General features: G+C 71.2%; 111 protein-coding genes, 1 pseudogene and 1 riboswitch. Of the genes and pseudogenes, 71 read left to right on the top strand and 41 right to left on the bottom strand.

What is annotated here, in order from left to right; translation table 11 throughout:
• Window positions 1-393: 393 nt before the first annotated feature.
• On the bottom strand, window positions 394-861 hold the full coding sequence (gene bcp, locus HHX30_RS11960; protein WP_169981973.1) for a thioredoxin-dependent thiol peroxidase: 468 nt from the start codon (window positions 859-861) through the stop codon (window positions 394-396).
• Between the two features lie 134 nt (window positions 862-995).
• Between bcp and HHX30_RS11955 the strand changes: the two genes are divergently transcribed.
• Window positions 996-1,322, top strand: a complete 327-nt coding sequence (locus tag HHX30_RS11955; protein WP_169981972.1) for a DUF3618 domain-containing protein — start codon at window positions 996-998, stop codon at window positions 1,320-1,322.
• A gap of 143 nt (window positions 1,323-1,465) precedes the next feature.
• Here the strand turns inward: HHX30_RS11955 and HHX30_RS11950 are convergent, their stop codons facing one another.
• On the bottom strand, window positions 1,466-2,641 hold the full coding sequence (locus HHX30_RS11950; protein WP_169981971.1) for an amino acid deaminase/aldolase: 1,176 nt from the start codon (window positions 2,639-2,641) through the stop codon (window positions 1,466-1,468).
• A gap of 177 nt (window positions 2,642-2,818) precedes the next feature.
• On the opposite strand from HHX30_RS11950, the gene HHX30_RS43215 reads away from it, so the two are divergent.
• Together HHX30_RS43215 and HHX30_RS11940 are read left to right on the top strand one after the other, a co-directional pair.
• Entirely contained in the window at window positions 2,819-3,529 is a 711-nt protein-coding gene (locus tag HHX30_RS43215) for a DUF6286 domain-containing protein (protein ID WP_169981970.1), read from the top strand.
• A gap of 1 nt (window position 3,530) precedes the next feature.
• On the top strand, window positions 3,531-4,007 hold the full coding sequence (locus tag HHX30_RS11940) for a hypothetical protein (RefSeq protein WP_169981969.1): 477 nt from the start codon (window positions 3,531-3,533) through the stop codon (window positions 4,005-4,007).
• Here HHX30_RS11940 and HHX30_RS11935 read toward each other — a convergent pair.
• The 11 genes from HHX30_RS11935 to HHX30_RS11885 form a co-directional block, all read right to left on the bottom strand.
• Window positions 3,936-5,411, bottom strand: coding sequence for a hypothetical protein (locus tag HHX30_RS11935; protein ID WP_211591906.1), 1,476 nt, complete (start codon window positions 5,409-5,411; stop codon window positions 3,936-3,938). The two genes, HHX30_RS11940 and HHX30_RS11935, sit on opposite strands and share 72 nt — an antisense overlap.
• A gap of 145 nt (window positions 5,412-5,556) precedes the next feature.
• Entirely contained in the window at window positions 5,557-6,930 is a 1,374-nt protein-coding gene (locus tag HHX30_RS11930) for an L-serine ammonia-lyase (protein WP_169981968.1), read from the bottom strand.
• A 24-nt stretch (window positions 6,931-6,954) separates the two neighbouring features.
• Window positions 6,955-7,347, bottom strand: a complete 393-nt coding sequence (gene gcvH / locus HHX30_RS11925) for a glycine cleavage system protein GcvH (protein WP_169981967.1) — start codon at window positions 7,345-7,347, stop codon at window positions 6,955-6,957.
• On the bottom strand, window positions 7,344-8,435 hold the full coding sequence (gene gcvT / locus HHX30_RS11920; protein ID WP_169981966.1) for a glycine cleavage system aminomethyltransferase GcvT: 1,092 nt from the start codon (window positions 8,433-8,435) through the stop codon (window positions 7,344-7,346). The genes gcvH and gcvT overlap by 4 nt, the downstream gene beginning before the upstream one ends.
• 139 nt (window positions 8,436-8,574) lie before the next feature.
• A riboswitch (glycine riboswitch) is annotated at window positions 8,575-8,672 on the bottom strand.
• A gap of 91 nt (window positions 8,673-8,763) precedes the next feature.
• Complete coding sequence (locus HHX30_RS11915) at window positions 8,764-9,075, bottom strand: hypothetical protein (protein ID WP_169981965.1); 312 nt, start codon at window positions 9,073-9,075, stop codon at window positions 8,764-8,766.
• Window positions 9,072-9,371 carry a type II toxin-antitoxin system Phd/YefM family antitoxin gene (locus HHX30_RS11910; protein WP_169981964.1) on the bottom strand — a complete coding sequence of 100 codons (300 nt, stop codon included), beginning with the start codon at window positions 9,369-9,371 and terminating at the stop codon, window positions 9,072-9,074. The genes HHX30_RS11915 and HHX30_RS11910 overlap by 4 nt, the downstream gene beginning before the upstream one ends.
• A gap of 132 nt (window positions 9,372-9,503) precedes the next feature.
• On the bottom strand, window positions 9,504-10,283 hold the full coding sequence (locus tag HHX30_RS11905) for a BTAD domain-containing putative transcriptional regulator (protein ID WP_396703856.1): 780 nt from the start codon (window positions 10,281-10,283) through the stop codon (window positions 9,504-9,506).
• A 429-nt stretch (window positions 10,284-10,712) separates the two neighbouring features.
• Window positions 10,713-11,402 (bottom strand): gamma-glutamyl-gamma-aminobutyrate hydrolase family protein, encoded by a 690-nt coding sequence (locus HHX30_RS11900; RefSeq protein ID WP_169981962.1) that lies wholly within the window; start codon window positions 11,400-11,402, stop codon window positions 10,713-10,715.
• Window positions 11,403-11,411: 9 nt separating this feature from the next.
• Window positions 11,412-12,176 (bottom strand): 3-oxoacyl-ACP reductase, encoded by a 765-nt coding sequence (locus tag HHX30_RS11895; RefSeq protein ID WP_169981961.1) that lies wholly within the window; start codon window positions 12,174-12,176, stop codon window positions 11,412-11,414.
• A 4-nt stretch (window positions 12,177-12,180) separates the two neighbouring features.
• Window positions 12,181-13,512, bottom strand: coding sequence for an aldehyde dehydrogenase (locus HHX30_RS11890; protein WP_249349966.1), 1,332 nt, complete (start codon window positions 13,510-13,512; stop codon window positions 12,181-12,183).
• 44 nt (window positions 13,513-13,556) lie between these two features.
• On the bottom strand, window positions 13,557-14,894 hold the full coding sequence (locus HHX30_RS11885) for a glutamine synthetase family protein (protein ID WP_311922331.1): 1,338 nt from the start codon (window positions 14,892-14,894) through the stop codon (window positions 13,557-13,559).
• A 233-nt stretch (window positions 14,895-15,127) separates the two neighbouring features.
• On the opposite strand from HHX30_RS11885, the gene HHX30_RS11880 reads away from it, so the two are divergent.
• The 6 genes from HHX30_RS11880 (at window position 15,128) to HHX30_RS11855 (ending at window position 20,933) form a co-directional block, all read left to right on the top strand.
• Window positions 15,128-15,856: a FadR/GntR family transcriptional regulator gene (locus HHX30_RS11880; RefSeq protein ID WP_169982199.1), complete on the top strand. Its 729-nt coding sequence runs from the start codon at window positions 15,128-15,130 to the stop codon at window positions 15,854-15,856.
• Window positions 15,857-16,030: 174 nt separating this feature from the next.
• Window positions 16,031-16,891, top strand: a complete 861-nt coding sequence (locus HHX30_RS11875) for a hypothetical protein (RefSeq protein WP_169981958.1) — start codon at window positions 16,031-16,033, stop codon at window positions 16,889-16,891.
• A gap of 112 nt (window positions 16,892-17,003) precedes the next feature.
• Window positions 17,004-17,198 (top strand): hypothetical protein, encoded by a 195-nt coding sequence (locus HHX30_RS11870; protein ID WP_169981957.1) that lies wholly within the window; start codon window positions 17,004-17,006, stop codon window positions 17,196-17,198.
• 38 nt (window positions 17,199-17,236) lie between these two features.
• Window positions 17,237-17,938 carry a hypothetical protein gene (locus HHX30_RS11865; protein WP_311922330.1) on the top strand — a complete coding sequence of 234 codons (702 nt, stop codon included), beginning with the start codon at window positions 17,237-17,239 and terminating at the stop codon, window positions 17,936-17,938.
• A 91-nt stretch (window positions 17,939-18,029) separates the two neighbouring features.
• Window positions 18,030-19,814, top strand: coding sequence for an ABC transporter ATP-binding protein (locus tag HHX30_RS11860; protein WP_169981956.1), 1,785 nt, complete (start codon window positions 18,030-18,032; stop codon window positions 19,812-19,814).
• A 300-nt stretch (window positions 19,815-20,114) separates the two neighbouring features.
• Window positions 20,115-20,933 carry an alpha/beta fold hydrolase gene (locus HHX30_RS11855; protein WP_169981955.1) on the top strand — a complete coding sequence of 273 codons (819 nt, stop codon included), beginning with the start codon at window positions 20,115-20,117 and terminating at the stop codon, window positions 20,931-20,933.
• Here the strand turns inward: HHX30_RS11855 and HHX30_RS11850 are convergent.
• Genes HHX30_RS11850 through HHX30_RS11840 form a run of 3 tightly spaced genes read right to left on the bottom strand, consistent with a single transcriptional unit; the run spans window position 20,930 to window position 23,210 of the window.
• Entirely contained in the window at window positions 20,930-21,679 is a 750-nt protein-coding gene (locus tag HHX30_RS11850; protein WP_169981954.1) for an ABC transporter permease, read from the bottom strand. The two genes, HHX30_RS11855 and HHX30_RS11850, sit on opposite strands and share 4 nt — an antisense overlap.
• 20 nt (window positions 21,680-21,699) lie before the next feature.
• Window positions 21,700-22,653, bottom strand: a complete 954-nt coding sequence (locus tag HHX30_RS11845; protein ID WP_169982197.1) for an ATP-binding cassette domain-containing protein — start codon at window positions 22,651-22,653, stop codon at window positions 21,700-21,702.
• A 17-nt stretch (window positions 22,654-22,670) separates the two neighbouring features.
• Window positions 22,671-23,210 carry a PadR family transcriptional regulator gene (locus HHX30_RS11840; protein ID WP_169981953.1) on the bottom strand — a complete coding sequence of 180 codons (540 nt, stop codon included), beginning with the start codon at window positions 23,208-23,210 and terminating at the stop codon, window positions 22,671-22,673.
• A gap of 39 nt (window positions 23,211-23,249) precedes the next feature.
• Here HHX30_RS11840 and HHX30_RS11835 point away from each other — a divergent pair, with 39 nt between their 5' ends.
• The 16 genes from HHX30_RS11835 (at window position 23,250) to HHX30_RS11760 (ending at window position 42,386) form a co-directional block, all read left to right on the top strand.
• Window positions 23,250-23,588 (top strand): hypothetical protein, encoded by a 339-nt coding sequence (locus HHX30_RS11835; RefSeq protein WP_169981952.1) that lies wholly within the window; start codon window positions 23,250-23,252, stop codon window positions 23,586-23,588.
• Window positions 23,589-23,633: 45 nt separating this feature from the next.
• On the top strand, window positions 23,634-24,320 hold the full coding sequence (locus tag HHX30_RS11830) for an SDR family oxidoreductase (protein WP_169981951.1): 687 nt from the start codon (window positions 23,634-23,636) through the stop codon (window positions 24,318-24,320).
• Window positions 24,321-24,393: 73 nt separating this feature from the next.
• On the top strand, window positions 24,394-25,737 hold the full coding sequence (locus HHX30_RS11825; protein ID WP_169981950.1) for a formimidoylglutamate deiminase: 1,344 nt from the start codon (window positions 24,394-24,396) through the stop codon (window positions 25,735-25,737).
• A 53-nt stretch (window positions 25,738-25,790) separates the two neighbouring features.
• Window positions 25,791-26,939 (top strand): imidazolonepropionase, encoded by a 1,149-nt coding sequence (hutI, locus tag HHX30_RS11820; RefSeq protein ID WP_169981949.1) that lies wholly within the window; start codon window positions 25,791-25,793, stop codon window positions 26,937-26,939.
• Between the two features lie 224 nt (window positions 26,940-27,163).
• A complete protein-coding gene (locus tag HHX30_RS11815; protein WP_169981948.1) occupies window positions 27,164-28,096 on the top strand; it encodes an RNA polymerase sigma factor RpoD/SigA in 933 nt (310 codons plus the stop codon).
• Window positions 28,097-28,368: 272 nt separating this feature from the next.
• Window positions 28,369-29,685 (top strand): ammonium transporter, encoded by a 1,317-nt coding sequence (locus HHX30_RS11810; RefSeq protein WP_169981947.1) that lies wholly within the window; start codon window positions 28,369-28,371, stop codon window positions 29,683-29,685.
• On the top strand, window positions 29,682-30,020 hold the full coding sequence (locus HHX30_RS11805; RefSeq protein ID WP_030510869.1) for a P-II family nitrogen regulator: 339 nt from the start codon (window positions 29,682-29,684) through the stop codon (window positions 30,018-30,020). Before HHX30_RS11810 ends, HHX30_RS11805 begins: the two co-directional genes overlap by 4 nt.
• A 4-nt stretch (window positions 30,021-30,024) precedes the next feature.
• Entirely contained in the window at window positions 30,025-32,361 is a 2,337-nt protein-coding gene (locus HHX30_RS11800; protein WP_249349938.1) for a [protein-PII] uridylyltransferase, read from the top strand.
• 230 nt (window positions 32,362-32,591) lie between these two features.
• The gene (locus HHX30_RS11795) at window positions 32,592-35,849 is read left to right on the top strand and encodes a nitrate- and nitrite sensing domain-containing protein (RefSeq protein WP_169981946.1); all 3,258 of its coding nucleotides are present in this window, start codon (window positions 32,592-32,594) and stop codon (window positions 35,847-35,849) included.
• A complete protein-coding gene (locus HHX30_RS11790) occupies window positions 35,846-36,265 on the top strand; it encodes a roadblock/LC7 domain-containing protein (RefSeq protein ID WP_169981945.1) in 420 nt (139 codons plus the stop codon). The genes HHX30_RS11795 and HHX30_RS11790 overlap by 4 nt, the downstream gene beginning before the upstream one ends.
• 15 nt (window positions 36,266-36,280) lie before the next feature.
• Window positions 36,281-36,640, top strand: coding sequence for a DUF742 domain-containing protein (locus HHX30_RS11785; RefSeq protein WP_030510865.1), 360 nt, complete (start codon window positions 36,281-36,283; stop codon window positions 36,638-36,640).
• A 28-nt stretch (window positions 36,641-36,668) separates the two neighbouring features.
• Window positions 36,669-37,205: an ATP/GTP-binding protein gene (locus HHX30_RS11780; RefSeq protein ID WP_310742229.1), complete on the top strand. Its 537-nt coding sequence runs from the start codon at window positions 36,669-36,671 to the stop codon at window positions 37,203-37,205.
• A gap of 382 nt (window positions 37,206-37,587) precedes the next feature.
• On the top strand, window positions 37,588-40,830 hold the full coding sequence (locus HHX30_RS41550) for a nitrate- and nitrite sensing domain-containing protein (protein WP_311922329.1): 3,243 nt from the start codon (window positions 37,588-37,590) through the stop codon (window positions 40,828-40,830).
• A gap of 8 nt (window positions 40,831-40,838) precedes the next feature.
• Window positions 40,839-41,252, top strand: a complete 414-nt coding sequence (locus tag HHX30_RS11770) for a roadblock/LC7 domain-containing protein (protein WP_205825907.1) — start codon at window positions 40,839-40,841, stop codon at window positions 41,250-41,252.
• A 119-nt stretch (window positions 41,253-41,371) separates the two neighbouring features.
• On the top strand, window positions 41,372-41,815 hold the full coding sequence (locus HHX30_RS11765; RefSeq protein WP_396703752.1) for a DUF742 domain-containing protein: 444 nt from the start codon (window positions 41,372-41,374) through the stop codon (window positions 41,813-41,815).
• A gap of 7 nt (window positions 41,816-41,822) precedes the next feature.
• Entirely contained in the window at window positions 41,823-42,386 is a 564-nt protein-coding gene (locus HHX30_RS11760) for an ATP/GTP-binding protein (protein ID WP_169981943.1), read from the top strand.
• Here the strand turns inward: HHX30_RS11760 and HHX30_RS11755 are convergent.
• From HHX30_RS11755 to HHX30_RS11735, 5 genes are read right to left on the bottom strand one after another with little or no spacing between them, the layout of a single operon-like run.
• Window positions 42,383-43,393 (bottom strand): methyltransferase, encoded by a 1,011-nt coding sequence (locus HHX30_RS11755; RefSeq protein WP_249349937.1) that lies wholly within the window; start codon window positions 43,391-43,393, stop codon window positions 42,383-42,385. The genes HHX30_RS11760 and HHX30_RS11755 overlap by 4 nt on opposite strands.
• Entirely contained in the window at window positions 43,390-44,166 is a 777-nt protein-coding gene (locus HHX30_RS11750) for an ABC transporter ATP-binding protein (RefSeq protein WP_169981942.1), read from the bottom strand. The genes HHX30_RS11755 and HHX30_RS11750 overlap by 4 nt, the downstream gene beginning before the upstream one ends.
• Window positions 44,167-44,175: 9 nt before the next feature.
• Window positions 44,176-44,964 carry an ABC transporter permease gene (locus HHX30_RS11745; RefSeq protein ID WP_169981941.1) on the bottom strand — a complete coding sequence of 263 codons (789 nt, stop codon included), beginning with the start codon at window positions 44,962-44,964 and terminating at the stop codon, window positions 44,176-44,178.
• Window positions 44,961-45,734, bottom strand: coding sequence for an ABC transporter permease (locus tag HHX30_RS11740; RefSeq protein WP_169981940.1), 774 nt, complete (start codon window positions 45,732-45,734; stop codon window positions 44,961-44,963). Before HHX30_RS11740 ends, HHX30_RS11745 begins: the two co-directional genes overlap by 4 nt.
• A gap of 19 nt (window positions 45,735-45,753) precedes the next feature.
• On the bottom strand, window positions 45,754-46,731 hold the full coding sequence (locus HHX30_RS11735; protein WP_249349936.1) for an ABC transporter substrate-binding protein: 978 nt from the start codon (window positions 46,729-46,731) through the stop codon (window positions 45,754-45,756).
• A gap of 414 nt (window positions 46,732-47,145) precedes the next feature.
• On the opposite strand from HHX30_RS11735, the gene HHX30_RS11730 reads away from it, so the two are divergent.
• The 5 genes from HHX30_RS11730 to ffh all read left to right on the top strand — a co-directional run bounded on the left by HHX30_RS11730 (window position 47,146) and on the right by ffh (window position 52,998).
• Complete coding sequence (locus tag HHX30_RS11730) at window positions 47,146-49,929, top strand: nitrate- and nitrite sensing domain-containing protein (RefSeq protein WP_311922328.1); 2,784 nt, start codon at window positions 47,146-47,148, stop codon at window positions 49,927-49,929.
• A complete protein-coding gene (locus tag HHX30_RS11725; RefSeq protein ID WP_169981939.1) occupies window positions 49,926-50,354 on the top strand; it encodes a roadblock/LC7 domain-containing protein in 429 nt (142 codons plus the stop codon). Before HHX30_RS11730 ends, HHX30_RS11725 begins: the two co-directional genes overlap by 4 nt.
• 4 nt (window positions 50,355-50,358) lie before the next feature.
• A complete protein-coding gene (locus HHX30_RS11720; RefSeq protein WP_169981938.1) occupies window positions 50,359-50,766 on the top strand; it encodes a DUF742 domain-containing protein in 408 nt (135 codons plus the stop codon).
• A 7-nt stretch (window positions 50,767-50,773) separates the two neighbouring features.
• Window positions 50,774-51,325 carry an ATP/GTP-binding protein gene (locus HHX30_RS11715; protein WP_169981937.1) on the top strand — a complete coding sequence of 184 codons (552 nt, stop codon included), beginning with the start codon at window positions 50,774-50,776 and terminating at the stop codon, window positions 51,323-51,325.
• A gap of 125 nt (window positions 51,326-51,450) precedes the next feature.
• Window positions 51,451-52,998, top strand: coding sequence for a signal recognition particle protein (gene ffh, locus HHX30_RS11710; RefSeq protein WP_169981936.1), 1,548 nt, complete (start codon window positions 51,451-51,453; stop codon window positions 52,996-52,998).
• A 205-nt stretch (window positions 52,999-53,203) separates the two neighbouring features.
• Here the strand turns inward: ffh and HHX30_RS11705 are convergent, their stop codons facing one another.
• A complete protein-coding gene (locus HHX30_RS11705; RefSeq protein WP_169981935.1) occupies window positions 53,204-53,896 on the bottom strand; it encodes a DUF4232 domain-containing protein in 693 nt (230 codons plus the stop codon).
• 266 nt (window positions 53,897-54,162) lie between these two features.
• Here HHX30_RS11705 and rpsP point away from each other — a divergent pair, with 266 nt between their 5' ends.
• The 10 genes and pseudogenes from rpsP (at window position 54,163) to HHX30_RS11655 (ending at window position 60,650) form a co-directional block, all read left to right on the top strand.
• Complete coding sequence (gene rpsP, locus HHX30_RS11700; protein WP_169981934.1) at window positions 54,163-54,618, top strand: 30S ribosomal protein S16; 456 nt, start codon at window positions 54,163-54,165, stop codon at window positions 54,616-54,618.
• A gap of 1 nt (window position 54,619) precedes the next feature.
• Window positions 54,620-54,862 (top strand): RNA-binding protein, encoded by a 243-nt coding sequence (locus HHX30_RS11695; RefSeq protein ID WP_079320659.1) that lies wholly within the window; start codon window positions 54,620-54,622, stop codon window positions 54,860-54,862.
• 176 nt (window positions 54,863-55,038) lie between these two features.
• Window positions 55,039-55,557 carry a ribosome maturation factor RimM gene (gene rimM, locus HHX30_RS11690; RefSeq protein ID WP_169981933.1) on the top strand — a complete coding sequence of 173 codons (519 nt, stop codon included), beginning with the start codon at window positions 55,039-55,041 and terminating at the stop codon, window positions 55,555-55,557.
• Window positions 55,558-55,566: 9 nt separating this feature from the next.
• Window positions 55,567-56,331, top strand: a pseudogene (trmD, locus tag HHX30_RS11685) (tRNA (guanosine(37)-N1)-methyltransferase TrmD); the annotation flags it as partial.
• Between the two features lie 311 nt (window positions 56,332-56,642).
• A complete protein-coding gene (gene rplS, locus HHX30_RS11680; RefSeq protein WP_169981931.1) occupies window positions 56,643-57,008 on the top strand; it encodes a 50S ribosomal protein L19 in 366 nt (121 codons plus the stop codon).
• 108 nt (window positions 57,009-57,116) lie between these two features.
• Window positions 57,117-57,965 carry a signal peptidase I gene (gene lepB, locus HHX30_RS11675; protein WP_169981930.1) on the top strand — a complete coding sequence of 283 codons (849 nt, stop codon included), beginning with the start codon at window positions 57,117-57,119 and terminating at the stop codon, window positions 57,963-57,965.
• 20 nt (window positions 57,966-57,985) lie between these two features.
• Window positions 57,986-58,690: a signal peptidase I gene (lepB, locus tag HHX30_RS11670; protein ID WP_310742371.1), complete on the top strand. Its 705-nt coding sequence runs from the start codon at window positions 57,986-57,988 to the stop codon at window positions 58,688-58,690.
• A 78-nt stretch (window positions 58,691-58,768) separates the two neighbouring features.
• Window positions 58,769-59,494: a ribonuclease HII gene (locus tag HHX30_RS11665; protein ID WP_169981929.1), complete on the top strand. Its 726-nt coding sequence runs from the start codon at window positions 58,769-58,771 to the stop codon at window positions 59,492-59,494.
• A gap of 54 nt (window positions 59,495-59,548) precedes the next feature.
• A complete protein-coding gene (locus HHX30_RS11660) occupies window positions 59,549-59,872 on the top strand; it encodes a DUF2469 domain-containing protein (protein ID WP_036327164.1) in 324 nt (107 codons plus the stop codon).
• 73 nt (window positions 59,873-59,945) lie between these two features.
• Window positions 59,946-60,650 carry a M23 family metallopeptidase gene (locus HHX30_RS11655; RefSeq protein WP_249349935.1) on the top strand — a complete coding sequence of 235 codons (705 nt, stop codon included), beginning with the start codon at window positions 59,946-59,948 and terminating at the stop codon, window positions 60,648-60,650.
• A 260-nt stretch (window positions 60,651-60,910) separates the two neighbouring features.
• On the opposite strand, the gene HHX30_RS11650 is transcribed toward HHX30_RS11655, so the two are convergent.
• The 4 genes from HHX30_RS11650 to HHX30_RS11635 all read right to left on the bottom strand — a co-directional run bounded on the left by HHX30_RS11650 (window position 60,911) and on the right by HHX30_RS11635 (window position 65,336).
• Complete coding sequence (locus tag HHX30_RS11650; RefSeq protein WP_311922327.1) at window positions 60,911-61,831, bottom strand: tyrosine recombinase XerC; 921 nt, start codon at window positions 61,829-61,831, stop codon at window positions 60,911-60,913.
• A gap of 247 nt (window positions 61,832-62,078) precedes the next feature.
• Window positions 62,079-63,425 carry a DNA-processing protein DprA gene (dprA, locus tag HHX30_RS11645; RefSeq protein ID WP_169981928.1) on the bottom strand — a complete coding sequence of 449 codons (1,347 nt, stop codon included), beginning with the start codon at window positions 63,423-63,425 and terminating at the stop codon, window positions 62,079-62,081.
• On the bottom strand, window positions 63,425-64,981 hold the full coding sequence (locus tag HHX30_RS11640) for a YifB family Mg chelatase-like AAA ATPase (RefSeq protein ID WP_169981927.1): 1,557 nt from the start codon (window positions 64,979-64,981) through the stop codon (window positions 63,425-63,427). The genes dprA and HHX30_RS11640 overlap by 1 nt, the downstream gene beginning before the upstream one ends.
• A 1-nt stretch (window position 64,982) precedes the next feature.
• Window positions 64,983-65,336 (bottom strand): YraN family protein, encoded by a 354-nt coding sequence (locus tag HHX30_RS11635; RefSeq protein ID WP_169981926.1) that lies wholly within the window; start codon window positions 65,334-65,336, stop codon window positions 64,983-64,985.
• Window positions 65,337-65,644: 308 nt separating this feature from the next.
• On the opposite strand from HHX30_RS11635, the gene HHX30_RS41545 reads away from it, so the two are divergent.
• From HHX30_RS41545 to HHX30_RS11600, 6 genes are all read left to right on the top strand, one after another.
• Window positions 65,645-67,249, top strand: a complete 1,605-nt coding sequence (locus tag HHX30_RS41545; RefSeq protein WP_311922326.1) for a CoA transferase — start codon at window positions 65,645-65,647, stop codon at window positions 67,247-67,249.
• 319 nt (window positions 67,250-67,568) lie between these two features.
• A complete protein-coding gene (rpsB, locus tag HHX30_RS11620) occupies window positions 67,569-68,474 on the top strand; it encodes a 30S ribosomal protein S2 (protein ID WP_169981925.1) in 906 nt (301 codons plus the stop codon).
• Window positions 68,475-68,666: 192 nt separating this feature from the next.
• The gene (tsf, locus tag HHX30_RS11615; RefSeq protein ID WP_169981924.1) at window positions 68,667-69,500 is read left to right on the top strand and encodes a translation elongation factor Ts; all 834 of its coding nucleotides are present in this window, start codon (window positions 68,667-68,669) and stop codon (window positions 69,498-69,500) included.
• Between the two features lie 53 nt (window positions 69,501-69,553).
• On the top strand, window positions 69,554-70,324 hold the full coding sequence (gene pyrH, locus HHX30_RS11610) for a UMP kinase (protein WP_169953526.1): 771 nt from the start codon (window positions 69,554-69,556) through the stop codon (window positions 70,322-70,324).
• Window positions 70,325-70,333: 9 nt separating this feature from the next.
• Window positions 70,334-70,891 carry a ribosome recycling factor gene (gene frr / locus HHX30_RS11605; protein ID WP_169981923.1) on the top strand — a complete coding sequence of 186 codons (558 nt, stop codon included), beginning with the start codon at window positions 70,334-70,336 and terminating at the stop codon, window positions 70,889-70,891.
• A gap of 360 nt (window positions 70,892-71,251) precedes the next feature.
• Window positions 71,252-72,091, top strand: coding sequence for a phosphatidate cytidylyltransferase (locus HHX30_RS11600; protein WP_169981922.1), 840 nt, complete (start codon window positions 71,252-71,254; stop codon window positions 72,089-72,091).
• 7 nt (window positions 72,092-72,098) lie between these two features.
• Here the strand turns inward: HHX30_RS11600 and HHX30_RS11595 are convergent, their stop codons facing one another.
• Window positions 72,099-73,133, bottom strand: a complete 1,035-nt coding sequence (locus tag HHX30_RS11595; RefSeq protein ID WP_169981921.1) for a suppressor of fused domain protein — start codon at window positions 73,131-73,133, stop codon at window positions 72,099-72,101.
• Between the two features lie 104 nt (window positions 73,134-73,237).
• Between HHX30_RS11595 and rlmN the strand changes: the two genes are divergently transcribed.
• On the top strand, window positions 73,238-74,353 hold the full coding sequence (rlmN, locus tag HHX30_RS11590; protein ID WP_169981920.1) for a 23S rRNA (adenine(2503)-C(2))-methyltransferase RlmN: 1,116 nt from the start codon (window positions 73,238-73,240) through the stop codon (window positions 74,351-74,353).
• A gap of 7 nt (window positions 74,354-74,360) precedes the next feature.
• Here the strand turns inward: rlmN and HHX30_RS11585 are convergent, their stop codons facing one another.
• Both HHX30_RS11585 and HHX30_RS11580 read right to left on the bottom strand, forming a co-directional pair.
• A complete protein-coding gene (locus HHX30_RS11585; RefSeq protein ID WP_169981919.1) occupies window positions 74,361-75,023 on the bottom strand; it encodes a hypothetical protein in 663 nt (220 codons plus the stop codon).
• Between the two features lie 5 nt (window positions 75,024-75,028).
• Window positions 75,029-75,775, bottom strand: a complete 747-nt coding sequence (locus HHX30_RS11580) for an ATP-binding cassette domain-containing protein (protein WP_169981918.1) — start codon at window positions 75,773-75,775, stop codon at window positions 75,029-75,031.
• An 89-nt stretch (window positions 75,776-75,864) separates the two neighbouring features.
• Between HHX30_RS11580 and HHX30_RS11575 the strand changes: the two genes are divergently transcribed.
• Together HHX30_RS11575 and HHX30_RS11570 are read left to right on the top strand one after the other, a co-directional pair.
• The gene (locus HHX30_RS11575; protein WP_169981917.1) at window positions 75,865-76,692 is read left to right on the top strand and encodes a DivIVA domain-containing protein; all 828 of its coding nucleotides are present in this window, start codon (window positions 75,865-75,867) and stop codon (window positions 76,690-76,692) included.
• 102 nt (window positions 76,693-76,794) lie between these two features.
• On the top strand, window positions 76,795-78,177 hold the full coding sequence (locus tag HHX30_RS11570) for a M1 family metallopeptidase (protein WP_311922325.1): 1,383 nt from the start codon (window positions 76,795-76,797) through the stop codon (window positions 78,175-78,177).
• A 16-nt stretch (window positions 78,178-78,193) separates the two neighbouring features.
• Here HHX30_RS11570 and HHX30_RS11565 read toward each other — a convergent pair whose 3' ends face one another.
• Window positions 78,194-79,651, bottom strand: coding sequence for a PucR family transcriptional regulator ligand-binding domain-containing protein (locus HHX30_RS11565; RefSeq protein WP_311922324.1), 1,458 nt, complete (start codon window positions 79,649-79,651; stop codon window positions 78,194-78,196).
• 104 nt (window positions 79,652-79,755) lie between these two features.
• Here HHX30_RS11565 and HHX30_RS11560 point away from each other — a divergent pair, with 104 nt between their 5' ends.
• From HHX30_RS11560 to HHX30_RS11550, 3 genes are all read left to right on the top strand, one after another.
• Window positions 79,756-80,601 (top strand): nitrilase-related carbon-nitrogen hydrolase, encoded by an 846-nt coding sequence (locus HHX30_RS11560; protein WP_169981914.1) that lies wholly within the window; start codon window positions 79,756-79,758, stop codon window positions 80,599-80,601.
• A 44-nt stretch (window positions 80,602-80,645) separates the two neighbouring features.
• On the top strand, window positions 80,646-81,299 hold the full coding sequence (locus HHX30_RS11555) for a cyclase family protein (RefSeq protein WP_169981913.1): 654 nt from the start codon (window positions 80,646-80,648) through the stop codon (window positions 81,297-81,299).
• Between the two features lie 115 nt (window positions 81,300-81,414).
• Window positions 81,415-82,596, top strand: a complete 1,182-nt coding sequence (locus HHX30_RS11550) for a GRAS family protein (protein WP_169981912.1) — start codon at window positions 81,415-81,417, stop codon at window positions 82,594-82,596.
• Here the strand turns inward: HHX30_RS11550 and HHX30_RS11545 are convergent.
• Complete coding sequence (locus HHX30_RS11545; protein ID WP_169981911.1) at window positions 82,556-83,047, bottom strand: Lrp/AsnC family transcriptional regulator; 492 nt, start codon at window positions 83,045-83,047, stop codon at window positions 82,556-82,558. The two genes, HHX30_RS11550 and HHX30_RS11545, sit on opposite strands and share 41 nt — an antisense overlap.
• Before the next feature lie 224 nt (window positions 83,048-83,271).
• Between HHX30_RS11545 and HHX30_RS11540 the strand changes: the two genes are divergently transcribed.
• From HHX30_RS11540 to HHX30_RS11515, 6 genes are all read left to right on the top strand, one after another.
• Window positions 83,272-84,705: a gamma-aminobutyraldehyde dehydrogenase gene (locus HHX30_RS11540; RefSeq protein WP_310742368.1), complete on the top strand. Its 1,434-nt coding sequence runs from the start codon at window positions 83,272-83,274 to the stop codon at window positions 84,703-84,705.
• 51 nt (window positions 84,706-84,756) lie between these two features.
• Window positions 84,757-85,905 (top strand): ABC transporter ATP-binding protein, encoded by a 1,149-nt coding sequence (locus tag HHX30_RS11535; RefSeq protein ID WP_169981909.1) that lies wholly within the window; start codon window positions 84,757-84,759, stop codon window positions 85,903-85,905.
• A gap of 86 nt (window positions 85,906-85,991) precedes the next feature.
• Window positions 85,992-87,209 (top strand): spermidine/putrescine ABC transporter substrate-binding protein, encoded by a 1,218-nt coding sequence (locus tag HHX30_RS11530; protein WP_169981908.1) that lies wholly within the window; start codon window positions 85,992-85,994, stop codon window positions 87,207-87,209.
• On the top strand, window positions 87,206-88,069 hold the full coding sequence (locus HHX30_RS11525) for an ABC transporter permease (RefSeq protein ID WP_169981907.1): 864 nt from the start codon (window positions 87,206-87,208) through the stop codon (window positions 88,067-88,069). Before HHX30_RS11530 ends, HHX30_RS11525 begins: the two co-directional genes overlap by 4 nt.
• Entirely contained in the window at window positions 88,066-88,851 is a 786-nt protein-coding gene (locus HHX30_RS11520) for an ABC transporter permease (protein WP_169981906.1), read from the top strand. Before HHX30_RS11525 ends, HHX30_RS11520 begins: the two co-directional genes overlap by 4 nt.
• A gap of 57 nt (window positions 88,852-88,908) precedes the next feature.
• A complete protein-coding gene (locus tag HHX30_RS11515; protein ID WP_169981905.1) occupies window positions 88,909-90,303 on the top strand; it encodes an FAD-binding oxidoreductase in 1,395 nt (464 codons plus the stop codon).
• Window positions 90,304-90,382: 79 nt separating this feature from the next.
• On the opposite strand, the gene HHX30_RS11510 is transcribed toward HHX30_RS11515, so the two are convergent.
• On the bottom strand, window positions 90,383-90,871 hold the full coding sequence (locus tag HHX30_RS11510; RefSeq protein WP_169981884.1) for a hypothetical protein: 489 nt from the start codon (window positions 90,869-90,871) through the stop codon (window positions 90,383-90,385).
• 380 nt (window positions 90,872-91,251) lie between these two features.
• Between HHX30_RS11510 and HHX30_RS11505 the strand changes: the two genes are divergently transcribed.
• From HHX30_RS11505 to HHX30_RS11490, 4 genes are read left to right on the top strand one after another with little or no spacing between them, the layout of a single operon-like run.
• A complete protein-coding gene (locus HHX30_RS11505) occupies window positions 91,252-91,998 on the top strand; it encodes an FAD-dependent monooxygenase (protein ID WP_311922323.1) in 747 nt (248 codons plus the stop codon).
• Window positions 91,898-93,571 carry a serine hydrolase gene (locus tag HHX30_RS11500; protein ID WP_283246755.1) on the top strand — a complete coding sequence of 558 codons (1,674 nt, stop codon included), beginning with the start codon at window positions 91,898-91,900 and terminating at the stop codon, window positions 93,569-93,571. The genes HHX30_RS11505 and HHX30_RS11500 overlap by 101 nt, the downstream gene beginning before the upstream one ends.
• A gap of 6 nt (window positions 93,572-93,577) precedes the next feature.
• Complete coding sequence (locus HHX30_RS11495; RefSeq protein WP_169981903.1) at window positions 93,578-94,246, top strand: response regulator transcription factor; 669 nt, start codon at window positions 93,578-93,580, stop codon at window positions 94,244-94,246.
• Window positions 94,243-95,358 carry a sensor histidine kinase KdpD gene (locus HHX30_RS11490; protein WP_169981902.1) on the top strand — a complete coding sequence of 372 codons (1,116 nt, stop codon included), beginning with the start codon at window positions 94,243-94,245 and terminating at the stop codon, window positions 95,356-95,358. The genes HHX30_RS11495 and HHX30_RS11490 overlap by 4 nt, the downstream gene beginning before the upstream one ends.
• Here HHX30_RS11490 and HHX30_RS11485 read toward each other — a convergent pair.
• From HHX30_RS11485 to HHX30_RS11475, 3 genes are all read right to left on the bottom strand, one after another.
• Complete coding sequence (locus HHX30_RS11485; protein WP_169981901.1) at window positions 95,321-95,995, bottom strand: alpha/beta fold hydrolase; 675 nt, start codon at window positions 95,993-95,995, stop codon at window positions 95,321-95,323. The two genes, HHX30_RS11490 and HHX30_RS11485, sit on opposite strands and share 38 nt — an antisense overlap.
• A 164-nt stretch (window positions 95,996-96,159) precedes the next feature.
• Complete coding sequence (locus HHX30_RS11480) at window positions 96,160-97,032, bottom strand: aryldialkylphosphatase (RefSeq protein WP_169981900.1); 873 nt, start codon at window positions 97,030-97,032, stop codon at window positions 96,160-96,162.
• Window positions 97,033-97,108: 76 nt separating this feature from the next.
• A complete protein-coding gene (locus tag HHX30_RS11475; protein ID WP_169981899.1) occupies window positions 97,109-97,834 on the bottom strand; it encodes an SDR family oxidoreductase in 726 nt (241 codons plus the stop codon).
• Between the two features lie 44 nt (window positions 97,835-97,878).
• Here HHX30_RS11475 and HHX30_RS11470 point away from each other — a divergent pair, with 44 nt between their 5' ends.
• Window positions 97,879-98,340, top strand: a complete 462-nt coding sequence (locus tag HHX30_RS11470; protein ID WP_169981898.1) for a nuclear transport factor 2 family protein — start codon at window positions 97,879-97,881, stop codon at window positions 98,338-98,340.
• On the opposite strand, the gene HHX30_RS11465 is transcribed toward HHX30_RS11470, so the two are convergent.
• On the bottom strand, window positions 98,337-98,978 hold the full coding sequence (locus HHX30_RS11465) for a VC0807 family protein (protein WP_169981897.1): 642 nt from the start codon (window positions 98,976-98,978) through the stop codon (window positions 98,337-98,339). The two genes, HHX30_RS11470 and HHX30_RS11465, sit on opposite strands and share 4 nt — an antisense overlap.
• Before the next feature lie 285 nt (window positions 98,979-99,263).
• Here HHX30_RS11465 and HHX30_RS11460 point away from each other — a divergent pair, with 285 nt between their 5' ends.
• Window positions 99,264-100,109 (top strand): LLM class F420-dependent oxidoreductase, encoded by an 846-nt coding sequence (locus HHX30_RS11460; protein WP_169981896.1) that lies wholly within the window; start codon window positions 99,264-99,266, stop codon window positions 100,107-100,109.
• Between the two features lie 7 nt (window positions 100,110-100,116).
• Here HHX30_RS11460 and leuE read toward each other — a convergent pair whose 3' ends face one another.
• A complete protein-coding gene (gene leuE / locus HHX30_RS11455; protein WP_169981895.1) occupies window positions 100,117-100,803 on the bottom strand; it encodes a leucine efflux protein LeuE in 687 nt (228 codons plus the stop codon).
• Window positions 100,804-100,924: 121 nt separating this feature from the next.
• Between leuE and HHX30_RS11450 the strand changes: the two genes are divergently transcribed.
• Window positions 100,925-102,313: a selenium-binding protein SBP56-related protein gene (locus HHX30_RS11450; protein ID WP_169981894.1), complete on the top strand. Its 1,389-nt coding sequence runs from the start codon at window positions 100,925-100,927 to the stop codon at window positions 102,311-102,313.
• Entirely contained in the window at window positions 102,310-102,909 is a 600-nt protein-coding gene (locus tag HHX30_RS11445) for a hypothetical protein (RefSeq protein ID WP_169981893.1), read from the top strand. Before HHX30_RS11450 ends, HHX30_RS11445 begins: the two co-directional genes overlap by 4 nt.
• Before the next feature lie 271 nt (window positions 102,910-103,180).
• On the opposite strand, the gene HHX30_RS11440 is transcribed toward HHX30_RS11445, so the two are convergent.
• Both HHX30_RS11440 and HHX30_RS43705 read right to left on the bottom strand, forming a co-directional pair.
• Window positions 103,181-103,399 carry a hypothetical protein gene (locus HHX30_RS11440; protein ID WP_169981892.1) on the bottom strand — a complete coding sequence of 73 codons (219 nt, stop codon included), beginning with the start codon at window positions 103,397-103,399 and terminating at the stop codon, window positions 103,181-103,183.
• Complete coding sequence (locus HHX30_RS43705) at window positions 103,329-103,526, bottom strand: pentapeptide repeat-containing protein (RefSeq protein ID WP_396703730.1); 198 nt, start codon at window positions 103,524-103,526, stop codon at window positions 103,329-103,331. Before HHX30_RS43705 ends, HHX30_RS11440 begins: the two co-directional genes overlap by 71 nt.
• On the opposite strand from HHX30_RS43705, the gene HHX30_RS11435 reads away from it, so the two are divergent.
• The 5 genes from HHX30_RS11435 (at window position 103,503) to HHX30_RS11415 (ending at window position 111,227) form a co-directional block, all read left to right on the top strand.
• A complete protein-coding gene (locus HHX30_RS11435) occupies window positions 103,503-104,429 on the top strand; it encodes a glycoside hydrolase family 18 protein (protein WP_169981891.1) in 927 nt (308 codons plus the stop codon). The genes HHX30_RS43705 and HHX30_RS11435 overlap by 24 nt on opposite strands.
• A gap of 562 nt (window positions 104,430-104,991) precedes the next feature.
• Window positions 104,992-106,326, top strand: a complete 1,335-nt coding sequence (locus tag HHX30_RS11430) for a cellulose binding domain-containing protein (protein WP_169981890.1) — start codon at window positions 104,992-104,994, stop codon at window positions 106,324-106,326.
• A 5-nt stretch (window positions 106,327-106,331) separates the two neighbouring features.
• The gene (locus tag HHX30_RS11425; protein WP_169981889.1) at window positions 106,332-107,927 is read left to right on the top strand and encodes a chitinase; all 1,596 of its coding nucleotides are present in this window, start codon (window positions 106,332-106,334) and stop codon (window positions 107,925-107,927) included.
• Window positions 107,928-107,965: 38 nt separating this feature from the next.
• Window positions 107,966-109,441, top strand: a complete 1,476-nt coding sequence (locus HHX30_RS11420; RefSeq protein WP_169981888.1) for a carbohydrate-binding protein — start codon at window positions 107,966-107,968, stop codon at window positions 109,439-109,441.
• A 412-nt stretch (window positions 109,442-109,853) separates the two neighbouring features.
• Entirely contained in the window at window positions 109,854-111,227 is a 1,374-nt protein-coding gene (locus tag HHX30_RS11415; RefSeq protein WP_169981887.1) for a hypothetical protein, read from the top strand.
• 34 nt (window positions 111,228-111,261) lie between these two features.
• Here the strand turns inward: HHX30_RS11415 and HHX30_RS11410 are convergent, their stop codons facing one another.
• On the bottom strand, window positions 111,262-111,672 hold the full coding sequence (locus tag HHX30_RS11410; RefSeq protein WP_169981886.1) for a hypothetical protein: 411 nt from the start codon (window positions 111,670-111,672) through the stop codon (window positions 111,262-111,264).
• A gap of 154 nt (window positions 111,673-111,826) precedes the next feature.
• Complete coding sequence (locus HHX30_RS11405) at window positions 111,827-112,915, bottom strand: AI-2E family transporter (protein WP_169981885.1); 1,089 nt, start codon at window positions 112,913-112,915, stop codon at window positions 111,827-111,829.
• Window positions 112,916-113,272: the final 357 nt, after the last annotated feature.

Raw genomic sequence — 113,272 nt, 5'->3', positions numbered from 1 at the left:
CCAAGTGCCGCCTATCTTACAGTCTGCGCAGCGGTAGGGGACTCCCACTTCACGTAGTGCCCGCCGGAGCTTGCCCGGCTTCTCGCGAGCGGCGCCGACGGGATTCAGGACCAGCACGTCCGCCGGTAGACGCCGTCGCGGCGACGGCTGGCCCCGCCTATGAGCCTGGCCCAGGAAGTGGGAGGTGTCGATACCGACGTGCTTGAGGCGGCCGCTGATGTGGGCGTGGGCACCGCCCGACCACGGGATGCCGAGGTGGCGCAGCGCGTCGGCGATGCTCGCCGCCTTCGCCGCGGCCTCGGCCGGCAGTTCGGATGTGTACTTGTACTTCACCATGTCCCGGAATTCATCGGCGGCCGCCGACAATCCCGGGAGTGTGGCGAAAGGGATATGTCAGGAAATTCCCAGCTCTTTCGTGAGGCGGGCGACATGACCGGTGGCCTTCACGTTGTAGAGAGCCTTCTCGATCTTCCCGTCGGGATCGATGACGAACGTGGACCGGATGACGCCCATCACGGTCTTTCCGTAGTTCGTCTTCTCGCCGTACGCGCCGTACGCCTTGTGCACGTCCAGACCGGCGTCGGACAGCAGCGGGAAGGTGAGCGCGTCGCGCTCGCGGAACTGCCGCAGCTTGGCGGGCTTGTCCTTGGACACGCCCAGCACCACGAAGCCCTGCTCGGTCAGCGCGCCGAGGTTGTCGCGGAAGTCGCAGGCCTGCTTGGTGCATCCGGGGGTCATCGCCGCAGGGTAGAAGTACAGGATGACCCGCCTGCCGCGGAGCGACTCCAGCGAGACCTCGTTGTCGTCGGCGTCGGTCAGGGTGAAGTCCGGCGCGGCGTCGCCGGGCTGAAGCTTGCTCATCACGTCCTCCGGAAAATGTGACCCGCGGCGATCGGCGGGCAAGCGTCAACCAAACTACCGGCTCAGTCGCTGTGCGGGGCGACCGGCGGACCTGGCAGACTGATCACACACCAATACCACAGAAGGGGGATCGCATGGCGGACACCGATCCCGATGCGCTGGAGCTGAAGATCGAGCGCACGCGGGCGGAGCTCGCTCGCACGGTCGACGCCATCGCGGACCGGGTGAGCCCGAAGCGGGTCGCGGAGCGCGGCGTCGCGAAGGCGAAGGCCAACGCGCGCGACTTCGTCACGTCCATGGAGGACATGGTCCTGGGGCCGCGCACGTACGCCCCGGCCGACGGCGAAGGAGAGCAGCCCGCGGAGTACCCCGCACCCAACATGGCTCCGGTGCTGATCGGAATCGGCGTGGTCGTCGTCGTGGGCGCGGCCATCGTGCTCCTGCGCCGCCGCTCCCGCTGACCCGCCGGGGGACGACGCCGCCGTGACGCGATTCGCGGCGGCGTGCGCGTTTCCACGGCGAGGCAGCCGCCAGGCCGGCGCCGTGGTCGCGGGGCCCGGGGCGGCGGTCACGTCGCCCGAATCGGCGGCTGCGGGGGAGGACGTCAAAGGAAGGTCTCGCCCTCGCCGCGGTAGGTCGGGACCTCCTCGGTGACCCGGTCGCCCTCGATCAGGTGCAGCGAGGCGAAGCGCTCGCACAACTCGCCGGCCTTCGCGTGCCGGAACCAGACGCGGTCGCCGAGGCGGAGATCGGCCGCGGCCTCGCCGAGCAGGGGCGTCTGCACCTCGCCCGCGCCCTCGTCCGGGTGGTATCTGAGCCCCGCGGGCAGGTACGGCTGGGGCAGCCGGGTGGGTCCCGGGGCACCGGAGGCGGGGTAGCCTCCTCCGAGCACGGTCACGATGTCCGGAGCCGGCTTGCGCACGACCGGCAGGGCGAACAGCGCCGCCGGTCGGCCGGTGAAGCCCCGGTAGAAGTCGAACAGGCGGGGATGGAAGAACCCGGAGCCCGCGGCGACCTCGGTGATCGCCCGCTCGGCGACGGTCTTCTCGATGCTTCCGGTGCCTCCGCCGTTGACGAACTCCAGGTCGGCCACCTGGCGTACGGCCCGCACGATGCGGCCGCGCCGCACGACCAGTTCGCGGCGCGACCGCTCCTGCATCAGGCGCACCGCCCGCCCGTACGGCCCGGGCACGTCGTCTCCCACCCCGGCGATCTGCGCCTCGTACGCCATGAGTCCGGCCAGCCGCAGCCCCGGGCGCTTGGCGATGTGGGCGGCGATCTCGGCCGCCTGCTCGGGCTCGCGGATCGGCGACCGCAGCGCGCCCGCGCGGAACCTGCCGCCGAAGGCCACGAACCCCGCGTCGAGGTCCAGGCACACCCGGACGCGGTGGGGGAGCCGGAGGCTCTCGATCAGGTCGAGGTGCTCGGGCGAGTCCACCATGACGGTGATCTCCCGCGCCGCGATCTCGTCCGATCCCAGGGTGCGCAGCGCGGTCCTGTCCGCCGTCGGGTAGGCCACGAGCACGTCCCGCAGGCCGGTGGAGACCAGCCACAGCGCCTCGGGCAGCGTGAAGGCCATGACGCCCGAGACGCCGTCCATGGCCAGGACCCGTTCGAGCACGGACCGGCACCGGATTGACTTGCTGGCGACCCGTATCGGCTTGCCCCGGGCCCGGCGCACCATGGCGGCCGCGTTCGACCGGAGCGCGTCCATGTCGAGGACGGCGAATGGCGGCTCCAGGTGGGCCGTGGCCTGGTCGAGGCGCTGTCGGTCGTCCATGTGCGCAGCCTAGTACGGCTATCGGCGGAAATACATGAGCCGAATTCACGTTAACCGTGCCTGGGCAAAGTCTTCGCCGGGGGGCCGCCATGATCGCGCAAGACGGCGGGTGACCCGCACCTCCCGCCGCCGCTCCGTGTACCCATGGTGACGTGACTACCGAGCGGACCCGGCGCGGTGAGCGGGAAGAGTGAACGGCTGATGAGCGTCGTGCAGGCAATCCTGGCGGGGTCGTCGGCGAGGCGCGCCCAGGGCGCCGGAAGAGCGGGGAGCGCCAAAGGCGCCGAGGGAGCCGACAGCGGCACAGGCGCCGGAAGCGGCATGGGCGTCGCGGCGGACAGCGTGGCCGGCCGTCGGGCCGCCATGCGTGCCCTGCGGCCGGGCCGCACCCCGGCCGCCGTCGCGGTCGCCTCCGTCATCGCCCTGCTCGGCTGGGCGCTCACCGCGGCGGTCGTCGCCGTCATGATCGGCGGGTCCCTGCCCTGGCGGCTGCCGCCCCGGCTGCTGAACATCACGCCGGCCGACCCCGCCGTCCCCGTCGCCGCGGTCGGCATGATCGTCTGCGGGGTGGGACTGGTGGCCCTCGCGATCGTCCCCGGCCGTCCCCGGCTCGTGCCCCTGGAATGCCGGGACCCGTTGCTCGCCATGGGCCTGACCCGCGCCGGTCTGCGCCGGACGCTCGCCGCCTCGGCTCGCGAGGTCGAGCATGTCCGCCGGGCCGACGTCCACATCTTCCGCAGGCGGATCGAGGTCGCCGTGGTGGCCGACGCGGACAGGACCGGGGCCCTGCTGCGGGAGGTCGGCGCGGCCGTGGGAGACCGGCTGTCGGGCCTCGGCGTCCGGTCCCGCCACGAGGTCGTCGTACGGCTGCGCCGGAGAGGGGGCTGAGGTGCGTCCGCGACTGGGGAACCGGGTCGGGCTCTGCCTGGTGGGCCTCGCGCTTGTCGCGGGTGGCGCCGGCCTGCTGGCCGCCGCGCGGCGGCGGCCCGGTGCGGCCCTGGCCGACGCGAGCGTGGCCGACGGGCGGCCGTGGGTGTTGCCCCTGCTGGCCGGGGCGGCCATGCTGCTCGCACTGGTCGCGACCCGCTGGCTCGTCATGGCGCTCGGCTGGGGCAGGGTCGGCAGCCGCACCGGTTCCGGCATCGCCATGCTCGGCGTGGCGCTCAAGGGGATCGACGGGATCGGCCGAATCTCCGTCAGGCTCGTGCGCGACGGCAGGCTGCGGGTGTCGGTGTCGCTCCAGCGGTCGGCCGACCTGCGGCAGGTGATCAGGCGGCTGGACGAGTCGGCGATCTCACGTGTTCGCCGCGCGGTCGGTCGTGACGACGCGCTTGCGGTCGTCCGCCTGCACGTCCGCCGCCGCTGACCGTCCCCTGGCGCGCATCTCCGAGCGCCCCTCTGATCGCCCCTCTGATCGCCCCTCTGATCGCCATGGTGCGCGGGTCGCGCCGCTGCCGAGGGCGAGCCCGGCGGCCAGGCAGGCGAGCGGCACCACGGGCACCACGTAGCGGTGGTCGAAGGCGGCGATCAGGGGCGGCAGCAGGAGCAGGACCGCCGCCGCGGCCCAGGGCAGCAGCGCCGTCCACCGCCGCGCCACCAGCCCGGCGAGCCCGGCCAGCAGGATCGCCGCCAGCAGCGGCCCGCGCAGGAAGCCCTGCTCCTGGTAGGCGCGCAGCCACCCCGCGAACGGCTCGGCCACGTCGGTGTCCCCGGAGCGTCCCTGGTAGGCGGTGGTCAGCTCGGCCGCCGTACGGCCCGAGGAGGCCACCTTGGCGGTGAACGGCTTCACCGAGGCGGGGAACACGTACGCGCTCTGTGTGCCCGGAGCGGGGTAGACCTTGCGGTCCCACTCGAACGCCCACATGGCGTCGTGCAGACCGGTCGTCAGGAAGTCGAGGGGCTGGCTGCGGATCGCCAGCGAGGCGAACTCGCCCGCCAGGCGCTCCTTGTCCTTCTTCACCCGCTGGATGGGCGAGTCGGCGTCCCAGATGTAGGCGGGCGCGGCGAGCCGGGGCCCCGACGGGCACAGCACCGCCAGTTCCTTCGGCGGCTTCATGACCGCGCAGTCGGCGAAGGTCATCGTCCGCGACCACAGCCAGGTGCTGCTGCCACCCATCCCGTACGACCCGTGGGCGTCGTGGAACCAGACGGCGTACCCGCCGAGCACGGCGGACGCGGCGGCGAGCCCGGCGAGCGCGGCCCGCCAGCGCCGGGCGAACAGCATCGTCAGCAGCGCCAGCGCGATCAGGGGCAGCCCGAGGGTGCGAGTGACCGTCGCCAGTCCGAGCAGCAGCAGCGCGGCGACGACGGACCACCCGCCGGGCCTGGGACGCCACAGCAGGATCGTCACGGCGGCCACGACCAGCGCGGTGAACAGCAGGTCCGCCATGACGAGGTGTTCGAGCTGGATCTGGTGGACGTCGAGCAGCACCGGCGCCGCCGCCAGCGCCGCGCCCCAGCCCGGCAGCCGGGTGCGGCGGCGCAGCAGCGCGTACACGCAGACGGCCATGCCGAGGCCGAGCAGGTGCTGGACGACCACGACGGCGGTGATGCTGCCCAGCGGGCTCAGCGCCGCCAGGAACAGTGAGTAGCCGGACGGCCGTGAGGGCAGCGGCCGCAGGTCGAGGGCCGAGCTGAGGTAGGCGAAGGAGTCGGCCCAGAACCACAGCGCGGGCCCGTAGCCGAGCACGGCGAGCGCGCGCAGCGCGACACCCGCCGCCAGCACGACCAGGAACGCCCGATGCGGGCGCAGCGCCTCGCGCCACCTCACGTGACGGCCCTCCTCCTCGTCGGTGAGGTCACCACCTTATTGGCCCTGGCCGACGCTCCGCCCGCCTGCATGATCATGAAGGGTGCCGGTGCAGGTGAGGGGCCGTGCGTGCGGCAAACCACAAGATCACGGCGGGGGTAAGGGGTCAGCATTCGATGACGTTGACGGCGAGGCCGCCGCGCGAGGTCTCCTTGTACTTGTCGAGCATGTCCCTGCCGGTGTCGCGCATCGTCTTGATGGCCTTGTCCAGCGATACGAAGTGGCGCCCGTCGCCGCGCAGGGCGATGCGGGCCGCGGCGATCGCCTTGATCGAGGCGACCGCGTTGCGCTCGATGCACGGGATCTGGACGAGCCCGCCGATGGGGTCGCAGGTCAGGCCGAGGTTGTGCTCGATGCCGATCTCGGCGGCGTTCTCCACCTGCTCCGGCGTCCCGCCGAGCGCCTCGGTGAGGCCCGCCGCGGCCATCGAGCAGGCCGACCCGACCTCACCCTGGCAGCCCACCTCCGCACCGGAGATGGAGGCGTTCTCCTTGAACAGCACGCCGATCGCGCCCGCGGTGAGCAGGAAGCGGACGACGCCGTCCTCGTCGGCGCCCGGAAGGAAACGCATGTAGTAGGACAGGACGGCCGGGACGATGCCGGCGGCGCCGTTGGTCGGCGCGGTGACGATCCGGCCGCCCGCGGCGTTCTCCTCGTTGACGGCCAGCGCGAACAGCGTGACCCAGTCCATCGCCCGCAGCGGGTCGGTCCCGTCGGCCTCGCCCTGCAGCCGCCGGTACAGCTGGTGGGCCCGGCGGCGCACCTTGAGGCCGCCCGGCAGGACGCCCTCGCGGCTCGTGCCGCGCCGGACGCACTCGGCCATGACCGCCCACAGGTGCAGGAGGCGGGCCCGGATCTCCTCCTCCGTACGGCCGAAGGCCTTCTCGTTCTCCATCATCAGGCCGGAGATCGACAGGCCGGTCTCCGCGCAGTGCGCGAGCAGTTCGTGCGCGGTCGTGAAGGCGTGCGGCAGCACGGTGTCGTCGGGCTTGATCCGGTCGGCGCCGGTGGCGTTCTCGTCCACCACGAAACCGCCGCCGACCGAGTAGTACACCTTCTCGCGCAACACCGTGTCGTCGGCGTACGCCGTGAACCGCATGCCGTTCGGGTGGTGGGGGAGCGACAGCTTGCGCTCGAAGACGAGGTGCTCGCCGACCACGAACGGGATCTCGTGCACGCCGTACAACGTGACCGTGCCGCTCGCCCGCATCGCCGCGAGCCGTTCGTCGACGGTGTCGACGTCGACCAGTTCGGGCTTGTCGCCGGACAGGCCCAGCAGGACCGCCTTGTCGCTGCCGTGGCCCTTGCCGGTCAGCCCGAGCGAGCCGTACAGGATGGCCTCGACCCGGGTGACCTTCTCCAGCAGCCCGTCCTCGTGCAGCCCGCGGACGAACCTGTGCGCCGCCGCCATCGGGCCGCCCGTGTGCGAGCTGGACGGCCCGATACCCACCTTGAACAGGTCGAAGACGCTGATCGCCATTGACCGTCGCCTCTCAACCGCCGGTCAGGACTCGCCGGAGGTCAGCGCGGTGTACTCCGTGGCCGACAGAAGGTCCTCCGGCTCCTCCTCCACGCGCACGCGGAACAGCCAGCCCTCGCCGTACGGGTCGGAGTTGACGAGTGCGGGGGTGTCCGTGACGGCGGCGTTGACCTCGACGATCTCACCGCCGACCGGGGCGAAGATGTCGCTCACGGACTTGGTGGACTCCACCTCGCCGATCGCGTCGCCGGCCGCGACCGTGGTGCCGACCTCCGAGTGCACCTCCACGTAAACCACGTCGCCGAGCTGCTCGGCCGCGTACGCCGTGATGCCCACCGTCACGGTGCGGCCGTCCTCAAGCCCGGCCACCCACTCGTGTTCCTTGGTGTAGCTCAGGTCGTCGGGAATGGTGCTCACTTGCTCCTCCTGTAGAAAGGCAGATCGACGACGTCGACCGGTTCTTGGCTGCCCCGGATGTCCACGGTCAGGCCGCCCTTTTCCAGGGCGTCCTCGTCGACGTACGCCAGCGCGATCGGGCGGCCGAGGGACTGCGACGGGGCGCCGCTGGTCACCTCGCCGACGACGGCGCCGTCCCGGGTGACGGGGTAGCCGTGGCGGGGGACGCGGCGGCCGCGCGCCACCAGCCCGACCAGGCGCCGGGTGGTGTCGTTCGCCGCGACCCGCTCGAGGGCGGCCTTGCCCACGAAGTCGCCGGGCTTGTCGAAGCGGACGACCCGGCCGAGTCCCGCCTCGAACGGCGTGATCGCCGCGCTCAGCTCGTTGCCGTACAGCGGCATGCCGGCTTCCAGCCGCAGCGTGTCGCGGGCCGACAGTCCGGCGGGGACGAGCCCGGCGTCCCTGCCCGCCTCGGTGAGGGCGTTCCACAGCGGCACGGCGTGCTCGTTCAGCACGAACAGCTCGAAGCCGTCCTCGCCGGTGTACCCGGTGCGCGCGATCAGGACGGGCGCGCCCGCGACGACGGCGGGGAGGATGGCGTAGTACTTGAGCTCGTCGAGATCGGCGTCGGTCAGCGGGGCGAGGATCTCGGCGCTGCGCGGCCCCTGTACGGCGACCAGCGCGTACTCGTCCGACCGGTCGGTCACCCGCGCGTCGTATCCCCGGACCCGGTCGGCGAGCTCACGCGCGACGAGGGCGTAGTTGGAGGCGTTGGCGACGACCATGTACTGGTCCTCGTCGAGGCGGTAGACGATGAGGTCGTCGAGGATGCCGCCGGTCTCGTTCACGATCATCGTGTAGCGGGCGCGGCCGGGTGCGAGGACGCTGAGGTGCCCCACGAGGGCGTGGTCGAGGGCCTCGCCCGCCTGCGCCCCGACGACGAAGATCTCCCCCATGTGGGACAGGTCGAAGAGCCCGGCGGCCGTACGCACCGCGTTGTGCTCGGCCGACTCGCTGCCGTAGCGCAGGGGCATCTGCCAGCCCGCGAAGTCAGTCAGGGTCGCGCCCAGGCTTTCGTGAACCCCGCGGAGCGGGGTGGATCGGGACATGCCCACCTCGGAAAGGACGGATGCTGCGTTGAACTATCGGGCATCCTCCCCCTCTGTCATCGGCGCCTGAGAGCTTCGTCCGATCTTTGCCGGACTTTCACCTTCGGCGAGGCCTGCCGGCCTTCTTTCCAGAGGTCACCTGGCCCGTACGGTCCTTTGCCTTGAGAGGTTCGCGGGGAGGGCTTGCTCCTTCAGGGGCCCTGACCGGATGCCAGGACGCTCTCCCGCACGGGATCACTGGTGCGCTGTCCAGCCTAGTGGTTCGCCGCCACCCCCGTAACCTGCCGGATGCCCTTATTTCCGGCCCGCACCGCCGGCACCGCCGAGGTCAGGAAGGCCGGTAGACGTCGTGGTACCCGACGGCGAGCCAGACGAGCACCGGCTCACCGGACTCCGCCTCCTGAAGAGTGAAGGTGAAGAGCGCCCGCCCACCCGGGGACGCGAAACTCCAGGTGAGTGAGTAGACGTCGCCAACCTTGTGGATGCGGAGCCGACGGGGCCAGGGGACCCGGCCCGTGTGGGCTCCCTGCTCCAACGCCGGTATGAAGTGGTCGAAGACGACTTGCTGGAACAGCTTGCGATGTTCGGCGGGCAGCTTGCGGTAGTCGTTGTCGAACTGGGCGGTGCGAAGGTATCTCACCGCTCCGTCTCCAAGTCGGCGAACATCTCGTCCATCGACTCGAAGCTCTTCACGCGGCCTTCGGCGAGGTCGTCTTGCGCTCTCGAGAGCTTCTCCTGCCACTCAGGCGTGTAGAACCATGCGTCCTCTTCGGGGATGATCCGGGCCAGTCGTCGCCCGTCCCTCGTGAGGATCGTATGGACGTGACCGTATACCGCCTGGTTGACGAGTTCGGCGAGGTCCTTGCGTGCTTGCGTCGTGCTGACTTCCTGCACGCTGTAGGGCGGCGGCGGGAAGTCGGATGCGGGCTCGCTCATGTACCTACTGTACGTCAGGTACGTTTCGCTGGCTGTATGGCCGCATGGAGGCGTCTCCACGCATCCGGGTCGCCAAGCTCTCTGCGGATGGCCCGGACCTCGGCCAGATCTTCCGGATCCGCAGGCGATTCTTCACAGTCCGTGGTCGGGATCGCGGGGCGGGCGATGTCCCGCGCGGACGCGTGCCGGGGTGGAGGAAGGGTCGTCGGTGACGATCCGCTGGTGGAGGGCCTGGGTGTCGGGGGACGGTTCGGTGCCGAGGCAGTCGACCAGGGTCCGGCGCAGTCGCTGGTAGGACGCCGAGGCGTCGTGGGTGCGGCCCGACCGGTGCAACGCCAGCATGAGCTGCCGGTGCGGCCGTTCACGCAACGGGTGCCGCCTCGCCCACTGGGTCAGACCGCCGACGATCTCACGGTGGTCCCCGAGCGCCAGCCGTACGTCGAAGAGGTCCTCGGTCGCCGCGCGCCGGTCCTCGTCGAGGCGCTCCGCCCACGCGGCGAGCGCGTCCACGTGCCTCATGCCGGACAGGGCGTCGCCCCGCCACAGGCTCAGCGCGTTCTCGAGCATCCGCGCGGCATTGTGGTAATCGCCATTGTCTCGAGCGATTCTGCCCTGCGTCGTGAAATGGTTGAATACTGCAGCATCCACGGATCCCGGCGGTACGGAAAGAAGGTACCCGCCCTCCACGCTGTGGAGCGGAGAAAGGCCGGGGTCCCGCGGCGAGAGCCGCCGCCGCATCTGTGCGATGTAGGTGGTAAGATTCCGGCGCGCAGATTTAGTGGGACAGTCATTCCAGAGCAGATCGATGAGCCTGTCCCGATGAACCGTGGCATTGGCATTCAGCAGGAAGAGTGCCAGGAGTTGCCGGTGCCTGGGGGCGAGCCCGGCGATGACGTCCCCCGAGGGTTTCATGGCCAGGAACGGTCCGAGCACGGCGTATAACACGGTTCCCCTCGCACGCGAAAGCAGCCTGAACGCGCCGGCGACGCGGCTTTGACAGGAATTTGACGATATCCCTCTTCGCCTGCATTCGTCAAAATTGCGATTTTCTCGGCGCCTGCCCGGGGCGTGCACTTCCGTCGATGACATTGCGTTCCGTATAGCGATGAATGCCGAGCGAACATGCACGTGCATCAAATGAAATCGGTTACATAATGCGGAGAGAGCGCCTCTGCGTGTTTCCGTCGGGGCAGCCTGTCATGGTGCGCGAAGGCGAACGCCGTGTTCACCGGGGCGCGACCGGCCGCTCGCCGCGCGATCACGCGGGGTCCGGCCGCCGTGCCGATGCGTCTATCGCGGGACGCCGTTTCGACCGGGGCGACGCGCGTCGCCCCGGATTTTTCAACGGCGGGCGGCGGCGACGAGGGCGTGGAAGAGGGGGCCGTCCTCGTCGGCCTCCGGGTGCCACTGCACGGCCAGGGCGAACGCCGCGCCGGTGACCTCGACGGCCTCGATCGTGCCGTCGTCCGACCGGGCGGTCACCTCCAGGCCGTCCGCGAGGTGGTCGATCGCCTGGTGGTGGTAGTGGGCGGGCGTCAGGTCCTCGCCGCCGTAGATCTTGGCCAACCCGGGCGAAAGCCGTACGGGGAGGCGGCCGAACGTGCCGGGGGCGGGGGAGTGGCCCGCATGGCCGACCACGTCGGGCAGATGCTGGTGGAGGGTGCCGCCGAGCGCCACGTTGAGGACCTGCAACCCCCGGCAGATGCCGAGGAACGGCAGGCCGGTCTCCATCGCCGCCGCCATCAGGCCGAACTCGGCATCATCACGAAATTTCCGGACGTAGCCGGTCTGGGGGGCGGGGGTGGAGCCGTACCGGGCGGGGTCGATGTCGCCCCCGCCCGCGATGATCAGCCCGTCCAGCCGCCCGGCCAGCTCGGCGGGCTCCCCGGCGGGCGGCAGGATGACCGGCTGCCCGCCCGCCCGCTCGACGTGCTCGACGTACATGTACGGCAGCAGCGCCGCCGGCATGTCCCACACGGTGAACTTCGCCGGCTCGACGTAGCACGTCACGCCGATCACGGGACGAGCCATCTCCGCCCCCTACAGCGGAGTGACGTACGCGCCGGAGATGCCGCCGTCGACCAGGAACTCCGAGGCGGTGATGAACGACGCGTCGTCGGAGGCGAGGAACGCGACCGCCGCGGCGATCTCCTCGGCCCGGGCGAACCGGCCGATCGGCACGTGGACGAGACGGCGCTGGGCGCGCTCGGGGTCCTTGGCGAACAGCTCACGCAGCAGCGGGGTGTCCACCGGGCCGGGGCACAGCGCGTTGACCCGGATGCCCTCGCGGGCGAACTGGACACCCAGCTCGCGGCTCATCGCGAGCACGCCGCCCTTGGAGGCGGTGTAGGAGATCTGCGAGGTGGCCGAGCCCATGACCGCGACGAACGACGCGGTGTTGATGATCGAGCCCCTGCCCTGCCGTCGCATGTAGGGAATCACGTGCTTGCAGCACAGGTAGACGCTGGTGAGGTTCACCTCCTGGACCCGGCGCCAGGCGTCGATGCCGGTCTCGAGGATGGAGTCGTCGTCCGGCGGGGAGATCCCCGCGTTGTTGAACGCGACGTCGACGCTGCCGAACTCCTCGAACGCGGTCCGGTACATCCGGGCCACGTCGTCCTCGTTCGCCACGTCGGCCTTCACGAACAGGCCGCCGACCTCTCCGGCGGCCTTCGCGCCGGCCTCCTCGTCGAGGTCGGCCACCACGACCTTGGCGCCCTCCTGGGCGAACCGGTGGGCCGTGGCCAGCCCGATGCCGCTGCCGCCGCCGGTGATGACGGCGACGCGGTCCTGCAAACGCTGCATTGATCTACTCCGTGGCGATGAAGACGTTCTTGGTCTCGGTGAAGGCGGACAGCGCGTCCGGGCCGAGCTCGCGGCCGAGGCCCGACTGCTTGAAGCCGCCGAAGGGGGTCCAGTAGCGGACGCTGGAGTGCGAGTTGACCGACAGGTTGCCCGCCTCGACGGCCCGCGCCACGCGCAGCGCCCGGCCCACGTCGCGGGTCCAGATCGACCCCGACAGCCCGTACGCCGTGTGGTTGGCGATGCGCACGGCGTGCTCCTCGTCGTCGAAGGGGACGACGGACACCACCGGGCCGAAGATCTCCTCGGTGTACGCGCGGTGGAAGGCCCCGGAACCGGGCGCGAGGGGGTCGAAGCCGGCCGGCGCCGCCAGCACGGTGGGCGCGAACCAGTAGCCGGGGCCGTCCGGGCACGACCCGGCGGCGTACACCTCCGTGTCCGTGACGAACGAGGCGACACGCTCCCGGTGCTCGGCGCTGACCAGCGGGCCCATCTGGCTCGCCGGGTCGTTCGGGTCGCCCACGGTCACCTCCCGCACGGCCTGCGACAGCCGCAGCAGGAAGTCGTCGTAGACGGAACGCTCCACCAGGATGCGCGAACGGGCGCAGCAGTCCTGGCCGGAGTTGTCGAAGACCGCCATGGGGGCCGATTCCACCGCCCGGGAGAGGTCCGCGTCGGCGAAGACGATGTTGGCGCTCTTGCCGCCCAGCTCCAGCGTCACCCGCTTGACCTGCTCGGCGGCCTTGGCGCCGATCAGCCTGCCGACCTCGGTCGAGCCGGTGAAGACGATCTTCCGTACGTCCGGGTGCTCGACGAGCCGGGCGCCGGCGACCTCACCCTCGCCGGGGACGACCTGCAGCACGCCCTCGGGCAGCCCGGCCTCCAGGGCGAGCTCGGTCAGCCGCAGCGCGGTCAGCGGGGTCCACTCGGCCGGCTTCACGATCACCGTGTTGCCGGCGGCGAGGGCCGGGGCGGCTCCCCAGGTCATGACGACCATCGGGAAGTTCCACGGCACGATGACGCCCACCACGCCCAGCGGCTCGGCGAACGTGACGTCCACCCCGCCGGGCACGGGAATCTGCTTGCCGTGGTTGCGCTCGGGCGCGCCCGCGTAGAAGTCGAGCACGTCGCGGACGTTGCCCGCCTCCCAGCGGGCGTTGCCGATCGTGTGCCCCGCGTTGGCGATCTCCAGCCGGGCCAGCTCCTCGGCGTGGTCCTCCACCACCTGCGCGAAGCGGCGCAGCAGCCGGGCCCGCTCGCCCGGGGCGACCGCCCGCCACGCGGGGAAGGCCCGGGCGGCCCGCTCGACCGTGCGGTCCACCTCGGCGGCGTCCGCCATCTCGACCTCGGCGATCACTTCCTCGGTCGCCGGATTGACTATTTTCACAGCCGTTCGAACCCCCGATAGAGCTCCCAGTCGGTGACCGCCGCGTCGAAGGCGGCCAGCTCGACCCTCGCGTTGTTGGCGTAGTGCTCGACCACGTCCTTGCCGAACACCTCCTCGGCGATCGGCGAACCCTCCCACAGCGCCAGGGCGTCGCGGAGCGTGGCCGGCACCCGCTCGGCACCGGAGTCGTAGGCGTTCCCGCCGAACGGCTCCTCCAGCTCCAGCCCGGCGTCGATGCCGCGCAGCCCCGCCGCGATCATGGCGGCGACCGCGAGGTAGGGGTTGACGTCGCCGCCGGGCACCCGGTTCTCGATCCGCAGCGAGGGGCCGTGGCCGACCAGCCGCAGCGAGCAGGTGCGGTTGTCCACGCCCCACTTGACGGCGGTGGGGGCGAAGCTCCCGGGCACGAACCGCTTGTAGGAGTTGACGTTGGGCGCGTAGAGCAGGGTCAGCTCGCGCATCGCCGCGAGCTGCCCGGCGATGAACCGCCGCCCGGTCTCCGACAGCCCGTACGGCTCGCCGCCCGCCATCACCGGTGTGCCGCCGGCGTCCCGCAGCGAGATGTGGATGTGGCAGGAGTTGCCCTCGCGCTGGTTCGGCTTGGCCATGAAGGTGACCGACCTGCCCTCCTGGGCGGCGATCTCCTTGGCGCCGTTCTTGTAGAACACGTGGTTGTCGCAGGTCGTCAGCGCGTCGGCGTACCGGAAGGCGATCTCGTGCTGGCCGAGGTTGCACTCGCCCTTGGCCGACTCGACGTACAGCCCGGCGCCCTCCATGCCGAGCCTGATCTTCCGCAGCAGCGGCTCGATGCGGGAGGTGCCGAGCAGCGAGTAGTCGACGTTGTAGAGGTTGGCCGGGGTCAGGTCGCGGTAGCCCCGCTGCCAGGCGTGCTCGTAGCTGTCGTCGTAGACGACGAACTCCAGCTCGGTGCCGACGTACGCGGTCCAGCCGCGTTCGGCGAGCCGGGCGAGCTGGCGGCGCAGGATCTGCCGGGGGGAGGCCACGACGTCCGCGCCGTCCTCCCACACCAGGTCGGCGAGCAGCAGCACGGTCCCCTCGTGCCAGGGCACCCGGCGCAGCGTCGACAGGTCCGGCCGCATCACGAAGTCGCCGTAGCCGCGATCCCAGGACGACATGGTGTAGCCGTCCACGGTGTTCATGTCGACGTCCACGGCGAGGAGGTAGTTGCAGCCCTCGGCGGCGTGGTCCAGCACCTCCTCCAGGAAGTACCGCGCCGACAGCCGCTTGCCCTGCAGCCGCCCCTGCATGTCGGTTACCGCGAGCAGGACCGTGTCCACGCGGCCCGCTTCGACGTCATCGCGGAGTCGCTCCACGCTGAGCACGGTGCCTCCCGTCCAAAAGTCTGGAATCAGACCATTGAGGGCATGCAAGCACCATGTTCCCCTCGTCGTCAACAACGTCCCTGGGGTTTAACCTCGATCGAAGGAACGGGGGGCCCGCGGCGACGGGTGGAGGGACGATGCGCATGGAGATCAGCCCGGCGGAGGCGTCCGTCTCCCGGCCCCCGGCCGCCGTCGCGTCCGGGTCGCGGCCCGCGGCCACGGGTATGACCGGGGGGATCACCGGCGTGGTGTCGCTGCTGCGGCCGGTTCGGGCGGGCAACGCGTTCGAGGAGACCGTCGAACGCCTTCTGCAGGCCATCAAGCTCGGCGTCGTGCCGCACGGCGAGAAGCTGCCGCCGGAACGCGAGCTGGCCACCCGGCTCGGCATCAGCCGGGTCACGCTGCGCGAGGCGATCCGCGCCCTGCAGGAGGCCGGCTACCTCGACGTACGGCGCGGCCGGTACGGCGGGGCCTTCGTCGTCTACCGGCCGCCGAGCCCGCGCAAGGGCGACCTGCGCAGGGCGGTCACCCGCATGGGTGAAGACGACCTCGAGGACGCGCTGACGTTCCGGATGGCCGTCGAGTGCGGGGCGGCCAGGGCCCTCGCGACCACCGAGCTGACCGAGCGGCAGCGGGAGACGCTGGACGCCCGGCTGGCCGGGGTGAACGACGCGGCCCCGGCCGACTACCGCCGGATGGACATCGCGTTCCACCTGGCGATCGCGGAGCTGACCGGCTCGCCGCTGCTGGCCGCCGCCTGCGCGGACGCCAGGCTCCGGGTGACCGACCTGCTCAACGCGATCCCCGTGCTGCGGCCCAACATCGAGCACGCGGCGGCCCAGCACGCCGCCATCGCGGCCGCGATCCTCGACGGCGACCCCGAGGCGGCCGAGCGGGCGGTGGCCGAGCACCTGGAGGGCACGGCGGCCCTGCTGCGCGGCTTCCTCGCCTGACCCACTCCCGGCCGCGTCTGGTGCCCCTCCCGCCGATCTTTGCCCCGTCGCGTCGCCCAGAGCGGCACCTCACCGCGTTGTCGCCCCACCCACAAAGCACCAATCTGGACACCGCTCCTAACGGGCAAACCTCGTCGGTCGCGGCACTAGCATCGGAGGCCGGGGGATCGCTTGATGACCGACTGGTTTCACGAACGCATCATCGAGGCGCACCGTCTGCCGCTGTTCTGCTTCTTCGTCGCGCTGCTCACGGCGTTCGTCTTCACGCGGGTGAACGTACGGCTGATCAGGGCGCGGGTGCGGTGGCTCGGCAACGTCAGCGTGGGCGAGATGCACATCCACCACGTCGTGTTCGGGGTGGTGCTCACGCTGCTCGGCGGAGTGGCCGGGCTGGTTCTGTCGGGCGTGTCCACGGGGTGGTACTCCTTCTCCTCCGCCGTGTTCGGCGTGGGCGCCGCCCTCGTGCTCGACGAGTTCGCGCTGATCCTGCACCTGCGCGACGTCTACTGGCAGGAGGAGGGCCGCACCTCCGTGGACGCGGTCTTCGTGGCGATCGCGGCCACCGGCCTGCTGCTGCTCGGGCTGCGCCCGCTCGCCTGGAACGGCGCGGACGGCGGAGGGGGCTGGACGGCCCCCGCGTTCCTCGTCGTCAACCTCGTCTTCGCCGTGGTCACCCTGCTCAAGGGGAAGATCTGGAGCGGTCTGCTGGGACTGTTCGTGCCGCCGCTGCTGTACGTGGGGGCGGTGCGGGTGGCGCGTCCCGGCTCGCCGTGGGCCCGCTGGTGCTACTCCGAGCGGGCGAGACGGCCACGGCCGCGACTGATGGCCAAGGCGGTCCACCGGGAGGAGCGCTGGCGCCGCCCGGTCATCAGAGCGAAGATCGCGGTGCAGGAGTTCGTCTCCGGCCGTCACGACCTGCCCGCGCCCGTGCTGCCCCCGCGGCGCCATCCTCGGCGGGTGGTGTCCCCGCGTCCCCGGCCGGGCGCCGACCATCCCGTGCGGCACTGGCGGTCGGGCCGCCCCCGGGCCCGCTGAGTCACCCGCCGGCACCCGTGTGCCGTTCGCGGATCTCCCCATGAGCATTTCGGCCGGTTCTGTGGGTATTTCACCCCTGTGTAAGAACTGTTGGGGGGCGGGAGGGGCGGTAATGGAGTCTCGCGAGCGGTTCGTGTTCCAACGGATGGCGGCCCAGCTCAAACGGGAGGCGGCGCTGCTCACCGGGGACCGGCTGATGGCCGCCGAGGCACGCGGTGAGGAGGCCGAGGCCGACCTGTGCCTCACGTGGTACGAGATCATGGACACCACCCGGGAGATCCGCCTGCTCTACGGGGTGCCCGGATGACGCATCGTCACGGTGGGTGCGGACGCGATACTGAGGTGGTGACCGAGTCACCCGCCTTCTCCGCGCCCCCGTTCCACCTGCGCCTCATCGAGGACGCGCGGCCCGTCCTCGACCGGTACGGCCTGCTGCTCGCCGGCGGATACGCGCTGCCGGCGCACGGATGTACGTCCCGGAAGGTCGACGACCTCACCTTCGCCACCGGCGGGGAGGCGCCGCTGGCGGAGATCGGCGCGGCGCTGGCCGAGGCGTTCCGGAGCACCGGCCTGTCGGCCGAGGTGTGCGAGGCGGGCGCCCGTATCGGCCGCGTCGTCGTCACCGACGAGATCACCGGCCAGTCGTGCGAGGTCGCCCTGCTCCGCGAGCCGCTGCGGGACCGGCCCGCCGACATCGGGCCCTGCCGGGTGGTGGGCCTGGACGACGCGGTGGGCCTCAAGGTCCGCGCCCTGCAGGACCGCGGCCTGCCGCGTGACTTCGCCGACGTCGCCTCGGTGTCCGGCCTGTACTCCTTCCGCCTGCTCGAACGGCTCGGCGCGCGGTATGACGACGAGTGGCGGGTGGAGGACTTGGTCGAGCGGCTGGAGACCGTCGACCTGCTCGCCGACGAGGCGTTCGGCGGCCTGGACGAGGAGGGCGTCGCTGTCGTGCGGCGCTTCGCGTACGCCTGGGTGGAGGACATCAAGCTGCGCCGCGTCGACGACGGCGACGCGGAGTTCGACCTCGACGTGCCGGACGTGGACTGATCCGGGACGGCTGAATCCCCGCGCGCACCGGCGTTTCCGGTGAATTAGTGTCTCCGGGAGATCGCACGCCGGGTTCGCGCGAGGGGGCTCCATGGGGACGGACGGCGACGGCCCCGGCGGTGGCCGGCCCGGGCCGGGGACGAAGGCGTCCCTGGGGGAGCGCGCCTCCTGGCGGCTGCTGCTCGACCAGGTACGCCCGCACCGGCGGGTGCTCCTGTTGGGCGGCCTGCTGAGCCTCGTCGGCAGTCTCACCGGGCTCGCCATGCCGGTCATGGCCAAGCGGGTGATCGACACGTTCGGCGAGGGTGGCGCGCTGGCCGGCCCGGTGCTCGGGCTGTCGGTCGCGGTCCTGGCCGGCGCGCTGATCTCGGCGGCCGGGCGGTTCCTGCTGGAGCGGATGGGCGAGACGATCGTGCTCGACTCCCGCCGGAGCCTGGTGGACCGCATCCTGCGGCTCACGGTCTCCGACGTGGACCGGCTCAAGCCCGGCGACCTGCTGTCGCGGGTCGGCTCCGACACCACGCTGCTGCGTGCCGTCTGCACGGACGCGCTGGCCTCACTGGTCGGCTCCGTCTTCACGTTCCTGGGCGCCGCCGTGATGATGGCGATCATGGACGGCCTGCTGCTGGTCGTCACGCTCGCCGTCGTCGCGCTGGTCGGGCTCCTGGGCGTGGTCATCGCCCCGCGCATCCGCCGCGCCTCCCTGCAGGCGCAGGTGGCGCTCGGCGAGATGGGCTCGGTGCTCGACCGCGCCCTCCAGGCGTTCCGTACGGTCAAGGCCGCCGGCGGCGAGGCGCGGGAGACCGCGGCGGTGGGCGCGGCGGCCGTCGAGGCGCGCGACCGGGGCGTGGCCGCCGCCGCGTGGACCTCGCTGGCCGGGATCGGCGCGTGGATGTCCATCCAGCTCGCGTTCCTCGCGGTGCTGGGGGTCGGCGGCGCGCGGGTGGCGGCGGGGGAGATGGAGATCTCCGCCCTGATCGCGTTCCTCATGTACCTCTTCTACCTGGTCTCCCCGATCGGCCAGATCGTCCAGAGCCTCACGCAGATCCAGAACGGCCTGGCCGCGGTGACACGCATCCAGGAGATCGCCACGCTGCCCACCGAGCCCGCCGCCGCTCCCGTGACGCGGACGGGAGGCGAGCCCGTCGGGGTGACGTTCTCCGGGGTCGTCTTCCGCTACGGCGAGGACCGGCCGGTGGTCCACCACGGTGTGACGTTCGAGGCGCCCGCCGGCGGCATGACCGCGCTGGTCGGCCCCTCGGGCGCGGGCAAGTCGACGGTGTTCGGCCTCATCGAGCGGTTCTACGAGCCGCAGGAGGGGACGATCGCCCTCGGCGGGCGGGACATCCGCGACTGGCCGCTCGGCGAGCTGCGGGCCATGCTCGGATACGTCGAGCAGGACGCCCCGGTGCTGGCCGGCACGCTCCGGGAGAACCTCGTCTTCGGCGCGCCCGGCGCGACCGGCGAGGAGATCGCGCACGCTCTCGCCCGTACGCGCCTGGACGACCTGGTCGAGCGGCTGCCCGAAGGACTGGAGACGCAGGTCGGCCATCGCGGGGTGCTGCTGTCGGGCGGCGAGCGGCAGCGGGTGGCCATCGCCAGGGCGCTGCTGCGCCGTCCCAGGCTGCTGCTGCTCGACGAGGCGACCTCCCAGCTCGACGCGGTCAACGAGATGCGGCTGCGGGAGGTCGTGGCCGAGGTGGCGCGCGAGACGACCGTCCTGGTGATCGCCCACCGGTTGTCCACCGTGACGGGGGCCGACCGGATCGTGGTGATGGAGGCCGGCCGCGTGCGGGCCTGGGGCACCCACGACGAGCTGGTCGCGGCCGACGAGCTCTATCGCGAGCTGGCCGCCACGCAGTTCCTCTCGTCCTGACCGGCGGCCCCGCGAACCTCCGCAGACGCCGATGGCGAAGCCGTGAGCAGCCCTTACACCGAGCCACAGCTTCTTTCGACCGGGGACCGGGAAGGTCGGTGGTGCGTAACCTCTCCTTCACCACCGCCCGGTTCCCGGAGCCAACGCGCGTGCGGGCGCGTCCGGGTGACACGGGTCGGAGGCGGGGCGCCCCGGCCGGTCAGGCCGGGGCGCCCCGCCGTGCTTTACCTCCCGCGTCATCGATCTTCTGACCTCGCCCGGCCAGACTCCGGTTGCCGAGACGAGACAGCGGGAGTGGACATGTTCTTCGAGACCTTCGACGGCACGCGGCTGGCCTACGAGGACTACGGGCAGGGTGAGCCGATCCTCTTCCTGGCGAGCTGGGTGCTGCACAGCGACATGTGGGAGTACCAGCTTCCGTTCTTCGTCGAGCACGGCTACCGCTGCGTGACGCTGGACCGGCGCGGGCACGGCCGCTCCGACCGCCCCTCCACGGGCTACGACCTGGACAGCCTGGCGGACGACGTGGCCGCCCTGATCGAGCACCTCGGCCTGCGCCGCGTGACGCTGGTGGGGCACTCGGCCGGGGGCGCCGAGATCGCCCGCTACCTCGCCAGGCACGGCGAGGAGCGGGTCGCCCGGGTCGCGTTCGTCTCCGCCGTGCTGCCGTTCCTCAAGCGGACCGCGGACAACTCGGAGGGCGCCCCCGAGGAGGCGCTGCGGGCGACGCTCGCCCAGTTCGCGACCGACCGGCCGAAGTGGTTCGCCCGGCAGGCGCAGGCGTGGTTCGCCACGCACCTCGGCAACGACGTGTCCCCGGCACTCGTGGACTGGACGCTCGCGCAGTGCCTGTCGGCCTCGCCGTGGGCGACGTCGCGGGTGTTCGAGGCGCTCTACCACGCCGACCACCGGGCCGGGCTGCGGGAGATCACCGTGCCCGCGCTCGTGGTGCACGGCGCCGCCGACATGTCGGCCCGGGTCGAGGTGACCGGCCGCCGTACGGCCGCCCTCGTGCCCGGGGCGGTCTACAAGGAGTACCCCACCGCCGGGCACGGCCTGTTCGTGACGCACCAGGACGCCCTGAACGACGACCTGCTGGCCTTCCTCAAGAACGGTTAGCCGGCGAGGTGGCGCATGGAGCGGACCGACCAGGCGAGGGCGGGCACCGCGAGCACCGCCATCAGGGCGAACGCGAGCGCCACGTGGCCGCCCGCGAGGTCGCCGGCGAACAGCGCCCGCCCGGCCTCGACCGCGTGGTAGAGCGGGTTGACCTGGGCGACCGTCCGCATCCACTGCGGGGCGAGCGACATCGGCAGCAGGATGCCGGTGAACAGGATCAGCGGCAGCGCGAAGAACTGCAGGATCTGCGACATGCCGTTCTCGTCCCGCACGGCCAGGGCCAGGCCGTACGAGAGGCCGGAGGCGAACAGGCCGGTCAGGGCCATGAGCAGGAGCATCAGGGCGACGCCCGGCAGGCTGGGCCGCATGCCCATGAGCAGCGCCACCACGATGATCAGCACCGCCTGCGCGACCAGCACGATCATGTCGCGCAGGGTCCGGCCGAGGACGATGGCCGGGCGGCTCGCCGGGCTCGCGGCGAGCCGTTCGAGCACCCCGGCACGGATCTCGGCGATCATGCCGAAGCCCACGAACAGCGAGCCGAACAGCGCGATCATCACCATCACGCCGGGGGTGAACATGGCGAGCGTGCGCTCGTCCGGCACGCCGGGCATCGTGTTGGCCAGCAGCGGGGCGAACAGCAGCAGATAGAGGACGGGCTGGAGGAGGCCGAACAGCGGCCAGACCGGGTTGCGGGCGGTGTTGCGTAACTCGTAGGCCAGGAACAGGCCGGTGTGCTTCAGCATCGTCGCACCTTTCGGGGGGTTCAGGCCGCGTCGCGCAGCGAGCGGCCGGTCCTGCGCAGGAAGACGTCGTCGAGCGTGGCCCGGTCGAGCGCCACGGACTCCAGGGCCAGGCCCCGCCCGGTGAGCGCGGCCAGCAGGTGCGGCAGCGCCCGCTCGCCGTCGTCCAGGTAGACGCGCAGCAGGCCGCCGTCGGCCCTGACCTCTCTCGTGTACGGCAGGCCGTCCAGCACCGGCGCCGCCTCGTCCGTGCCGGACACGCGCAGGGACACGACATCGCCGGCGATCTCGCGTTTGAGCTCGGCGGGCGTCCCGGCCGCGACGACGAGCCCGTGGTCGACGATGACCAGGCGGTCGCACAGCGCGTCGGCCTCGTCCAGGTAGTGGGTGCTGAGCAGGACGCTCGTCCCGCCGTCGCGCAGCGCCCTGATCTGCTCCCAGAGGTTGGCCCGGTTCTGCGGGTCGAGGCCGGTCGTGGGCTCGTCGAGGAACAGCAGCGGCGGCCGGTGGACCAGGCCGAGCGCGATCGCGACGCGCCGCTTCTGGCCGCCGGACAGGGTGCGGGCCGGCCGGTCGGCCAGGCCTGCCAGGTCGAAGGCCGTGAGCACCTCGTCCGTGCGCGCGGCGGCCTCGGCCGCCGCCAGGCCGTTGACCCGGGCGGCGAGCCGGAGATTGGCCCGGGGGGTGTTGTTCTCGTCGACCCCGCCGGCCTGGCCGACGTAGCCGATGCGGCGCCGCACCTGCTCGGGGGAGGTCAGCAGGTCGTGCCCGGCCACCGTCGCGGTGCCGCCGGTGGGCGCGACCAGCGTCGCCAGCATGCGGATCGTCGTGGTCTTCCCGGCGCCGTTGGGACCGAGCACGCCGACGATCTCGCCTTCGGCGACCTGGAGGTCGACTCCCCGTACGGCCTCCACCGGCGCGGCGGCGCGGCGGCCCCGGGGGCGGTAGGTCTTGCGTAATCCCCGTGCGTCAATGATCACCCTGGCTCCTCGGTTCATGGGATGTCGCCGCGCTCGATGCGGTCGACGGCCTGTTCCAGCCACTCCAGCTGCGCGCGGTACTCGGCCGCGTTCAGCTCCAGGCACTCGTCCACGTGCCGGGGGGCGCCCGCCGCGCGCTTGGCTTCGCGGGCCCGCTCGTAGCTGTCGAACGCCGCGCGCAGCCGCTCGGTCCTGTCCCGCACGGCCGCCTGCAGGTCGGCCCTGGACAGCCGGTCCATGAACGTCAGCGCGACCTGGAACGGGTCGACGATCGGCATGATCTCCGACCAGTGCTCGCGCAGCCGCCGGTCGAACTCGGCCCTGCCCTCGGGCGTGATCGCGTAGACCGTCCGCCCCCGGCCGGAGGGCCGGTCGTCGCCGACCACTTCGAGCAGGCCTTCCTGGGCCATCTTCCCGAGGGCGTGGTAGATCGAGCCGAAGGCGACGTTGGCCCAGTGCTGGGCGCCCCACAGTTCGAGCTTCTTGCGTACCTCGTAGCCGTGCAGCGGCCCGTCGAGCAGCACGCCCAGGATCAGCACCCGCGTCGATGACATATTCAAATTTGTATACAAACTTGAGTATCGTGGTCAACCGTGAACGACAGACACGAGATCCGCAGGGACGACGACGGAGCCCTGCTGGGCTACGTCCGGTGGGACGGCGAGCAGTGGGAGCCGCTGACCGTGTTCGGCTACCCCCTCGGCGCGGCCGGGCCGTACGAGCGGGCGGAGGCGGAGGTGCGGCGCACGGGGCTCGACGTGCTCAGCGGCCACTGGGAGTTCCTGGAGGACGGCGAGTGGTACCGCTGCGTGATCCTGGAGGCCGCCGCCGGCGAGGTGCGGGTGCGCCCGGCCGACCACCGCTACCCGCACCACATCTACGCCCTGCACCTGGAGCACCCGGGCCCGGCTACCCTGCGCCCGCAGCGGTGACGCCGGTGCCGGGGGAGATCGGCGGGACGCTCTAAGGTGAGGTCCATGCGACCCACGGCTTTGATCACCGGCGCCTCGCGGGGCGTGGGGGCGGCGATCGCCCGTGCCCTCGCCCCGACGCACGAGCTTCTCCTGGGCGGGCGGGACGGCACCGCGCTCGACGCCATGTGCGCCGAGCTGCCGGCGGCCCGCCCCTGGGCGGTGGAGCTCACCGAGCTCACCCCGGCCGAGGTGGAGGGGATCGACCGGCTCGACCTGCTGGTCCACAGCGCGGGCATCGCCAGGCTCGGTCACCTCGCCGACGTCCCGGCCGAGGTCTGGCGGCGGACGATGGAGGTCAACGTCATCGCGGTCGCCGAGCTGACCCGGCTGCTGCTGCCCGCGCTGCGCGCGGCCCGGGGGCACGTCGTGCTGATCAACTCAGGCGCCGGGCAGCGGGCCAATCCCAACTGGGGCGCCTACGCCGCCAGCAAGTTCGCCCTCCGCGCGTACGCGGACGTGCTGCGCGAGGAGGAGAACGCCCACGGCGTGCGCGTCACCACCGTCTTTCCGGGGCGGGTGGACACGGATATGCAAAGGGACGTCCGTGCCCAGGAGGAGGGGCCGTACGAGCCGGGAAGGTATCTGGAGGCGGAATCGGTGGCGCGGGCCGTGCTGGCCGCGGTGACGGCCACGCCCGACGCCCACGTCACCGAGATCACCGTACGGCCGGCGGCGGGACCGACCCGCTGACGGCCGCGCGAGGCGCGGGGACGCACGTTCGACAGCAGTGGCAGCACCGCCACGCCGCCCACCTGGAGGACCGGTGCACGTGAATTACTGGTGCGAGATGGCGTGGCTGTCGCCGGGCGAGGTCGTCGAGAGCGTCGTCGTCGGCGTCGAGGGCCGCCGCATCGCGCAGATCAGGCCCGAGGCGCCGCCTCCCCCCGGAGCCGTACGGCTGGCCGGGCTGACCCTGCCCGGCCTGGCCAACTGTCATTCGCACGCCTTCCACCGCGCGCTGCGCGGTCACACCCAGGCCGGTCGCGGCAGCTTCTGGACCTGGCGTGAGCGGATGTACGCGGCCGCCGAGGCGCTCGACCCGGACCGCTACCTCGCCCTGGCCACCGCGACGTACGCCGAGATGGCGCTCGCCGGGATCACCACCGTGGCCGAGTTCCACTACCTGCACCACGGCCCCGGGGGCAGGCCGTACGCGGACCCGAACGCGATGGGCCGAGCGCTGGTCGAGGCGGCCAAGCGAGCCGGGCTGCGCATCACCCTGCTCGACACCTGTTATCTGACCGGGGGCATCGGCGAGGCACTCACCGGCACCCAGCTGCGCTTCGGCGACGGGGACGCGGAACGCTGGGCGGCCAGGGCCGACGAGCTCGCCCGGGTCTACGAGGGGGAGGAGGACGTCGAGATCGGCGCGGCCATCCACTCCGTGCGTGCGGTGCCGCCCGAGCAGATGCACGTCGTCGTCGACTTCGCCCACCGGCACACCGGGCCTCTGCACGCGCACGTGTCGGAGCAGCGGGCCGAGAACGAGGCGTGCGTGGAGGTCTACTCGGCCACGCCCGTCCAGGTGCTGCACGACCACGGCGTGCTGGGGCCGCGCTCGACCGCGGTGCACGCCACCCATCTGTCCGACGTGGACGTGGCGCTGCTCGGCGGCTCCACCACCCACGTGTGCATGTGCCCCACCACCGAACGCGACCTCGCCGACGGCGTCGGCCCCGCTCGCAGGCTCCTGGAGGCCGGGGCGCCGGTCACACTCGGCACCGACAGCCAGGCGGTCATCGACCTGTTCGAGGAGGCGCGGGCGGTGGAGCTGGACGAGCGGCTGGTCACGGGCGAGCGCGGGCACTGGCCCGCCGCGCAGCTCCTGCACGCCGCGACCGCCGCCGGTCAGGCGTCGCTGGGTTTCCCCGACGCGGGGTGCCTGGTGCCCGGTGCCTGGGCCGACCTCGTCTCCGTGCGGCTCGACTCGGTCCGTACGGCCGGCGCGACGAAGGTCTCGGCGGTGGAGTCGGTGGTGTTCGCCGCCACCGCCCCCGACGTGCACTCGGTGGTCGCCGGCGGGCGGCGGATCGTGGAGGACGGGCGGCACGTGCTCGGCGACGCAGGGGCGCTGCTGCGCGACGCGCTCGCGCCGCTGCACCGGTGAGGTTTGCGCCCTTCGCGGGGTGGCGAGGATCAGGAGACGTGGGGCCGAGCGGCATGACATCAGTCGTTTTCACGGACATCGGGCTGCTGTACACGGCGGACCCCGAGCGCGAGGAGATCGAGGACGCCGCGCTGGTCGCGGAGAACGGCGTGGTCCGGTGGATCGGCCGCTCCGCCGACGCCCCGCCCGCCGACGAGCGGGTCGACGTGGAGGGGCGGGCCGTCATCCCGGGCTTCGTGGACAGCCACGCGCACCTGGTCTTCGCCGGCGACCGCACCGGGGAGTTCGCCGCGCGGATGGCCGGCCGGCCCTACACCGCGGGCGGCATCCGCTCGACCGTCGCCGCGACCAGGAAGGCCACCGTCCCCGAGCTCGTGGAGACGACCGCGCTGCTGGTCGCGGAGATGACCATGCAGGGCACGACGACGTTCGAGATCAAGAGCGGGTACGGCCTCACGGTCGAGGACGAGCGCCGCAGCCTGGAGATCGCCCGCCAGTTCACCGAGGAGACGACGTTCCTCGGGGCGCACGTCGTGCCGCCGGAGACGACCGCCGACGACTACGTCCGGCTCGTGACCGGCCCGATGCTGGAGGCGTGCGCGCCGTACGCCAAATGGGTGGACGTGTTCTGCGAGCGCGGCGCGTTCGGCGAGGAGCACAGCAGGGAGGTGCTCGCGGCGGGACGCAAGGCCGGGCTGCGGATCCGGGTCCACGCCAACCAGCTGGGCGAGGGCCCCGGGGTGCGGCTGGCCTGCGAGATGGGGGCGGCCTCCGCCGACCACTGCACCCATCTCACCGAGGCCGACGTGGACGCGCTCGCCGCGAGCGGGGTGGTCGCCACCCTGCTGCCGGGCGCGGAGTTCTCCACCAGGTCGCCGTACCCGGACGCGCGGCGGCTGCTCGACGCGGGCGTCACCGTGGCGCTGGCGACCGACTGCAATCCGGGCTCCTCCTTCACCACCTCGATGCCGTTCTGCGTCGCCCTGGCCGTACGCGAGATGGGCATGACGCCGCTGGAGGCCGTGCGGGCGGCGACCCGCGGGGGCGCGTGGGCGCTGCGGCGCACCGACGTGGGCACCCTGTGCGTGGGCTCCCGCGCGGACCTCGTCATCCTGGAGGCCCCGTCGTACGTCCACCTGGCGTACCGGCCGGGGGTGCCGCTGGCGGCGCAGGTCTGGCGGATGGGACGCCGCCTCGTTTGAGCCCGCCGGACCTGGGTAATCGCCTTTTCTCCCGGCCCCGCATCCTCCTTGGGGAGGAAAACGAAACCATTCCCGGGTCGTATTCGTTTGGGGAATCTTTGCCTCGGACCGGCCGTTGACCGGGTCAGGAGCAGGAAGCCGGGGGCCGTGCCGAGCGGGGCGGACACGCCCGGTTCGCCGGCTCAAATATTGCATATCGCGGCGGCGGAACGAGGTGCCATCGGATGGCGACGGGGAATCGGACGCAGGAACAGCATGTCTCTGACCGGGATCTGCTGGGGACGTATCTGGCCGAGATCGGCCGCGTCCCGCTGCTGACCGCGGAGCAGGAGGTCGAGCTGGCCAAGCGCATCGAGGCGGGGCTGTTCGCCGAGCAGTTGCTCGACAGCGGGCGGCGCGAGCCGAAGATCGCGGACGCGACCGACGAGGAGCTGGAGCGCATCGCGATCTCGGGGCGGCGGGCGAAGGACGAGTTCATCCAGGCCAACCTACGTCTGGTGGTGGCGGTCGCGCGGAAGTACTCCGGCCGGGGAATGCCGCTGATCGACCTGGTGCAGGAGGGCAACCTCGGGCTGGTCCGGGCGGTGGAGAAGTTCGACTACCGCAGGGGGTACAAGTTCTCGACCTACGCCACCTGGTGGATCCGGCAGTCGGTGGGCCGCTCGATCCACGAGCAGGCGCGGCCGGTGCGCCTGCCCACCCACGCGGGTGAGCAGATGACGCGGCTCATGCGGGTGCGCAGGGACATGCTGGCGGAGTTCGACGCCGAGCCGACCGACGCCGACCTCGCCGCGGTGCTCGACCTGCCGATCGAGCGGGTGCAGGAGCTGCGCCGCTGGGCCTCCGACCCGGTCTCCCTCCAGCTCGGCGTGGGCGACGAGGACGAGACCGAGCTCGGTGACATGATCGCCGACGAGACCTGGGCGGATCCCGAGCAGCAGGCCATGGCCACGCTGGAGAAGGAGCGCCTGGAGCAGTGGCTGACCGGCCTGGAGGGCCAGATGCGCGAGATGCTGCGCTGGCGGTACGGCCTGGTGGACGGCCGCGAGCACACCCTCACCGAGGTGGGGGAGCGCTACGGCATCGGCCGCGACCGCGCCCGGCGCATCGAGCGCGACGCGTTGGTGCGGCTGCGCAAGATGGCCAGCGCCGCGTAGTCCGCGGCCCCGGTGGTGGCCGGTCCCCCCGGCCGTGACGACGCGCACCCCTTGGGGGTGCGCGTTTTGTCGTTCTGAGCACGTCCGAAACCCGCCCGAAACACGTCGGTGGCGAGATTCACACATGTGAAACACGCATGGTCGTGGGCTGAAACGGCGGAAGAACACGCTGTCGCCAACGTCAGTGCGCCAGCCGGCCAATGGTGACCCCGAGCGAAGCCACTGAGGGAGTGATAACCGGCCACACGCCAATTGTAAGGAGGGCCGCGTCGGTGAAGATCGATACCGGCACCACCGCCTGGATGATCACAGCAACCGCACTGGTGCTGCTGATGACGCCCGGGCTCGCGTTCTTCTACGGGGGCATGACCAGGGCGAAGAGCGTCCTGAACATGATGATGATGTCGTTCGTCAGCATCATCACCGTCACCATGGCCTGGGTCCTGTACGGCCACTCGCTGGCCTTCGACGCCTTCGGCGACGGGGACAACTGGGTCAACAAGCTCATCGGCGGCGGGGACGCCGTGGGCCTGCAGAGCCTCATCGACACGACCACCAATGACGACGGCACCGGTATGCCGAGTCTGGTGTTCTCGGCCTTCCAGCTCACCTTCGCGATCATCACCGTGGCCCTCATCAGCGGCGCCATCGCCGACCGGGCGAAGTTCGGCGCGTGGGTCGTCTTCGGCCTCGCCTGGGCGACGCTCGTCTACTTCCCGGTCGCCCACTGGGTCTGGGGCGGCGGCTGGCTGGCGAACCTCGGCATCGAGGACTTCGCCGGAGGCACGGTCGTCCACGTCAACGCCGGCGCCGCGGGCCTCGCGCTCGCGTTCGTGCTGGGCAAGCGCACCGGGTGGCGCAAGGACCCGATGCGGCCGCACAACCTGACCCTGGTGCTGCTCGGCGTGGGCCTGCTGTGGTTCGGCTGGTTCGGCTTCAACGCCGGGTCCGAGCTCGCCGTCGACGGCACCGCCGGCCTCGCCTTCATGAACACCCAGGTCGCCACGGCCGCCGCGGCCGGCGCCTGGATCCTCGTGGAGAAGCTGCGCGACGGCCACTCCACCACCCTCGGCGTCGCCTCCGGCGCCGTCGCCGGCCTGGTCGCCATCACCCCCGCCTGTGGCTTCGTCGACCCGTGGGCGGCGCTCGTGCTCGGCCTCGTGGCCGGCGCGGTCTGCGCGTACGCCGTGGGCCTGAAGTACCGCCTCGGCTTCGACGACTCGCTCGACGTGGTCGGCGTCCACCTGGTCGGCGGCGCGATCGGCGCGGTCTCCCTCGGTCTCATCGCCCGCTACCCCTTCGCCGACGGCCAGAACGAGGGCCTCATCTACGGCGGCCCGATCTCGCAGCTCGGCGTCCAGGCGCTCGGCCCTGTCGCGGTCGGCCTCTACTCCTTCATCATGGCCTATGTGATCGGGAAGATCATCGACAAGACGATGGGCTTCCGGATCGACCAGGAGGACGAGGTCACCGGCATCGACATCACCACCCACGCCGAGACCGGGTACGACCTCGGCACCGTCCACTCCTCGGGAGTGGCCTCCGTCAACGGGCCCGTGCCCGCGCCTGCGAAGAAGGTCGACGCATGAAACTCATCACCGCAGTCATCAAGCCGTTCAAACTGGACGACGTGAAGGCCGCCCTGGAGCAGTTCGGCATCAAGGGCATGACGGTCTCGGAGGCCAGCGGCTACGGCCGGCAGCGCGGCCACACCGAGGTCTACCGCGGCGCCGAGTACCAGGTCGACCTGGTGCCCAAGGTCCGGGTCGAGGTGCTCGCCGAGGAGGACGACGCCGAGGACGTCATCGACGTCATCGTCAAGGCGGCCCAGACCGGCAAGATCGGTGACGGCAAGGTCTGGTCGGTCCCGGTGGACACGGTCGTACGGGTCCGCACCGGGGAGCGCGGGCCGGAGGCGCTGTAACCGGATGATGAGAGGGGAGGCGCGCTCGTTCGCCGCGGTCCGCAAGGACCGGGCCGCGGACATCGACAGATGGCTCACCGACCTGTTCCGCACGGCGGCCATGCGGCCGTACGCGCGGGAGGGGGAATCGGGAGGGAAGGGCGGCCTCCCCGAGGAGCGCAGCCCCGCCGCCTCCCTCGGGGTCGGCCCCGTCACCGGCGGGCCCAACGGGATCAGCGGGATCGCCCTGGTCGCGGTCGGCAGCCTGGGACGGGGCGAGCTCGCCCCGGGCAGCGACCTCGACCTGGTCCTGCTCCACGACGGCCGCGACGACGTGGCGAGGATCGCCGACCGCATCTGGTACCCCATCTGGGACTCCGGGATCGGCCTCGACCACTCGGTCCGTACCGTGGACGAGGCGGTGAAGGTCGCCAGGGAGGACCTCAAGGCCGTGCTCGGCCTGATCCAGGCCCGCCACGTGGTGGGCGACCCCGAGCTGACCAGGGCCGCGCGGGAGGCGGTGCTCGCCGAGTGGCGCGCGGACTCCCGGCGCAGGCTGGCCGAGCTGCGCGCCTCCGCCGACAAGCGCGCCGAGTCGGGCGGCGAGCTGGCATTCCTGCTCGAACCCGACCTCAGGGACGCCAGGGGCGGGCTGCGCGACGTGCAGGCGATGCAGGCCGTGGCCGCCGCCTGGGTCGCCTCGGCCCCCGGCCCCCGGGTGCGCGAGGCGTACGAACTGCTGCTGGACATCAGGCACGGGCTGCACCTCGTCACCGCGCGCGGCACCGACCGCCTGGTGCTCCAGGAGCAGGACGCGGTCGCCGGCACGCTGGGCCTGCTGGACGCCGAGGCGCTGATGCGCCGTCTGGCCGAGGCGGGCCGGACCGTCTCCCACGCGTTCGACGCCACCTGGCGCACGGTCGACCGGCTGCTCACCGGCCCCGCGCCCCGGGGGCGCAGGCCTCTCGCCGACGGCGTCGTGGAGCACGGCGGCGAGGTCGTGCTGGCCCGCGGCGTCAGCCCGCGCACCGACCCCACGCTCGTTCTCCGCGCGGCCGCGGCCGCCGCGGAGGCCGGACTGCCGCTCGCGCCCGCGACGGTCTCCACGCTGGCCGCCCAGTCTCCGCCGCTGCCCGTGCCATGGCCCCCGGAGGCCCGCGGCGCGCTGGTCGCCCTGCTCGGCGCGGGGCGCGCCGCCGTACCGGTCTGGGAGGAGCTCGACCAGGCGGGGGTGCTCGTGAAGCTCATCCCCGACTGGGAGCGCGTACGTCACCGCCCCCAGCGCAACCCGGTCCACCGCTACACCGTCGACCGGCACCTCATCGAGACCGCCGCCGGCGCGGCCGCCTTCACCCGTGAGGTGTCGCGTCCCGACCTGCTGCTCATCTCCGCGCTCCTGCACGACGTCGGCAAGGGCTGGCCGGGCGACCACTCCACCACCGGTGAGATCGTCGCCAGGGACATCGGCACCAGGATGGGCCTGCCCCAGGCGGACGTGGACGTCCTCGCGACCGTGGTGCGGCACCATCTGCTGCTGCCGGAGACCGCCACCCGGCGGGACCTGGACGACCCGGTGACGATCTCCCGGGTCGCGGAGGCCGTCGGGTCGAGGCAGGTGCTCGAACTGCTGTCCGCGCTGGCGGTGGCCGACGGCAACGCCACCGGCCCCGCCGCGTGGAACTCCTGGAAGGCGTCCCTGGTCTCCGACCTGGTCCGGCGGGTGCGGTCGGTGCTGTCCGGCACGCCGCCGGCGCCCGCGCCGGCCCTTTCCCCCGAGCAGGCGGCGCTCGCCCGGCACGGCGGCGGCGCGGTGCGCGTCCACGGGAGCGCGGTCACCGTGGTCGCGCCCGACCGGCCGGGCCTGCTGTGGCGGGCGGCCGGGGTGCTCGCGGCGCACCGTATGGCGGTCCGCTCCGCCTCCGCCGCGTCCGCCGGGTCGACGGCGGTCATCGAGTTCGTCGTGGCGCCCGAGTTCGGCACGCCGCCGGACCCCGCGACGCTGGAGGCCGACCTGCGCCTCGTCCTGGCCGGACGGCTCGACATCGAACAGCGCCTGGCCCGGCGGGCGAGGTCGATGCGTCCCTCCCGGGTGCCGGTCGCGCCGCCCCGCGTCACCCTGCTCGACGACGCGTCCAACACCGCGAGCGTGGTGGAGGTGCGGGCGCACGACCGGCCCGGCCTGCTGTGGCGGATCGGCCGGGCGTTCGGCGAGTGCGGCCTTGACGTACGCGCCGCGCGTGTGGAGACTCTGGGCGCAGAAGCGGTGGATGTCTTCTATGTGGCGGATCGAACAGGCCGTCCCGTTCTCGATGAGCAGCAGCGCATGCAGGTGCGGGAGCACGTGCTCGCCGCCCTCAGGTGAGCTGGGTCACGATCCTCACCTCTTGGTAACAATTGGGGTGCTGCGGTAGGGGTAGGGCCGCTCGCTGTCGTGACCTTGTGGTCGAATTGTCCCCGCTTATATAGCTGTGTCACTTCATGCTGTCCAGACGCGTGAAGGCAAGCCGAACGATGGCGGGGCCGGTGAGCATGGAGCAGTCGAATACCGATAACCGCAGGCGGCGGAGTCGTCTCTCGCCGCGCAACTGGCGAGTGCCCACACGCCTGACCGCGCTGATCGTCGCCCCGACGATCGTCGCCGTGCTGCTCGCCGGCGTCCGCGTCGTCGGCTCGATCGACAGCCTGACGGCCTACCAGCGGACCAGGTCTGCGGCGGAGTACTCGGTGCACCTGCGGGACCTCGCCGAGCAGCTCGCCCTCGAACGTGACCTGTTCGTCTGGGGTGGCGCCAGCAGGCGCAAGTTCAACATCGACGGGGAAACCGAGGTGACCCGCGCCCAGCAGCGCGCGGCGGTCGACCCGCTGATCCAGCAGGTCAAGGCCGACCTCAAGAACCTCGACGCGGACTACGGCACCCGTGCGGTGGAGCAGGCGCAGCAGCTCACCAGCCGCATCTCGAGCCTTCCGGGCATCCGCGACAACGGTGCGCCCGAGGACTACAGCGCTCTGATCGCCAACATCCTGCGTCTGCAGGACGAGCTGGGCAACAACGACGACAATGCCTCGATCGTCGGTAACATCCGCGCTCTCAACGCTCTCGCCCACGCCAAGGAGGAGGCGGCCCTGCAGCGGGCCACCCTCACCCGTGAGCTGATGGAGCGCAACCAGGTCTTCACCACGTTCGAGCTGCAGGACTTCCTGGCCTCGCAGTCCCGTCAGCAGAGCTACCTGGCGACGTTCTACACGGAGGCCCCGCCGGCCGAGGCGAGCCGCCTGGTCACCCTCTTCGCCGACAGGGACGTGGTCAACAGCGAGCTGACCAAGTCGTGGGCGCTCACGCTCGGCCTGCAGAACCACTCCCTCAGCCGCTACCAGGGCAGGGACAGGACGGCCCAGCAGTGGTTCCAGGACAGCACGAAGGCGATCGAGCAGATGGCGGCCGTCGAGGGACGCGTGTCGGGGCTGGTGCAGGACCGCGCCCGCGAGCTGCAGTCGGCCGAGCAGCGCAACGCCCTCATCGCCGGCGGCCTGATCCTCGCGCTCCTCGTGCTCGTGCTCGCCACGACCGTGCTCATCGCGCGGTCGATGGTCTCGCCACTGCGCCGCCTGCGGGCGGAGGCGCTCGACATCGCCGGGCGGAGGCTGCCGGAGATCGTGCGGCGGATGCGCGAGTCCGAGGACCCCGGGCGCGAGTCCCACGTGCAGCCGATCGCGGTCGACAGCAGCGACGAGATCGGTGAGGTGGCACAGGCCTTCGACGAGGTCCACACGCAGGCCGTGCGCCTGGCCGCCGAGGAGTCCCGCCTGCGCGCCAACGTCAACGCGATGTTCGTGAACCTGTCACGGCGTACGCAGACGCTGGTGGAGCGGCAGATCTCGCTGATCGACGGCCTGGAGCGGGGCGAGGAGGACGGCCGGCGCCTGGCCGACCTGTTCAAGCTGGACCACCTGGCCACCCGCATGCGCCGCAACAGTGAGAACCTCCTGGTCCTCGCCGGTCACGAGCCGCCTCGCAAGCGCAGCCAGCCCGCCCGGCTGGTCGACGTGGTCCGCGCGTCGCTGTCGGAGGTCGAGGACTACGAGCGGGTCGTCGTCCGGATCCCCCGTACGATCGCCATCGCCGGGCACGCCGCCAACGACGTCGTCCACCTGCTGGCCGAGCTGGTGGAGAACGCCATCGCCTTCTCGCCGCGCAACACCAAGGTCGTCGTGTCCAGCAGCCCCGTCGAGGGCGGCGCCGTGATGCTCGGCGTCACCGACGCCGGCATCGGCATGTCGCCGGAGGAGCTCGCGGAGATCAACCGCCGTCTCGCCGAGCCGCCCACGATCGACGTGTCGGTGTCCCGCCGGATGGGCCTGTTCGTGGTCGGCCGCCTCGCGTTGCGCCACGGTATCCGGGTGCAGCTGCGCCGGGGCGAAGGCGCGGGCGTCATCGCCATGGTGCTGTTCCCCACCCAGCTCATCAGCAACGCCGACCAGCCCGTCATGCCGCGCCCCTCCGTTCCGGCCGGGCAGACGGCGGCCGGGCTGCCGGCACGGCAGGCGTTCGCCGCCGAGCCGGACCCGCTCGGCTCCGCGCCGGGCGGTTCGTTCGAACCTTGGAGCGCCGGCAACGGTACGGCGGGTGGCGGTGTCGGATCCCGCAGGCCCCCGGCGACCAGCGGGAGCGGGCTCAGCGGGGCCGGGACCGGCGGCAACGCCTCGGGCGGGTTCACCGCGTTCGGCGCGCCGACGGGCGAGGTGGCGGCCGGGCCCGCGGAGAACTCGTTCGCGGGAGGGGCGTTCACCGAGAACTCGGGGCCGCATCCGGCGCCGGGCGCGCCCGGGAGGGCGGCGGACGGCGACACCCCGCGCCCCGCGTTCGGGGAGCGGCCCGACTCGTCGTGGCCTCCGGTGTCCGCCGGGCCCTCGGCGTCGCCGCTGACCGGGGCCGCGAGCGGGAGCGGCGAGGACCGCGCCGAGCATTCGTGGCCGTCGCTGCCCACCGGACCGGCGGGCCTCCCACAGCGGGGCGCGTCCACCGGGTCCACGGCGTTCTCACCGTCGAGCACGGGACCGACCGCGTTCTCTCCGTCGGGCACGGGACCGACCGCGTTCTCTCCGTCGAGCACGGGGCCGACCGCGTTTTCCCCGTCGGGCACCGGACCGACGGCGTTCTCTCCGTCGGGCACCGGACCGACCGCGTTCTCTCCGTCGAGCACGGGGCCCACGGCGTTCTCTCCGTCGAGCACCGGACCGGCCGGGGCGGCGGGCGTACCGGCGTCTCCCGGCGGCGCCGGGGCCTTCGCGGCGGAGAACGAGGCGTCGTCGACCGGGCAGCTGCCCTCGGTCGACGACTCGCCGCTGGAGCGGGGCGACGAGTTCCTGCCGATCTTCGCCTCGGTCGAGTCCGCGTGGTTCCGGCGTCCCTCGGACACCACCGGCCCGCAGGCCGCGCCCGCGGCGCGGTCCGGCACCGAGGAGGACGAGGAGAAGGCCGGGGAGAGCACCGGGGAGATCGCCAGGGTGCCGGGTTCCGCCCCGGCGCCCGGGCCCGCCGACCCGCAGGGCGAAAGGCCCGGCGGGTGGCGGTCGCGGGCCGACAGCGGCTTCCAGGCCGCGGCGAGCGCCCGGGACCCCCTGCTGGGCGGGGTGACCGCGGCGGGCTTGCCGAAGCGCACGCCGAAGGCCAACCTGGTGCCCGGTTCGGTGGGCGCGGAGGGCCCTGCCCCCGCCGCCCCGCGTCCCCCGGTCTCGGCCGATGCGGTGCGCAACCGCCTGTCCAGCTTCCAGCAGGGTGTTAGGCGAGGCCGGGCCCAAGCGGCCGAAGGTTTCGCCGAAGGGTCGGGTAAAGAGGAGGAGGGCTCGTGACTGAGCTGAGCGTGGAAGCACGCAGGTTCGACTGGCTGATCACCGAGTTCGTCGGCACCACGCCCGGCGTGGCGCACGCGGTGGTGGTGTCATCGGACGGCCTGCGGCTGGCCCAATCGGACGGCTTTCCGCCTGACCGCGCCGACCAGCTCGCCGCCGTCGCCGCCGGCCTGCTCAGCCTCACGGCGGGCGCCGCGAGGGTGTTCGAGGGCGGTCCGGTCACGCAGACGGTCGTCGAGATGCAGCGCGGGCTGCTCCTCGTGATGGCGATCAGCGACGGGTCGTGCCTGTCCGTGCTCGCCTCTCCCGACTGCGACATGGGCCTGGTGGCCTACCAGATGACCCTGCTCGTCGAGCGGGCGGGGCAGGTGCTCACTCCGGCGTTGCGCGCCGAACTGCAGACGTCACGGCGATGACCATGGGAGCGGGCCATGCGTGATCGTGACGGGACAGAGGACGAGCCTCTGTTCCGTCCGTACGCCGTCACCGGTGGCCGATCCGAGCCGCGTTACCACATGGCGATGGAAACCCTCGTATCATCGGTGACCTTGAAGAGCAATGACTATTCCCTGCTCAGCCCTGAGCAGGAGTCGATCATGATGCTATGTCGTTCCGTACGATCGGTCGCGGAGATCTCGGCGCTGCTCCGGGTCCCGCTCGGCGTGGCACGTGTGCTCATCGCCGACATGGCCGACGAGGGTCTGGTCCGCCTGCACATGCCGCAGCTGAACCAGGGACAGCCAGACCTCAACCTGCTCGAAAGGGTGCTCAGTGGACTACGCAGGCTCTAGCCGTGGTCTTACCTCGACGAAGATCGTCGTGGCGGGTGGGTTCGGCGTCGGGAAGACGACCTTCGTCGGTGCCGTCTCCGAGATCCTGCCGCTGACGACCGAGGCCGTGATGACCGACGCCAGCGCGGGCATCGACGACCTGGGGCTCACGCCGAACAAGACGACCACGACGGTCGCCATGGACTTCGGCCGGCTCTCGCTCGACCAGGACCTCATCCTCTACCTGTTCGGCACGCCGGGTCAGCACCGCTTCTGGTTCATGTGGGACGACCTCGTCCGCGGCGCCATCGGGGCGGTCGTGCTCGTCGACAGCCGCAGGCTCGCCGACTGCTTCCCGGCGATCGACTACTTCGAGGAGGCCCAGCTTCCCTTCCTGGTCGCGATGAACGGCTGGGAGGGGCAGTTCCTCCACTCGGAGGAGGAGGTCCGTGAGGCGCTGTCCCTGCCTCCGCACGTCCCGGTCGTCCGTACGGACGCCCGTTCGCGGGATGCCGTCAAATCCACGCTCATCAGCCTGGTCGAGTACGTGCTGACCGTCCGGGCCGCGTACGGCAGGCCCTACTGAGCCCGTACGAACCCATGTCCCCGATAGACCTCGCCCCGGAGAGGGGTCCGGCGAGGGCGGTACCCAGGAGGGTGCCGCCCTCGCGGCGTACGGTGCGAACATGGGGCCGGAGCCGGATTCTTTGCCTTCGGCGGTCGGATCCACGAGACCCCGCCCTAGCCGGCAGGGCAGAATTCGGTATTGATGCCGACCCGATATTTAACCAAATAACATCATCTCCATGCCTGTCTAGGCTATTTGTGCACGGGTGTTCGGTTGGCCTCCCTGGTGTCGGTGTGCTGCAATTACCCTCGCCTGCAGGACGTCTCGCACGTCACGCCAGCCCCATCCGTGCTGAGACACTCCCCCCTGTGCGCACATACGGCGAGAGGTTGCAAAGCCTGTGACGACACAAGACCCCCGGACCGACCAGAGCCCCGGGACCGGGGTTCCGGCTGAGCAGGAGCCCGATGAGGGAAGCCGTTTCCTGCTGCGCAACTGGCGCGTGCGCTCCAGGCTTGTGGCCCTGATTCTCATTCCCACCCTGGCGGCGCTGCTGCTCGGCGGCCTTCGGGTCATCACCTCGGTGAACACGGCGTCCGAGTACCAGCAGACCAGTGACCTGGCGCGGCTCGTGGACAAGGTCGCGGGCCTCACCCACGAACTGCAGTCGGAACGCGACCGGGCCGCCTGGAACGCGACGATCGGCCGCCCGGCGAAGGCGACCGCCGCCGTCAAGGCGCAGATCATCCTCACGAACAAGGCGTCCACCGCGGTGCGCGACCTGGCGAACGAGGTCAGGTCGAAGGTGAGCAGCCGCGGCTCCGCCGAGATCGAGCACATCCTCGGCAGGCTCGACGGCGTGGAGTCCCTGCGCAGTCAGGCGCTGGAAGGGAACCTGCTCCCCAGAGCGATCCTGGACCAGTACACCCTCGTCATCGACACCCTGCTGGCCCTGCAGGACGACCTGGCCAAGAGCACGCAGGACGACAGGCTCGCCGCCTCGGCCGTCACACTGGCCGCGCTCGCCCGCGCGAAGGAGAGCGCCTCCGTGCAGCGCGGCATGCTGACCACGGTGCTGCCGGTCGACCGCTTCGAGCAGGCCCAGCTGCAGAACTTCCTCGGCGCCGTGTCCGCCGAGGAGAGCGAGCTGCGCGCCTTCCGCAAGAGCGCCACCGCCGAGGAGCGGACCGACTTCGACAACACGGTCACCGGCGGCAAGGTCGACCAGGCGGAGTTCATCCGCACGCTGGTGCTCGACCGCGCCAACGCGGGCTTCCCGCTCAAGGGCCTCGACCTGTCGGTACGCGACGACACCCGCCTTTGGTACGACGCGATGTCGCAGCCCATCAACCGGATGCGCACCGTCGAGGCCAAGCTGACCTCCACGATCGTGGCGCGGAGCCAGTCGCTCAAGGACGACGAGCAGCAGCGCGCCGTCATCGTGGCCGTCGCCGTCGCCCTCCTGCTGATCGCGGTGCTGCTCGTCACCACGGGCGTCGCCCGCTCCCTCGTACGCCCGCTGCGGCGGCTGCGCAGCGAGGCGCTGGAGATCGCCGGCAGTCGCCTCCCCGACACCGTCCAGAAGCTGCGGGAGGCCGGCGACGCCGCCGAGGTCCCGCCCATCGCCCCGATCCAGGTGGTCGCCCGCGACGAGATCGGCGAAGTCGCGCGGGCCTTCGACGAGGTCCACCGCGAGGCCATCCGGCTGGCGGGCGACGAGGCCCGGCTGCGCAGCAACGTCAACGCGATGTTCGTGAACCTGTCGCGGCGTACGCAGACGCTGGTGGAACGCCAGCTGTCCCTGATCGACGGCCTGGAGCAGGGCGAGCAGGACGAGCAGCGGCTCGGGAACCTGTTCAAGCTCGACCACCTGGCGACCCGCATGCGCCGCAACAGTGAGAACCTCCTGGTCCTCGCCGGGCAGGAGGCCGCGCGCCGCTGGGGTCAGCCGGTGCCCATCGTCGACGTCGTGCGCGCCTCGCTGTCGGAGGTCGAGAACTATGAGCGCGTCGACCTCCAGGTTCAGTCCGGAGCGTCGGTCGTCGGCCAGTCGGTCAACGACGTCGTCCACCTCGTGGCGGAGCTGGTGGAGAACGCCATCTCCTTCTCGCCGCGCGACACCAAGGTCACGGTGTCGAGCAACCGCATCGACGGCGGCGGCCTGATCATCTCCGTCAGCGACCAGGGCATCGGCATGACGCCCGAGGAACTGGCCCAGACCAACTACCGGCTCGCCAACCCGCCGGTCGTGGACGTGTCGGTGTCCCGCCGCATGGGCCTGTTCGTGGTCGGCCGCCTGGCGTTGCGCCACGGCATCCGGGTGCAGCTGCGCCAGCAGGACACCGGTGGCCTGACGGCCATGGTGCTGCTGCCCGAGGCGCTGCTGGCCCACGCCGGCCCGGCCTTCCCCGGCGTGCCGGGCATGCCGCAGCCCGAGCTGACCAGCCCGATGCCGGCCGTCGGGACCGGGCCGCAGTTCGGCGCCTCCGTGTTCGGCGGCGCGCCGGCCCTCGCCAGCCCGACGCCGTTCGAGAACCCGTCACGCACTCCCGTGTTCGGCGCGGACGCGCCCGGCGTCGGCACTCCCGGCGCCGACCCCTTCGAGCGTGGACCATTCGAGTCCTTCCCGCGGGAGACGGTCGGCTTCGATCCCGATCCGTTCGCCCGCAACCCCTTCGAACCGCCGCCGGGCCGGAGCGCCGACGGTGACGCGTTCGCGCGCAACCCGTTCGAGACGGGCGGTTCGGGGCGGCCGGGCGAGACCGATCCGTTCGCCCGCAACCCCTTCGACACCGGCGGCTTCGGCCAGGGCGGGCAGCCCGATCCCTTCGGCCGCAGCCCGTTCGAGTCCGGACCGTTCGACCGGGCGGCCTTCGACAAGACGCCGTTCGAGAAGACGCCCTCCGAGCGAGACCCGTTCGAGACCACGAACTTCGACTCGGGACCGTTCGACGCCGGCCCCTTCGACACCAACCCCTTCAACCGGGGTCACGTCGGGGAGGCCCCGGTGGACACGCCATGGCCCGGCCACCTGCCCCCGCCGGGGGGCGCCTCCTGGCCCGGCACCCCGCAGGACGCCGACCCCGGCTGGGCCGGCCGGACCGGCCGCGGCGCTTTCGAGGGCGACGACAACACCGGCCCGCTGCCGGTGGTGCGGACCTCGCCGCTGGAGTCGGAGGAGGAGTTCCTCCCGATCTTCGCCGCGGTCGAGTCGGACTGGTTCAAGAAGGCCGACGTCCCGGCGGACAAGAACGACGCCGACGGTGAGACCGGTACGGATACCAGGGCCTGGTCTTCCCCGGCGGACGTCGGCTGGCAGGCGGCCAGGGCGGCCAGCGAGCCGGCCCTGGGCGGGGTCACCTCGTCGGGCCTGCCCAAGCGGGTGCCCAAGGCGAACCTGGTCCCCGGCTCGGCCACTGCTCCCGCCACCCCCTCTGCGGAGCCCGCCGCGGCGGCGGCCTCCCCGCCGTCGCCCCCGCCCGTGCTCTCGCCCGAGCGGGTGCGCAGCAGGCTCTCCAGCTTCCAGCAGGGCGTCCGGCAGGGCCGGGCTGTCGCCCGCGGGGAGGCCGAGGAGGACCAGGGATATCCCGGGGCGGCGGCCCTGGGCATGCCCGATGCCCAGGACACTGAGAAGGAGGACTGATGAGGGAAATGAGCCAGGCCGCGCGCGGCATCAACTGGTTGATCACGGACTTCGTGAACAACGTGCCGGGTGTGGCGCACACCGTGGTGGTGTCGGCGGACGGGTTGCCTCTGGCGTTCTCGGACGGGTTTCCGAAGGACCGGGCGGATCAGCTGGCGGCGGTGGCGGCCGGGTTGATCAGTCTGACGCAGGGTGCCTCGCGGGTGTTCGAGGGTGGCCCGGTGACGCAGACGGTGGTGGAGATGCAGCGGGGGTTGTTGCTGATCATGTCGATCAGTGACGGGTCCTGTCTGGCGGTGCTGGCGGCGGCGGATTCGGATCTGGGTCTGGTGGCCTATCAGATGACGTTGCTGGTGGAACGGGCGGGTCAGGTGCTGACTCCCGCGGTCCGCGCCGAACTCCAGGCGTCCCACCCGCGGTGAGGCGACTCCGCGAAGTGAGGCACGTGGTGGAGGACAGATCGGGGAAGACGCCCTGAGAGCGGAGCGGCCGGGGCGGCCGCCGGGTTCCGGAGCGAGAGCGACAAGGTCAGGAGGACGCTGTGGCAGGCGGCGGCTGGAACAACGAGGCCTATCCGCCGGTGGACGACGCCCACCGGCAGTACGGCGGCATGAACCCCGTCCCGACGCCGGCACCGGCGCCGATGGAGCAGAGCTCGCTGGTACGGCCGTACGCCGTCACCGGCGGACGTACGGCACCGCGGCTCCAGCTCGCCATGGAGGCACTCGTGTCCTCCGCCACGGTGATGCACCAGGACCTCTCCACGCTCACCCCCGAACGCCAGGCGATCAGCACGTTGTGCCGTCAGGTGCGGTCGGTGGCGGAGGTGTCGGCGTTGCTGCGGATTCCGCTGGGTGTGGTTCGTGTGGTGATCGCGGACATGGCGGCGGAGGGGCTGGTGCATGTGCATCAGCCGCAGTTGGCGGCCGGTAAGCCGGATCTGAACTTGCTGGAAAGGGTGCTCAGTGGACTTCGCAGGCTCTAGCCGGGGGTTGACCTCGACGAAGATCGTCGTTGCGGGGGGCTTCGGTGTGGGGAAGACGACCTTCGTGGGGGCGGTTTCGGAGATCGTGCCGTTGACGACCGAGGCGGTGATGACGGACGCGTCGGCGGGGGTGGACGATGTGGGGTTGGTGCCGCACAAGACCACGACGACGGTGGCGATGGATTTCGGGCGGGTGTCGCTGGACCGGGATCTGATTTTGTATCTGTTCGGTACGCCGGGTCAGCATCGGTTCTGGTTCATGTGGGATGACCTGGTGCGGGGGGCGATCGGTGCGGTGGTGCTGGTCGACACCCGGCGGCTGGCCGACAGCTTCCCGGCGATCGACTACTTCGAGGAGGCCCGCCTGCCCTTCGTCGTCGGCGTCAACGGCTTCGACGGGCAGTTCCCGCATGCCGAGGAGGAGGTGCGGGAGGCGATGACATTGTCGCCGCGGATTCCGATCGTCCGCACCGACGCCCGGGACCGGGAATCGGTCAAGAGCACGCTGATCACGCTCGTCGAGCACGCGCTGACCATGCGTGTCGCCGTTCCCGGCCCCGGATTCCACTAGCGGTCAGCGGGCAGGGCCTCGATCAGGCTCGCCCCGGCGGGCAGCGGCAGGACGCGGGAGAGCGTGAAGCCCGCCTCGCCCAGCAGCCGGGTGTGCTCGCTCAGCGTGCGCTCCCTCCCGCCGTCGGTCAACGCGAGCATGCGCATGTCGAGGTCCTTGCCGATGTGCGGCGTGGCGTCGTCCGGCAGCACCATCTCCAGCAGCAGCATCCGGCCGGTTCCGGGAAGCGCCTTCCGCACGTTGGCCAGGATGCGCAGGGCCGCCTCGTCGCTCCAGTTGTGGATGACGCTGGCCAGCAGGTAGAGGTCCCCGCCCGCGGGCACGCTGCCGAAGAAGTCGCCGCTTTCGAACTCGCAGCGGTCGCCGAGGCCCCGCGCGCGCATCGACTCCCGGGCGTCCTCGACCACGTGCGCGATGTCGAAGAGCACGCCGCGCATGCCGGGGTGCCGGTCGAGCACCGCCGCGAGCAGGTGCCCGGTTCCCCCCGCGACGTCCACGAGCGTCCGTACGCCGGTGAAGTCGTAGGCGGTGGCCAGAGCCGCCTCCAGCGGCGCCGCGCGGATGGCCATGTATTCGTTGAACAGCCGGGCGGCCTCGGGGTGCTCCTGGAAATAGCCGTACAAGGGGCCGAAACGCGTGATGAAAGCGGACTGCCCGTCCCGCACGGTCTGCGCCAGGTTGCCCATCGCATACCAATACCCGTTCTCGGCGGTGACGCGCACCGCGGAACGCAGGCTGCCGGGAACGCCGTCGCGCAGCGTCTGACCCTCCTCGGTCAGCTCGTACATGCCGGGGACGACGGTGCGGACCACACCGACCGTCTCGAGTTCCCGCAGCACGCGCGTCAGGGAGGGCTCGTGCGCGTCGCACGCCTTGGCGAGCTCCGACACGCTCATCGGGCCGGAGGCCAGGTGCTCGGCGCAGTTCAGCTCGGCCATCGCGGCGAGCGCGGCGAACCGCGAGAGCCCGACGATGGCGTCCCAGACAGGGCCGGTGGAGTCGATCAATGCTTCTCCAGAACAGTGGGGGTGGGGGAGCCGCCTCGGACCAGGCGGCCCACTTCTGCACGCAGCCGGACGAACGCGTCGAGTTGCCGCGTCGCGATCTGGTCGCGTGATTCGCCCAGGTCGACCGGCAGGTCGGCGGCGACCCGGGCCGGCGAGCGGGTGAGGACGATCACCCGGTCGCCGACGTAGACGCTCTCGTCGATGTCGTGCGTGATCAGCAGGGTCGTCATGCCGTGATGCGCGCATACCCGCAGCACCAGGTCTTCCAGGTCCTCGCGGGTCTGCGCGTCCACCGAGCCGAAGGGCTCGTCCATCAGCAGCAGCGACGGGCGGTAGGCGAGAGCGCGGGCGATGGACACCCGCTGCTGCATCCCGCCGGACATCTCCCAGGGGTACTTCTCCGCGGCGTCGGCCAGGCCGACCTGGTCCAGCGCGGCCATCGCCGCCTCCCTTCGGCGCCGCCGGTCCAGCCCGCGGCGCCGCAGCGGCAGCGCCACGTTGTTCGCGGCGGTCATCCAGGGGTAGAGCGAACGGCTGTAGTCCTGGAAGACGACGGCCAGGTTGTCCGGGATGCGCTCCACGGGCTGTCCGTCGATCAGCACCCGGCCCCCGGTGGGACGGATGAGACCGGCGACGGACCGCAGCAGGGTGGACTTGCCGCAGCCGGAGGGGCCCACGACGCAGACGAGCTCGCCCTCGGCGGCACGGATGCTCACCCCGTCGAGAACGCGATGCGAGCCGTACGAGTGGACCAGATCGGTGATCTCGAGCACGATGCCTTCCTAGGTGGTCTGCCTGGCGCTCCTGTGCCAGGCGAGAACGCGCCGTTCCAACAGCAGGAACGCGGAGTTGAGCAGATAGCCGAGGAGGCCGAGCACCACCAGGCAGCCCCACATGTCGGCGTAGAGGTAGGTGCGCTGCGCCGACAGGAGCCGGTAGCCGAGGCCGCCGGAGCCGGCGAAGATCTCGGCGACGATCAGCAGGATCAGGGCCAGTGAGAGGGCGAGCCGCAGGCCGGCGAAGATCTTGGGCATCGCGGCGGGCACGATCACCCTGGTGAGCCGCTGGGCCGTCGAGAACCCGAAGATGCGCGCGGTCTCCAGGTGCTGCCGGTCCACCGTTCGCGCGCCGTCGATGGTGTTGAGGAGGATCGGCCAGATGATGCCGAACACGATCGTCGCGAGCTGCGCCGGCGTGCCCAGCTTCAGCAGGGCGAGGAAGAAGGGCACCAGCAGCGGCGGTGGCACGGCCCGGCCGAGGTGGATCAGCGGGTCGAGGTAGCCGGACAGGCGGGGGGAGCAGCCGATGGCGACCCCGGCGGCCACCCCGAGGACCGCGGCCAGCGCCCACCCGGCGAACAGCCGGGCGAGGCTGGGGCCGAAATCGCTCATCGCCTGCTCCGTCAGCAGGAGGTGGGCGGGCGGGCCGGACAGCCACATCTCACCCATCCGGGCCAGCGTCGCCGACGGGGGAGGGAAGAACGGCTGCTCGGCGGCGCGGGTGGCGATCTCCCAGGCCACGAGCGTCACGGGCACCAGCCACAGACGGCCGACGGCTCTGATCACGTTCATCGGACGGCTCCGGCGCGTACGTCGTGCCAGCGGAACAACCTGCGTTCCACCGCGACCAGGGCGGAGTTGGACAGCACGCCGAACAGACCGGCCCACAGGGTCGCGCCGAGCATCAGGTCCATCCGGTTGCCGCCTGCGGCCTCCATGATGTAGATCCCGACGCCCTCCGCCCCTCCGGCGAGCAGCTCCGCGCTGATCACGAGGATGACGGCGGTGCCGGCGGCGACGCGGATCCCGGTCGCGATGAAGGGCGCGGCGCTGGGCAGCGCCACCCGGAGCAGCACCGACACCGGACCGAACCCGAAGCTGCGCAGGGTCTCCTTGGCGAGCGGATCGACGTCCCTCAACGCGTAGATCGTGTTGATGACGATCGGCCAGGACGCCGCGTAGACGACGACGGCCACTCTCAGGTGGAGGTTGTCGCTGAACAGGAGGATCGCGAGCGGGATCACGGCGACCGACGGAATGGGCCGGAGGAACTCGATCAGCGGCCGTACGGCGCGCTCCACGGGCGGCAGGGCCCCGAGCGCGAGTCCGGCCGGGACCGCCACCGCCACGGTCAGCAGCAGGCCGAGTCCCCACGCGACGAGCGTGGCGCGCGCGTCGGCGAGGAACTCCTGGTCGGCGAGCAGCTCCGCCGCGCCGCGCAGGATCGTGGACATGCGCGGCAGGAAGCGGTCGTCGATCAGGCCGGTCGCGCCGACGATCTCGGCCGCGGCGAGGAACCCCGCGACGCCGGCGACGCCGCGGAGGACTCGTGCGTGTTCCATAGCGGTTACGGGATGTCCGTCAGCTCGCCGGGGGCTGCAGGATCATCGACTTCACGTCGAGATCGTTCTTGATGTAGCCGTACTCCTTCATCAGGCTGGCCACGCGCTGCAGCCGGGTCTCGCTGAGGGAGGTCGGGTAGGAGCCCAGGGAGATGACGGCCGCGGTCGCGGCGTCGATCTTCGTGTACTTGGGCAGCGTCTCCTCGACGATCTTCCGGTCCTTCGCGACGATCGCCTGGGCCTTGCCGAGCGCCCGCTGGAACGCGGCGATCGCCTTGGGGTATTTGCTCGCGGTGGCCTCGGTGGTGAACCAGCCGGCGATGGGCAGACTTTCGGTCGGACCGGTCATCTCGTCGACGACGATTCTGCCGCCCGCTTTCGATACCACGGTGATGAACGGCTCGACCATCGCCGCCGCGTCGACCTGGCCGTTTTCCAGGGCGCCGGGCATGTCGGGGAACGTCTTCTCCACGAACTGGTTCGGTGTCGCGGTCACCCCGGCCACCTTCATCTGCACTTCAGCGGTCAGTTGGCTGACGCTGTTGAGGACGTTGACCGCTATGGTCTTCCCCTTGAGGTCTGCAGCAGTTTTGATCGGGGAGTCCTTTTTGACCATAATGACGAAAGCGCCGGGAGCGGCGCCGTAACTGTCCGAAACATACTTGAACTTGCCCGCGCCCTTGTCCTGGGCGAGGAATGTTCCGACGTAGGCGCCGAGCGAGATGTCGAGGCTGCCGCCCAGCAGCTTCTGGGTGGCGACGGCGCCGCCGGCGACCACCTCGGGCTGGATCTCCAGGCCCTCGGCCTTGAAGAACCCTCTCTCGATGGCCACCTGCAACGGCGCGCTGTCCGGCACGGGGATGGTGCCCACCTTCAGCGTCGTCTTCTCCAGTCCGTTGTCCGCGGGAGCGGAGGACGTCGTGTCGGAGTTACCGCAAGAGGTGAGCGCCAGGACGGCCACGACGCCGACGGCGAGAGTACGACTCAAAAGCCTCATGAAATCTCCTTGTCTGGAGTGTTGAGGTGGTCGCCCGCGGCGGGCCCGTCCCGCGCAGACGGCGACGGGCGAGAAGCGTACAGGAGCCGTATGGATTCGGTGTGTTTGAGTCACGATTGTAGTCAAATTCAGGGATAAATCACCTCTGTCATCGTTTGTAATTACGGCCGGAGGCTTGGACCGGTTCCATGAGGGGGGTCCTCGCGCATGTCCCGTCCGATATCACTTTCGCCCTGCTCGTCGCCGTCTTGTGCGCGTACATATTGGTCGGGGCGAAAAGCTGGACCGCTCCAAAATGCCATGCTCTTTGTCTATCTCGACGCCTTATGCTCAAATTGCCCGGTGATGTGCGGGCTCTCGCATTAGAGCGACCCCGGAGCCTTATCCCTGAGATCAGCGCGAGAGGTTGCGCCAGTGAGGACAGCAACGATCGAGAGCGGTCGCCGCGCCGAGCCCGAACCGGTCCCCGAGCCCGCCGCCGGCGCGTCCTCCGTGGACGGCGGGCCCCCCGCCGATCCCGCGGTCGGCAACTCGATGCAGCTGAAGAACTGGCGGGTGCGGACCCGGCTCGTCGCGCTGATCGTGCTGCCCACCGTCGTCGCGGTCCTGCTCGGCGGCCTGCGGGTGACGAGTTCGATAGCCAGCGCCGCCGAGTACCAGCGGGTGCGCGACGCCGTCGAGCTCGTCGGCAGCATCGGCATGCTTCTCCACGAGATCCAGCTGGAGCGGGACCTGGCGATCGAGTACGTCGCGGGCGGCCGTCGTGACGGCGACCTGCTCACCCTCGTGAAGAACCAGCACGAGGCCGTGGACGCCGCCGCGCAGAAGGTGAGCGCGCGGGCCGAGACGAGCGGGGACGCGCTGGGCGGGCTCGGCCGGGAAGACCTGTCGCGTGCCCTGGCCCGGCTGGCCGACCTGACCGCGTTCCGGAAGATCGTGCTCGACACGCAGCTCCCGCCGCTGCGCGGCATCGAGAAGTACCGGCTCGTCACCGACGACCTGATGAAGCTGTACGACGCGGCGGGCCAGGGAGTGCCGGACGAGGGCCTGTACGCGAGCATCAAGGCGCTCGGGGCGCTCGCTCGGGCCAAGGAGGCGGTGTCGGAGCAGCGCGCGCTGCTCGCGGCGGGACTGGTCCGGCAGCGGCTCGACCAGGCGGAGCTCGACGCCTTCACCGGCGCGGCGGCCAGGGAGCAGAGCGAGCTGGCGGCGTTCACCGCCGTGGCCACCACCGACGAGCGGCAGCTCTACAACGACACCGTCACCGACCAGAAGGTGGACCGGGCGCGGTTCTTCGTCGACCGGGTGCTCTACCTCGTGAGATCCGGGCAGCCCATCCGCAACCTCAGCGGCAGGGGGACCGACGCCGACCTCTGGTTCGACGCGATCAGCGAGCAGGCCAACCTCATGCGCGACGTGACCGACGGACTGACCAAGTCCATCGTCAGCCGGAGCGCCGCCCTGCAGAGCTCCGACCGGAACGTCGCAGTGCTCAGCATCAGCATGGTCGTCGTCGTCCTGCTGCTGGTCCTGCTCATCACCGCCGTCATGGCGCGCTCTCTCGTACGGCCGCTGCGGCGGCTGCGCAGCGAGGCGCTGGAGGTCGCCGGGCACCGCCTGCCCACTCTGGTGCAGCGGCTGCGCGACTCCGAGGGCGGCGCGACGGGACAGGCCGAGGTGCAGCCGATCGGCGTGGTCTCCGCCGACGAGATCGGCGAGGTCGCGCGGGCCTTCGACGAGGTCCACCGCGAGGCCATCCGGCTGGCGGGCGACGAGGCCCGGCTGCGCAGCAACGTCAACGCGATGTTCGTGAACCTGTCGCGGCGCACCCAGACGCTGGTGGAACGCCAGATCACCCTGATCGACGGCCTGGAGCAGGGCGAGCAGGACGAGCAGCGGCTCGGCGACCTGTTCAAGCTCGACCACCTGGCGACCCGCATGCGCCGCAACAGTGAGAACCTCCTGGTCCTCGCCGGGCAGGAGTCCGCACGCCGCTGGAGCCGGCCCGTCGAGATCACCGACGTCATCCGGGCCTCGCTGTCGGAGGTCGAGGGATACGAGCGGGTGGTGCTCAACTTCCCGGGCGACGTGTCGATCGTCGGCCAGGCCGTCAACGACGTCATCCACCTGCTCGCCGAGCTGGTGGAGAACGCGCTGTCGTTCTCCCCGCGGGACACGAAAGTGGTGGTCTCGGGCAACCGGATCGACGGCGGCGGCGTGATGGTCTCCATCACCGACTCCGGCATCGGCATGACCCCCGAGGAGATCGGCCAGGCGAACTGGAGGCTGGCGAACCCGCCGGTGGTGGACGTGTCGGTGTCGCGGCGGATGGGCCTGTTCGTGGTCGGCCGTCTCGCCCTGCGCAACGGCATCAGGGTCCAGCTCAGGCCGCACGACGGAGGCGGGCTCACCGCCATGGTCCTGCTGCCGGAGTCGATCATCAGCCATCCGGCGTACCAGCCGGAGGCCTATCAGGGTGCGTTCGCCCCCGCCTGGAGCCCGCGGCAGGCCGTGGAGGGGACGGCGCAGCAGGGCATCGGGGGCTGGGGTCGTCAGCACGGGCCGGGCTCCGGGGTCGCCGCGCCGGCTCTCCACGATCCGCTCACCCGGATACGCGGCCGGTCGTCCGGCGTGGACGAAGCGGTGACCGGGCCTCTGCCCGCGGTGACCGGACCCGTCCCGGCGAGGCCCGGCGCGATGCCGGCGACGACAGGACCGGTCTCGATCTCCGGTCCGATACACGGCGCTCCCGTCGGCGCTCCCGTCCAGCCGGGCGGCGTGCGTCCGAGCGGGGCGGAGACCGGGCCGCCGGCGGCCGAGGAATACCTGCCGATCTTCGCCTCCGTCGAGTCCGCCTGGTTCCGCCGCGAGCCCGCCGGCGACACCGGATCGGGCTGGCAGGACACTTCGGCGGTCGACGCCGGCTGGCAGGCCGCGGCCGCCGTCGCCGAGAAGCCGGCGTCGGACGGCACGACCATCTCCGGCCTGCCCAAGCGGGTGCCGAAGGCCAACCTGGTGCCCGGTTCCGCGGAACCGCCCGCGGCGCCCGCGTCCCCGCAGCAGCCGCTCCTGTCGCCCGACCGGGCCCGCAGCCGGCTGGCGAGCTTCCAGCAGGGCGTACGGCAGGGCCGGGCGGTGGCCCGGGGCGAACTGAGCGAGGACGAGGGCTATCCGACGGCGAAAGGGGACGGCGCATGAGGGAGTTGAGCCAGGGGGCGCGCGGCCTGAACTGGCTGATCAGTGATTTCGCGAATTCGGTTCCCGGCGTGGCGCACACCGTGGTGGTGTCGGCGGACGGGTTGCCTCTGGCGTTCTCGCAGGGGTTTCCGAAGGACCGGGCGGATCAGCTGGCGGCGGTGGCGGCCGGGTTGATCAGTCTGACGCAGGGTGCCTCGCGGGTGTTCGAGGGTGGCCCGGTGACGCAGACGGTGGTGGAGATGCAGCGGGGGTTGTTGCTGATCATGTCGATCAGTGACGGGTCCTGTCTGGCGGTGCTGGCGGCGGCGGATTCGGATCTGGGTCTGGTGGCCTATCAGATGACGTTGCTGGTGGAACGCGCGGGTCAGGTGCTGACTCCCGCGGTCCGCGCCGAACTCCAATCCGTGTCCTACCCCCGGAGGTGACGCGATGGATCCATGGGGTCAGGACCCCGGTGCGGACCCGTGGGGACGGCAGCCGGGCGCTCCGATCCCCGAGGAGCCCGCCTCTCCGGTCCGCCCGTTCACCGTGACCGGCGGGCGTACGACGCCCCGCATGCAGCTCGCGCTGGAGGCGCTGGTCTCCTCCGCCACGACCACGCACTACGACCTGTCCACGAGGCCGCCGGAGCATCGGGCCATCGCCTCCCTGTGCCGTCAGGTGCGGTCGGTGGCGGAGGTGTCGGCGTTGCTGCGGATTCCGCTGGGTGTGGTTCGTGTGGTGATCGCGGACATGGCGGCGGAGGGGCTGGTGCATGTGCATCAGCCGCAGTTGGAGGCCGGTAAGCCGGATCTGAACTTGCTGGAAAGGGTGCTCAGTGGACTTCGCAGGCTCTAGCCGGGGGTTGACCTCGACGAAGATCGTCGTTGCGGGGGGCTTCGGTGTGGGGAAGACGACCTTCGTGGGGGCGGTTTCGGAGATCGTGCCGTTGACGACCGAGGCGGTGATGACGGACGCGTCGGCGGGAGTGGACGATGTGGGGTTGGTGCCGCACAAGACCACGACGACGGTGGCGATGGATTTCGGGCGGGTGTCGCTGGACCGGGATCTGATTTTGTATCTGTTCGGTACGCCGGGTCAGCATCGGTTCTGGTTCATGTGGGATGACCTGGTGCGGGGGGCGATCGGTGCGGTGGTGCTGGTCGACACCCGGCGGCTGGCCGACAGCTTCCCCGCGGTCGACTACTTCGAGGAGGCCCGCCTGCCCTTCGTCGTCGGCGTCAACGGCTTCAACGGGGAGTACACCCACAGCGAGGACGAGCTCCGCGACGCCCTCACGCTGTCGCCACGCGTCCCGATCGTCCGCACCGACGCCCGGGACCGGGAATCGGTCAAGAGCACCCTGATCACGCTCGTCGAGCACGCGCTGTCGTCCCATGTGGGCGCGATCCGGTGAGGGGACGGCCCGGTTCCTCCGGGATCTCACCACCGCGGCGCGGGCGTGAAAGCCGCGCGGGCGGATAGTCTGGGGAGACTGACTGTCCACCGACCCGTCCACTCGCTTCGAGGCTGGCCAAACACGTGTTCGAGACGCTTTCCGACCGGCTGACTTCGGTCTTCTCCTCCCTTCGGTCCAAAGGCAGGCTTTCCGACGCCGACATCGACGCGACCTGCCGCGAGATCCGCATCGCGCTGCTCGAGGCGGACGTAGCGCTGCCGGTCGTGAAGGACTTCGTGTCCCGGGTCAAGGAGCGGGCCCGCGGCGCCGAGGTCTCCCAGGCGCTGAACCCCGCGCAGCAGGTCGTGAAGATCGTCAACGACGAGCTCATCGAGGTGCTGGGCGGCGAGACGCGGCGGCTGCGCTACGCCAAGACCCCGCCGACCGTCATCATGCTGGCCGGTCTTCAGGGTTCGGGTAAGACGACCCTGGCCGGCAAGCTCGCCAGGTGGCTGCGCGACCAGGGGCACGCCCCGCTGCTCGTGGCCTGCGACCTGCAGCGGCCCAACGCGGTGCAGCAGCTCGCCGTCATGGCCGAGCGGGCCGGGGTGGCGGTGTACGCCCCCGAGCCGGGCAACGGCGTGGGCGACCCCGTCGCGGTGGCCCGGCAGTCCGTGGACCACGCGCGCCGCCAGCAGCACGACGTGGTCATCGTCGACACCGCCGGCCGCCTCGGCATCGACCAGGAGCTGATGAAGCAGGCCGCCGACATCCGCGACGCGGTCACCCCCGACGAGGTCCTGTTCGTCCTCGACGCCATGATCGGCCAGGACGCGGTCAGCACGGCCCGCGCGTTCATGGACGGCGTCGGCTTCGACGGCGTGGTGCTGACCAAGCTCGACGGCGACGCCCGCGGTGGCGCCGCCCTGTCGGTGCGGCACGTCACCGGCCGGCCCATCATGTTCGCCAGCACCGGCGAGAAGCTCGAGGACTTCGACGCCTTCCACCCCGACCGCATGGCGGGCCGGATCCTCGACATGGGTGACATCCTCACCCTGATCGAGCAGGCGCAGAAGACGTTCGACGAGCAGGAGGCCGCCAAGATGGCGGGCAAGCTCGTCTCCGGTGACGGCTTCACGCTGGAGGACTTCCTCGAGCAGATGATGATGGTCCGCCGGATGGGGCCCATCAAGAACCTGCTCGGGATGATGCCGGGCATGGGGCAGATGCGCGACCAGCTCAACCAGGTCGACGACCGCGACCTGGACCGCATCGCGGCGATCATCCGCTCGATGACCCCCGGCGAGCGCCAGGACCCGAAGATCATCAACGGCTCGCGGCGGGCGCGCATCGCCAAGGGATCGGGCGTCACGGTCACCGAGGTGAACAACCTGGTGGTCCGCTTCTTCGAGGCGCAGAAGATGATGAAGCGGGTGACCCAGGGCATGGGCATCCCGGGCATGCCCGGCGGGCGCAAGCAGAAGGCGCAGAAGCCCAAGAAGGGCCGTCGCGTCAGCGGCGACCCGCGCAAGGCCGCGCTCGGCAAGGCCGGCGCGAACGCGTCGTCGCAGGACGCCCCGAAGCTGCCCAAGGGCATGCTCGGCAACCTCGGCGGCGGCCAGCTGCCCCCCGGCCTGGAGCTGCCGCCCGGCTTCGACCCGTCGAAGCTGAAGCTGCCCGGCCAGAACTGACGGACCACGGCAGCCGGACCCGCCCGCCGTTCCCGGCCGGCGGGTCCCGCGTCACCGCCGGCCCGCGCGGTGCCTGCGTCAGGGCACGCGCAGGGCCGTCGGCAGGCCCGCGCAGGGCCGTCGGGGGCCGGTGCGGTGCCTGTCGAAGGCTCGCGAAGTGCCCTCAGAGGCTCGCGCGGTGCCCCTCAGAGGCTGGCGCGGTGCGTCAGAGGCTCGCGCCCGGGGCCATCGGCCTGGCGTCGATCCTGCCGTCGTCGCACACCGTCGCGCTGAACGGGACCTCAAGGTGCGCCACCTCGTCCGGCGGGATGATCATCAACCGGGCCGAGGCGGGGCAGCGGGTCTCGTGCCCGCTCGGCACCACCGTCCAGTGGAGCCGGGCATGCGCGCTGGCCCCGGGGCGCAGCGTGACCCGATGCGGGGTGACGCTCTCGCGGCGGGTGCGCGTCCGCAGCACGTCGCCCCGGCCGTCGATGAGGACGAGCCCGACGAAGCCGTACACCCAGCAGGTCTTCGCCGAGGTGTTGGTCAGCACCAGCGGCGCGTAGCGGTTGCCCGCCGCCGGGTCCTGCCGTCCCACCCTGGCCCGCAAGCCGGTCGTACGGCACCGCGCCGGGGCGGCACCCGCGGTGCGTGCGGCTGCGCCGTACCGGACCGACGCCGCGCCCGCCGGGGTGGCCCGTCCCGCGTCCGCGGCGGTGTCCGGTGTGGCCGCTGTGGCGTGCCGTGTCGTCTGTGGTGTCGTGTGCGGTGCCGTCTGTGCTGCCGGTCGCGGGGGCGTCTGTGTGACGGGGTGCGCGGCGGCCGCGGAGGGCGCGGCGTTCGTCGCGCAGCCGGTGGCCAGCAGGGCGAGGGCCGCCGCCCCCGCCGCCAGGGTCCTGCTCGTGGTGACTCGCATGTCCGGTTGGACGGCTCACCAGCGCGATCAGTTCGCATGCCCGTTCCGGAGACATGGGCACATCCGTGCCGAAATCAGGGCGGCGGTGGAACCGTCCTTGGCGGAGCATGGGGAATCATCTGGCAGAATGTCAGGCTGGAACATCGTGACCAGGCGGGTGCCCTCTCACCCCCGCCGGTCGCGCCTGTCCCTCGGGCGGGCTCCCGTCGTGCCCCACTCGATGAGACACCGCTCACCCACGCTCTAATGCAGGAGAGACCACACCCGTGGCAGTCAAGATCAAGCTCAAGCGGCTCGGAATGATCCGCAACCCGCAGTACCGCATCGTCGTCGCCGACGCCCGGAACAAGCGGGACGGCCGTGCCATCGAGGAGATCGGCCTGTACCACCCGAAGGAGAACCCCTCGCGCATCGAGGTGAACTCCGAGCGGGTGCAGTACTGGCTGGGCGTCGGCGCGCAGCCGACCGACCCGGTTCTGAAGATCTTCAAGCTGACCGGCGACTGGCAGAAGTTCAAGGGCGAGCCCGCCCCCGCCACGCCGCTCCAGGTCGCCGAGCCCAAGCCCGACCGGCACGCCGCGTACGAGGCCGCCGCCAAGGAGTCGCTCTCGGGTGACACCGGCGCCGCCGCGACCACGCCGAAGAAGGCCAAGAAGACCGTGAAGGCCGAAGAGACCGCCGAGGCCCCGGCCGCGGAGGAGAAGCCGGAAGGCGAGGCCTGAGGTGCTCGAGGAGGCCCTCGAGCACCTGGTCAAGGGCATCGTCGAGCATCCGGACGACGTCCGGGTCCGCGCGCGGCGCATCCGCACCGGGCGCGTTCTCGAGGTCCGGGTTCATCCCGACGACCTCGGCAAGGTCATCGGCCGTGGCGGCCGTACGGCCAAGGCGTTGCGCACCGTCGTCAACGCGTTGTCGAACGGCAAGTACGTGCGGATCGACCTGGTCGACCTGGAAGAGGCGCGCTGAGCCGAACTGACGCGTCCGGGGGACCCCGCACAGGGGTCCCCCGGCGTGTTTTCCGGCTCAGGATCGGTCTCATCCGGGCGGTTCGCGGTGACAGGCGGTTCGGACGGTGGCGTCCGAACCGTCGCGGAGAAGTCGCGTAGAAGTCGCGATAAAGCGGTAGCGGAGGTAGGCGACAAGTGCAGCTAGTCGTGGGCAGGATCGGCCGCCCGCACGGCGTGCGGGGCGAGGTCACGGTCGAGGTGCGCACCGACGAGCCGGATCTGCGCTTCGCCCCCGGGGCGACGCTGGCCACCGACCCGGTCTCGGCCGGGCCGCTGACCGTGGAGCGGGCCCGGTGGCACAAGGGGATCCTGCTGCTGACCCTGGCCGGTGTGGAGGGCAGGGACGCCGCGGAGGCGCTGCGCGGCACGCTGCTCGTCGTGGACTCCGCGGACCTGCCGCCGATCGAGGACCCCGACGAGTTCCACGACCACGAACTGATCGGCCTCACGGTGGTCACCACCGAGGGGGAGCGGGTCGGGGAGGTCAGCGACGTCCTCCACCACGGACAGGACCTGCTCGTGGTGGCCCGTCCGTCCCGTGACGAGGCGTACGTCCCGTTCGTCAAGGCGCTCGTGCCCGAGGTCGACCTCGACAAGGGAATCCTCGTCGTCGACGCACCGCCCGGCCTGCTCGACGCCGCAGAGGCGGAGTAGGGGCCGCACATGCGCGTCGACATCGTCTCGATCTTCCCGGAGTACTTCGCTCCGCTCGACGTGTCCCTCATGGGCAAGGCCCGGGAGCGCGGCATCCTCGACATCCACCTCCACCAGCTTCGGGACTGGACGCGGGACGTCCACAAGACCGTGGACGACACGCCGTACGGCGGGGGCCCCGGCATGGTGATGAAGCCGGAGGTCTGGGGTGAGGCCCTCGACGCTGTGATCGAGAACGGGCGAGCCGCCTCCGGGGAGGACGCGCTGCCCCGGTTGATCGTGCCCACGCCGAGCGGCCGGCCGTTCACGCAGGAAGTGGCGTTGGAGTACGCCGAAGAGCCGTGGCTGCTGTTCGCCCCGGCCCGCTACGAGGGCATCGACTCCCGCGTCGTCGCCGAGTACGGCGAGCGTCTGCGCGCCGACGAGGTGAGCATCGGCGACTACGTGTTAGCCGGGGGAGAGGCGGCCGTGCTGGTGATGGTCGAGGCCGTGGGGAGGCTGCTGCCGGGGGTCCTCGGCAACGCGCGCTCCGTCGCCGACGACTCCTTCGCGCCCGGTGCCATGGCCAACCTGCTGGAAGGCCCCGTCTACACCAAGCCCCCCGTCTGGCGGGGGCACGAGGTGCCGGAGATCCTGCTGTCGGGCCATCACGGCAGGATCGCCCGCTGGCGGCGCGACGAGGCCCTGCGGCGCACGCTGGCCAGGAGGCCGGAACTGGCCGCCCGGCTCGACCGGGACGGCCTCGACAAGCACGACCGGCGCGTCATCGAGGAGTTCGAGGAGCGCCCTGAGGAGCGCCGTGGGAAGTGCGGCGAAGAGCGCCCTGAGGAACGTCGTGAGGAGCGCCTTGAAGGGCGCCTTGAGGGGTGCCGTTCCGCCGCCGAATCCGGCACTGCGTTTCGCGCAGGGCCGGAAGGTATGGCAGACTGAATCGCTGCTGCCTACTTCGGCATGGCCGGGTGCGTCCCGGTCTGGACGCGGCAGACAAGACGTATCAAGCCAAGCACGCGTGTCCCCCTCGTCGCCGAGCCTCCGGCCCGGCCGGGTGGACCTCCGTGTGCCCATGTCAATGAGGAACCGACGCCATGCACACGCAGATCCAGGAGATCGAGAAGGCTGCCCTTCGCAGCGACGTACCGGCTTTCCGCCCGGGTGACACGCTGGAGGTCCACGTCCGCGTCGTCGAGGGCAACCGGTCCCGCATCCAGGTGTTCAAGGGCTTCGTCCTGCGCCGCCAGGGCGGTGGCATCCGTGAGACGTTCACGGTCCGCAAGGTCAGCTACGGCGTCGGCGTCGAGCGCACCTTCCCGGTTCACAGCCCCGTGATCGAGAAGATCAACGTGCTCACCCGCGGCGACGTCCGCCGGGCCAAGCTGTACTACATGCGTGACCTGCGCGGGAAGGCCGCGCGCATCCGCGAGAAGCGCGAGGCGCAGCCGGCCGGCAAGTAAGGCTTTGAAGATCGTGGTCCGTGCCCCAGGCGCGGGCCACTTTCTTTTTGCCGGTGATGCGGTGTCCCCGACGCTCGCCGTCGTGGACATCATCTAGGCTCAGCAGCGATGGCTAGCGAGGGACAGGGGCCGGGCACGCGCCGCCCCGCCGAGGACGGGGTGGACGTGGTCGCAGAAGACGTCAAGCAGAACGCCGAGGACGGGAAGAAAAAAGGCTCGTTCTGGCGGGAGTTGCCCGTTCTGATCGTGGTCGCCCTCGCCCTGGCCCTGCTGATCAAGTCTTTTGTGGTCCAGGCGTTCTACATCCCGTCCGAGTCGATGGAGAACACGCTCCTCATCAACGACCGCGTGCTGGTGAACAAGCTGGTCTACCACGTACGCGACATCGAGCGCGGTGACATCGTCGTGTTCTCCGGGGTGGACTCCTGGGACCCCGAGGTGAAGCTCGAGGAGCCGTCCAACCCCATCGCGGCGGGGCTGCGCTGGCTCGGCAACGCGTTCGGGGTCGTGCCGGGGGAGAAGGACTACATCAAGCGCGTCATCGGCGTGCCGGGCGACAAGGTCAAGTGCTGCGACAAGCAGGGCCGGGTCACAGTGAACGGCGTGCCGCTGGAGGAGAAGTCGTACCTGTATCCCGGTGACGAGCCGTCCGGGCGCGAGTTCGAGGTCACCGTCCCGCCGGACCGTCTGTGGGTGATGGGCGACCACCGCTCGGTCTCCTGGGACTCCCGCCTGCACATGGGTGACCCGGGTGGCGGCACCATCCCCGCCGACAAGGTGATCGGCCGTGCCTTCGTCATCGTCTGGCCGTTCGACCGGGCCAAGATCCTGCCGATTCCGGAGACGTTCGCGCAGCCGGCGCTCCAGGCGGCCCTCGGGGCCGCGCCGTTCGTCGCGGGCCTCGCGGGGGCCGTGCCGCTGGTGGCCCTGCGCAGGCGGCTGGCGAGGCGGACGTGACAGAGCCGGAGGAGACAGCCGTGGGAGACGCCGACGAGAGTCGCTTAGGAACCGCAGGGCCGGCCGGGGCGGCGGACCGTGTTCCGGAGGCGGCGGCGGTGCGGGCCGGGGGAGAAGACGAGCGGACCACCGGCGACGAGAAGGGCCGGCCCGCGAAGAAGAAGGGCTCCGGCCTTCTGGAGACCCTCCTGTACGTGCTCGGCGGGGTCGTCGTCGCCCTGCTGGTCCACGCTTTCCTGCTGCAGTCGTTCTACATCCCGTCGGAGTCGATGCAGAACACGCTCCTGGTGGACGACTACGTGGTGGTCAACAAGCTGGCGTACAAGCTCGGCCCCGTGGAGCGCGGCGACATCGTGGTCTTCAAGGGCTGGGACGGCGAGGACACGATCAAACGGGTGATCGGCGTCGGTGGCGACCACGTGAAGTGCTGCGACGCCAAGCGCCGCATCACGGTGAACGGGACGCCGCTGGACGAGGAGAACAAGTACCTCTACCCGGGGGTCTATCCCTCCGGCCGCGAGTTCGACGTCAAGGTCCCCAAGGGGCGGTTGTGGCTGATGGGCGACCACCGGAACAACTCGGCGGACTCGCGCTCCAACATGGAGGACGGGCATCAGGGCACGGTCTCCGAGGACGACGTGATCGGACGGGCGTTCCTGCGCTACTGGCCGCTGAACCGGATCTCGTTCCTGTCCCGGCCCGAGACTTTCTCCGCCGTACGCTGATCTCACCTGCGGCTTTGCCGCTGATGACGGTTCCGGCCGTATCGCCGGTCCTGAATGGGGCGTAATCTGCTAGTCGTCATGACAGCTGTCTATCGCCCGCGCCCGAGTGTCGTACGACGGGACTCCGGACTTTACGGCTACGAGCGGGCCCTGGCCCGGCGGGGGTTCACGCCGGTCGCCGGGGTGGACGAGGCCGGGCGTGGCGCCTGCGCCGGGCCCCTGGTAGTAGCCGCGGTGGTGCTGGGGCGGGAGATCGACGGACTGACCGATTCCAAGCTCCTGACCGAGGCCGTCCGTGAACGCCTCTACGAGCGGATCACGGCGACCGCCCGGGCCGTGAACGTGGTCGTGATCCCTCCCGAGGAGATCGACGCGCGCGGCCTGCACAAGTGCAACGTCGCGGGGATGCGGCGGGCCGTCGCCGGGCTGGGTCTCGTACCCGGTTACGTCCTCGTGGACGGTTTCCCGGTGGCGGGGCTGCCCGCGCCGTCGCTGGCGGTGTGGAAGGGCGACCAGGTCGCCGCGTGTGTGGCGGCGGCCTCGATCGTGGCGAAGGTGACGAGGGACCGGCTGATGCACGGCCTCGACGAGATCTATCCGCAGTACGGCTTCGCCCTGCACAAGGGGTACGTGACTCCCGGCCACCGGCGGGCCCTGGCCCGGCATGGCCCGAGCCCCCACCATCGGTTCTCGTTCGTGACGGTGGCCAGGGTGACTCGTGGGACACGGATCCCGGCCGAGGGCCTGTGGACGGGGCAGGATGAGGACATGCGCGAGAATGAGGTCGGGGCCGGTGTCGTCTGAACGGGGCCGGTGCCTGCGGGGGATCTCGACGGGGCGTGGAAGAGGAGGACCGGGATGAGCGCGGAAGATCTCGAAAAGTACGAGACCGAGATGGAGCTGCAGCTCTACCGGGAGTACCGCGACGTGGTCGGCCTGTTCACCTACGTGGTCGAGACCGAGCGGCGCTTCTATCTCACCAACTCCGTCGATCTCGACGTGCGCACCGCCGAGAACGGTGACGTCTTCTTCGATGTGAAGATGCAGGACGCCTGGGTCTGGGACATGTACCGCCCTGCCCGTTTCGTGAAGAACGTTCGGGTTGTGACCTTCAAGGACGTCAACATCGAGGAACTGGCCAAGCCCGACCTCGAGATGCCCAAGGAGGGCTTCTCGAGCTGACCATGCCCGGAGCCTGTCCCCAGAACGGCGTTCGGCCGCTCTGCGCAGGCCTGCGGGGCGTCATCGTCGTGGCATGCGTCTCGTCGCGTACGTGCTCGTGCTGTCCATGCTGACCGTGGCCCTCACGCGTCCCCGCGATGCCGCCCTCGTGCCGGTCGCCGCCCCGGTCCTCATGGGGCCTCACGCGGCCGTCGGGACGGCGAGGGCGCGCGGGACCGAGGAGGCCGCGGCGCCCCGGCCTCGTGGCGTCACGCAGCCGGTCATGCCGGACCTGCAGGGCGCACGGGCCCTGCAGGTCACGCCCGGCGCGCCGGGCAGGACGGGGCAGCGTGACGCGTCCGGGTGGCGGTGGCCGCTTTCCGGGCCCGCACGTCCGATCAGGCGCTTCGATCCGCCCGCGCAGCGGTGGCTGGCCGGTCACCGGGGCGTGGACCTGGCCGCACGGCCCGGGGAGAAGGTGATGGCCGCAGGAGCGGGAACCGTCGGCCTGGCCGAGCGGATCGCCGGCCGAGGAGTCGTGACGATCTTCCATCCCGGTGGCCTGCGCACCACCTACCTGCCGGTCCGCGCCCTGGTCCGGCCCGGTGACGTCGTCGCGGCCGGTCAGGTCATCGGCACCGTCGAGGAGGACGGCGCCGCGCACTGCGCCGCCTCCTGCCTGCATTGGGGACTTCTGCGCGGGCGCCTCTACCTGGACCCGCTCCTGCTGTTCGGCCGGGGGCAGGTCCGCCTCCTGCCCCGATGGTCCGCCAGCGGAGCCCGTCCGAGTCCATGGTGAGCCGGTTCGGCCTCCCGGGCGGCCGGACGCGCCCCGGCGGTGTTCCGGCGGTGTTCCGGCGTTCGCTTCGGCCGGTCGCGGGCACGGGTGCCTCCGGCCGCGGCGGGCCTGGTTCGCCTGGCGTGCGCACTGGAGCACCGGTGGGGCGTGGCGCCGGGGGAAGCCCGGCCCCTGGTGACGGTTCGAGCTGACGGGCGAAAGGATTCCGGCAGCCGCAGGAGGTTCCCGGCGGGCTGACGGACGACACGCGTCCGCGATGGTCAGGCGCGGGGATGGGCCTGGCGGTAGGCGGCCCGCAGCCGCTCGATCGACACATGCGTGTAGATCTGTGTGGTGGCCAGGGACGCGTGCCCGAGCATCTCCTGCACGGATCGTAGGTCCGCCCCGCCTTCGAGCAGGTGCGTGGCGGCGGTGTGGCGCAGCCCGTGCGGGCCCATGTCGGGTGCCCCCTCGACCTGCGCCAGACGGGCGTGCACGACGCGCCTGACGGTCCCCTGGTCGATCCGGCCTCCCCGTACGCCGAGGAAGAGCGCGGGGCCGCTCCCTTCGCGCACCCACAGGGGTCTGCCCCGGACGCACCAGGCGTCCAAGGCGTGCAGCGCGGGCAGCCCGAAGGGCACCGTCCGCTCCTTGCGTCCCTTGCCCAGCACGCGCACTGTACGGCGGTCCCGGTCCACGTCGTCGACGTCGAGGCCGCACAGCTCGCTCACCCGTATGCCGGTCGCGTACAGCAGCTCCAGCATCGCCCGATCGCGCAGGTCCCTGGGGTCGCCAGGTCCCTGCGTGCTGAGGACGGCCTCGGCCTCCGTCTGGTCCAGCACCTTCGGCAGCCGGCGTTCGGCCTTCGCCGTGCCGAGGAGCAACCCGGGGTCACTCGCCAGCCACCCCCGCCGGTGGCAGAAGGCGGTGAAGACGCGGACACAGGCGGAACGGCGGGCGAGCGTCGCCCTCGATCGTCCGGCCTGGTGCTGGTCTCCCAGCCAGTCGCGCAGGACGGCCACGTCGAGACCGGACATGTTCTCGTGCCCGGCGGCCCTCATGTGGGCGATCAGCGAGGAGATGTCTCCCAGGTACGCCCTGGTCGTGTGCGGCGACAGGTCGCGTTCGAGACGTAGATGCCGCTCGAACCGCTCCAGGACGGCGTCGAACTCCCCGAGCCCCTGCCCTTCGCCCGCTGCCACGGCGCGTCCTTCCCCTCGTTTCCCGCTCGATGGGCACGGTCGCCGCCGCCCGCCGGCGCCTCGTAACCCGGTGCCGCGGCGAGGGACCGGCCGGGTCCCATCTCTTGTGGTCCTATTGCCCACGAGCGGCATCCGATGCGCATGAGCGTCTCGTTCCCGCACGCCGTGGGGAAGGAACACGGCCACGACCCGCATGCTATACACGGGCCTCGTTCCCGGGCGGGCCGCTGCGCGCGGTGTCGCCGGTTCATTCGCGTGCTTCGGGCCGCAGCCGCCACCCCCGGTCCACGTTCTCGACGAACCCCGCGGCGGCCAGGGCGCCGAGGCAGGCGAGCGCGGTTCCGATGTCCACACCGGCGGCGACGGCGATCGCGGCGGGACCCGTGGCACGCCGTGCGGGAATCGCTTCGAGCACACGCCTGGTCTCGTCGTTCAGTCCGTCACGAGGCCGCACGGGTCCGCGTCGCTCCGGTGCGAGGTCGTCACCGATGAAGCCGACGAGTTCGACGATCTCCTCGGGCGCTGTGACGCAGACGGCCTTGCCCTGACGGATCAGGACGTGGCAACCCGCGGAGACGTCGGTGGTGATGGGGCCGGGAACGGCCATCAGATGCCGGTTCAGGCCCCAGGCGTGAGTGGCCGTGTTGAGCGCACCGCTGCGCGCGGCCGCCTGGACGACAACGGTTCCCCGCGACAGGGCCGCGATGACCCGGTTGCGGATGAGGAACCGCAGCCGGGTGGGGTGAGCGCCCGGCGGCCACTCGCTGATCACCACGCCCTGCTCGCGCACGGCACGGAACAGGTCTTCGTGGGCGCTGGGATAACACACGTCCGTCCCGCAGGCGAGCACGACGACCGTGGGGGTCCCGGAGGCCAGTGCGCCCCGGTGGGCGGCGCCGTCGATCCCGTAGGCACCTCCGCTGACCACGGTCCACCCACGTCCGCCGAGGCTCATGGCGAACTCGGCCGCCACGGTCGTGCCGTACGCGGTCGCGGCCCTGGCTCCGACGACGGACACCGAGCGCAGGCAGGAGAACCGCAGGTTCGCCCGTCCGTCCACCCACAGGCCGAACGGCCGGGCGTCCCCGAGGTCGTCGAGCTGAGTCGGCCATTCGGAGTCACCCGGGACGACGAGCCGCGCTCCTCGCTGCCTGCCTTGTGCCAGGTCGGCCGCGGGGTCCGAGTAGCGGGCCGCCCAGGCGGCCGCATGCCGGCCGAGATCGAGAGGGCGCGGGGAAGCGTCGGCGCGGTCCCTCTCGTCGCGCGCGAAGCCGGGATCCAGTACGCCGCGTCTCGCCTGCCGCATTGCGCCCACCGGACCGTAGCGGGCGATCAAGCGGCCCATCACCGCGTCGCCCGCCTCGGCCATGCGCATGATCGCCACCCGGGCCAGCCGCTCCGCCCTGTCCGGCCCGCCCGCGTCGTCCCCGGCCGAGCCATCCATGTTCCCGGCCAGGTCGTCGTTCTCAACCGCGTCCGTCGTGTTCCCGGCTGGGCCATCGACGTTCCCGGCCGTGCCGGGCGTGCCCGCCGCCCGGGCGAGGGCGTCGACGGCCGGCCCGTCGTCGGCGGCGCGGAATTCGGTCGCTTCCATCAGTCCACTCCGAGCCATAGTGCGAGGGCCGCCGAAGTCTCGGTCTGGCCCGGACGGTCTTTCCCGGCGAGATCCGCGAGCGTCCAGGAGACGCGGAGCACGCGGTCCAGGCCACGTGCGCTGAGCGTGCCAACGTCGAGGCCCCGGTGCAGCGGGGCCATCGCGGTGTCGGGCAGGCGGAGGTCGCGGTGCAACGCGGACGAGGAGACCTCGGCGTTGGTGCGCCAGGGGGTGCCGGACAATCGCCTGGCGGCCCGTTCGCGCGCCAGTCTCACCCGCTCGGCCACGGTCGCGCTGGTCTCCACGAAGTGCCGGTCCGCGAGCAACTCGGCACGGGTGGCTCGGCCGATCTTCATCTTCACGTCGACGCGGTCCAGCAGCGGACCCGAGAGCCGGTCGAGATAGCGGCGCCGCCCCGCGGGGGTGCACCTGCAGGGGTGTCCAACCGTTCCCTGCAGGCCACACGGACACGGATTGGCCGCCAGGACCAGCGTGAACCGGGCGGGGAACGTGACCGCGCCGACAGCCCGTGCGATCGTCACCGTTCCGGACTCGAGAGGCTGCCGCAGGGAGTCGAGCACGGTGGTCGCGAACTCCGGGGCCTCGTCGAGGAAGAGCACGCCCCGGTGCGCGAGCGACACCGCTCCGGGCCGCACGACGCCTCCGCTTCCACCGCCGACGACGGCCGCCATCGTCGCGCTGTGGTGCGGGGCCATGAAGGGGGGCCGGGTGAGCAGTGGGCGCCCCGCCGGAAGCGTTCCGGCCACCGAGTGAATGGCGGACACCTCAAGCGCCTTCTCCTGGTCGAGCGGCGGAAGGAGGGTGGGCAGGCGCTCGGCGAGCATGGTCTTGCCGCTCCCCGGTGGGCCCAGCATCCACAGGTTGTGCCCGCCGGCCGCGCACACCTCCAGCGCCTTACGGCCCATCGGCTGCCCGGCCACATCGCACAGGTCCGGCCACGGCGGGCCCCCGGCGTGCGCGATGTGCTCGGCGTCCCGCGACAGTGAGGCGGCCTCCGCCACGACCGGAAGCCGGTGCAGGTCGCCCGAGCGGAGCCATCCCACCAGTTCGCCGAGCGTGGCGACGGGAACCACGGTGAGGTCGGGCACGAGGGCGGCCTCGGCGGAGTTGAGCGCGGGCACCACGACCGTGCGCACCCCCGCCTCGGCGGCGGCGAGCGCGGCCGGCAGCACGCCCCGGACCGGACGGACCCGCCCGTCGAGACCGAGCTCGCCGAGGAACATCGGCGCCGCGATCCGCTGCGCGGGCACGGCGCCGGCCGCGCCGAGCACCGCGATCGCGATGGCCAGATCGAAGAGCGAGCCCCGCTTGGGCAGCGTGGCCGGGGACAGGCTCACGGTGACCCGCGCGTCCGGCCAGGCGAACCTGCTGTTGATCAGCGCGGATCTCACACGGCCCCGGGCTTCGCTGATCGCGGTGTCGAGAAGCCCGATGAAGTGCGTTCCGGCGACGCCGGGGCCGACATCGGCCTCGACCTCGACGAGGCGCCCGGTGACGCCCACGAGGCCGACGCAGTGCGTCCGGGCGACGGGCATCTCAGACCACCCCGCGTTCGTGCCGGAGAGAGAAGTCGCCGGCGAACCGCTCGATCGCGATCACGTCGATCCGTATCGTGTCGAAGCGCTCGGTGCGCGTGGCGAGCCATCTGCCGGCCAGCACCCGCAGGCGCAGCAGTTTCGCGCCGGTCACCGCCTCGAACGCGGTGCCGTGGCTGCGCCCGGAGCGGGTCTTCACCTCCACGATCACCAGCGCGTTGCCGTCGCGGGCGACGATGTCGATCTCGCCCTCCGCGCAGCGCCAATTGCGGTCGAGTACGTGCATGCCTTTCGCCGTCAGAAAGGTCACGGCGAGTTGCTCGCCCTGCCTGCCCAGCCGATCCTTCGCCGCCATGGGACCACCTCCGGCGCAGACGATCGCCGACCCGGCCTCCCGCCCGTGCCACCGAACCTCTTTCTGTGGACAAGCGCGGGGGACAAGCGCGGCACGCGGGTCGGTGGCTGTGGACGGGCGGAGAAAGCCGCAGGTGAGCAGGGAGAGAGCGCTCTTGCCGTCCACAGGCGAGGCCAGGGGCGGAAGCGGGAGGGGCGGCCGCGGGCAGACTGCGACAGGCATGAATACTTGCCCGGGTCCCCCGGAGGCGGGTGGCGGCTCCGCTTCGACGGAGCATGCCGCCGGGCATCGGAAGTGAGGAGACGGCAGTGACCACGAAAGTGATCAGGGAGCTGGGCGCGAGCGCCGGGGTCGCCCTGCCGGATGTCCGGGTCACCGGAGATGATCCCGTGCTGCCGTCCGTCTTCCCCATCGGCACGATGGCCGCGGCCTCGGCCGGCGCCCTCACCGCCGCCGTCGCCGCGTACGCCGCGCGAACTGTCGTGCGGACCGAGGGGAGGGGCGAGGAAGGGCTCGGTGGCCCGGAAGCGTCTCGCGGTGTGCACCACGACCTGGACGTGACGATCGATGTCCGCCATGCCGCCGTGGCCTTCCAGAGCGAGCGGCATTTCCGCACCGACGGGAAGGGCATGGACGTCTGGGCCGCGCTCTCGGGGGACTACCGCGCATCGGACGGCTGGGTGCGGCTCCACTGCAACTTCGACCATCACCGCGACGCCGCCGTGCGCGCGCTCGGGCTGCCCCCGGGTTCGGGCAAGGAGGACGTCGCAAGGGCGTGTGCCGGCCGTGCGGCGGTCGACATCGAGGAAGCCGTGATTCGCGCGGGCGGCTGCGCGGCGGCGATGCGGAGCAGGGCGGAGTGGCTCGCGCACCCGCAGGCCCGGGCGCTGGCCGGTCTTCCTCTTGTCGGCGTCTCCCGGCTGCCCGACGGGGAAGGGGACGGCCGGCCGCGCGGAGGCGGAACCGGCCGCGATGAGATCGGCCGCAGCGAGTCCGATCACAGCGAGTCCGATCGCAGCGGAACCTGCCGCGGCGGGAGCGGTGGCGGGACCGGCCATAGCCGGACCGGCCCTTCCACGGAGGGCCGCGCATGGGCCGGGGAGATGCCTGCGGACCCCGCCACCGGCCTCCCGGCCGGGCCGCATCGACCGCTGAGCGGCATACGGGTGCTCGACCTGACCCGCGTGATCGCCGGACCGGTGGCCGCGCGGGCGCTCGCGGCGTACGGCGCGGACGTGCTGCGTGTGGGCGCCGCGCACCTGCCGGAGGTGCCGGGGCTCGTGGTGGAGACGGCGTTCGGCAAGAGGTCGTGCCACATCGATCTGCGGTCGGAGGCGGACAGGCTGCGCGACCTGGTCCGCCAGGCCGACGTGGTCGTGCAGGCGTACCGGCCAGGGGCCCTGCGGGCCAGGGGTTTCGGGCCGGACGACCTCGCCGCCCTGCGGCCGGGCATCGTCTGCGTCGACATCTCCGCGTACGGCGGGCGCGGGCCGTGGGCCTCGAGGAGAGGATTCGACAGCCTCGTCCAGATGGCGTGCGGAATCGCCCACGAGAACGGCGACGGCCTGCGGCCCAGCCCACTGCCCGCGCAGGCACTCGACCACGGCACCGGTTACCTGGCCGCGTTCGGCGCGGTCGCGGCGCTGCTCAGGAGGGCGGCCGAGGGCGGTTCCTGGCACGTCGAGGTGTCGCTGGCGAGGACCGCGGCGTGGCTCGACGAGCTCGGCAGGATCGACGCGGAGGGGGTAGTGCGGCAGCCCCCGGTGGACGATCTGCTGGCCACGATGGACAGCCACTTCGGCACGCTCACCTATGTGAGGCCGCCCGGCGCCGCGGACGGCGCGCGGCCTCACTGGACGAGTCCGCCGCCCCGGCAGGGGGAGCACCCCGCCTCATGGGCCCCGGTCTCCTGAGTCCTCCTCCTGAGTCCTCCTCCTGAACGTCGGCCTCCGGAATCCCGGCCCCCTGATGTGGAGTCAGCCGCGTGGCCGTCGAGGCGCGTGGTGACGAGACGGGGTGCTGATCCGGCAAGGGTCAACTGAAGGAGCGGATCCGGGTAGACTGTTCGACGGCCTGCTAGGCGGGCCGAATTCGCACGCCCACTCACGAGCCGCCTTCTCGGTCCGGACCACGTCCGGTGGAAGCGGCTCGGGGCGTCAGGGCGCGGGCAAGACGCCCGCGTGACCAACCGAGACCGTGCCCGAGGGCACACGACCATGGAGGACCATCACCATGGCCCCTGTCGTCACCATGCGGCAGCTGCTGGAGAGCGGCGTCCACTTCGGCCACCAGACCCGCCGGTGGAACCCGAAGATGAAGCGCTTCATCTTCACCGAGCGCAACGGCATCTACATCATCGACCTGCAGAAGTCGCTGTCGTTCATCGACCGTGCCTACGACTTCGTGAAGGAGACCGTCGCGCACGGCGGCACCATCATGTTCATCGGCACGAAGAAGCAGGCGCAGGAGTCGATCGTCGAGCAGGCGTCGCGCGTCGGCATGCCGTACGTGAACCAGCGCTGGCTGGGCGGCATGCTCACCAACTTCTCCACCGTGCACAAGAGGCTCCAGCGGCTGAAGGAGCTCGAGGAGCTCGACTTCGACAACGTGGCCGGCTCCGGGCTCACCAAGAAGGAGCTCCTGATGCGCCGCCGCGAGAAGGAGAAGCTGGAGCGCACCCTCGGCGGTATCCGTGACATGGCCCGCGTCCCGAGCGCGGTCTGGGTCGTGGACACCAAGAAGGAGCACATCGCGATCAACGAGGCCAAGAAGCTCGGCATCCCGGTCGTCGCGATCCTGGACACCAACTGCGACCCGGACGAGGTCGACTACCCGATCCCGGGCAACGACGACGCGATCCGCGCCGTCAGCCTCCTCACTCGCGTGATCGCCGACGCCGTCGCCGACGGCCTCATGACCCGTGCGGGCGCCGGCCGCGGTGACGAGAAGCCCGCGGGCGTCGCCGCCGCCGAGCCGCTGGCCGAGTGGGAGCGCGAGCTCCTCGAGGGCGGCGAGGCCGCTCCGGCCGCCGAGACCGCCGAGGCTCCCGCTGCCGAGACCGCCGAGGCCCCCGCCGCTGAGGCTCCGGCCGCTGAGGCTCCGGCCGCCGAGCAGCCCGCGCAGGACGAGCAGGCCTGAGGTACGACCATGGGTCCCCGCCGGGCGCGGCGCCTCCGGCCGGCCGCGACGGGCGGGGATCTCCCAGGCAGCGACCTGGTTCCGGTGCGGTAGGGACACACCCCCCGCACTGAGGGCTTCACCGGGTGGGCGCTCGGCAAGGGTGCCCACCCCCCAGACGATTCATCCGGGTCCCGAAGAGGAAATTGGACAATGGCTTCCGTAAACATGGCCGACGTCAAGCGCCTTCGTGAGCTGACCGCCGCCGGCATGATGGACTGCAAGAAGGCGCTCGAGGAGTCCGAGGGCGACTTCGACAAGGCCGTCGACATCCTGCGCCTGAAGGGCGCCAAGGACGTCGGCAAGCGCGAGGCCCGCACCGCCTCGAACGGCCTGGTCGCCGTCAAGCACGAGGGCGACTCCCTCGCGGCGCTGCTGGAGCTCAACTGCGAGACCGACTTCGTCGCCAAGAACGAGCGCTTCCAGGAGCTCGCGGCCGAGATCGTCGGGCACATCGTCGCGACCAAGCCCGGCGACGTGCCGACCCTGCTCGAGTCCCAGCTGAACGGCAAGACCGTCAAGGAGCTGCTCGACGAGGCCAACGCGGCGCTCGGCGAGAAGATCGAGATTCGCCGGTTCTCGCTGCTGGAGGGTGGCTTCATCACCTCCTATATGCACAAGACCGACCCGCAGCTCCCGCCGGCCGTGGGCGTGCTCGTGCAGCTCGACACGCCGAACGCCGAGATCGCCAAGGACATCGCCCAGCACACCGCCGCGATGGCGCCGAAGTACCTGAGCCCCGCCGAGGTGCCCGCCGAGGTCGTCGAGAAGGAGCGGTCGCTGTTCGAGCAGATGACCCGCGAGGAGGGCAAGCCCGAGGCTGCCATCCCGAAGATCGTCGACGGCCGGATCAACGGCTGGTACAAGGACTTCACCCTGCTTGAGCAGGCGTTCGTGAAGGACAACAAGAAGACGATCAAGAAGGTCGCGGAGGAGGCCGGCGTCAAGGTCCTGGCCTTCACCCGTTACAAGGTCGGCCAGGCTTAGGCTTACTGCCAGGAGCTTTTCGACCCGCGCTGACTACCGAGGAGGCCGCCGCCGTGCAGGAGAACACCAGACCCGCCACGCCGGCGGCTTCGTCGTACGACGGGACGCTGCGCTGGAAGCGGGTGATGCTGAAGCTGTCGGGCGAGGCCTTCGCGGGCGGCGAGTCGCTCGGCATCGACCCGCGTGTCGTCGCCCAGCTGGCGGACTCGGTCGCCGAAGCGGTCCGTGAGGGCGTGCAGGTGGCGGTCGTCGTCGGCGGCGGCAACATGTTCCGCGGCGCTGCGCTGTCGCAGGGCGGCATGGACCGCGCCCGGGCCGACTACATGGGCATGCTCGGGACCGTCATCAACTGCCTCGCCCTGCAGGACTTCCTGGAGAAGCGCGGCATCGACACCCGCGTACAGACCGCGATCACGATGCAGCAGGTCGCCGAGCCGTTCCTGCCGCGCCGCGCGATCCGCCACCTGGAGAAGGGGCGCGTGGTGATCTTCGGCGCGGGCCTCGGCTCGCCGTTCTTCTCGACCGACACCTGCGCGGCGCAGCGCGCGCTGGAGATCGGCGCCGAGGCGTTGCTCAAGGGCACCCAGGTCGACGGTGTGTACGACTCGGACCCGCGCAAGAACCCCGACGCGGTCCGGTTCGACCAGCTTGAGTACGGTGAGGTGCTGACGCGGGGTCTCGGGGTCATGGACGCCACCGCGATCAGCCTGTGCATGGACAACGGCCTGCCCATCGTGGTCTTCGACCTCATGGGCGAGGGCAACATCCTCCGGGCGGTTCGTGGTGAGAAGATCGGCACGCTGGTGAGTCCGGCAGGGAAGTAGGGAGCCGCAGTGATCGACGAAACCCTCCTCGAGGCCGAGGAGAAGATGGACAAGGCGGTGACGGTCGCCAAGGATGACTTCGCGAGCATCCGCACCGGCCGCGTCACGCCCTCGATGTTCAACAAAATCACCGTTGACTACTACGGGTCGCCGACACCGATCCAGCAGCTCGCGTCGTTCCACGTCCCCGAGGCGCGCATGGTGCTCGTGCAGCCGTACGACAAGGGCTCGCTGAACGCGGTCGAGAGGGCCATCCGCGACAGCGACCTCGGCGTCAACCCGAGCAACGACGGCACCGTGATCCGCGTGGTGTTCCCCGAGCTGTCGGAGGAGCGCCGCAAGGAGTACATCAAGGTCGCCCGCAACAAGGCGGAGCACGGCCGAGTGTCGGTACGGAACATCCGCCGGCACGCCAAGGAGATCCTCGACAAGCTCGTCAAGGACGGCGAGGCGGGCGAGGACGAGGTCCATCGCGCGGTCAAGGAGCTCGACGACCTCACCCAGAAGCACGTCGCGAAGATCGACGAGCTGCTGAAGCACAAGGAAGCCGAGCTGCTCGAGGTCTGACGACGCGGCCCGGCACCCGGGCCCGCAAGGCACGACCGTGATCCTTGTGCCGCACCGCGAGAGCGGGCGGCACAAGGATCACGCGTATATAGAGAGTGGGACGCTGTGGACGGAACTGCTGCCGCCGGCGACCGGAACCCGGCGGGGGGCCCGGCGGGCCCCACAGGTGCCGGACACGGTCCCGAGTCGGGTGGCCGCACCGGCGCCGGTCCGGGCGCCGGGCAGGCTTCCGCGTCGAACGGCCTCGCCGGTGCCGGCGCGGACCGTGGCGCCGCCCAGAGCGGGGTCGCCGGTTCCGGTGCGGGCACGGCATCCACGCCGGGCGGTCTCGGGGACCCGGAAGGAACCGGTGCTTCGGGCATGCAAGGTGACGCCGCCAAGAAGTCGTCGGGCCGTACGGGCCGCAACCTCCCGGCCGCCGTGGGGGTCGGCGTCGCGCTCGGCGCGGCGGTCATCGGCTCGCTCTACACCGTCAAGGTCGCCTTCCTGGTCGTGGTCCTGCTGGCCGTCGGCGTCGGCATACACGAGATCGTCAAGGCGTTCGGCGGGTTCGGCATCCGGGTGCCGCTGCCGCCCCTGCTGGCCGGCATGGCGGCCATGGTGCTCGGGCCCTACTGGGGCGGCACGACGTTCCTGGTCGGCGCGTTCGGCGTGACCGTGATGGTGCTGCTGGCCTGGCGCATGTTCCAGGGGGCCGAAGGCTTCGTCAGGGACGCGACCGCCGCGGTGTTCGTCGCGGTCTATCCCGCGCTGCTGGCGGGCTTCGTGCCGCTGCTGCTGGCTCCCGAGGACGGGCCGGACCGTGTGATCGTCTTCGTCGCGGTCACCGTCTGCAGCGACATCGGCGGCTACTTCGCCGGGATCTTCCTCGGCAAGCACCGGATGTCCCCGCTCATCAGCCCGAAGAAGACCTGGGAGGGCTTCGCCGGGTCCACCCTCGCCTGCGTCGTGGGCGGCGCGTTACTGGTCCACTTCCTGTTGCGGGGCGAGTACTGGGAAGGCGCCGTCGTCGGCCTGGCCGGAGTGGTGTGCGCGACGCTCGGCGACCTGGTCGAGTCGGTCATCAAGCGAGACATCGGCATCAAGGACATGGGCACGCTGCTGCCGGGGCACGGCGGGGCCATGGACCGCCTCGACTCGCTGCTGTTCACGCTCGTCCCCGTGTGGCTGCTGCTCACGCTCCTGGTCCCGGTCGCCTGACAGCCTGTCAGAGCCGGCTGGTCATCGCCAGCCGTTCGCTGATCGCCCGATGGCCGTGGTCGGCCACCAGGCGCAGCTCGGACTCGGTGAGCGGGAGCAACCACAGCCACCGTACGGCGTCACCGCCGAAGACGAATCCTGACATGTCCGGCAGGCCGGGCGGGTCCGTCAGCATGAGCACCCCCTGGTGCCCGCCGTCCAACGGGAACGTGAGCGGGTTCTGGAACCAGCGGGCCGTGTGCCCGTGTCCCAGCCACGTCACCGACCGCCACGGATACTGCCCGAGCCAGGCGAACAGCCGTGCGGCGACCCTCGGATCCTGCCTGGTCGCCAGCGCGAGTTCCACGCGGCACGCCGTGTCGTACATCTCCGCGGCGGGCATCCGCTGGCAGCTCATGCCCACGGTGGACAGCACCGTGTAGTCCCGGGTGAACGTGGCAGGCCGCTCGCTGACCCCGACCATGGGGAACCGGCCGCCGCCGACGTCCCAGTATCGGCCCGGCGGCCCGAGCCTGCCGTCGAGGTGGCCGAGCACGAACTGCTGGTAGGTGGCCCAGCTGCCCTCCGCCTGCCGCCACTGCCAGTACGCGCGGGCCTTGGCCACCCGGGGGGACAGGCCCTCCAGCGCCTCGCCGAGCGGCCAGGCGAACGGCGACTCCCCGACGGCGTCCCGCGCGTACCCGGGCATGCCGCGCTCCAGGTCGGCCCACGCCGGAATGACCGCCAGGAGCGTGTCGTTCTCGTACAGGGCGACGCCGTCGCCCTCCTCGAACCACAGCACCGACAGCGACTCCGCGTCGAGTGGCGGCCGGCCGGAGGGGTGCGCGGTGTGCGCCTCGGGCATCACCGGCGGCAGCCCGGCGCCTGCCCGGGCGAGATCGGCCTCGGCGGGCGCGGGGACGTGGTTGGCCAGCCAGACCGCTCCGTGGACGATCCCCTTCGCATCGCGAAGGTAAGCTACGGAGGAGGTCCGGTCGGCTTCGATCGTCAGTGTGCGGCTCCCGTAGGGGTTGGGGCTGGTGAGCACGACAGTGGTGTCCACACCTCACCTCTCGTACGCCTCCGGGATTCGACCGCCAGACAGAATGTAAAACCGCGCGCGCCAGTCGTTAAGACCATGGCGGCGGGAGATGGAAAGGGTTTTGCGTGAGCGAGCAGCCGAAGACCGGGCAGCTGACCTTCGTGGCGCCCCGCCGGGCCAAGCCGCAGCGCCACCTGGCCGACCTGACCATGGCCGAACGCAGGGCGGCGGTGGCGGAGCTGGGGGAGAAGCCGTTCCGCGCCGATCAGCTCTCCCGTCACTACTTCACCCGGCTGACCGGCTCTCCCGAGCAGATGACCGACCTGCCGGGCGCGCTGCGCGAGCGGCTGGTCGAGCAGCTCATGCCCCCGCTGCTGACGTCCGTACGCGAGATCACCTGTGACGGCGGCATGACGCGTAAGACGTTGTGGAAGCTGTTCGACGGCTCGCTGGTCGAGTCGGTCCTCATGCGCTACCCCGACCGCGTCACGATGTGCGTCTCCTCCCAGGCCGGGTGCGGCATGAACTGCCCGTTCTGCGCGACCGGCCAGGCCGGGCTCACCCGCAACATGTCCACCGCCGAGATCGTCGAGCAGGTCGTCGCGGGAGCGCGGGCGCTGGCGCGCGACGAGGTCCCCGGTGGTCCCGGCCGGGTGACCAATGTGGTCTTCATGGGCATGGGCGAGCCGATGGCCAACTACAAGGCCGTGATCGGCGCGGTACGCCGCCTGGTCGACCCGGCGCCGGAGGGCCTCGGCATCTCGGCGCGCGGGGTCACGGTCTCGACGGTCGGCCTGGTGCCGGCGATCGGCAAGCTCGCCGACGAGGGACTGCCGGTGACGCTCGCCGTCTCCCTCCACGCCCCGGACGACGAGCTGAGGGACACACTGGTGCCGATCAACACCCGGTGGAAGGTCGCGGAGGTGCTCGACGCCGCGTGGAGCTACGCGGCCAAGACCAAGCGGCGCGTGTCCATCGAGTACGCCCTGATCAAGGACATCAACGACCAGGAGTGGCGGGCCGACCTGCTCGGCCGCCTGCTCAAGAACAAGCTCGTGCACGTCAACCTGATTCCGCTGAACCCCACTCCGGGCTCGAAGTGGACGGCCTCCCGTCCCGAGGACGAGCGGGCCTTCGTACGCCGCCTGGAGTCCCACGGCGTCGCCGTCACCGTACGGGACACCCGGGGCAGGGAGATCGACGGGGCGTGCGGGCAGCTCGCCGCCGCGCCTGCGCCCTGATCCCGGTTCAGGGCCGGGTGCGGCGCAGCCAGGTGTAGGCCGCCAGGCCGATCGCGGGCCACAGCACTGACTGCACCGTGAGCAGGGGCAGCCCGGTGAGCAGCACGCCGTGGTGGGCGTCGCGCATCCAGCCCATGACCGGCACGGTGAGCCAGCGGCCCCCGGCCAGGCTGATCACCAGCATCGACAGGTAGCCGAGGATCAGGGCGATGGTGGAGACCGCCGGTGAGGGCAGGATCGGGCGGCTGGTCAGCGCCCCGAGTGTGAGCCCCGCCGCCGCCGACAGCAGGTGCAGCCACACCCCGGCGAGGAGCACGGTGAGCGTGGGAGAGGCGGCGAGACGGGCGAGCAGCGCGGCCTCGGCGACCGCGGTCAGGACGAGCAGCGAGGAGAACGCCGCCAGCAGCCCGCTCACCAGCTCTCTCGGCCCCAGCGCGGACAGGGCGACGCTGCGCTGCTCGTCGGGTTCGGTGTCGAGCAGGCCGCGCGCGGCCCAGGCGAGCACCGGCACGAGCATGGCCGCCGAGTCCGCGGTGGCCGCGATCTCCTGACCGGCGGGGACGGCGGTCGCGTAGAGGATCGCCAGCAGCGCCAGCAGTCCGATGAGCGGTTGCAGGGCCCGGTGGGAGGCGACGTAGCCGGCGACGCGGAACCGTGCCAGCGCGATCACGGACGTCATCCGGCGGCGCGGGCCGTGATGCGGCCCGTGACATGTACCGTGCAGCCCTCGGCACGCAGACGCTCGGCCAGGTCCGCCGCCCGCGAGGCGGCCACCGCCACCTCCAGCACGGTCAGAGCGGACTCGCCGGTCTCCTCGACCGGCTCGAGTTCCCGTACGGCGCGGTCGCGGACCTCACAGCGGCGCAGGCCGGGAAAGGCGCGCAGATCGCCCTGGTGGTCGCTCACCACCACGATCCCGCCGCGCGCGCCGACCTCTTCGATGATCGTGGGGAGCTCGGCCCGGGTGGCGGCGTCGAGACCGGCGAAGGGTTCGTCGAGCACGAGCAACCCCGGTTCGGCGAGCAGTGCCTGCGCGAGGCCCACCTTGTGCGCGCTGCCCTTGGACAGATCGGGCAGGCGCTGTCCGAGCAGGTGGTCCATGCCGAGCCGCTCGCTCCACCGGCCGATCGCGTCCGTGCTCACCCTCCGGACCGCCGCCATGTGCCGCAGGTAGGACGCCACGGTGAACGGCTGGTCCGCGGGGAACCGCTCGGGGGCGTATCCGACGACCCGGGGGCGGTCCTCGACGCTTCCGCGTACGGGCCTGAGCAGCCCGGCGACGAGCCGCAGCAGGGTCGACTTGCCGGTGCCGTTGGGCCCGGTGACCTCGACCACGTCTCCCGGATCGAGGACCAGACCGGCGTCCCGCAAGACCCAGGGGGCTCGCCGTCCGTACCGGAAGGAGAGACTGGCGATCCGCATAGTTTCTGGAGCTTATCGGGATGTTCCTCCAGGCGTACCGACATCGGGCGATCTTTGGGTCTCGCCTTTCTGTTGGGACTCCCGTCAAAATGGTCGGGCATGAGCAGTGGGCCGGAGGTCTGGTGAACCGCTTTCCCCGCGTCATGGCCGTGCGCCTGGGCTATGACCCCCAACAGGTCGACGACTTCGTGCGCAGGATCGAGTCGACGCTCGGACGTGGCCCGGCCGACGGGCCGCCGGTGACGGCCGACGAGATCAGGAACGCGAGGTTCGCCGTCAAACTCGGGGGTTACAACGAGACGGCGGTGGACTTCGCGCTCGACGCGTTCATCGTGGCTGTCGAGGCCAGATCCGGTCAGGGCGACGATTCGCGGGCGCGGCTCGCGACCGGCGCTCCCGGGCCCGCGACTCCACGGTCCGCCGCCAAAGAGTCCGCCGCCAAAGAGTCCGCCGTGACAGGGCCCGCCACTACAGGGGCCGCCACCACGGGGGCCGCCGCCGCGGAGACCGCCGTGACACAGCCCCTCGTCGCGGCGCCGGCCGCCCGGGCCGCGGCGCGCCGTACGGGGGACGGGGAGCGCACGGGATCGGAAGCGGCCCCCGCGAACGCCGCCGGGAAGACGGGCACGCCACCACCGGAGCCGGGCACGGAGTCCTGGCTGGAGGCGCAGGCGGTCCGGGTCGAACGCGTGGCCTTCCACCCCGGACGGCTCGGGATGGGCTACCGGGAGGAGGAGGTCGACGAGTTCCTCGACCGGGTGGTGGCGACGCTGCGCGGGACGACGGCCGAGCCGCTGACGGCGGAGCAGGTCAGGAAGGCCACGTTCGCCACCGTCGTGTTCCGGCCCGGCTACGCGATCCGCGAGGTGGACGGCTTCCTGGCCGAGATGGCGAGCGTGCTGGAACGCCGCCCGTGATCCAATCGGCACCCCGCTAAAAGCGCATAAATCCTAATTTTCGTGGAGCAATACACCACGATAGGGATCATGCTTCGCAGATCATCCCCCTGGCCTGGGCTCGTGGCTGCCGGGCTCACCGCGGTCATCCCCCTGGCGACCGTGCCGGCGGCCCGGGCGAGCACCGGCTCCGGCGCCTACACCCCCGGCTCGGCCGGTCTCGGCGACCCGTACTTCCCCCTCGCGGGCAACGGCGGCTATGACGTCGCCCACTACGCGATCCGGCTGCGGTTCACCCCGGAGACCCGCCACCTCAGCGCCACGACGACGATCACGGCGACGGCGACGAAGAACCTGTCCCGGTTCGACCTCGACTTCTCCGGGCCGGCGATCAGCGAGGTCGAGGTGAACGGCCGGCGGGCGTCGTACGTCCGGAAGGGCCAGGAGCTCGTCGTCACACCCCGGCACGGGCTGCCGTCGGGGAAGAAATTCACGGTCGAGGTGTCCTACGCCGGCCGGCCGAAGGCGATCAAGGACAGGGCGCTCGGCGTCGCCGGCTGGATCGACACCGAGGACGGCGCCGTCGCGGTGGCCGAGCCGGACGGCGCCCGCAGTTGGTTCCCGGCCAACGACAACCCGCGCGACAAGGCCACCTTCACCTTCGAGGTCACCGCGCCCGAGGGGCTGACGGTCCTGGCCAACGGCGAGCCGGACAACTCCGGCGTCGCCGGCCCGCGTGACGGCTACCGGACCTCGAAGTGGACGATGCGCCACCCCATGGCGCCGTACCTCGCCATGGTCGCGATCGGGAAGTTCACGGTCACCCGGGGCACCGTCGGAGGCAGGCCCAACATCACGGCGTACGACCCCTCGCTGGCCAAGGAGTTCAAGCGCCTGCACAGCACCACGGCCAAGGCGATCAGGTGGGAGTCGAAGGTCTTCGGTGACTACCCCTTCTCCTCCACGGGCGGCGTCGCCGACCGGCTCGACGTCGACTACGCGCTGGAGACGCAGGGCAGGCCGGTGTACGACAAGGGCATGTCGGACGAGCTCGTGATCGTGCACGAACTGGCCCACCAGTGGTTCGGCGACAGCGTCGGCCTGCGCAGCTGGAAGGACATCTGGCTGAACGAGGGCTTCGCGTCGTACGCCGAGTGGTTGTACCAGGAGCAGCACGGCGGCCCCTCCGCCGAGCGGATTTTCGCCGAGCAGTACAGGCACAGGGCCGGCGGCGACTTCTGGAAGCTCAAGACCGGCGACCCGGGCCGCGACGGCATGTTCGACTGGAACGCGATCTACGTGCGGGGCGCCATGACCGTGCACGCGCTGCGCAAGGAGATCGGCGACGAGACGTTCTTCACGCTGCTGCGCACCTGGGCCAGGCAGAACCGGCACTCCACGGTCACCACGAAGGACCTCATCGCCCTGGCGGAGCGGCTGTCCGGCCGGGACCTGGACGGCCTGTTCGACGCGTGGCTGTACAGGGCGGCCAAGCCGAAGCTGTGACCCGTCCGGGCGTGAACTAGAGCCCGCCGAGCTGGGCCGCCGCCCGGATGGCGAGCCACACCTCGGCGAAGTCGCCGGTCGCCGACAGGTCGCGCCCGGTCAGCGCGCCGAAGCGGCGCAGCCGGTACGACAGCGTGTTGGGATGCACGTGCAGGGCTCGCGCGGCGTCGTCGACGCGGCGGTCGCGCTCCATCCACGTGCGGACCGACGTGATGAGATCCGACCCGTGTTCGGCGTCGTACCGCAGGACGTCGCCGAGCACGTGCTCGACCAGGGCGGCCAGCACGCCCACGTCGTCCGGCAGCCACCGGCCGGTGGTGTCCTCGCCGTAGGCGACCAGCGGCCGGCCCGCCTCGGCGGCGCGGGAGGCCGCCCACAGGGCCTCCCGCTGCGCGACGCGCAGCGACGACCCGGATGTGACGGGGCGGCTGACTCCGGCCGCGATGCCGGGCACCGCCTCCAGCTCCGCGGTGGCGACGGCCGCCGCCGTCAGCACGTACAGGTCCCGATGCCGGCGGAGCATGAGGTGCGGATGCTCGGCGAGGGCCCGGACCACGGCGTCGTCGGCGGCGTCGCGCACCACGAGGAGAACGACGTCGCGATCCGGCGGCAGGCCCATCAGGGCGAGCCTGCGCCGGGCGGTCTCCGGGTCGAGCACGTCCTGCAGCAGCTCGGCCAGCGTCTCCGCCCCCTGGCGGCGCAGCGTCTCGCGCTCGCTGCGCACCATCGCCACCCGCAGGGCGGCGACGGTCGCGATGTGCTGGACCACGGCGAGCCCGGCCGGGCGGGCGCCCTCCCGCTCGAAGGCGACCAGGAACCCGGCCGGCCCGCCGGGCGCGGGCACCGGCAGCGCGAAGCCGCCGGGGATCGTCGGCGGCGCGTCCGCCGAGGCGGGCAGCCGTACGGACGGTGGGGGCGCCGGCACGCCCGGCAGCAGCGGGCGGCCCTGCGGCGTGCTCAGGAAGATCTCGTAGCCCGACAGCCGTTCGAGCCGCCGGAACAGCCCCGCCGTGTCCAGCCCCTCGGACGCGAGCCAGCGCAGCGCGCCGAACACCTGCAGCTGGGCCCCCAGCCGCTGCCGGGCGTCCTCCTGCACCGCCGCCGCGACCTCCTGGGCGATCGCGATGAACGGCACGGCCAGCGGCACCTCCAGCACGGGGAACCCGCGCTCCTCGGCGGCGTCGAGAAAGGCCCGGCGCAGCGGGGGGACGTGCAGCCCCGCGCTGAGCGCGAGCGCCGCCACCCCCGCGTCGTCGAGCCGTTCCAGGTACGCCCGCTGGGCGGCGGCGGCGCGCGGGACGCCGATGCCCGTCGTCATGATGACCTCGGCCCCGAGCAGCCAGGGCGTGGGGTCCTCCAGCTCGCTCACATGGGCCCAGGAGACCGACCTGCCGAGGCCGCGCTCGCCCGCCAGCACCCGCAGTTGCAGCGCGGGGGAGCGCAGCAGGTCCTCCACGGTGTTGTGCCCGTCCACAGCGGTCAGCCTATTTCCCGTGATATCCCTAATTGTCCTGATTGGAGGGTGAGCGTGCTGAAGCGCTCTCCCCATGACGCTCTCCCCATGACCTGGAGGAACGCATGACGACGGCGGACGATGGCGCGGCCACGCGGGTCGCGGTCGCGCAGGTCCCGCTGCGGGTGGGCGAGCCCGAGTCGAACCGTGCCGCCGCCGAAGCGGCGATCGCGGAGGCGGCCGAGGCCGGCGCCCGGCTGGTGGTGCTGCCCGAGCTCGTCAACAGCGGCTACGTCTTCTCGGGCGCCGAGGAGGCCAGGAGCCTCGCCGAGCCCGCCGACGGCCCGACCGTCACCGCCTGGGCCCGCCTGGCGCGCGCCCACGACCTGGTGATCGTGGGCGGATTCTGCGAGCTGGCCGACGGCGTCCTGCGGAACAGCCAGGTCATGGTCGACGCCACCGGGACCAGGGCCGTCTACCGCAAGGCCCACCTGTGGCACGACGAGCAGGACGTGTTCACGCCCGGCGACGCGCCGGCTCCCGTCGTGGACACCGAGATCGGCCGTGTCGGGATGATGGTCTGCTACGACCTGGAGTTCCCCGAGTGGGTGCGGTCCGTGGGCCTGGCCGGGGCCGACCTCCTCGCCGTCTCCACCAACTGGCCCGCCTCGCCCGTTCCCGCCGGGGAGCGCCCGGTGCTGGTCGCGTACGCCCAGATCGCCGCCGCGGCCAACCGCATGTTCGTCGCCGTGGCCGACCGGTGCGCGGCCGAGCGGGGCGTGGACTGGGTGCGCGGGACGTCGCTGATCGGACCGAACGGATACCCGCTGGCGGGCCCCGTGCTCAGGGACGGGCCGGCCGTGCTGGTCGCCGACTGCGACCTGGCCCGCGCCAGGGACAAGGCCACCGGCCCGCGCAACGACGTCCACCGCGACCGGCGGACCGATCTCTACCCGTGGCCTACGATCTGATCGGCCCGCCCGCGCAGGGGAGGCCTGAGGCCAGGGGAGAAGCCGTGATCGTCGACCTGTCGGTGCCCGTCGTGAGCGGCATGCCCGTCTATCCCGGAGACCCCGAGGTCGAGATCGCGCCCGCCCTCACCGTGGCGGCCGAGGGCGTCAACGTCCTCGGCCTGCACCTCGGCTCCCAGTCCGGCACGCACGTGGACGCGCCGTTCCACATCGACGACACTTTGCCGACGCTGGACGACGTGCCGCTGGAGCGGTTCCTCGGCCCCGCGGCCGTCCTCGACGTCCGGGGCCTGCCGCCGCGCTCGCCGGTCACCCCCGGGACGCTCGAGGCGGTGGCGGGACGGCTGCGGCCGGGAACCGTCCTGCTCGTCGCGACCGGCTGGGACGAGCACTGGGGGACGCCGGACTACCAGGCCCACCCGTACCTGGCGGAGGAGACCGCCCGCCTGATCGTCGCCGCGGGGGTGCGTACGGTCGGCATCGACGCCCTCAGCGTCGACCCGACGCCGGCTCCGGCCGACCTGCCGGCGCACCGGGCCCTGTGCGGGGCGCACGCGGTGATCGCCGAGAACCTGCGCAACCTGGGCCCTCTGCTGGAGGCCCAGGCAGCCGGCCGCCGGGTGGAGGTCTCGCTGCTCCCGCTGCGCCTGACCGGGGCCGACGGCGCGCCCGTACGCGCCGTCGCCAGGATCGGCTGAGGGCCTGTCCACTGCCCCGGTGAAATCGCCGATTACTGGAGATCGGCAGCGGCGCGGCCGTCCCCAAGGATGAGGGGCGTCAGGGGATACGACACAGACCGGTACGGGGGTCACGGTGAGCGCTGCGATCGAGACAGCGGTGGGGGCACGGGTGGAAACGGCCGGCGCGCGGGCACACGCGCTGCTCTTCGAGGCGGCGGTGGCCGCCGAGGACGGCCGGGAGCGCGATGCGCGGGCCCTGCTCGCGGAGGCACGCGCCGGGATCGACCCGGACGCCGACCCCCGTGACATGCTGCCCATGTACTACCTGGCGGGCCTGTCCGGCCGGCTGGAGGGGGAGGAGAGCCTCAACCTCTACCTGCGCCGTTACCGGCGGCCGCAGATCGACCTGTTCTATCTCCTCACACGGCACCTTCCGTTCGTACGCGCCGGACGCCTCGCCAACGCGCACCTGCTCGGCCGTCTGGGCGAGCACGCGACCGCCACCCTGCTGTCGATCGGCATCGGGCAGGGCCGCCAGGAGAGCGCGCTGCTGGCCGAGGCCGCGGCACGCGACCTCCCGCTGCGCCACCTGGTGGTCGTCGGGGTGGACCCGGCCGCCGAGGCTCTGGCGGCCGCCGAGGCGAACCTGCTGCGCGCCGGCGCGGAGCACGGGATCGAGGTGACCTTCCACGCGGTGCCGCGCGCCACGGAGGCGCTCGACGACGCCGACTGGAGGCTGATCGGGCAGGCGCCCCGGCCGCTGCTCGCGGTGGCCTCCTTCGCCCTGCACCACATGCTGAACCCGCGTCCCGGGCACGACGCGCGCGACGTCTTCCTGCGGCGGTTGCGCGCCCTGGAACCCGCGGCCGTCGCGTTGTGCGAGCCCGGATCGGACCATCACCAGGTGGGCCTGGCCGAGCGGTTCGTCAACTCCTGGCGGATGTTCGGCACGCTCTTCGAGGCAATCGACGGCCTGCCGCTCGCCCGCGCCGAGCAGGACGCGATGAAGAGCTTCTTCGGCAGGGAGATCCTGGACATCGTGGGCGCGGCCGACGACGGCGGCCGGTACGAACGGCACGAGACGACCGCCACCTGGCTGCGGCGCCTGCGGCGCTGCGGATACACGCCCACGGTGCCCGCGGTCACCGGGGATCTCGCGGGGGTGCTGACGGCGCCGCCGGACTTCACCATGGGCGTGGAGCCGGACCACGTCCGGCTCGGCTACCGGGACGTGCCCCTGCTCGCCGTGATGACGGCCGTGCCGGGCACCGTCGTCAGTGCGTCCCCCACGAGTACGTCTGCTTGTGCAGCTTGAGGTAGACGAACGTCTCGGTCGCCCGCACGCTGGAGATCGCCCGGATCTTCCCCAGGATCTCCAGCAGGTGGGTGTCGCCCTCGCAGACCACCTCGACCATGATGTCGACCGACCCGGCCGTCAGCACCACGTAGTCGATCTCGGGGATCTGCGCCAGCTCGTCGGCGACCCGCTCCAGATCGCCCTCGCACTTGATGCCGATCATGGCCTGACGGGGGAAGCCCAGGGTGAGCGGGTCGGTGACGGCGACGATCTGCATGACGCCGAGGTCGAGCAGGCGCTGCACGCGCTGACGCACCGCCGCCTCCGACAGCCCCACCGCCTTGCCGATGGCGGCGTACGGCTTTCGCCCGTCCATCTGAAGCTGCTCGATGATCTGCTTGGAGATCTCGTCGAGCACCACGGGCCCACCCTTAGCGGCAGCCGCGCGAGCCTTGGGGGGAGTCGTCATCCTCGGGGGGTGTCCTCTCTTGGCGGGCTTCGGCCGTCGTAGCGACCAGGTGTTACAGCACCGTTTTTGACATGTTGCGATCGTGGTCTGACATGTTGTCAGCTGAGTCGCTCGTGTCAAGCGATTCCGTAGCAATTTGGTATCTTAGCGACGAAATCCCTTGTCTATGGCTCTTTGCTCTGCCAGAGTCGCGACATCTCAGCCACCTCAACAGGAGGTCAACGGTGACCACCCGTCTCCAGAACTTCGTGAACGGGAAGTTCGTCGACGCCGCGAGCGGCCGTTTCTCCGACGTCGTAGACCCTACGACGGGCGAGGTCTACGCCCAGGCGCCGGTGTCGGGTCAGGAGGACGTCGACGCCGCCTACGCCGCCGCGACGGCCGCGTTCGAGACGTGGGGCCAGACGACGCCGGGCGAGCGCGCGGCGCTGCTGCTCAAGGTCGCCGACGCGATCGAGGCCCGCGCGGACGAGATCAACGAGGCCGAGTGCCGCAACACCGGCAAGCCCCGCGCCCGCATGGCCGAGGACGAGACCCCGGTCGCCGCCGACCACTTCCGGTTCTTCGCCGGTGCGGCCCGCACCCTGGAGGGCCCCACCGCCGGTGAGTTCCTCGCCGACCACACCTCGATGATCCGGCACGAGCCGATCGGCGTCATCGGCCAGGTCACGCCGTGGAACTACCCGATGATGATGGCGGTGTGGAAGATCGCCCCCGCTCTCGCCGCCGGCAACACGATCGTGCTCAAGCCGTCCGACACCACCCCGGTCTCCACGCTGAAGCTGGCCGAGATCCTCGGTGACGTCCTGCCCGCCGGCGTCTTCAACGTGGTCACCGGCGACCGGGAGACCGGCGCCCTGGTCGTCGGGCACGCCGACGCCGACATGGTCGCGATCACCGGCTCGGTCGGTGCCGGCATGGCCGTCGCCAGGACCGCCGCCGACGACCTCAAGCGGGTCCACCTGGAGCTGGGCGGCAAGGCCCCGGTCGTGGTCTTCGAGGACGTCAAGGACATCAAGGCCGTCGCCGAGGAGATCGCCGGGGCGGGCCTCTACAACGCCGGCCAGGACTGCACCGCCGCCTGCCGCGTGCTCGTGCAGGAGAGCATCCACGACGAGTTCGCCGCGGCGCTGGCCGAGGCCGCCGCCGCCACCAAGCTGGGCGGCCTCGACGAGGAGGACGCCTACTTCGGGCCGCTGAACAACGCCAACCAGCTCGCCCGGGTCGAGGGCTTCTTCGAGCGGCTCCCCGAGCACGCGAAGGTCCTCACCGGCGGCACCCGCGTCGGCGACAAGGGCTTCTTCTTCGCTCCGACCGTCGTGGACGGGCTGAAGCAGGACGACGAGATGGTGCAGGACGAGATCTTCGGTCCCGTCATGACCGTCCAGACGTTCACCGACGAGGCCGACGCGCTGGCCAAGGCCAACGGCGTCCGCTACGGCCTGTCCAGTTCGGTGTGGACCACCGACCACGGCCGCGCGATGCGGATGTCCAAGCGGCTCGACTTCGGCATCGTCTGGGTCAACACCCACATCCCGTTCGTGTCCGAGATGCCGCACGGCGGCTTCAAGCACTCGGGCTACGGCAAGGACCTGTCCGTCTTCGGCCTGCACGACTACACCCGCGTCAAGCACGTCATGCACTACATAGGCGAATAGGTGCCTCCGGCTCCGGACGGACACCTATCGAAAAAGAGGGATAAGCCTGGAATGACAGAGATCCAGGCGGGCCCGGGGGCAGCCGTCGCGGCTGCCCCCGTATCAGGAGACGTGCCCGCCATCGAACTCGACAACGTGGTGAAGGAGTACGTCTCGCACGGCGAGGTCGTACGGGCGGTCAAGGGCGTGAGCCTCGCCATCGCGGAGGGGGAGTTCTTCTCCCTCCTCGGCCCCTCAGGCTGCGGCAAGACCACCAACATGCGAATGATCGCCGGGTTCGAGGACCCCACCCAGGGGGTCGTCAGGCTCCACGGGGAGGACGTCACGAACGTCCCGCCGAACAAGCGTGACATCAACATGGTGTTCCAGTCCTACGCGCTGTTCCCGCACATGAACGTGTGGGACAACGTCGCGTTCGGGCTCAGGCGCAAGAAGGTCCCCGACGCGGAGATCAAGCGCCGCGTCGGCGAGATCCTGGAGGTCGTGGACCTGGTCGGCCGCGAGAAGCGCCGGCCGAAGGAGATGTCGGGAGGCCAGCAGCAGCGCGTCGCGCTCGCCCGCGCCCTGGTCAACCGGCCCCGCGCGCTGCTGCTCGACGAGCCGCTCGGCGCGCTCGACCTCAAGCTCCGCCAGGCCATGCAGATCGAGCTCAAGCGCATCCAGCGGGAGGTCGGCATCACGTTCGTCTACGTGACGCACGACCAGAGCGAGGCGCTGACGATGAGCGACCGCATCGCGGTCATGAACGACGGCCTCGTGGAGCAGCTCGCCGAACCCCGCGAGATCTACGAGCGGCCCGCCAGCAAGTTCGTGGCCGGGTTCATCGGCACCTCCAACCTGCTGAGCGGAACGGTGCAACAGGTCAGCGGAGCCACCGCCGTGCTCGCCCTCGGCCAGAGCGACCGGATCCTCATCCCCTCGGACGGCACGCTCTCGGCAGGCCAGACCGTCGACCTCACGGTCCGGCCGGAGAAGATCAAGATCGCGAAGGACCGGCCCGAGGGCGATCTCAGCGTCGTACGGGGGACCGTGGCCGAGGTCGTCTACCTCGGCACCTCCAACAGCTACGTCGTGGTGCTCGGCGACGGCGCCGAGATCACGGTGTTCGAGCAGAACGCGCACGACAGCACGATCACCGCCGAGCGGGGCGACTCGGTCTGGCTCTCCTGGCAGCCCTGGCACTCCTACGCCTTGCGGTAACACCCCGAACCACCGGTACAAAGAACCCGGAGCACCGAACCCCAATGAACCACCCCTACAGGCAGGACCCCGCCATCCTCCGTGGCATGACCCAGCGCCGGCTCGGCAGGCGCGACACCTTCCGGCTCGCGGGCCTGTCGGCCGCCGGGCTCGCCCTCGCCGCCTGCGGCGTGCAGGGCAAGAGCACCGCCCGGCCCACATCCTCCGCCCAGGTGCAGTCCGAGGTGGAGAAGTACTGGTCGGGCAAGGCGAAGAACGGCCACGTGGACTTCGCCAACTGGCCGCTCTACATGGACCCCAAGAAGCCCGAACTCAAGGAGTTCACCAAGCGCACGGGGATCACGGTGACCTACAAGGAGGTCATCCAGGAGACCACGAGCTGGTACGCGAAGATCCAGCCGCAGCTCGCCGCCGGCCAGTCGATCGACTACGACCTCATGGTCTTCACCAACAGCGTCCAGCTCACCCAGCTCATCAAGCTCGGTTACCTGGTGCCGCTCGACCACGACCGGATGCCGAACTTCACCAAGAACGTCGGGGCGCGATACACCCAGGAGTCCTTCGACCCGGGCAACGTCTTCACCGTCCCGTGGGCGTCCGGGATGACGGGCATCGCCTACAACCCGAAATACATCGACACGCCGCCGACGAGCTACTCGGCCCTGTGGGACCCGAAGTACAAGGGCAAGGTCGGCATGATGGCCGACTCGCAGGAGATCGCGAACTTCGCGATGTTCGCTCTCGGCATCGACCCGGACAAGTCCACCCCGGCCGACTGGGAGAAGGCGGCCGCGAAGCTCACCGAGCAGCGCGACTCGGGAATCGTCCGGAAATATTACGACCAGTCGTACATCGACCCGCTGGCCAAGGGCGACATCTGGATCTGCCAGGCGTGGTCCGGCGACATCTTCCAGAAGAACCTCTCCGACGGCACGGACCTGAAGTTCGTGATCCCCCAGGAGGGCGCCACGATCTGGACCGACAACTTCATGATCCCGAAGACCGCCGCCAACCCGGTCGACGCGATCACGCTGATCGACTTCTTCTACGAGCCCGACATCGCGGGAAGCCTGGCGGAGTACATCAACTACGTCACCCCGGTCCCGGCGGCCAGGGACGCCATCATCGCCGACGCTGCCAAGGCGTCCGGGGCCGACAAGAAGACCCTGCAGATGATCGCCGACAGCCCGCTGGTGTTCCCGAGCGACGACGACTACGCCAAGCTGCGAACCTATGTGACCTTCGACAACAGCGAGGAGCACAAGAAGTTCGAAAGCATCTTCCAGCCCATCACCACGTCATGAGCAGGCTGAGGGCGGCGCTCACGCCGTACGCGCTGATCTTCCCGGGCGGTCTCTGGCTCGCGATCTTCTTCGTCGTCCCGATGATCGTCATGCTGTCCCTGTCGCTGCAGTCGGGCAGCGTCGAGGACGGCTACGCCTTCACCTTCAACTGGCACTCGTACGCCGACGGGCTGGCGAACTACCACGACCAGATCATCCGGTCGCTGCTCTACGGCCTCGCCTCGACCGTCCTGCAGATCGTCATCGGCTTCCCGGTGGCGTACTGGATCGCGTTCAAGGGCGGCAGGCACAAGTCGGTCTACCTGTTCCTGCTGCTGCTGCCGTTCCTGGTGTCGTTCGTGCTGCGGACGATCTCCTGGCAGTTCCTGCTGTCGGACAACGGCATCCTGCTCGGCCCGCTGAAGGACATAGGGCTGCTGCCGGAGGGCTTCCGTGTCCTCGCCACGCCGTTCGCCGTGATCGGCGGCCTCGCGTACAACTTCCTGCCGTTCATGGTGCTGCCGATGTACGTGGCGCTGGAGCGGATCGACCCGCGCGTCCTGGAGGCGGCGCAGGACCTGTACGCGAGCCGGTTCCAGACGTTCCTGCGCGTGGTGCTCCCGCTGTCGCTGCCCGGCGTCTTCGCCGGCGTGCTGATGACGTTCGTGCCGGCGACGTCGGACTACGTCAACGCGTCCGTGCTCGGCGGCACGAACACCACGATGATCGGCAACGTCATCCAGAACCAGTACCTGGTGACGCAGGACTACCCGACGGCCTCGGCGCTGTCGTTCACGCTGATGGCGCTGCTGCTCGTCGGCATCTTCGCCTACGCCAGGGCGCTGGGCACCGACGACGTGCTGGAGGTGGCGGCCCGATGAGACAGGGTCTGCTGAGGGGGCGCGGCCTCCAGATCTACACCTGGCTGGTGGTCGCCTGGCTGGTCGTGCCGATCGCGGTCATGATCCTGTTCGGGTTCAACGACACGCACGGCCGCTACAACACCGCCTGGCAGGGCTTCACCCTCAAGTGGTACGGCAAGCTGTTCGAGATCGGCGACCTCACCCAGGCGCTGGTGAACTCGCTGCTCATCGCCGTGCTGACGATGATCATCGCGGGGGTGCTCGGCTCGCTCATCGGGCTGGCGCTGGGCCGTTACCGCTTCCGCGGGTCGGGGACGATGAACGTCGTCATGTTCGCGGCCATCTCCTGCGCCGAGATCGTCATGGGGGCGTCGCTGCTGTCGCTGTTCGTCACGCTGGCCGTGCCGCTCGGGTTCTGGACGATCGTGATCTCGCACGTCATGTTCTCGATCTCGTTCGTGGCCGTGACCGTGCGGGCCCGGGTGATGACCCTCGACTCCTCGCTGGAGGAGGCCGCCCGCGACCTCGGCGCGGGACCGTGGACGACGTTCCGCCTGGTCACCCTTCCGATGATCTTTCCGGGTGTGCTGGCCGGGTCGATGCTGGCGTTCGCCCTGTCCATCGACGACTTCGTGATCACCAACTTCAACGCGGGCGGGACCGTGACGTTCCCGCTGTGGATCTGGGGAGCCACCCGCGTGGGCATCCCGCCCCAGGTCAACGTCATGGGCACGCTGATCTTCGCGGCCGGTGTGCTGATCGCCGTGGTCAACGCCCTCATGGCCCGCCGCCGGAACTGATGTAGGACCCTGTAAGAACCTGTGAGATCCCCGTGATCTCGAGGGGAAGTGAAATGTGTGAGTCCGCAGAAAGCTCTCGCTGACGCGGAGCGCAAACCGTACTGGCTGGACCGGCCGATCGCACCCGAGGCGCTGCCCCCGTTGACGGGAGACGTCACGGCGGACCTCGCGGTGGTCGGCGGCGGCTTCACCGGCCTGTGGACCGCCCTGATGGCCAAGGAGCGCGACCCCTCGCTCGACGTGGTCCTCCTGGAGGGCCGCGCCGTCGGGTGGGCCGCCTCCGGCCGCAACGGCGGGTTCTGCGCGGCGAGCCTGACCCACGGGCTCGGCAACGGGCAGGACCGCTGGCCCGCGGAGATCGCGACGCTGGAACGGCTCGGCCGGGAGAACCTCGACGAGATCGAAAGCACGCTCACCCGGTACGGCGTCGAGTGCTCCTTCGAGCGGACCGGTGAGCTGCAGGTCGCCACCGAGGAATGGCAGCTCCCGGGGCTCGACGAGGAGGTGAGCGCGGCGGCCTCGCTCGGCCTGCCGCTGGAGCGGCTCGACCGCGAGCAGGTGCGAGCCGAGGTGGACTCCCCGACGTACCTCGGCGGCGTGTGGGACCGGCAGGGCGTCGCCATGGTCGACCCGGCGCGGCTGGCGTGGGGGCTGCGCGACGTCTGCGTGCGGCTCGGCGTGCGCGTCTTCGAGCACACGCCGGTGCGCTCCCTGCACGACGACGGCATGGCGCTCGAACTCGGCACGCCGAAGGGCCGGGTCAGGGCCGGGCGGGTGGCGCTCGGCACCGGCGCCTTCCCGCCGCTGCTGCGCCGGCTCAGGCACTTCCTCGTGCCGGTGTACGACTACGCGCTGATGACCGAGCCGGTGCCGGACCATTTGCTGGCGGAGATCGGCTGGCGGAACCGCCAGGGCATCGGCGACTCGGCCAACCGGTTCCACTACTACCGCCTGACCGACGACAACCGGATCCTGTGGGGCGGCTACGACGCCGTCTATCACAACGGCGGCCTGGTCAGACCGGAGTACGACCAGCGCGACGCCACGTTCGAGAAGCTCGCCACGCACTTCTACGAGACGTTCCCGCAGCTCCACGGCCTGCGCTTCACGCACAGGTGGGGCGGGGTCATCGACACCTGCAGCCGGTTCAGCGCCTTCTTCGGCACCGCGTACGGCTCGCGCCTCGCCTACGCCGCCGGATACACCGGCCTCGGCGTGGGCGCGACCCGGTTCGGGGCCAATGTCATGCTCGACCTGCTGCAGGGCCGGGTGACCGAGCGTACGGACCTGCGCATGGTGCGGGAGAAGCCGATGCCCTTCCCGCCCGAGCCGGTGCGGTCCGGCGTCATCCAGCTCACCCGCTGGGCCATCGCCCGGGCCGACGAGCACGAGGGCCGCCGCAACGCCTGGCTGCGCACCCTCGACGCCCTCGGCGTCGGCTTCGACTCCTGAGGATGCGCGGGCCGCGGTTCCCCTCCGCCGTGCGGACCGGAGGGGAACCGCGACCTTGCCGTAGGGAAGGCCGGTCGGCTCAGATGCCGGTGACCCTGAGGACGACGCGGTAGTCGTAGTACGTCTCGTCGGTACCGCTGATCTTCTGCGAGGGGAGGTCCACCCACTCGCCGACATCCAGGGTGTCGCAGTCGGACCAGTCCGCGGTGGCGCTGCCCAGCGAGGTGCCGGAACCGGCGGCCGGAGGCGTGACCTCACGCAGGTTGAAGGACGCGGAGTGGGTCGGGTCCACGATCGTGGTCGGGTCCTCGAAGTCCGACCCGTAGTCGGTGTCGCCCGCCGTCATCGTCGAGTACTTGGAGTTGACGCGCGGGAAGAGGTTGCCGTCCACGCGGAAGCGGAGTTCGTCCCGTCCGTCTTTCTCGTCGACGTTGCCGGCGTAGATGGAGTTCAGCTCCACGGTGCAGGCGGTCGCGGCGGTGACGGCGTGGGCGGGGGTGGACACCCCGGCGGGGACGACGAGGCCGGCGGCCAGGCCGAGGCCGGTGACGAGTGTGCGAATACGCATGAGGATTCCCTCGGTTCTCGATGTGCTCGCGGCCTTCGCGAGCGGCATCAACGTAGGAAGGGCACCGTCAGCCGATCGCTAGCCGATCGTGAAAGGCCAGGTCGCGGCGTACCTGGACTACGGTGAGACGCTTGCTCACGCCTTGCTCCGGGCGAGCGCGCTCCAGCCGTGCTCCAGGAGGTCGAAGGCCCGGGTGATGGCCTCTCGGGGGTTGTCGTGGGCGTAGGCCGCGCGGGGGGCTTCGAGGGCGAAGTGGGCCAGGGCGGCGCAGATGGGGTCGTCCGCGGGGAGGCCGCTCTCCTCGGCGATGGCCTGGGCGAGTGCGGCGGTGTGGCGCAGTCCGCCGCGCCGTCTCCCGCGCCACCCCCCGCTACAGCGGCGTGAGCTTCCTGGAAGCCTGGTTCCACGACGTCGCGACCCGGCACCCCGACATCGCGGAGCTCGTCGGGCAGGGCGGCGACGCCGCGGCCGACGGCGAGCGCGGCCTGTTCGCCCAGCGCAACAGCGGCGACCACATCCGCGTCTACATCATCCAGCGCGTCCCGGCCGACTGGATCACGCGCAGTGGCCTCACGCCCCAGGCCACCGACGGCATCCGCGCCCTCCTCCTGGAGCGCTACCGCGACTGGTCGCCCCGCCTGCGCCGGCTGATCACAGACAACTACGGCCCCTACGTCGACCGCCCGATCTTCGCTCTGCCCGTCCCGCACGTCTGGGCGCACAACCCCACGGTGACCCTGCTCGGCGACGCCGCCCACCTCATGCCCCCGCTCGGCGTCGACGTCAACCTCGCCATGCTGGACGCATGCGAACTCGCCCTCGCCATCGCTCACCACGACACCGTCGACGAAGCCGTCCACGCCTACGAGAAGACCATGCTGCCCCGCTCCACGGAGATGGCCCGGCTCCTCGACGGCGCCGCTGACGGGCGCGATCCGGCCGTTCCGGGCGACGCCGCCGTTCACATCAGGTTCGCACGGCGGTCCGTACGTTTCCGGCATGCGAAGATTCTTTGCGCGATTCACCATGGGGCTGTCGGCGGGGCTGACCGTCGCCGCCCTGCTCACGACGGCGTGCGGCGCCGGGCCCGGCCGGGCCGCGCGTACGCCCGGGGCGCCCGCGTGTGACCCCGCACTCGACCGCGCGTTCGGGGCATGGGCTGACACCGGCTTCAGCGGGTCGGTCGCGATACTCAGGGACGGCGCGTTCGAGTGCCGCGCCGCGTACGGCATGGCCGACGCCGGCGCCCGCCGGCCGAACACGCCCGGCACGGTGTTCAGCATCGGCTCGGTGACGAAGACGGTCACCGCGGCCGCGATCCTCCGGCTCGCCGACGAGGGAAAGCTGTCGCTCGACGACCGGGTGGGCGCGATCCTGCCGCGGCTGCGCGGTCCGGTGGCCGGCGCGACGGTCAGGCAGCTTCTGCTGCACACCAGCGGGCTCACCGGCACTCACGGCGGCGACTACGAGCCGCTGTCGCCGGGTGCGGCGCTGGCGGCGATCGGCAGGCTGAAGCTCGCCTTCCCGCCGGGTGCCGGGCACGTCTACTCCAACGCCGGATACACCCTGCTGGCCCTCGTCGTCGAACGTCTGTCGGGCCGCGGCTACCGGGACTACGTGAGCTCCACCGTCCTGCGGCTTCCCGGCGGGCGTGTGGCGGGCGGGTTCTGGGACGGGCACCCGGCCGCGCCGGGCCCGAGAGCGGTCGGCTACCTCGACGACGGGGAGCCGGGACACCAGGGCGGTTTCGCCGGGCCGTACTGGGGTGTGGAGGGCAACGGCGGGCTGGCGATGACCATGCCCGGCCTCGCGGAGTGGACGCATGCGCTGTTCACCGGCCGGGTGGTCACGCCCGCGTCTGCCGAACTCGCGGCCCGCCCGGGGTGGCCGCTGGGCGACGGCAGGTCGGAGACGCCCGGCTGGGTCGCCTTCGACCGGTCGCTCTACGGTGAGCGGTTCCTGAGCGCCGCCGGCGGTGGTGGCGACGTGGGCCACAACGCGGTCGTCGCCTGGGTCCCGGCCCAGCGCCGCGTGGTCGCCATCGCGTCGAACACCGCGAAGCTCCCGGCCGAGGCGCTGCTGCGGGCGGTGGGACCGGCGCTGCTGGCCGGACGGCCGTTGCCCGCGCCGTCCGCCGCCGCCCCGGCCGGTGACCTCGCGGCTATGGTCGGGACGTACCGGCTTGAGAGGGGAGGCGGGTTCGAGGTGTCCGCAGAACGGGGCAGGCTGACCGTTTCCGCGACTGGGGCCGACGCGGTCCGCGCGCTGGCGCCGCCCGGCGCGGGCGTCACGGAGGCGGCGCTGGGCGCGCACGAACAGCGGGTGCTCACGCTGCTGAACGGCCAGACCCAGGAGGGCCGCAGGGAACGGGCCGCACTCGAAAAGGCCTTCGGCGCTGTGTCGGGCCTCACGCTCGCAGGCACGGTCACGAAGGGCGCCGACGCCCGCACGTACGTCACGCTCGTCACCGGCAAGGGGCCTGTCCTGGCCTGGTACGCCGTCAACGAGCAGGGCGGGGTGATGGCCGCCGAGGTCCCGGCGAAGCCGCCGGCGCTGACGCTCGTGCCGTCGGGCGGCGCCGGCCGGTTCCGCCCGGACGATCCCACCGGATCCGGCCCCCGTGTGGAGGTCGCGTTCGAGGGCCGCCGCATGACCGTCACCAGCGGGCTGGGTGCCGTCACCGCCGAGCGGTCCGGCTGAACCGCCATGCGCGTTCTCCTCGTCGAAGACGACCCCGAGCTGTCGGAACTGGTCGCGCTCGGCCTGCGCAACGAGTCGTACGCCGTGGACGTCGCGGCGACGTACCGCGAGGCCGAGGAGTCGCTGCGGGTCACCTCCTATGACGTGGCCTGCCTGGATCTGGGCCTGCCCGACGGCGACGGCCTGGATCTGCTGCGCAGGCTCGCCGATGACGCGCATCTGTGCCGCCCCCGGCGCACGCTCGTACTCACCGCCCGCGACGCGGTCGGGGACCGCGTCGTGGGGCTGGACGCGGGCGCCGACGACTACCTGGTCAAGCCGTTCCACTTCGCCGAGCTGGTGGCCCGGCTGCGGGCGCTGGGCCGGCGCGGCGACCAGCACGGCTCGCTGCTGCGGGTGGGCGACCTCGAACTCGACCCGGTCACCCACCGGGCCTGGCGGGCGGGCGCCGAGCTGGAGCTGACGTCGCGCGAGTTCGCCCTGCTCCGTTACTTCATGCACCACCCCGGCCGGGTGCTGTCGGCCGAGGACCTGCTGGAGCACGTGTGGGACGCCAACGCCAACCCCTTCACCACCTCGGTGCGGGTGATCCTCAGCCGGCTGCGCAGGAAGCTCGGCGACCCGCCCGTCATCACCACCGTCACCGCCGCCGGTTACCGGCTGGAGGGACCGTGACGCGGCTGTGGCGCTCGCTGCGCGTCCGGCTGGCCGTGCTCGCCTTCCTGGGGTTCTACGTCCCGCCGCTGCTGCTGTTCGGCGTGGTCTTGGTGACCGACACGGAGACGACCGTGCAGGTGCTCAACGGGGTCGAGCACGTGCGCGGCGCCTCGGCGCACCGCTCCCCGTGGGTCTCCTGGACCCTCCTCGCGCTCGCCCCGGCCGCCGCCGCGGCGGCCTGGTGGTGGGCGGGACGGGCCGTCGCCCCGATCAACCGGGTCCGCGCGGTGGCCGGGGACATCGGCGGCACCGATCTGAGCCGCCGGATCGGGCTCGACCACGGGCCGCTGGAGGTGGTGGCGCTGGCCGCCGAGTTCGACGCGATGCTGGACCGGCTCGCGGCGGCAGCGGCGACCCAGCGGCGGCTGCTGGAGGAGACGAGCCACGAGCTGCGCAGCCCGCTGTCGGTGCTGATGACCAACGCGGAGGTCCTGCTCGCCCACCCCCAGCCCACGTTGGAGATCTACCGCGACGGGCTGCGCCGTTCACGCGGCGTCGCCCGGCGGTTGCAGGCCACCGTCGACGACCTGCTGACCGAGGCCCGCGGGCGCGCCCGTACGCTCGACCACCGGCCGGTCGACCTCATGGAGGTGGCGCGTGACGTGCTCCGGCACGCCGAGGTGCCGGCGGCAGGCAAGCGCATGACGCTGTCTCTGGAGGGCCCGCCGGAGGCCGTGTGCGCGGTCGACGAGGTCACGGTGACCCGCGCCGTCGCCAACCTCGTCGACAACGCCGTCCGCTACGGCCCGGAGGGCACGCCCGTGACCGTGGAGATCGCCCTCACGCCCGACCTGGCCGTGGTCACGGTCGCCGACCTGGGGGCGGGCATCCCGGAAGAGCAGCGGGAGCGCGTGTTCGAGCGGTTCTGGCGCGGGCACCGCGACGTGCCCGGTACCGGCCTCGGCCTGCCCATCGCCCGGCAGATCGCCCGGGCCCACGGCGGCGACCTCACCGTCACGTCCGGGACTTCCGGCGCCCCGGGCTGCGCCTTCCGTCTCACCCTGCGTCGCCCGCGCGGGCCGGACGCCGGGCTCATGGCCGGGGGAGGAAGGCGAGCAGGGCCTCGGTGAGGGCCTCAGGGGCTTCCTCCATCATGTGATGGCCGGTGTCGAGGGCGTGACCGGACAGATCGGCGGCCCACGGCCGCCACACGCCGAGGACGTCGTGGTCGTAGAGCTCCGCGAGGTCGTCCCTGGCGCCCCACAGGACGAGCAGGGGGCTCGTGATGCGCCGTCCGGCGGCTCGGTCGGCGTCGTCGGCGGCGCGGTCCACGCCCAGCCCGGCACGGTAGTCCTCGCACATCGCGTGCCGCACCCGGGGATCGGCTGTCGCCGCGGCCACGTCCGCGTGGTTCTCCCGGCCCATCCGTGACGGGTCGAGCGTGTACCAGGCGTCCAGGTCGGCGGCGATCAGCCGCTCGGGCAGCGGTGCGGGCTGACCCATGAAGAACCAGTGATACCAAGCCTGGGCGAACCGGGCCTCACAGCGGGCCAGTGCCTCACCGATCGGTACGTCGCCGAGGATGACGACGTGGTCCACGCGGTGCGGATGGTTCAACGCGAGGCGCTGGACTGCGACCAGGTTCCAGGTGGTGTGGGTCCTCGGATGCCCGTGGACCAGCAGCACCGCGGGTCCCCGGCCTCCGTGCCGCACCCGGAGACGCACGTCCCCGACCTCGACATGGCTGAGTTCGAATCCGGCGAACATGGCACGTGCCCCTGCCCGTGGCGCTCCGGGGAAATCGCACGGGCACGCCATGAGCGCCGGGTTCGACCCCTAAGACCGGGGGACGATCTCGCGCTGCGGGGTCTCCAGCCACTGCGCCACGCCCAGCAGCCGCCGGTAGTGCTCGACTAGCTCCACCGGTGTCGTCAGGGGGTGAGCCAGCGGAGCGGGTTGTCGTGCGTGATCAGGCGCAGGGTGCCGTCGTCCACGCCGGCTTCCCGCAGGGCCGGGACGACCGACGAGAACAGCCGCCCGTAGCCCTGCCCGCCGTAGCCGGACAGGTGCTCCCGCAGGCGTACGCCGCTGCTGAGCAGGACGCGCTCGGCGTGCCCGGTGTCGAGGAGGGTGAGGACGTCCTCGGCGTCGTCCACGCTCACGTACGCGCCGGTCTCGGCGATCTTGCGCTGGGCCAGCGGGTCGCCGGTGCGGGCGGCGAGACGCCCGGCGGGAACGTTCTGCGAGAGCAGCAGCTCCAGCAGCTCCAGACCGCCCGTCGCGACCGGGAGGTCCGTGCGCAGTGAGGCGCGGGCGGCGGCGGTGACGGCCCGCTCCTCGGCGGGGGTGGGCGCCTCGTCCCACGAGGCGGTGACGATGACACCCGGCCGCGCGCCCGTCCCGTCCAGCCCGGCGCCGATCTCGTGCAGCAGATCGGCGGTCAGGTCCTCCACGCCGTACCGCGTGATGGCCTCACCCGCGAACGGCTGCGCCGCGAAACCTGTGGCGGCCACGATCGGCACTCGCGAGGCCATCGAGATCCGGGCGAGCGCGGCGGGGTCACGCGCCATGCCGATGCAGCTGTGCTCCACCACGAGGCCCAGCGCCTGCTCCCTGCCGAGGTGCTTGACCTCGGCCAGCACGTACCGCTCCTCGTCCAGCCACCGGCAGGGATCGGAGTCCACGCCGACCCCCCAGCGGGTGTCGGTGCGCAGATGCTCGTACGGGAGCACCGGCCCGTCGATCTCGGAGACGGGGACGGCGCCCGTGACGGTCTGGATTCGAGGGAAATATGCGCCGGACATGAACGGACATTAACCGATTTTTTGCCTAAACCGCTCCTGAATCACGTGATTCTTTACCCGGGAGGCGTGGGCGGGGTCAGCTCATCGTCTTGCCGCCGTTGACGGCGAGCCGCTGACCGGTGACGAAACGGGCACCGGGAGAGGCGAGGAACGCCACCGTCTCGGCGATGTCCACCGGCGCGCCCATGTGCCCCAGCGGGACGTCGCGCAGGTAGTCGGTGTAGTCCTTCGGGGGGACGTCCGCGTGGCGCTCCACCGGGATCCAGCCCGGCTCGACGGTGTTCACGGTGATCCCGTACGAACCCAGCTCGCGGGCCCACGACCGGGTGAGCCCGTGCATCGCGGCCTTGGCCGCGACGTAGTGCCCGAACTCCGGGTTGCCGAGGTCGGCGACTTCGCTGCCCACGTTGACGATCCGGCCGGTCCCGGCCTCGCGCATGCCGGGCAGCACGGCCTGCAGGATCAGCAGCGGGGCCTTGACGAAGAAGCGGAGCTGGCCGAGGTGGTCCTCCCAGGTCTGCTTCTCCACCGGCATCAGCGGCTGCGGGCCGGTGGCGTTGTTGACGACCACGTCGACATGCCCGATCGCGGCCACGCCCTCCCGTACGGACTCCTCGTCGGTGACGTCGAACCGGGCCGGCCGGGCCGATCCGCCGGCGGCGGTGATGCGGTCGACGACGGCGGAGGCCCCGGCCGTGTCGTTGGCGTAGTTGACGGCGACGTGCCAGCCGTCCTTGGCGAGCCGTTCGGCGATGACGGCGCCCAGACCTCGTGAGGCGCCCGTGACCAGTGCGGTACCCATGACAAGCGTGCCTATCACAGATCACGTGGGGCAGGATGGTGTCCATGGATGAGATCGCCGCACTGGTGGACCGGGCCGAGATCGTGGACGTCGTCACCGCCGTCTTCGACACCGTGGACGCCAAGAACTGGCCGGTGTGCCGGGAGCTGTTCGCCGGCGAGGTGGACGCCGACTTCACCAGCCTCAACGGCGGGGAGCCCGCGCGGATCAGCGCCGAGGCCCTCGTGGACGGCTGGCGGACCGGCCTGCACGCCCGCAAGCAGAGCTTCCACACGGTAAGCAACTTCGCGGTGACCGTGGACGGCGCCGAGGCGCACGTGACCACCAAGGGCTACGCCTACAACCTGCTCGACACCGCGCTGGGCGGCGGCATGTTCGAGGTGTGGGGCGTCTACCGGCTCCGGCTCGTACGGCAGGCCGAGGGGTGGAAGGTCGTGGCCTTCGCGTTCGACGCCTGGCACACCCGCGGCGACGAGGCGGTGCGCACCCACACGCTGGAGGGCTAAGCGGTGATCGCCGGGGCCTCGGTGTGCAGGCGCCGCAGGACCCGGCGGAACGCCCAGACCGACCCGAGGAAGGCGAGGCCGGTGACGACGGCGACGGCGGCGGTGCGGATGATCAGGTAGTCGCCGATCGACTCGTGCAGCAGCAGCCAGATGCTCATGGCCGAGTTGACCAGGAGCACGAACGCCCAGAGCAGGGTGATCCGGGCGAAGAAGGTGCGGACGCGCTCGTGCCGCAGCACGAACGACGGCAGGTGGATGTAGTCGAGCGTGAGCCGCTGGACCAGCGGGCGGCGCATCCGCACCGACGCCAGGAGCACCATGCTGATGCAGATCGTGCCGAGCTCCGGCTGGATGAAGTAGAGGACGGGACTGCCGGTCCACAGTCCGATCACGGTGCGGAAGGTGATCGCGATCGTCGCCATGATCATCGTCCCCGGAACGGGCTGACGCCGGACGAGCCGCCACAGGACGCCCAGGTAGACCCACGACACCGCGGCCATCAGCGCGCCGCGCAGGCCGAGCACCGCGAGAGCCGCGTAGAAGACCACGAGGGGAGCCACCACGCCTTCGAGGAGCCGGGGCACCGCCTGCTTGATCAGTGCGGTGAGCCGTGGCAGTGCGAAAGGCGTGTGGTTCATGGCAACTCCAACGGGCCGGCAGGGGAGACCGACGCTGTGGTTGGGCAACGCGCCTACCCGGACATCGCGGGCGGAAACGCCCGAGGGCAGGCTCTTTGTCGGTGGCTCACGGTACCCGACGGCCGCCCCTGCGGGGCCCGAATGCGCGGGGCCGATCGCTGGGTCATAACGGTACGGCATGGCCCCACCCGGCTTGCGAGCTCGCGGAAACCCCTGGTCAGCGCTTTGCCGATGGCCGCGGGGCGCTTTCCCCGGCGCGCGGAGAGCGCGGGTTACTTTGACGGCATGGACTCAGGTTTCGGCTACTTCGCAACAGATGATGCGGTTCGTCCGGATGCCTTGGCCCGGCTCGTCGAGCAGCGCGGCCACACGGCGCTGCTGTTCACCGAGCACACGCACATCCCGGTGCCGCCGGACGGTCAGACGCCGAAGGACGAATGGGGCGGCGACCTGCCCCGGCGCTACTGGCACAGCTACGACCCGTTCGTCGCCTCGATGGCCGCGGGCGCGGCGACGACCCGGCTGCGCGTGGGGACGGGCATCTGCCTGGTGCCCGAGCACGAGCCCATCGGCCTGGCGAAGACGGTGGCGAGCGTGGACAACCTGACCGGCGGGCGGTTCGAGTTCGGCGTCGGCGCCGGATGGAACCGCGAGGAGTTGCGCCACCACGGCGTCGACCCGGCGCGCCGCTTCGCCGTCATGCGCGAGCGCGTCCGGGCGATGCGGGAGATCTGGACCCGTGACGAGGCCGAGTTCCACGGCGAATTCGTGTCCTTCGACCCAATCTGGTCATGGCCCAAACCGGCGCAGAAGCCGTACCCACCGATCCTGGTGGGCGGCGTCGGGCCGCGCGTCTTCGACCGCGTGCTCGCCTACGGGGACGCGTGGCTGCCCAACTACGGCCCGGGGATCCTCGATCGCGTTCCCGAGTTGTTCCGGCGGGCCGAGGAGGCGGGCAGGCAGGTCGAGGTCCTGATGCTGTCCGCGCCGGCCGACCCGGGCGCGCTGGAACAGTGCGAGAAGGCCGGGGTGTCCCGGGTCATGGCCTGGCTGCCCTCGGCCGGATACGACCGCGTCCAGCGGGCGATGGACGCCTTCGAGGGCGCTCTCGCCGACCTGCACGGGGAGTGAGCGTCGTTCAGTTCAGCGTCGCGGTGGCCAGTTTGGCGCCGAAGCCGAGGAAGAGGGCGCCGACCCCCGAGGTGAGCCCGGCGGACAGCTTGCGGCGCTGCCGGAAGTGGCTCGCGAGGAACGTGCCGCCGAAGATGAGCGTGCTCAGGTAGGCCACGCTGAAGACCTGCACGATCAGCGCGAGGATCAGGAACGACAGCACCGGCGCGCCGTACGACGGGTCCACGAACTGCACGAAGAACGCCACGAAGAACAGGATCGCCTTGGGGTTGAGCAGGCTGATCGTGAACGCCTTGCGGAACGGGTCGCCCGCCGCCGGGATCGCCGCCTCCACGGCCTCCACGGCCTGCGCCGCCTCGGTGACCTGGGCCGAGGCCCCTGCCCGGGAGGCCCGCAGGGAGCGCCAGGCGCCGCGCAGCATGCCGAAGCCGATCCACGCCAGATAGACCGCGCCCGAGTACTTCACGATCGAGAACAGCACGGGCGTCGACTTCAGCAGCGACGCGACCCCGGCGGCCGACAGGAACATGAGGACCGAGTCGCCGGCGAAGACCCCGGCCGCCGCGCGGTAACCCTGCCGCACGCCACGCTGGGCGGCGGTGGACAGCACGAACAGCGAGTTCGGCCCCGGGAGCAGGATGATCAGAAACGAGCCGACGATGTACGTCCAGATGTTGGTGATCCCGAAGAACAACCCTGCCTCCGTAAAGCGCGATAAGTCAGGGTATAGCTCTTCACGGTCTGTGGTCACGGCAGGGTGCGGGACCGAAGATTCCTATTGACCCTATGGGTAATAAGGGACAATCCTTGAGTCCATGACGCTGTGGAAGCCCGATCCGACCTTCTACCCCTCGCCCCGCGACGCCGCCGAGGCGCCGCCGGAGAAGCTGGCCTACGTGGCCGCCTTCGACCGGTCGGCCCAGCGGCCCGACGCGCTCGCCGTCCTCGACACCGATCCCGCGTCCCCGGCGTACGGGACCGTGGTCGGCTGGACCGACCTGCCGCACACGGGGGACGAGCTGCACCACTTCGGCTGGAACGCCTGCAGCAGCGCGCTGTGCCCCTACGCGCCGCACCCGCACGTCGAGCGGCGCTACCTGATCGTGCCAGGCCTGCGGTCGTCGCGGATCTACGTGTACGACACCAAGGACCGCGTCAGCCCGGAGCTCGTGAAGGTCATCGAGCCCGAGGAGCTGGGCAAGCGGGCCGGCTACTCCCGCCCGCACACCGTCCACTGCGGCCCCGAGGGCCTGTACGTCAGCGCGCTCGGCGGATACGGCGACGACGGGCCCGGCGGCATCGCCATCCTCGACCACAACTCGTTCGAGGTCCTGGGCCGGTGGGAGGTCGACCGCGGCCCGCAGTACCTCGCGTACGACTTCTGGTGGCACATCAACCACGACGTCCTGGTCACCTCCGAGTGGGGCACGCCGTCCATGGTCGAGGACGGGGTGGTCGGCGAGCTGCTGCTCGGCCGCAAGTACGGCCACAAGATTCACTTCTGGGACCTGCGCAAGCGCAGGCACGTCCAGGAGGTGGACCTCGGCGACCAGCACCAGATGACGCTGGAGCTGCGCCCCGCCCACGACCCGACCAAGACGTACGGCTTCGTGGGCGTCGTGACCAGCGTCGAGGACCTGTCGGCCTCCGTGTGGGTGTGGCACAGGGACGGCTCCCGCTGGGCGGCGGAGAAGGTGATCACGATCCCGGCCGAGCCGGCCTCGCCGGACGACCTGCCCGACGTGCTCAAGCCGTTCGGCGCGGTGCCGCCGCTGGTCACCGACATCGACCTGTCGGTCGACGACCAGCGGCTGTACGTGTCGTGCTGGGGGACCGGCGAGCTCAAGCAGTACGACGTGTCCGACCCGTTCAAGCCGGTCGAGCTCGGCTCGGTCCGCCTCGGCGGCATCGTGCGGCGCGAGGCGCACCCGGCCGCGCCGGACGAGCGGCTCGCCGGCGGGCCGCAGATGGTCGAGGTGAGCCGCGACGGCCGCCGGGTCTACGTCACCAACTCGCTGTACGGAGCCTGGGACGACCAGTTCTATCCCGACGGCGTCGGCGCCTGGATGGCGAAGATCGACACCGAGTCGTTCACACTGGACGAGAGGTTCTTCCCGCACGGCGACGACTTCCGCGGCCTGCGCCCGCACCAGACCCGGCTCCAGGGCGGCGACGCGTCCTCCGACTCCTACTGCTACCCGTGACCCTGACCGCCGTCATCCTGCTCGGCGCCTTTCACGGGATCAATCCCGCGATGGGCTGGCTGTTCGCCGTCGCCCGGGGGTTGCAGGAGCGCAGCCGCGACCTGCTGCTGCAGTCCCTGCCGGTCATCGCGCTGGGCCACCTCGTGTCGGTGGCCCTCGTGGTGGCCGTCGTGTCGGCGACCGGGTCGCTGGTGACGGCCACGGCCCTCGCGATCGGGGCGGGAGTCGTGCTCGTCGGGTTCGGCCTGTGGCACCTGCTCGCCCGGCGGCACTTCCGCTGGGTGGGCATGCGGCTGTCGCTGCCGCAACTGGCCGCCTGGTCGTTCCTGATGTCGTCGGTGCACGGCGCGGGCCTGATGCTGCTGCCCGTGCTGACCCGCATGCCGGCGAGTCACCACGGGCACGCCCTGTCGGGCGGCATGCTCGTCGCGGGCGTGCACACGCTCGCGATGTTCCTCACAGCGACCGTCGTCGCCGTCGTCGTGTACGAGTTCCTCGGCGTCGCCGTCCTGCGGCGGGCCTGGTTCAACCTCGACAGGATGTGGGCGTTCGCACTGCTGGGGGCGGGCGTCTTCACCCTGGTCGGCGCCGTCTGAGACAGCCGTCTGAGGCGGCCGGGGCGTGGGGCGCCGTGCGGCCGCGCCGGCACGGCACCGGCAGTCTCGCCACCGGGGGCGGGGGGTGAAACTTGCAGAGAAGGGCGGCACCATGGGTAACCGCAGGTGGTGCCGCTGGAACGCGCCCACCTGCGACATGAGGCACGCATAATCCGGGCTTAAGACTGCGCTGCTTGTCGGTCCGGCGGTGACGTCACTACGCTCCCGCGGCATTCCTCTTCTCGCCTCCGTGCCTCGCCGCGGAGGCTCGTCACTGTTCGGAGCCCACCATGGGAGCGATCACGCGTGGCGCCTTCACCATCGTGGTCCTGAGCGCCCTGCTGTCCTCGTTGTTCGTCGCCTGGTACGGCCCGGCCCGCGCCACCGAGACCGGCACGACGGCCGTCAGCCAGGCCAGGTCACGGGTCGTGGCACCGCGGGCCGCCCCCGCGCCGGCGCGGGCAGCGGTCGCCCCCGCGCAAGCGGGCACCGCGCAAGCCGCAACCGCGCAAACAGGCACCGCGCAAGCCGCAACCGCACAAGCAGCCACGGCGCAAACAGGCACCGCGCAAGCAGGCACCGCGCAAGCAGGCATGGCGCAAGCGGGCACCGCGCACGCCGCGACCGCGCACGCCGTGACGGTGCAGAACGCCGTTCCCGTGCCGGAGGTGACGGTCACGGTGACCGTCACGCCGTCGCCGTCCCCCTCGCCGAGCCGCATCAGGGTCGGGTACGTCGCGCAGCGCGGCGCGTACGGCGCCACCTCCACCGTGCGAGATCTCGAGACCGGCGGGCTGGCGGGCAGGCTGACCCACGTCCTCTACGCGTTCGCGAACATCGACCCCGGATCGCTGACCTGTCTCACCGGGGTCACCCGGCCGCTGGCGCCCGACCCGAACGACCCCGACCAGGGCGACGGCGCGGGGGACGCGTGGGCCGACTACCAGCGTGGCTTCACGGCCGCCGAGTCGCTCGACGGCGTGGCCGATCCCCCCGACGCCCCGCTCGCCGGAAACTTCAACCAGCTGAAGAAGCTGAAGGCCCGCCACCGCGGCCTGAAAACGCTGGTCTCGATCGGCGGCTGGACGTATTCCAAGTACTTCTCCGACGTCGCGCGGACCGCCGCCGGCCGGCAGAGGTTCGTCAAGTCGTGTCTCGACGCGTACATCAGGGGCGACCTGCCGGGCGTCGACGGCAGGGGCGGGCCGGGCAGCGCGGCGGGCGTCTTCGACGGGATAGACATCGACTGGGAGTGGCCCGGCGGCAAAGGGCACCTGGGCAACCACACCGGCGTCGACGACAGGCGGTCCTTGACGGCCCTGCTGGCCGAGTTCCGCGCGCAACTCGACGCGCTCGGCGCGGCCACCGGCCGCCACTATCTGCTCACGGTCTACCTCCCCGCCGACCCGGACCGCATCGATGCCGGGTTCGAACTGGAGAAGCTGGTCGGCCTCGTCGACTTCGTGAACGTGCAGAGGGACGGCCGGCACGCCGTGCGCGAGGGTGCCGTCCTGCGCTGATCCGGCGTCGCCCCGCGCGGGCCCTCCGCTGACCCACGCTGCCTCGGCACGCACTGCCCCCGGTTCTGCCCCGCCTGGCCCCGGCCCCGGCACGCACTGCCCCGGCTCTACTGCCGCTGACCTCGCTTCGCCGCGGCGCGCCTGCTCGCCGCCTGCGCCCGACGCGCGGCGGCTGCGCCGTGCCCGATGAGACTCGCCAGTGAGCGTGTGGGGGACAGAACCGCCTTAACGGACAGCCAGTCGACCCTTAACGCGCGCATAACACGTCACCGCGTGCCGACCGGCGATGACAAAGTTCGTTAAGAACGCTGTCGAATTGGGTCTTGTGGACGCGCGACCGCGAAGCTACGATCCGTACAACTCTTAGGAAACTTTCCTAAAAGAACGACCTGGGAGCCGACGATGGCCCTTCCTCACCTCTAGCCTCTCCATCCCCGCGTCCCGTCACCAGACGCCCTTGAGTGCCGTACGGCCGGTGCCGTTCTGATCGGCCGCCTCCGTCAGGCGCCGGCCGTACGGATTCCATGACCTCCCCGTTCACCCCCCGACAGAGGTTGTGTCCATGCAGATCAAGCACGTCTGGCGTGCGCTCGCCGCGATGGCCGCACTCGCGCTCGCTCTCGTCGCGCTGCCCGCCGAGGCCGCCACGGTCAAGGCCGTCTTCTCCGCCGACTCCGACTGGGGCTCCGGCTACCAGGGCCGCTACACCGTCACCAACACGGGGACCACCGCGCTCTCCGGCTGGACGGTCGAGTTCGACCTCCCCGCCGGCTCGACGGCCGGGTCCTACTGGGACGCGCTGATGACGCGTTCCGGCGACCACTACACGTTCAGGAACCGCGAGTACAACGGCGGCCTGGCCCCCGGCGCCTCGGCGACGTTCGGCTGGGTCAACAGCGGGCCCGGCAGACCGGTGAACTGCCGGCTGAACGGCGGCCCGTGTGACGGCGTCACGACCTCGCCGTCCCCGTCCCCGAGCGCATCCCCCAGCACGTCTCCCAGTCCGCCGCCGCCCGCGCCCGGCGCCCTGCGCACCGCGCCGTACGTGGACATGGGCGCCTGGCCGACCCCGAGCCTGAGCGCGATGGCCGCGGCGTCCGGCCTGAAGAGCTTCACTCTCGCGTTCGTCACCGCGTCGGGTTGCAAGGCGATGTGGTTCAACGCGTACGACCCGCGGCAGAAGTGGGCGAAGGACCAGATCGACGCGATCAGGGCCGGCGGCGGGGACGTCAAGGTGTCCTTCGGCGGCGCGACCGGCATCGAACTCGCGCAAGCGTGCACGGACGTGAACGCGCTGGTCACCGAGTACGACGCCGTCGTCAGCGCCTACGACCTGAAGTACATCGACCTCGACATCGAGGGATCGGCGGCGGCCGAGCCCGCGTCCATCGCCCGCCGCTCCCAGGCGCTCGCCCGGCTGCAGCAGGCCCACCCCGACCTGAAGATCTCCCTCACGCTGCCCGTCCTGCCGAACGGCCTGACCGCCGACGGTCTCAACGTGGTGCGGTCCGCCCGCGACGCCGGGGTCAGGCTCGACGCCGTCAACGTCATGGCCATGGACTACTACCAGTCCGTCGACTACGGCGACGCGGCGGTCCAGGCGGCCGGCAGCACCTTCGCGCAGCTCAAGAGCCTGTATCCCAGCCTGTCCGACGCCCAGGCGTGGCGGATGGTCGGGGTCACGCCGATGCTCGGCCAGAACGACGACGGCCGGATCTACAACCAGGACGACGCCCGTCAGCTGGTCGCCTTCGCCAAGGACAGGCACCTCGGCCTGCTGGCCTTCTGGGAGACGACACGCGACCGCAACGCCTGCACCGGCGCGCTCTACTCCTGCACCAACGTCCCCCAGGCGCCCTACGAGTTCTCCAAGATCTTCGCTTCGTACACGGGATGACGCACATGAAGAAGCTCATCGGCCTCGGCGCGGCGGCGTCCGTCGCCTTCGCCGGCCTGCTCACGGCGACGTTCACCGGCCCGGCCCGTGCCGCGAACATCGCCGCCAATCCGGGGTTCGAGTCGGGCCTGTCGGGCTGGACGTGCGCGTCCACGGCTCAGGCGGTGTCGAGTCCCGTCCACGGCGGGTCGAGGGCCCTGTCCGCGACCCCGGCCGGCAGTGACTACGCCCGGTGCGAGCAGACGATCACCGTCAAGCCGTCCACGACGTACGCGCTGTCGGCGTGGGTGCGGGGGAACTACGTGTTCCTGGGCGCGACCGGCGCCGGCGTGAACGCCCAGACATGGGCGTCGCCGGGAGCGTCCTGGTCGCAGTTGTCCACGTCGTTCACGACGGGGTCGTCCACCACGAGTGTGACGATCTACGTCAACGGCTGGTACGGCCAGGGTGCCTACTACGCCGACGACGTCGTCCTCGACGGCCCGGGCGCCCCGCCCTCGCCGTCCCCCTCTCCGCCGGCGTCACCCCCGGCGAGCCCGTCGCCGTCGCCGTCGCCGTCCGTCTCGCCCACGCCCCCGCCGCCTGGCGGGAAGCGGCTCATGGCGGGCTACCTGCACGCCTCGTTCGCCAACGGCTCCGGCTACGTCCGCATGGCCGACGTGCCCGCGGCATGGGACATCATCGACCTGGCCTTCGGCGAGCCGACCTCGCCCACCTCCGGCGACATCCGGTTCACCCGCTGCCCGGCCACCGAGTGCCCGAACGTCGAAAGCGACGCCGAGTTCGTCGCGGCCATCCGCGCCAAGCAGGCGGCCGGCAAGAAGGTGCTCATCTCGATCGGCGGCCAGAACGGGATCGTCCAGCTCACCACAACCGCCGCCCGGGACACGTTCGTCCAGTCGGTCGCCGCGATCATCGACAGGTACGGCCTGGACGGCCTCGACATCGACTTCGAGGGCCACTCGCTGTCGCTGAACCCCGGCGACACCGACTTCCGCAACCCGACCACTCCGGTGGTCGTGAACCTCATCTCCGCGATCCGGTCGCTCAAGGCCAGGTACGGCGCGAAGTTCACGCTCACCATGGCCCCCGAGACGTTCTTCGTCCAGCTCGGCTACCAGTTCTACGGTCCCGGCCGGAACGGCACGGCCGACGCCCGCTCCGGGGCGTACCTGCCCGTGATCCACGCACTGCGTGACGACCTCACGCTGCTGCACGTCCAGGACTACAACTCCGGGCCGATCATGGGCCTCGACAACCAGTACCACACGATGGGCGTGGCCGATTTCCACGTCGCCATGACCGACATGCTGCTCACCGGCTTCCCCGTGGCCGGTGGCGCGACCTTCCCGCCGCTGCGTCCCGACCAGGTCGCGATCGGCCTGCCCGCCGCGCCGTACGCCGGCAACGGCTACACCACGACGGCCGAGGTGCAGAGCGCCTTCGGCTGCCTGGCGAAGGGGACCGGCTGCGGCGCCTACCGGCCGCACGGCGTCTTCCCCGGCCTGCGCGGCCTCATGGCCTGGTCCGTCAACTGGGACAAGTACACGGGCTCCGAATTCTCCCGCTCCCACAGGGCGTATCTCGACGCCCTGAAGTGATCCCCCCACCCACCCCCCAACCACCATTGCGAGGAAGAATGCAGCTTCGCTTCGGTACGGGCCGGCACGCCAGGGCGTTGGTCGCCCTGCTGGCCTCCCTCCTCCTGGCCGTCGCCGGACTGGTCGCGGGAACGGCCGCGTCCGCCTCGGCGGCCCCGAACAGCGTGGTCATGCTGGCCTACCCGGCCTGGGCCCCGAACACCTGGTACGCCGTCGGCGCCCGGGTGACCTACAACGGCGCCGACTACGAGTGCATCCAGGCGCACACGTCCCTGACCGGCTGGGAGCCGCCGATCGTCCCGGCACTGTGGAAGCAGGTCAGCGGCGGCACCCCGTCGCAGAGCCCGTCGCCGACGCCGCCGTCCGGCGCGCCCGGCAAGCCGGGCAACCCCAGCGTCACCGGCACCACGAACGCGTCGATCTCGCTGTCCTGGTCCGCGTCGAGCGGCACCGTGACCGGCTACCGCGTCTACGAGGGCACCTCGGTCAAGGCGACGGTCGGCGGCACCAGCGCCACGATCTCCGGCCTCGGCACCTGCACCAGCCACACGTACACGGTCAAGGCGTACAACTCGAACGGCGAGTCCGCGGCGAGCGGGGCGGTGACCGGCACGACCACGGGCTGCCCCCAGAGCGGCGGCAAGCTTCCCGGCGCGCCGTACCTGTACGAGGGCTGGGGCAACCCGCCGAACCCGGCCACGGTCATGAACGCCACCGGGGTCAAGCAGTTCACGATGGCCTTCATGCTCTCCGGCGGCGGCTGCACCCCGGCGTGGGACGGCTCCCGCCCGCTGTCCGGCAGCCCCGACGCCACCGCGATCTCGCAGATCAAGGCCGCGGGCGGCAACGTCCAGATCTCCTTCGGCGGCTGGCAGGGCAACAAGCTCGGCCCCAACTGCGCCAGCTCGTCGGCCTTCGCCTCGGCCGTCCAGCAGGTCATCAACGCCTACAACCCGGCCGCGGTCGACTTCGACATCGAGAACAGCGACGAGTTCGAGAACGAGGCCGTCCAGGACCGGATCCTCGGCGGACTGAAGATCGTCAAGCAGAACAACCCGAACGTCAAGGTCGTCGTCACCTTCGGCACCAGCACGACCGGCCCGAGCTGGTGGGGCACGCGGCTGATCAACCAGTCGAAGGCGCTCGGCGTCAACATCGACAACTACACGATCATGCCGTTCGACTTCGGCGGCGGCGCGAACATGTACCAGAACACGGTCAACGCGTCCGAGGGCCTGAAGAACGCGCTCAAGGCGGCCTGGGGCTGGAGCGACGCCCAGGCGTACGCGCACATGGGCATCTCGGGCATGAACGGCCTGTCCGACCAGCAGGAGCTGACCTCGCTGTCCACCTGGACGCAGATCCGCGACTGGGCCAAGTCGAAGGGGCTGGGCCGGCTCGCCTTCTGGTCGGTCAACCGCGACCGCGGCTGCCCGGGCGGCGGCGTGGTGTCGAACTGCAGCGGCATCGCGCAGAACGACTGGGACTTCACCCGGGTCACCGCGGGCTTCTGACCCGCGTCGTACCGACGCTCAGAGGGATCCGGCCACGGCTCGCCGGACCGGATCCCTTGCCGTCGCCGCGCGGCGTACGCGGCCCGGGCGCACCTACGGCGCCCGGGACGCGGGGCGCGAACGCGCGCCGCTTCGAGCCGGGCGCCCATGAGCAGGCGGCCGGTCCGGCGGGGACGACCCCCCTATCCGCCGGACCGGTCGCCTCCATGCGTCGGGGCGAGCAGGCCGATCAGCATTCCGACGATCACGGCGACGGCAAGGGTGATCCACAGGCGAATTTTCATCGAAGTCTCCTGGATGTAACGCTCCGTGGTCACAATACCTCGAATCGTGACGGATCGCGACGGTGCGGTCACCGAATCGGGGATCGAGTCGCCTGTTGTGCCCTTCGTCAGGCAGTCTTGGCACCGTCATGGAATACGCGATCCCCACCAGCATCGTCCTCGTCGCCGGCGTCGCGCTCGCGCTCGTCGCCCAATGGAAGGGCTGGCGGCCATCCCTGGCCGTCACGCTCACGCTCGGCATCGCCGTACGCGTGCTGATCATGGTTCTGTCGGCCAAGGACAGCCACTGGCAGCCGGTCGACTACGTCAACAGCTTCCAGCCCGCCGGCGAGGCGATCCGGGAGGGCCGCGACCCGGTGCTCGAGAGCAACGGCGGATGGCACTTCCTCCCGACGATCCCGTACATGTACGGGCTGCTGCTGTGGCTCGGCATCCCGTGGGAGTACGCCGGACGCATCGTCACGGTGGTCGCGGACGTCGTGCTGATCCCGCTGGTCGGCAAGCTGGCCGGGGGACGGACCGAGAAGCTGCGCGCCTTCCAGTACGCCTGCAACCCCCTCGCGATCCTCGTCGCCTCCGTGCACGGCCAGGTCGAGCCGGTCTCCCTGGTTTTCGCCGTCGCGGCGTACGTCGTGGCGCGCGGCCCGGGCGACTGGCGGCGGCCGGTGCCGCTGCCGTGGGCCAGGGTGCGGCTCGCGAACCGTGACCTGCCGCTGCCCTGGATCCCGCCGGGCGAGATCGTGCGGCGCATCGTGCGCCCGTCGGAGGAGGACCGCGCGGCGACGGGCCGGGCCGTGTGGGCGGGCCTGCTCATGGGGCTCGCGCTCTGCGCGAAGAGCTGGCCGGTGATCCTCGTGCCGGCCCTGCTCATGTTCCTGCCGGGGCTGCGCAGCCGCCTGGTCTCGCTGGTCGCCGTCGGCGTCTCGCCGGTGTTCTTCCTGCTGACGCTCCCGATCGGCGGCTGGACGGAGTGGCGGCAGCTGCCCGAGGTGCTCAACACCATCGGGCTGCGGCCCAGCGACGTCCGCCCGATCACGGGCGACTGGGGCTGGACCGCCCTGGTCAGCGGCGGCAACTGGAACCTCGACCCGACCCCGGCGAGGATCGGCCAGTACATGATCTACGCCGCGATCGTCGCGTGTCTGATCTGGTGGCGCAAGGCCGACCCGGTCGACGTCACGATCGCCATCCTGCTGTCCTTCATGATCGTCACACCGCGTCTCGGCGCGCAGTACCTGCTGTGGTTCATGCCGTTCCTGGTCGCCCGCCCCACCCGCTGGGCCTGGCCCGCGATCCTCGGCAGCTCGCTGTGGGCGGCGATCGGATACATCGTGCTCACCCAGTTCCACGGGGCCAAGTGGGGTGAGCTGCACGCGCCGTGGGCGATCAGCTCGCTGGTGCTGTTCCCGCTGCTGATCGCGGCCATCCCGTGGCGGCGCAGGGACGCGGAGACCGCACCGGCGCCAAGCCCGGAGGAGAAGGAGACCGTTCCCGCCACCTGAGCCCGCGCCTCTCCCCATGCGGGGGAGGGGCCGCTCAGGTCACGATGAGGCGGACCATGTGACCGTGGCTCGCGAAGCCGGGCGGGTCCCCGTCGAGCACTCCGGTCACGCACTCGAACACGCCCGGCGCGGCCTGCCGTACGAAGAAGACGGTCTCGGCGATCGCCGACAGCAGCCGTATCACGTCACGATGCACGTGGACGCCTTCTCTGTCGCCGGCCAGTGACACCGTCACCTCGTACACGCCGTCGTCGAGCAGGCGTTCGCCGGTCAGCAGCCACTCCGGCCCACATGCCCGGCGCAGGTGGGGGAGCAGGTGCGCCTCGGGTTGCTCCGTCACCCATCCGTCCCGTGCCATCGCATCCAGCAGGGCGGAGACCTGTGGCTCCATCGCCGAGGCGTCCGCGATCCCGGTGAACCGCTCGTCGTTGTCCCATCGCCGCATGGTCCGACCCTAAGCCGGAGCGCCGCGCGGCACCCCGCGAAAGGTCCCGTGTCGAGGACAGTCCGACGGCCCTCGGACAGGCGTTTGCCAGAAACGTCCCTCATGGTCGCCGGCGTCTCCGCCCGCACCGCTGATCACGGGCGGCCGGACTGCCTCACCGAGGCTCGGACTGCTCCGGCTGTGGGTCGGCGCTGGACGCCTGGGCGCGTTCCGGCAACCGCCCGGAGATGAGCGCGGCGGCCCAGGTGCCGTTCGGGTCGCTGTCGACGAGCAGGGCACGCACGAGCAGGCTCAGCGGAATCGCCAGCAGCGCGCCGAGCGGCCCGAGCACCCACGCCCAGACGATCAGCGAGAGGAACGTGGCCGTGGTCGACAGCCCCACGGCGTCGCCCAGGAACTTCGGCTGGATGAACGACTGGATCACCACGTTGATCGCCATGTAGGCCACGATCACCAGCAGCATGGTCTTGGGCCCGCCCTCCAGCAGCCCGAGCAGCGCCGGCGGGATGAGGCCCAGGATGAAGCCGATGTTGGGGATGTAGTTCGTGATGAGGGCGAGCACTCCCCACAGCAGCGGGAGCGGCACGCCCAGCACGTACAGCGCGGTGACGTCCAGGACCGAGCAGACGAGGCCGAAGACGGTCGAGACGATCAGGTAGCGGCGGGTCTTGTAGGTGAAGGTCTTGAGCGCGCGGGCGAGCGCGGGGCGTTCGGCCGAGGCGGCGTCCACGATCCGGGCGAACACGGGGGCGTCGAGGCTCATGGCCAGCAGCAGCACGACGATCAGGAACAGGCTCGACAGCACTCCCAGCAGGCTGCTCAGCACGCTCTGGGCGACGCCGATGAACTTGCCGGGATCGAGCGACGAAAGCGCCTTGTTGAGCTGCTCGCTGCCGTAGCCCAGGCCCGCCGCCCAGTGCTGGAGGTCGGCCACCATGGCGTTGAACTGGACCGCGTACGTGGGGGCCAGGATGGCGAGTTGCGCGGCGGCGAGGCTGAGGACCGCGACCATGCCGAGCAGGACCAGGAGCACTACGGCGAGCGGGACGGCGACCTGCAGCCACACCGGGGCCTTGCGCCGGGCCAGCCAGGCGCGCACCGGGGAGACGGCGATGACGAGGGTCAGAGCCAGGACGACCGGGCCGACGATGGAGCCCACCGCCTGGACACCGGCGAGAGTGATCACCGCGGCGGCGGTGCCGGCCAGCACGAGCAGGGCGCGAGGTAACCCCTGTCGAATCACGTCCCGTTCCTACCCCTTCTTCTTGGCAAGGCTGCGCAAGGTGGATCAAGTCCTAGCACGTACGGCCCTCTACCCCTGTGCGCGTGCGCGAGTCGTGACGGGAATGAAGCCCGGGGTCGATGCCGTTGGAGCGCAGGCACAGGCGCAGAACTTCCATCTGATGGGTGACCTGCGGGAATAGGTCTCCGGGCCGGTGCGTTGGAGCTTAGCCGGGCCAAGCTGTCGGCAGGCCCTGGTAATCTTGTGGTGTCGGCGCGGTTCGGCGCACTCCTCTTCGATCACTTCGGTGGTTGTCTTGGCTGTGCGCGGGCTGGTCGCCGGTGTCCTTCTCTCTTTCCGGGTTGTCTGGGTCGGTGG

The organism is Microbispora sp. H10836, from assembly GCF_012999525.1.
GTDB lineage: Bacteria > Actinomycetota > Actinomycetes > Streptosporangiales > Streptosporangiaceae > Microbispora.
The sequence above is the reverse complement of the archived record's forward strand: the minus strand, read 5'-3'. Positions and strand labels throughout refer to the sequence as shown.

Bases quoted from the DNA above. Each gene is read 5' to 3' on its own strand.
- bcp (WP_169981973.1), bottom strand. From the start codon at position 861: ATGAGCAAGCTTCAGCCCGGCGACGCCGCGCCGGACTTCACCCTGACC.
- HHX30_RS11955 (WP_169981972.1), top strand. From the start codon at position 996: ATGGCGGACACCGATCCCGATGCGCTGGAGCTGAAGATCGAGCGCACG.
- HHX30_RS11950 (WP_169981971.1), bottom strand. From the start codon at position 2,641: ATGGACGACCGACAGCGCCTCGACCAGGCCACGGCCCACCTGGAGCCG.
- HHX30_RS11930 (WP_169981968.1), bottom strand. From the start codon at position 6,930: ATGGCGATCAGCGTCTTCGACCTGTTCAAGGTGGGTATCGGGCCGTCC.
- gcvT (WP_169981966.1), bottom strand. From the start codon at position 8,435: ATGTCCCGATCCACCCCGCTCCGCGGGGTTCACGAAAGCCTGGGCGCG.
- HHX30_RS11910 (WP_169981964.1), bottom strand. From the start codon at position 9,371: ATGAGCGAGCCCGCATCCGACTTCCCGCCGCCGCCCTACAGCGTGCAG.
- HHX30_RS11905 (WP_396703856.1), bottom strand. From the start codon at position 10,283: ATGAAACCCTCGGGGGACGTCATCGCCGGGCTCGCCCCCAGGCACCGG.
- HHX30_RS11900 (WP_169981962.1), bottom strand. From the start codon at position 11,402: ATGGCTCGTCCCGTGATCGGCGTGACGTGCTACGTCGAGCCGGCGAAG.
- HHX30_RS11895 (WP_169981961.1), bottom strand. From the start codon at position 12,176: ATGCAGCGTTTGCAGGACCGCGTCGCCGTCATCACCGGCGGCGGCAGC.
- HHX30_RS11890 (WP_249349966.1), bottom strand. From the start codon at position 13,512: ATGGCGGACGCCGCCGAGGTGGACCGCACGGTCGAGCGGGCCGCCCGG.
- HHX30_RS11880 (WP_169982199.1), top strand. From the start codon at position 15,128: ATGACCGGGGGGATCACCGGCGTGGTGTCGCTGCTGCGGCCGGTTCGG.
- HHX30_RS11875 (WP_169981958.1), top strand. From the start codon at position 16,031: ATGACCGACTGGTTTCACGAACGCATCATCGAGGCGCACCGTCTGCCG.
- HHX30_RS11870 (WP_169981957.1), top strand. From the start codon at position 17,004: ATGGAGTCTCGCGAGCGGTTCGTGTTCCAACGGATGGCGGCCCAGCTC.
- HHX30_RS11860 (WP_169981956.1), top strand. From the start codon at position 18,030: ATGGGGACGGACGGCGACGGCCCCGGCGGTGGCCGGCCCGGGCCGGGG.
- HHX30_RS11855 (WP_169981955.1), top strand. From the start codon at position 20,115: ATGTTCTTCGAGACCTTCGACGGCACGCGGCTGGCCTACGAGGACTAC.
- HHX30_RS11850 (WP_169981954.1), bottom strand. From the start codon at position 21,679: ATGCTGAAGCACACCGGCCTGTTCCTGGCCTACGAGTTACGCAACACC.
- HHX30_RS11840 (WP_169981953.1), bottom strand. From the start codon at position 23,210: ATGTCATCGACGCGGGTGCTGATCCTGGGCGTGCTGCTCGACGGGCCG.
- HHX30_RS11830 (WP_169981951.1), top strand. From the start codon at position 23,634: ATGCGACCCACGGCTTTGATCACCGGCGCCTCGCGGGGCGTGGGGGCG.
- hutI (WP_169981949.1), top strand. From the start codon at position 25,791: ATGACATCAGTCGTTTTCACGGACATCGGGCTGCTGTACACGGCGGAC.
- HHX30_RS11815 (WP_169981948.1), top strand. From the start codon at position 27,164: ATGGCGACGGGGAATCGGACGCAGGAACAGCATGTCTCTGACCGGGAT.
- HHX30_RS11805 (WP_030510869.1), top strand. From the start codon at position 29,682: ATGAAACTCATCACCGCAGTCATCAAGCCGTTCAAACTGGACGACGTG.
- HHX30_RS11800 (WP_249349938.1), top strand. From the start codon at position 30,025: ATGATGAGAGGGGAGGCGCGCTCGTTCGCCGCGGTCCGCAAGGACCGG.
- HHX30_RS11785 (WP_030510865.1), top strand. From the start codon at position 36,281: ATGCGTGATCGTGACGGGACAGAGGACGAGCCTCTGTTCCGTCCGTAC.
- HHX30_RS11770 (WP_205825907.1), top strand. From the start codon at position 40,839: ATGAGCCAGGCCGCGCGCGGCATCAACTGGTTGATCACGGACTTCGTG.
- HHX30_RS11745 (WP_169981941.1), bottom strand. From the start codon at position 44,964: ATGAACGTGATCAGAGCCGTCGGCCGTCTGTGGCTGGTGCCCGTGACG.
- HHX30_RS11740 (WP_169981940.1), bottom strand. From the start codon at position 45,734: ATGGAACACGCACGAGTCCTCCGCGGCGTCGCCGGCGTCGCGGGGTTC.
- HHX30_RS11735 (WP_249349936.1), bottom strand. From the start codon at position 46,731: ATGAGGCTTTTGAGTCGTACTCTCGCCGTCGGCGTCGTGGCCGTCCTG.
- HHX30_RS11725 (WP_169981939.1), top strand. From the start codon at position 49,926: ATGAGGGAGTTGAGCCAGGGGGCGCGCGGCCTGAACTGGCTGATCAGT.
- HHX30_RS11720 (WP_169981938.1), top strand. From the start codon at position 50,359: ATGGATCCATGGGGTCAGGACCCCGGTGCGGACCCGTGGGGACGGCAG.
- HHX30_RS11705 (WP_169981935.1), bottom strand. From the start codon at position 53,896: ATGCGAGTCACCACGAGCAGGACCCTGGCGGCGGGGGCGGCGGCCCTC.
- rplS (WP_169981931.1), top strand. From the start codon at position 56,643: ATGCACACGCAGATCCAGGAGATCGAGAAGGCTGCCCTTCGCAGCGAC.
- lepB (WP_169981930.1), top strand. From the start codon at position 57,117: ATGGCTAGCGAGGGACAGGGGCCGGGCACGCGCCGCCCCGCCGAGGAC.
- HHX30_RS11665 (WP_169981929.1), top strand. From the start codon at position 58,769: ATGACAGCTGTCTATCGCCCGCGCCCGAGTGTCGTACGACGGGACTCC.
- HHX30_RS11660 (WP_036327164.1), top strand. From the start codon at position 59,549: ATGAGCGCGGAAGATCTCGAAAAGTACGAGACCGAGATGGAGCTGCAG.
- HHX30_RS11655 (WP_249349935.1), top strand. From the start codon at position 59,946: ATGCGTCTCGTCGCGTACGTGCTCGTGCTGTCCATGCTGACCGTGGCC.
- dprA (WP_169981928.1), bottom strand. From the start codon at position 63,425: ATGGAAGCGACCGAATTCCGCGCCGCCGACGACGGGCCGGCCGTCGAC.
- HHX30_RS11640 (WP_169981927.1), bottom strand. From the start codon at position 64,981: ATGCCCGTCGCCCGGACGCACTGCGTCGGCCTCGTGGGCGTCACCGGG.
- HHX30_RS11635 (WP_169981926.1), bottom strand. From the start codon at position 65,336: ATGGCGGCGAAGGATCGGCTGGGCAGGCAGGGCGAGCAACTCGCCGTG.
- rpsB (WP_169981925.1), top strand. From the start codon at position 67,569: ATGGCCCCTGTCGTCACCATGCGGCAGCTGCTGGAGAGCGGCGTCCAC.
- tsf (WP_169981924.1), top strand. From the start codon at position 68,667: ATGGCTTCCGTAAACATGGCCGACGTCAAGCGCCTTCGTGAGCTGACC.
- HHX30_RS11600 (WP_169981922.1), top strand. From the start codon at position 71,252: ATGCAAGGTGACGCCGCCAAGAAGTCGTCGGGCCGTACGGGCCGCAAC.
- HHX30_RS11580 (WP_169981918.1), bottom strand. From the start codon at position 75,775: ATGCGGATCGCCAGTCTCTCCTTCCGGTACGGACGGCGAGCCCCCTGG.
- HHX30_RS11575 (WP_169981917.1), top strand. From the start codon at position 75,865: ATGGTCGGGCATGAGCAGTGGGCCGGAGGTCTGGTGAACCGCTTTCCC.
- HHX30_RS11560 (WP_169981914.1), top strand. From the start codon at position 79,756: ATGACGACGGCGGACGATGGCGCGGCCACGCGGGTCGCGGTCGCGCAG.
- HHX30_RS11545 (WP_169981911.1), bottom strand. From the start codon at position 83,047: ATGACGACTCCCCCCAAGGCTCGCGCGGCTGCCGCTAAGGGTGGGCCC.
- HHX30_RS11535 (WP_169981909.1), top strand. From the start codon at position 84,757: ATGACAGAGATCCAGGCGGGCCCGGGGGCAGCCGTCGCGGCTGCCCCC.
- HHX30_RS11530 (WP_169981908.1), top strand. From the start codon at position 85,992: ATGACCCAGCGCCGGCTCGGCAGGCGCGACACCTTCCGGCTCGCGGGC.
- HHX30_RS11525 (WP_169981907.1), top strand. From the start codon at position 87,206: ATGAGCAGGCTGAGGGCGGCGCTCACGCCGTACGCGCTGATCTTCCCG.
- HHX30_RS11520 (WP_169981906.1), top strand. From the start codon at position 88,066: ATGAGACAGGGTCTGCTGAGGGGGCGCGGCCTCCAGATCTACACCTGG.
- HHX30_RS11510 (WP_169981884.1), bottom strand. From the start codon at position 90,871: ATGCGTATTCGCACACTCGTCACCGGCCTCGGCCTGGCCGCCGGCCTC.
- HHX30_RS11500 (WP_283246755.1), top strand. From the start codon at position 91,898: ATGGGGCTGTCGGCGGGGCTGACCGTCGCCGCCCTGCTCACGACGGCG.
- HHX30_RS11495 (WP_169981903.1), top strand. From the start codon at position 93,578: ATGCGCGTTCTCCTCGTCGAAGACGACCCCGAGCTGTCGGAACTGGTC.
- HHX30_RS11485 (WP_169981901.1), bottom strand. From the start codon at position 95,995: ATGTTCGCCGGATTCGAACTCAGCCATGTCGAGGTCGGGGACGTGCGT.
- HHX30_RS11480 (WP_169981900.1), bottom strand. From the start codon at position 97,032: ATGTCCGGCGCATATTTCCCTCGAATCCAGACCGTCACGGGCGCCGTC.
- HHX30_RS11475 (WP_169981899.1), bottom strand. From the start codon at position 97,834: ATGGGTACCGCACTGGTCACGGGCGCCTCACGAGGTCTGGGCGCCGTC.
- HHX30_RS11470 (WP_169981898.1), top strand. From the start codon at position 97,879: ATGGATGAGATCGCCGCACTGGTGGACCGGGCCGAGATCGTGGACGTC.
- HHX30_RS11465 (WP_169981897.1), bottom strand. From the start codon at position 98,978: ATGAACCACACGCCTTTCGCACTGCCACGGCTCACCGCACTGATCAAG.
- HHX30_RS11460 (WP_169981896.1), top strand. From the start codon at position 99,264: ATGGACTCAGGTTTCGGCTACTTCGCAACAGATGATGCGGTTCGTCCG.
- HHX30_RS11450 (WP_169981894.1), top strand. From the start codon at position 100,925: ATGACGCTGTGGAAGCCCGATCCGACCTTCTACCCCTCGCCCCGCGAC.
- HHX30_RS11435 (WP_169981891.1), top strand. From the start codon at position 103,503: ATGGCGCAAGCGGGCACCGCGCACGCCGCGACCGCGCACGCCGTGACG.
- HHX30_RS11430 (WP_169981890.1), top strand. From the start codon at position 104,992: ATGCAGATCAAGCACGTCTGGCGTGCGCTCGCCGCGATGGCCGCACTC.
- HHX30_RS11425 (WP_169981889.1), top strand. From the start codon at position 106,332: ATGAAGAAGCTCATCGGCCTCGGCGCGGCGGCGTCCGTCGCCTTCGCC.
- HHX30_RS11420 (WP_169981888.1), top strand. From the start codon at position 107,966: ATGCAGCTTCGCTTCGGTACGGGCCGGCACGCCAGGGCGTTGGTCGCC.
- HHX30_RS11415 (WP_169981887.1), top strand. From the start codon at position 109,854: ATGGAATACGCGATCCCCACCAGCATCGTCCTCGTCGCCGGCGTCGCG.
- HHX30_RS11410 (WP_169981886.1), bottom strand. From the start codon at position 111,672: ATGCGGCGATGGGACAACGACGAGCGGTTCACCGGGATCGCGGACGCC.